This is a genomic window from Streptomyces sp. AN091965 (assembly GCF_022698285.1).
In the GTDB taxonomy this organism is placed as follows: domain Bacteria; phylum Actinomycetota; class Actinomycetes; order Streptomycetales; family Streptomycetaceae; genus Streptomyces.
In genome coordinates this window covers 9,465,313-9,574,716 of the sequence record NZ_JALDMY010000001.1, presented here as the reverse complement: position 1 = coordinate 9,574,716, position 109,404 = coordinate 9,465,313, and the positions used below count along the sequence as shown (strand labels likewise).

Here is a 109,404-nt window from a genome sequence, read left to right as displayed (position 1 = left end):
CACCCCTTCCCGGGGTGCGGGCCCGTTCCCGTGTTCAGCGCGGGTTCACCTGTCCGCCGCGCCCGGCGAACGCACCGGTGACGGCCATCGGTACGGCGATGACGACCAGGCCGACCAGGCCCGCGGTCCAGTGCCCGCTCCGGTCACGCACGACGCCGAAGAGCGTGGGCCCGACGGCGGCCACCAGATAGCCCACGCACTGCGACATCGCGGAGAGCAGCCCGGCTTCCTCGGTGGTGCGGGCCCGCATCGACATATAGGCGATGCCCAGGCTCAACACGGCCCCGAGGCCGAGCCCGAGCAGCGCGGCCCACAAGGTGGCGGCGCCGGTCGGCGCGACGGTCAGCCCGATCAGCGCCACGGCGCACAGCACGCTGCCGAGCACGGCCAGGTGGCTCTGCCGCCGGGAACGCTGCGCGGCCACGGGCACCAGCAGGGACGTGAGCATCGCGAAGCCCATGCAGACGGCGAGCAGCACTCCGGCGCGTCCCTCGGAGGAGCCGTGAGAGATGTAGAAGGAGGGCAGCCAGGTGGTGGCCGTGTAGTAGATGAGGGACTGGAACGCGTAGAACAGGGCCACGGCCCAGGCGAGCCGGTCGCGCCACAGCGATCCGCCCGCTCCCGGGGCGGCTTGGGGGCGCCGCGCGGGACCACGGCGCAGGCGCGGCGCCCACACCAGCACCGCGACGAGCGCGAGGATCCCCCACAGGGCGAGCCCGCCGGACCAGCCGAGGCCGAGTCCGTCGCGCAGCGGTACGGTCGCGGCGGCCGCCACGGCGCCGCCGCCGACGAGCATCGCCGAGTGCAGGCCGGACATCAGGCCCACGTGGCGGTGGAAGTCGCGTTTGATCAGTGCCGTCACGACGACGTTGGCCACGGCCACGGCCGCGCCGATCAGGAAGGTCCCGGCGAACAGCGGGGGCAGCGCGGGCACGAGGCGCACGGCGGCCCCGGCCAGGAGGAGCAGGAGTACGGCGACGAGGATGCGCTCCATCCCGTGGCGCCGGGCGAGGCGGGGCGCGAGCGGGGCGAAGACGCCGAAGCAGATCAGCGGCAGTGTGGACAGGACGCCCGCGGCGCCGTTGGACAGCCCTGTGGCGTGCCGGATGTCGTCCAGGAGGGCCGGGACGGCCACGATGACGGGCCGCATGTTCAGACTGATCACGAGCACGGCCAGGGCATACGGGAGCAGGCGGCGGGCGGGCGGCGCGGTTCCGGTAGCGGTTGAGGAGTCGGATCCGGAGGACGTGGTGGCTCCGGGCTCGGCGGGAGAGTTCACGACGCACTTCCTCGGGGGTGAGGGGGCGGACCGCCCGGCAGGTCTGGAGGTGACGGTTAGTCAGGACCGGTCAGGCGGACCGCTCCGCCGCGTAGCACGTGTGGCAGACGACGCGGCGGCCCGGCAGGTCCCGCGTCGCCTTGCCCATGCCGCCGGCCTGGTGGAGGACGAGCGGCGTGACGTGGCCGTGGTCGGCACAGACGACCAGGTGGCAGCGGCTGCAGATGCCGATGCCCGCGGTGTCGCTCCTGTTGTCGAGGGCGCAGTCGTAGCACTTCATGGGGGTCTCCGTCGGGGTCGCGCGCCGACGGCCTCCCGGTTCGGGGCAGGGCTGTCCCGGGAACCGGCGGGGCGGCGCGTCGGAAGAGGGGTGGGGGTCGCGTACGGCAGCGGCGGTCGCACGCCGGTCCGCGGGGGCGCTCGGCGGTCCGTTGCCGTACGAGACAGTAGCCCGCTATTTTGGACAGAGTCAATTCTAGGATCGGATCCCGCCCGGGGTGCCCGGGGTGATCCCGTTAGACTTCCGGGACGGAACTGGGGGTGCATCGTCATGGAGCAGCGAGCGGCCGACCTGCTCAGGTCCAAGGGGCTGCGCAGCACGGCACAGCGTCGCGCCGTACTGACCGCCCTGCACGGCCACCCACACTCCACGGCGGCGGAGCTGGAGAGCCGCATCGGCGTCACCGGCGGCGGGGCGCCCACCTCCGGGGGCCTGTCCCGGCAGGGTCTGTACAACGTCCTCGACGACCTCGCGCGGGCGGCCCTGATCCGCTGCATCGAACCGGCGGGCTCCCCCACCCGCTACGAACTCCGCGTCGGGGACAACCACCACCATCTGGTCTGCCGGTCCTGCGGCCGCATCGAGGACGTCGACTGCAGCGTCGGCCACGCCCCCTGCCTGGAGCCCGGGGACGACCGCGGCTTCGCGGTCGACGAGGCGGAGATCATCTGGTGGGGCCTGTGCGCGGACTGCCGGCAGGGCCGCGGGTGACACAGCGCCTCACCTTCAGCGCCGCCCCCTCCGCCGCCCCCCTTCCCGCCTGAACCGGGAACGTTTCCCGGTCCGCCCCGGCACTGCCCCCTATTGCTCGGGATCCTCCCGGCAGCACGCTCTAGAGGCTGTCAGAACAGGGAGGAAACGGTATGAAACTCTCCATCCGCAGGCTCGCCGCCGTCGGCACTGCGCTCACCGCGGCCATGGTCCTCATGGCGCCCACCGCTTCGGCCGTCGAGCCGGGCCAGCGGTTCCGCTACGGCGACCTGGACTGCCTCGCCACGTCGGACATGAACAAGAACGGCGGACTGAGCTGTACCGGCACCATGAACGTCACCTGGCGGGCGAAGGTCAAGTGCAAGCTGGGCTTCACCTACTACGGCACGTGGCAGAACAACGCCGAAGGCGGCACCAAGGACTCCAAGAGCGAATCCAAGTGCGCCTTCAGCGTCGAGGACGTCATCATCGACCCCATCGCCTGAAGCACCGCCCCGTCCGGTCCGCCGATCCGCGTCCGCGCGGCCCGATATTCGTTGGCGCACGCCACCACGCCGTCGCTAGCCTGACGTTCGCACTGTTGATCGCCGACCGGGCCGCGTGTCCGTAGAGAGGGGTGTCTTGATGCCCCGGGTCGCGCCGAGCGCGCCTCGCCGCACCGTCTGACCGTCCGCTGCGCCGCCGCCACGTCCGCGCGGCGGCCGGACACCGGTCCTCGGTGCCTTCCTTTCGCCGAAGCCGCTCGGCCTGCTCTTGCTGTCGTTTCCCTTCCCTCAGCAAGGAGTACCCCGGGTGTCCCACACCACCGGAGCTCGTCAGAGCGACGCCCGCAACACCCTCAGGATCGGCACGTTCACCTGTGCCTGGTGCGGCCTCACCGTGTCCGCCACCGCCGACGGCGTCCCGCGCGACCACTGCCCGTCGTGCCTGCACTCGCAGCACGTCGTCGACCACGTCGAGGGCGGCCCGAGCGGGTGCCGGGGGCGGATGACCCCGATAGCCATCGCCGTCCTGCGGACCGGCGACTGGCGGGTCATCCACCGCTGCGTGCGCTGCGACGAGCTCACGTCGAGCCCCGTCCGCACGGACGACAACCAGCTCATCCTGATGCGCATGGCGGTGCGGCCGCTCGCCCAACCGCCCTTCCCGCTCGAAGCGTTCGGCACTCTGTGAGCCGGGCCGAGGGGGAGGACACCACCATGCCGCGCCGCAACCACACCCGCGAGCCGTCATCGGCGCGCCGCCGCCCGCAACGGCACAAGGACGTCCTGCACGGTCGGGGCGGCCACCGCGCCCACGACTTCCGGTGCGTCGGCTGCCGGCTCGACGTGTCCCTGGACGCGCCGGGCACCGGGCACCGCAACCACTGCCCGCACTGCCTGGCCAGCCTGCACGTCGACCACCGCGTGCCCGGCGACCGCGCATCGCCCTGCCGCGGCCGCATGGCGGCGCTGACCATGACCGCGCGCCCGGACGGCGAGTGGATGCTCATCCACGAGTGCCTGACGTGCGGCGAGCTCAGCGCCAACCGTGTCGCGGGTGACGACAACGCGCTGGCCCTGGTGCGCCTGGCCCTGAAACCGCTCCAGGACACCGGGGTCGCCCGCCGGACGCTGCTCACCCTGTGACGGCCGGGGCCGCCGTGTCACCACGGCGGCCCCGCCCTCACGCGGTCCGCGGAGGCTACGGCGCCATCTCGTACGTCCCGGCCAGCGCCTCGACGCGGGCCCAGACGCGGGCCGAGCGGGCCTCGTCCACGACCGGGCGGCGGACCGCGCCGAGGGCCCAGCCCTGCTGCCGCTCGGTGGCGGAGTCCTTGCCGTGCAGCTCGACGGCGTAGCCGGAGAAGTCCCGTACGAGGACGGCGAAGAGCTCGTCGAGCACGTCCTGCTCCAGGCCCGTCAGGCGCGCCTGCTCCAGGATGAGCTGGCCGTGCACGACCAGCGCGAAGAGCTGGCCGACGGCGAGGAGCAGATCGAGGTCGCGGCTCTGCTCCTCGTCCGGGGCGGCCGTGGTGACGAACTCGCAGAGCGCGTCGGCCTGTTCGCGGAAGCGGGCGACGTTGGGCACCTCGGCGTACGCGTCGTAGGCGGTGCGCCAGTCGTGGAAGCGGATGGCGCCGAGGCCCCGGGCCGGCCCCTGCTGGAAGAGGAAGGCGTCGTCGGCCGCGTCCAGGCGGGTCGGCACGGGCGCGTACTCGGCCGGGTTCAGCAGGTGGTTGCCCATGAACTTCAGGATCAGGGCCAGGTTGACGTGGACCGTGCCCTCCAGCTTCGGCAGGCCCCGGATCTCGGTGGCGGCCTGGGCGAAGTAGGTGTCCTTCTCGAAGCCCTTGGCCGCGATGACGTCCCACATCAGGTCGATGACCTTCTCGCCCTCCGTGGTCACCTTCATCTTCGTCATCGGGTTGAAGAGGAGGTAGCGGCGGTCGTCGGGCCCGGCCGAGCGGAAGTAGTCCACGGCGCGGTCGCTGAACAGCTTCATCCCCACGAGGCGGACGTAGGCGTCGGTCAGCTCGCGGCGCACGTGCGGGAAGGCGGTGACCGGACGGCCGTACAGGATGCGGTTCTGGGCGTGCGTGACGGCCTCGTACATCGCGTGCTCGCAGATGCCGATCGCGCCGGTGCAGAGGTTGAACTTGCCGACGTTGACGGTGTTGAGCGCGGCGTCGAAGGCGGCACGGCCGGTGTGCAGGACGTCCTCGGCCCTGACCGGGTAGTCGTCGAGCCGGAACTCGCTGACGTACTTCGAGGAGTCCACGACGTTCTTCACCAGGTGGTACGCCGCGTGGCGGCTGTCGGCGGCGAAGAAGACGTACGCCTCCGGGCCCTCCATGTCGGTGCGGCGGCCGAAGACGGAGACGAGGCCCGCGGCGTTGCCGTTGCCGATGTAGTACTTGGAGCCGCTGGCGCGGAAGCCGCCGTTCCCGTCGGGCTCCAGGAGCATGTCGGTGGAGTAGATGTCGGCGCCGTGGGACTTCTCGGACAGGCCGAAGGCGAACACCTCGCCCTGGGCGAGGAGTTCGGCCGCGCGGGCGCGGGCGGCGGCGTTGTCGCTCTGCCAGACCGGGCCGAGGCCGAGGATGGTGACCTGCCACGCGTACCAGTAGTCGAGCCCGTAGAAGCCGAAGATCTCGTTGAGGGCGGCGATCCGGGCGGTGTCCCAGCGCTTGTCGCCCTCGCCCTCACCGGCGGCGGACGCCGGGGTGAGGAAGGTCGCGAACAGGCCCTCCTTGGCGGAGAACTCCAGGAAGTCCGCGAGCCAGGCGCGGGAGCGGTAGTCCTCGATCAGCCGGCGCTTGCCGCGCGCCTCGAACCAGTCGACGGTCGCGCGCAGCAGCCTGCGGGTCTCGGGGTCGAAGTGGGTCGGGTCATAGGTGTGGGGGTTGAACAGCAGCGCGTCGGCCATGGCCAGTCGCCTTTCCGGCTCGGGGGTCGGGGAGGTCGGGGAAGGGGGCGGGAGAGCTGTGGGTGCGTCAGCGCCGGGCGCCGAGCCGTTCGAGGGTGGCGATCACGTCGTCGAGCCAGGTGAGCGTCATCTGTTCGTACGCGATGCCGCCGCGCAGCACGACGTGCTGGAGCTCCTGCCCGTCGTCGAGCACCGCGGGTGCCTCGGGCCCGGTGAAGTCGCGCCGCTCCCCCGCGCGGTAGTGCGCGAGCCGGTCGGCGTGGGCCTCGCGGTACCGCCGCACCTCGCGGATCAGCGCGGCCGGGTCGTCGAAGGCAGCGCCGCGGATCTTCACGGCGAGCTCGTGCCGGACGCTCTCGGGCTCGATCGGCTCGTGCAGCCAGCCCGAGAGCGCGGCGCGGCCGAGGGCCGCGACGGAGTACTCCTTCTTGTCGGGCCGGTCCTGCTGCGCCACCGCGCGGGCCTCGATCCAGGCGTCGCTCTCCATGCGCTTGAGGACGCGGTAGATCTGCTGGTGGGTGGCGGTCCAGAAGTAGCCGATGGACCGGTCGAACCGCCGGGCCAGCTCATAGCCGGAGCCCGGCTGCTCCAGCAGGGAGACGAGGATCGCGTGCTCAAGCGCCATGCCCGAATCCTTCTATGCAACTCGTTGCATAGACAAGCGGCGCAGGGCAGGTGAGACACGGCTCACCCGGCCGCGTCGTGTTCCGTGCGGACGGCGGGTGGCCTACGACGGGTCGGCGCCCGCGGGCACTTCGTAGATCTTTCCGTCGACGCCCGCCCGGTAGAGCCTGCCCGCCGAGAAGCCGCGGTCGCCCTGGCCGTAGGTGACCTGGGTGGAGAGGTGCAGGCCCGACGCCACGGCGCACAGGCGGCCGTCCTCCACGCGCCAGATCTGGCCCGCGGCGTGCGTGGTGATCAGTGGCCGCCCCTTGCTGTCGAGGGTGAGCCCGTCGGGCAGGGCGAGGACGTCGGACGGGTCCACCGAGACCCAACGCCTCGGGTGGGCCGGGTCGTCGGCCGCGATGCGGTAGAGGCCGGGGGCCACGGTGGTCTGGATGACGTACACCTGCGACCCGTCCGGGGACACCGCGATGCCGTTGGACTGGGGCACCCGGGCCCAGGCCGGGTCCACCCTGCCGTCCGGCGAGACGCGGCCGATGTTCCGCCCGCCCAAGGTCGTGGTGTACACGGTGCCGTCGGCCGCGAGCGCGACGCCGTCGATGCCGCCGAGCCCGGCGGCGTACGTGGTGACCTCACCGGTGTCCGGGTCCACCAGAAGGAGCTTGGAGGTGGGCAGCACGTCGCCGGTGAGCGAGTGCACGAGGTCGTTGCCGGTGCCGACGAGGAGGCGGCCGTCCTCGCGCACGACGATCCCGCCGTTGGCACCCACGTCGCCGGTGAGGGGTACGGGGGTGCGGCCCGGTGCGTCGATCCGGTAGACGCGGCCGGTGAAGTAGGCGGTGGCGAACATCCGCCCCTGCTGGTCCACGACGATCGACTCGACCCAGTCGGGGATGCGCGCCACCTGGACCGGGGCTCCCCGCCCCGGGGTGGCACAGGCCGGTGCCGCGGACGCGGGGGCGGGTGCGAGCACACTCGCGGCCGCGGCCAGCAGGGCCATCGACACGATGCCGCGGCCCGGCCCGCGCAAGACGCCGCGCGGACTCCGGCTCACCTTCAACGTCATCGGTTCTCCTCCGTCGTCGGGGCGCTCTGCCGGGCGAAGTATCGGCTCCGGGAACGGTGAGCACCAGCGTCGGGAGGCGTCGGCTCGGACACACCGGCGGCGGGCGCGGGCGGCGGCGCACGCCGTAGGGTCGGCGTATGCGCATCGTGTCCCTGCTCCCCGCCGCCACCGACATCGTCGCCGAACTCGGCCTGATGGAGGGGCTCGTCGGGCGCACCCACGAGTGCGACTGGCCGCCCCGGGAGGTGGCGGCCGTGCCCGTGGTGACCGGTGCCGATCTGGACCAGTCCGCCTTGAGCAGCCGTGAGATCTCCGACGCGGTGGGCGGGTCGGCGCACTCCGGGTCCTCGCTGTACTCCCTCGACACCGAGGCGCTGGCGGCCCTGCGCCCCGATGTGGTCCTCACCCAGGACCTGTGCGACGTCTGCGCGGTGTCCTACGAGCGGGTCAGCCGCACCGTGCGGCTCCTGGACGCGGACACCCGCGTCCTGAGCCTGGAGCCGCGCACCCTCGACGACGTGCTGGACTGTCTGGTCACGGTCGGCTCCGTGCTCGGGGTGCGGGAGCGCGCCGCGTCGCGCCGGGAAGAGCTGCGGGCCCGCCTCGACCGGGTGCGCGCGCTGACCGCGGGGCGTGCGCGGCCCCGGGTGGTCGCGATCGAGTGGCTGGATCCGCTGTGGCCCGCCGGGCACTGGGTGCCCGAGCAGATCGCCGCCGCCGGGGGCGAGCCGCTCCTCGCCGGGCCCGGCGAGCACACCGGGCCCATGACGTGGGACGCGGTGCGCGCCGCCCGGCCCGACGTACTGCTCTTGCTGCCCTGCGGCTTCCCGCCCGAGCGGACGCTGCGCGAGACAGACCTGCTCACCCGGCTGCCCGGCTGGTCCGAGCTGCCCGCCGTCCGGTCGGGGCGCGTCCGGGTCCTGGACGGGCCCGCGTACTTCAACCGGCCGGGGCCGCGCGTGGTCCGCGGGGCGGAGGTGCTGGCCCACGTCCTGCACGGGGTGGGCGCCGGGGCGGAAGTGACGGCGGCCGAGGCGCGCCCGCTGCCCTGACGCGGGCGTGCGCGGCCCCAGCGCGGCCGTTCAGGACACCGCGCGGCGTCGCGGCGGGGTGAAGGCGTACAGGTCGAGGATCTCCGGCCGCGGAGCGACGCCCGGGCCCCCGGCGCGGACCCAGGCGACGATGTCCTCGGTCGCGTCCGCGTCGTTGACCAGGCCGAGCCACACCGGCCGGGCTCCGGCCGCCCGGCCCTCGGCGGAGGGCTGGACCACGATGACGTTGGCCTGTTCGCACACGTCCAGGCAGGCGGAGACGCGTACGGGTGCCTCGGCCCGCAGGCGCGCGGTCTGCGCGGCGTGGTCGACGCCGGTCACCTTCGGACTGCCGCAGCAGCAGTCCCGGCAGACGACGACCCGGCAGGGGGCCGGGCCGGTGGCCGTGTCGTGACTTCCTGCGGTGCCGGACGACTTCCGGGCCTGTCTTGCGGGCATGCCGCGTCCTGCCTCTCTCCGGGGAGATCCGCCCCGGCGTTCCGTGGAGGAGGCGACCGCGTGAGTCTCCTGGCTCTCGGGTCGCTGCTCGTCCCGGCCTTCCACCCCCTGGGGGGCAATGGCCGGTCGGGGCGCACTCGCCGATCACAGTGGCGGGACCGCGCCGGATTCTCACCGGCTTCCTCGGACCGCCGTCGCCTTGTCGCCGTCATCATTCCATCCGGCTGCCCCGGGGTCCGGCTTCGGGTCCGCGCAAGCCTCCGTACAAGGTGACCGGCAGGTCCTGGACGCTGTTGCTGACGAAGGACGGCAGCGGCACCAACTCCGCGCGCGGCACGGCGAGATCCATGTCCGGGAACCGCCCGAACAGGCCCGGCAGCGCGATGCCCGCCTCCAGACGGGCCAGGCCCGCGCCGAGGCAGTAGTGCGGGCCGTGGCCGAAGGACAGGTGCTTCGGCCGTGGGCGAGTGACGTCGAACTCGGCGGCGTCGGGGCCGAATCGGTCGGGGTCCCGGCCCGCGGCCGCGTACGAGGCCAGGATGGCCTCGCCGCGCCGGATCACCACGTCCCCGACGGGGATGTCGTCGAGGGCGTAGCGCAGCGGGAAGTGCGCGACAGGCGGGTCCCACCGCAGGGTCTCCTCCACCACGGCGTCCCACGGCCGTTGTCCGGTGGTGACGGCGGCGCGCTGCTCGGGGTGGGTGAGCAGCGCCGCCGTCGCGTTGGTGATCAGGTTGAGGGTGGTGCCGTGGCCCGCGACGAGGACCAGGGTCAGGGTGCCGATCAACTCCGGCTCCGAGAGCCGGTCACCGGCGTCGCGCGCGGCGATCAGATGGCTGGTCAGGTCCTCCTTCGGCCGCTTCCGCCGGTCGGCGACGAGGTCGGCGAGGAGTGCGTGCAGGCGTTGTTGGGTGGTGAGGGTCTCTTCGGGCGGGGTGACGCTGCTGGTCAGGCTCGCGGAGAGGGTCCGGAAGGCGTCGAAGCGCTCGTCGGGCACGCCGAGGAGGTCGCCGATCACCGCCATGGGCAGCGGGTAGGCGAAGTGGCGGCGCAGGTCCACGGGATCGGTGCCGCCCTCGGCGAGGGCGTCGAGGAGGTTCCGGGTGATCGCCTCGACGCGGGGCCGCATCGCGGTGACGCGCCGCGCGGTGAAGGCCTGCGTGACGAGGTCGCGCAGTCGGCGGTGGTCCTCTCCGTCGGCGGTGGTCATGCCGCGGTTGGTGACCATGCCGATCAGCGGCCAGCCCTCCGGCACCTCTCCCGCCCGCAACGCGGACCAGTGCGCCGGGTCCTTTCCCGTACGAGGGTCCGCCAGGACTTCCTGGAGGAGTTGGTGGCGGGTCAGGACCCAGGCGGGCAGTCCACCGGGGAGTCGCACACGCACGGCGGGGCCGATCGCGCGGAGCCTGCGGTTCTCGCCGTGCAGGTCACCGGCGCTCGCGTCGAGGCGGAAGAGAGGGGGTTGGCTGTCCACGGGTCACCTCTGGCTGGGGTCGACGAGGAAGCGATCGCGGAGCGTGTGCGAGGACGGGCCAGGAACGGGGCGTGCGCTGTGCGCGACGTGCGCCGCACCCGGTGTGCGCTGTGCTCGGCGTACGCGAACGCCGGGCGGGGCGAGCGTGTGCGGCGGGCGTGCGCGGGGCGGCTACTGGATCGTACGGTCCCGCGCGAGCCCCGAGAAGAGCGCGCGCCGTCTGTCCGACGGTCCGTGGGGGCCTGCCCGGCCTGAGATGTGACGGGTGTTCAGCCGGTCTTGACCGCAGGGGCGGCCTCGGGCTCCGGCTCCGGCTGCTGTGCGCGGTCGGCCGTGGCGCTGGCGACCGTCATCCGCAGCGGCGGCAGGGACGCGACGAAGGTGCCGAGGGCCAGGACGACGCCGAGCACCCCGGCGCCCGCCGTGTCGAGAACGGCGCCGACGGCCAGCGGCCCGATGCCGGTGCCCAGCGCGCTCGCTCCGCTGAGGGAGGCCACCAGGCGTCCGCTCGGGTCGAGGAGCGCCGCGGCCGCGAGGGTCTGGACCAGCACGGCCAGTTGGCAGGCCTGCCACAGGACGGCCGCGACGACGAAGAGCACCGGGTCGTGGGTGAGCACCAGGGCGGCCATCGACAGGGCCTGCGCCGTGATGAAGGCCGCCAGGGACCGCGTACGGCCGAAGCGGCGGGCGGCGACGGGGCCGAGCACGGCGCCGACGAGGGCCACGACGCCGGAGACGGCGAGGACGACGGACACGGCGGAGGCCGACATTCCGGTGTGTTCGCGGCCGAAGACCGAGGCGTACGCCCAGGCCCCCTGGGTGACGGCCCACAGCAGCGCGATCCCGCCCAGCAGGACCCACGACGGGGTGGCCGCGTCGTGCGGCGGGGCGGCCGGTGCGGTCGCCGCCGTGGCCGCCCCGGCCTCGGACGTCCCGCTCGTGGCCGGCCCGTCGGGAAGGCCGCCCACCAGGGGCCAGGCGAGCAGACAGCACAGCGCCATGACCAGGAAGCCGGTGCCCTCCCCCACGCTGTGGTTGGCCGCGGGCACCGCCATGATCAGCAGGGCGGTCACGGCCACCGTGCCCACGATGGTGCCCGCGGAGGCCTTGTCGGCGTCGTCGGTGGCGGCGATCGCCGCCGTGGCCGCGGCGTAGACCGCGCCGAGCCCGCCGCCGATGACGAGGTTCGCGAGGATCAGGGTCGGCAAGTCGCTCGCCGCGGTCGCCCCGACGAAGCCCGCGAGGCCGACGGCGAGACCGGTGCGGGCCATGCGGACGCGGCCGGGCCGCGCGGCCCGCGCGGCGAGGCGCAGGGTGACGACGGCGGTGGCCATGAGCTGGGTGGCGCCGACGAGTCCCGCGCCGGAGTCCCCGAGCGCGAACCGCGAGGAGAAGTCGTCGACGAAGAGGGGCATCAGGTTCGCCCCGCCGTTGCCCAGGGTGGCTCCGGCGATCAGTGCGACGGCGACGCCGAGGGTCAGGGCGGCCGTCCCGCGCGCCTTCATCGACGCCCCCGCGGGGCGCGGTCGGCCGGGGGTACTCGGCGGGTGGTCGGGGGTGCGACTGCCATGGGGTTCCCATCGGTAGGAGGTGCGGAAGGGGTGGGTCCGGCCCCCGGTGGTCACGGGCGCGCCGGGTGGGCGGCCGTGACCACCGGACGGGGCGGGTGCGGCAGGTGGGGCGGCGGGGACGGGCGGCGGGTTCAGCCGGTTCAGCGGCGGGTTCAGCCCGTCCAGCGGCGGGTTCAGCCCGTCCAGCGGCGGGTTCAGCCCGTCCAGCGGCGGGTTCAGCCCGTCCAGACGTCCTCGACGTAGCGGCCGGACTCGGTGAGCTCGGTGAGCCAGGCGGCGGCCTCGGCGTCGGACGCGCCGGTGTGCTCGCGGTGGACGGCCATGAACGCCTCCCGCACGGCGGGGGCCATCCGGCGGCCGTCGCCGCAGACGTGGACCCGGCCGCCCGCCCTCAGCACGTCCCAGACCTCGGCGCTCTCCCTGGCGATGCGGTCCTGGACATAGCGGGCGCCGTCCTCGGGGGCCTGGGAGAAGACGGGCCGCATGCTGACGGCTCCGGCCGTCTCGGCCGTCTCGAACTCCTCACGGTGCAGGTAGTCGACCTCGGGGTGGTCGCAGCCGAAGTAGCACAGGAGCGTGCCGGTGGACCCGGTGTGCAGGCGGTCGAGAACGGCCCCGCGGAAGGGTGCGAGGCCGGTGCCCGCGCTGACCAGGATGACCGGGACCGCGTCGTCCTCGGGGAGCCGGAAGGACTCGCCGCACGGGAGCACCCTGGCCTGGACGGTGTCCCCGGCCCGCACGGTCTGGACGTAGTGCGAGCCGACGCCGTGGAAGGTGCCCTCGCCCGCGCGGTGGGGCGCGGCGAGCAGCGACACCATCAGGTCGATCTCGCCGGGGGCGGCCTGCGCGGAGGACGAGATGGAGTAGTGGCGCGGGCGCAGCACCGGAAGGAGTTCCAGGAAGCGCTCGAAGGGCACCTCGCAGGCGCGGTAGCGCTCCAGCAGGTCCAGGACGCTGAGCCCGGTCACGGTGACCCGCTCGCGGAAGGCGTCGGCGTCGAGTCCGGCGAGTTCGGCCAGGGGGCGGCGCTCGGGCGGGCAGGCGGTGTGCTCGGCGAGGACGGCGATCTGCTCGGGCGTGGCCGGGGTCTGGAGCTCCACGAAGTCGGTGAGCAGTCGGCGCAGGGTCAGCGGCCGGTCGACGGGCAGGGTATTGCGGGCGCGGCGGCGGGCGCTCAGCCGCACGGTGCGCTCCGGGTCGAGGCCGAAGCGGGCGGTGACCCGCTGGACGAGGGCGTCGGGGTTGCGCGGCAGGACGGCCAGGTGGTCGCCGGTGCGGTAGGTGACGCCCTCGGGCAGCCGCAGCTTCAGATACCGCTTGGAGCGGCCCAGCTCGTGCTCCATGTCGACGAGTTCGTACGCGTCGAGTACGTCCATGGGCTGGACGCCGTGCCGGGCGGCGAGTCCACCGGTGACGCACGCGGTGGCGTCCTGAAGCTCGTACAGGCCCTGCGGCTCTGCGGCGTCGGGCTCGGGGCGCGCCGCCTCGCCGTCGGCGGCGCCGTACCGGTCGAGCAGGGCCGTCCACAGGTCGGCGCTCCAGCGGTCCACGGTGCCGGCGAAGTCCCCTGAGGCGTCCGCGGCACCGCGCTCCAGGAGCGGGGTGGCACCGGCGGCGGTGAGCCACTCCTCGATGAGGGTCGGTACGTGCTGGTAGGTGGCGGCCCAGTTGCGGTCGCCGACGCCGAGGACGGCGAACCGCAGGCCGTCGAGGGCGCCGGGCTCCAGGCCCTCCAGCCAGGTGACGAACTCGGCGGCGTCGTCGGTGGGGCGGCCGTTGTAGGAGGCGGCGACGATCACCACGGGGCCGTCGGCGGGGCTGAGCCTGCCCGCGCGGTCGTTGAGGGGGGCGACCGCGGTGGTGAAGCCGTGGTCGTCGCCGTCGGCGGCCAGGTCGTGGGCGAGCCCGGCGCAGGTGCCCAAGTTGGAGCCGTGCAGCAGGGTCAGCGCGGTCGCGGTGGCGCGGCGGGCCTCGGGCCGGTCCTCGCCCACGGGCGCGCTGCTCGCGGCGGTGGGCAGGCGCCGCTCGTCGCTGGTGCGCCGGGCGAGCCGGAGAGTGAACGCGTCGGGCTTGAGGGTGAGGGTCTGCTTGATCTCCAGCTGGTAGTCGCTGTGGTCGAGCAGCCGGTAGCGGTGGACCAGGAGGCCGAGGAGCAGGGTGGCCTCGTGCAGGGCGAACTGGCGGCCGATGCAGGCGCGTTCCCCGCTGCCGAACGGCTTGAAGAGGTGGACCGGGCGTGCCGCCTCGCGCTCGGGCGTGAACCGGTCGGGGTCGAAGAGGTCGACGTTCTCGCCCCAGGCGGGGTCGCGGTGCAGGGCCGGGGTGAGCACCATCAGGGTCTCGCCCTTGCGCACGGCGTACGTGCCGCCGATGACGGTGTCCTCGATCGGCTCCATGGCGAAGGCGGGCGCGGTCGGCCACAGCCGCAGGCTCTCGTTGAGCACCTGGCGGACGTAGCCGAGCTTGCCGATGTCGCCGTACTCGGGCGCGGGCGCGTCCGTGTCGCCCCACAGGGCGTCCACCTCCGCCTGCGCGCGGGCCAGGACTTCGGGGTGCTTGGTCAGGTAGTAGAGGGCGAACGACAGGGCCCCGCTGGTGGTCTCGTGTCCGGCGATGAGGAACGTGATCACCTGGTTGCGGATGTTCACGTCGTCCAGGGGCTCGCCGGTCCGCGCGTCACGGGTGTGGAGCATGCGGCCCAGGAGGTCGTCGGTGCTGGTGTCCCCCGATACCCTGCGCTGCCGGATCACCTCGTCGACGAGCTCCGTCATCAGCGCGGCGTCCTTGCGGAACTGCTCGGTCTGCCGCCAGCGGAACACCTCCGTGCCCGGGATCGACTCGCCCTTGGTCTGGGTGTGGGCGAGCGCCCTGCTCATCGCGTCGACGAAGGGATGCGCGTCGTCGCGCCGGAACGACTCGAAGTCGTAGCCGAATCCGCAGAGTCCGATGGTGTCGAAGGTCAGCCGGGTCATGTCCTCGGGCACGTCCACCGGACCCTCGCCGACCGCCCGGTCCCACTTGGCGATCAGCGACCGGGCGACGTCCAGCATCGTCGCGTGGTAGCCGCGCATGGCCCCGAGGGAGAAGGCGGGCATCAAAATGTCGTGCGCCTTCTGCCAGTTGGCCTCGTGGTGGAAGGCCGTGAAGAGGCCGTCCCCGGCGATCTGCCTGATCTCGACGAGGTCGCCGTGCACGTTCTTGCGGAACCGGGACTCGTCCGCCAGCTCGGCCACCAGGTCCAGGCCGCCGACCATCACGGTCTCGGAGCCGAAGGCGCGGATGCGGAACACCGGGCCGAACTCCTTGACCTCCTTCATCAGATGGACGAGGCCGTCGGCTCCGCTCGGGATGTCGAGGGCGTGGCCGGTCAGGGGGAGCGCGGGACGCTCCGGGATCGCCTGGGCCGTCGCCGTGGAGGTGAGGTCGGGGGTGGACACGTGCGTCATGAGGGGGCCTTTCGTTCCGCACCGGCAGTCGCTTGATCATTAAGATACACACGACTTTGTCATCTGACCATGTCGCTTGATTGTGTTGAGTGACACGGTCGCTCGGCTGAACTCGGCGAGCACCGTGGGCGTCGAGGGTCTTCGCCCGCGCCGGTCCACGCGTAGACCGGCCCGCCCGGCCGCAGGCGCGACGCCCGGGCCGTCTGGCGTAGCCCGGTCGCCACTGCCTCCTTCGACCGTGGCGTCGCGCCTACGCTGGCCTCCCGGCGCACCGGCACTCGCGCGGTCCACGCCGGTCGAGGGGGCGCAATGGGGGGCAGGGGCGCGGTGGGCCTGATCGCGGCGGTGATCGGCGCGGTCGGCATGATCGCGGCGGCGTTCATCACGGTGCGGGGGCAGGACGGCGGCGGCGAACAGCGCGGTCCGGGGACGATCGTCCAGACCAACGAGAACGGCAACAACCAGGCGTGCATCGGCCAGAACGTCGCCTGCGGCCCGGGAGCGACATCGAGCACCTCGGCCACGAACCGGCCCGCGTCCCAAGGGAGTTCCGGCGGATGACGGGAGCACCGCGCCGCACCGCCTCGGCGGTGCTGCTGCTCTGCCTGCTCGTCCCCCTCAGCGGCTGCGGCGGCGACCGAGGGGACGCGCAGGGCCAGAGCAACGAGAACGGCAACAACCTCGCCTGCAACGGCCACAACGTCCAGTGCGTCAACGGCACCCTCATCGTGTCGCCGCCGCCCGTGTCACCGTCGTCGCCCTCGACGTCGCCGTCCCCCTCGGACAGCTCGTCGCCGTCCGCGTCCCCGTCGCCCGACGAGCCCACTCCCAGCCGTACGCCTACGCCGTCGTCCACAGCGGACGACGCCGGGGACGGCTCCGGCGCCGCCGCGCGCCTCGACCGCGCGCCCCGGGCCGTGTTGCAGGGGCCCGGTCTCGGCTCGCTGCGCATCGCCCTGCTCGACGTGGACGCGCCGCAGCCGCGGTGGAGCACCCTGGGCATCGCCGCCCGGCAGCTGCGTGCCGCCGGAGTGGGCGGGGTGCTGTTCCGGCTGCCGTCGCCGGTTCCGGCCACGGTGCACGTCGACACCACGCAGGCCGCGGACGACGTGGAATACGTCTTCTTCGACGGCAACGGCCTGCGCCTGGGAACGCAAACCGCCGCCGGGTGCGCGGTGCTGTGCCCCTCGCTGACGCAGAACCTGGTCACCGTCCCGCAGTACCAGCACCTCTTGGTGACGGACGCCGGACGCAGCGCGGGCTGGCCGCTGGGGCAGCGGTACGTCTACACCAACGGCTAGGCCATACCGCCCGCCACGCCGACCAGTCGTACGAGGTCCTGGTGGAACACGTCGTCGTGCGCGCCCCGGGGCGGGCCGCCCGCGCGGATCCGTTCGGACGCGTCGACGCCGACGTACCCCGAGGACGGCAGCGCGCCCTCGGTGAGCGCGTCGGCGAGGGTGAGCGCGGGGCTGCCGTCGATGCCCTGGATCCCGTCGTAGCCGAGTGCGCCCCAGGTCCGGCCGGCGCCGGAGAGGAGGGCTCCGTCGCCGATCCTGCGGCAGGCGAGCGGGAAGAACAGGCCGAGTTCCAGGTCGTGGTGCGAGTAGCAGCACACGACGGGTCCCGTGACGCGTCCGTCCAGGCCGGCAAGCGCTCCCCCGCCGCTCAGTCGGGGCAGGTGCTCGGCGAACGCGAAGTGCGACAGGGCCGCCTGGAACAGGCACAGCGAGGCGACCCGCTCGTCCGGGCCGAGGCCCCGCACGGCGTAGGCCACCAGACGCGCGCCCGAACCGTGGCCGACGAGGTGGATCCGGGTGTCGGGCAGGCCCTCGCCGAGGGTCCGCAGGAGCGGGGCGAGGGCGTGCTCGCCGATGAACCCGGCGTGCCTGCGCATCGCGTACGACGTGACCTGGCACAGCAGTTGGTGGGCGCCGTCCCACACCCGGTCGAGCGTGCGTCCGGCGTACGGGTCGCGCAGGGGGCGCTCGCTCGGCGCGAGGGACTCGGGCCGGGACAGGCGCTCGGTGGGGTCGTCGGCAGGGCGCGGCCCGGCCGTGCCGGACTCGGTGAGCGTGCCGTGTTCGGAGACGTCGGGCGCGCCGGAGCCGGTGTGCGCTTCTTCGAACCGCTCCAGGCTGCGGTTCTCCACCCGCTCGGTCTCCTGACGGGCCGCGTCGAGCGCCTCGGCGAAGCCCTCGCACACCTGGGTGGGGCTGTCGATGAGCATGGCCGGGTCGGTCTGCGGCAGGACGCTCGCGCCCAGGTCGGTGCCGTAGGCGTGCAGCGGGGTGTCCAGGGGCTGTTCGACGAGGCGGCGCAGGGCGATGCCCACGTCGTCCAGGGCGCCGTTCCTCAAGGGCCGTTCGTCGAGGAGCCCGAGGAGCTTGGTGAGGGTGTCCCCGCCGTCGGGGAAGACGCGGTGCAGCCCGGTGACGTCGGTGTCGGTGAGCCGCCCCGCGCGGCCGTCCTCCGGCCGCGCGAAGCACATGCTGGGCCAGCGCACGCCCACGAGTCCCACGCCGTCCGTGACGTCGGCCCGTGCGAACAGGGCGCGGCAGCGCGCGTCGATCCGCCCGGTGAGCTCGGGCTCGTGGTGGGCGGTGTGCGCGAGCACGACCAGGTGGCGCACGTCGGCCTCGCGGGCCGCGTCCGCCACCCGGTCTCCCTGCCGCTCGTCCACGGCGTCGCCGTGCGCGTCGAAGGCGACGTCCCACCACGGCGGTGCCTCTGCGGCCTCGCCCCGTGTCTCCCGCGTGTCCCGCATGCGCCCCCCTGCCGTCTCGCGCCACCGTGACGCGATGTCACGTGCACGGCGGGTGCCCCTACGGGGCGGGGCTACGCACGGCGCCACGGGGCGGCGCGCCGACGGGCCGCGCCCGGGCCCCGGGTCACGGGGTGCGGAAGCCCTGGAAGGTCACGGGCCTGCGGGTCTCGAAGCCGAGCCGCTCGTACAGGGCGATCGCGCCGGAGTTCGCCTCCGCCACGTGCAGGAACGGCTGGTCGCCGCGGGCCAGGATGTGGGTGACCAACGCGCGCACCACGCGGGCCGCGTGGCCCTGGCCGCGGGCCTCGGGAGCCGTGCACACGGCGCTGATCTCGGTCCAGCCCGGGGGCCGCAGCCGCTCGCCCGCCATCGCCACCAGGACTCCGTCCACACGGACCCCCAGGTAGGTGCCGAGTTCGGCGGTGCGGGTCCAGAACGGCCCCGGTTCGGTCCGCTTGACGAGGTCGAGCATGTCCGGCACGTCGTCCGGCCCCAGCTCCGCTATCACGACGTCGGTCGCGGGAGCCGGGTCACCGGGCGGGCGCCCGCCGGGCCAGACCATCTGCCGCCCCTCCAGGACGAAGACCGGCTCCCAGTCCGCGGGCGCGGGCGCCGCGTTGCTGAACATGTCGGCGAAGCCGTCGCTGCCGAGCAGCCGGGCCAGGTCGGCCCAGTCCTCCGGGTCGGGCTCGGTGGGCAGCGCGCAGAAGGTCGTGACCTCCGGCAGGTACGTGGCGGCCTGCCCGAGCCGTCGGGCCAGATGCGCGTGCGTGCCGAGCAGCGACTCGGCGACGGGATTGTCGAGCACGGTGGGATCACTGTTCACGCGCCCGATCTTCGCATCCCCGTGCTGCCGGGCCGCATCCCGGTGTGTCCCCGCCGCATCCCGGTGCTCCCGTCGCAACGGGGGTACTCCCCCGCCTCGTCGCGGTCGGGAGCACGGCCTGCCCCCGTACTCTCACGGGCCCGGATCGACGGTCGTCAGGTCGCGGTCGGCGGTTCAGCGGGTGGGGGTGTGCAGGATGCCGTTGATCAGGACCTCCAGGGCCCAGGTGTCGCGGTCGCCGGGCGAGAACAGGGCCTGCCTCAGCGAGGTGATCATCGGGTACCGGTCGGCGGGCAGGGCGGCGTAGCGGCGGTCGGCCGCGGCGATGGTGGACTCCTCGTCGGAGCCCTTGGTGGTGTACGCGCTCTGCTCGGTGGCGGCCGCGGCGGTGTGGAGCCAGAGGAGGTCGACGGCCCAGGCGGCGGCGTCGTCGTCGAGGCCGCCGTCCTTCAGGAGGGCGAGCATGCGGTCGAGGACCAGCAGGGCGTTGTCGCCGGTGGGGATGGCGCCGAGGGCGACGGCGGCCAGGCCCTCGTGGCGGCTCATCGCCTCGACGGCCGCGGAGATCAGCGCCCGCAGCCGTTCCCGCCAGGTGCCTTCCCCGGTCGGGCGGACCTGCCCGAGGGCTTCGTCGAGCATGGCGGCCATGAGGTCGTCGCGGTGGGCGACGTAGACGTAGAGCGAGGCGGGGCCGGTGTCGAGCTCCTTGGCGACGCGGCGCATGGTCAGCGCCTCCAGGCCGTCGCGGTCGAGGATCTTCAGGCCCGTGCGCACGATGACGTCGCGGCTGAGGGGGGCCTTGGCGGGCCGCGCGCGGCGGCTGACGGGCTGCGTGCTCATGGGCAAACCCTAGCCCGAAACGAACACCGTTTGACACGAACGCCGTTCGTTACCTACGTTCGGGGCGAACGCTGTTCGCGACGAACCTCGTTCGCCTTGTCTGCCGAAAGCCAGCGAAATCTCCCCCGAGAACTCCGAAAACCCCTGGAAACTCCTGATGACCACCGCCGCCCGCCCGTCCCGGCCGGGGTCCTGCCCCCGGCCCGGCGCTGGGCGGTCCTCGCCGTGATCCTGGCGGCCGAGGTGCTCGACCTGATCAACGCCACCATCACCCAGCTCGCCGCCCCCACCATCACCGCCTCACTCGGCAGCGGGCTGTCCCTGGCCCAGTGGCCCGGCGCCTCCTACGCCTCCGCCCTTGGCGTGCTCCCGGTCGTCGCCGGACTGCTCTACACCGTCCCCCCGTTCCTCCAGGTGGGCCTCGGCTACTCGCTGCCGCGCACCGCCCACCCCGCACACTCCCGACCCAGCACACGAACCCGTACGAAGAAAGCAGAACCATGTTCCTGATCACCGGGGGCCGCGGCGCGGTCGCCACCCACCTGACCACCCTGCTCCACCGCGACGGCCTGCCCGTCCGCGTCGGCTCCGCCCGCCCCGAGGACCTCGCCCCGCCCGCCGGAGTGGAGACGGTCCGCCTGGACCTCACCGACCCGGTCACCTTCCCCGCCGCCCTGGAGGGCGTCACCACCGTCTTCCTCTACGCCACCGCCGACCACGTCACCGACTTCGCCGACCTGGCCCACCGCGCGGGCGTCACCCACGTCGTCCTGCTCTCCTCCGCCAGCGTCCTCGGCCCCGACCCCGCGGGCGACCCGCTCGCCAAGTCCCACCTCGACGTCGAACAGGCCCTGCTGGCCTCGCCGATCACCACCACGATCCTGCGGCCCGGCTCCTTCGCCGCCAACGCGGGCGGCTGGGCCTGGTCCATCAAGTCCGGCAAGCCCGTCAGCCTGCCCTACCCCCACGCCCACCACGACCCCATCCACGAGTACGACGTCGCCGAGGCCGCGCACGCCGCGCTGACCGACCCCCGCCACCGCGGCGGCCTGTTCACCCTCACCGGCCCCGCGTCCCTCACCTTCACCGAGCAGATCGAGCAGCTCGCCGCCGTCATCGGCCGTCCGATCCCGGTCCGCCACGCCACGCGCGAGGAGTGGAAGCGGGAGACGGCCGACTACATCCCCGCCGTGTACGCCGACGCCCTGCTGAACTGGTGGGCGTCCCAGGACGGCAAGCCCGCGCACCTCACGGACACGGTCGAGCACCTCACCGGCCACCCCGCCCGCCCCTTCACCACCTGGGCCGCCGACCGCGCCGCCGCATTCACCACCTCCTGACCCTCCTTGATCTCCTCCCCCGAGGACAGGCCGCAGCGACACCCCGTCACTGCGGCCTGAAGCCATGGCACCTCCGGCCCCGGCCGCGCCACCTTCCGCCGCCCCGACGAGCGCATCGCCCGGGTCATCGCCCAAGCCCTCGGCGACGCGCGCAGCGTCCTCAACGTCGGGCGCGTGGGACGAAGCCTTCGGCCGGCTGCACGGCCGCCCGACCTACGACGGATCGCTGGTGCTCCTGCACGCCACCCCCTGACCAGGCCGAACGGGTCACCCCCTCCGCCTCCCGCCGCCGGAGGCGCCCAGTAGGGTGATGGCCGCGACGACCAGTAGAAACGGACCACAAGACGTGCATGCTCCAGAGACCACCGCGCCCATCTACGACCTGCTGATAGCCGAACGGGGTGACGTGGTCGCCATCGCCGCCCGCACCGCCGAGGAGACCCAGCGCGAAGCCGACGCCATGCTGGACTTCGGCTCCCTGACCGGCCGCAGGAACGGCGAAGCGTAAGCAGAGCCTCCCCCTTGGCCCCACCGCTTTTGTCCGGCAGGACGTGAGGGGGCTGCCGGACAATTCCGCGGGCGGTGGACTGCCGCACACAGACCCACTGGGGCCTGTGTGTGCCAGATCGGCAGAACACCGAGGGGACATCATGCGAACCAAGAAGCGCCTCGCGCTCGTCACCGGCCTCATCGCGCTGGGCGCGGGCCTCATCACCCCGGCGGCCGTCGCGACGCCGGAGCACCGGGCACCTGCCGCCTCCTGCCTCGGCGGCGCCTGGAAGTACGACAAGGTCCCCGGGGAGATCGACGCCCCGCCCGGCGCGGCGTACTACCGCACCACCACCCGGTGCGCGGACATCCAGGTCAAGCCGAGCAACGGCACGGTGCTCAAGCTGTGCTACCTGAAGAACCACGACCCGGAACAGGTGGTCTGCAAGCGCGAGGTCAACGTGCCTGGCGGCAGCTGGAAGATCCTCGGCACCGACTTCAAGGACGGCGTCGAGTTCTGGCTCCGCTTCAGCAACGCGGGAGCCCACAAGACCGGCCTGGTCGCCGCCTGACAGCTCCGTGGCCCGGGAGCCCCACCCGTCTTCGGCGGGTGGGGCTCCCGGCGTCGCTCACATCCGCCGGTGCGCGTGCAGCAAGTACTCCTCCCGGTGCAGCGGGTTGTGGTCGGTCCTGGGCCTGGACCGCGGGCTGGTCGCCGCGCGGTAGTGGCCGAAGGACGTCTCCAGGACGCCCTCGCCGCCGGTGAGTTCGGGCAGCTCCCGCTCCAGGCCGTGCACGCTGTCGGCGGGCAGGTGGCCCTCGACGACGAACGCGTCACCGCGTGCCGTCGGCGTTCCCGGCAGGGCGCGATGGCGGGCCAGGGCGAGCGCCACCGGCGCGAACGCGTCCTGCGGCACCTCCAGGACGAAGCGGTGCATCGGCTCGTGCACGACCGTCCCGGCCCGGCGCAGCGCCGCCATCAGGACCAGCGGCGTCAGCCCGCGGAACGCGCCCGCCGTGCTCGTGATGCTGCAGAAGCCCGAGTGGGTCATCGTGACCGCGCAGTCGGGCACCCGCCAGCCGTACACCCCCTGCTCCAGCGTGGCGTGGACGGTCTCCTCCACGGCCCGCATGTAGGCGAGGGGCAGCGAACCCAGTTCGACCCCGAGACGGAAGGTGACACCGCCACCGGCCGACCCCGGCTCCACCCGCAGCCCCACCGTCGCCCGGTAGGGATTGCCCTCCTCGCCGAGGGCCTCGTGGGCCGCGCCCGTGCCGGTGACGCGCTCGACGCAGATCGGCGTCGTCCGCCGGAAGCCGACCGCCAGGTGCTGTTCGGCCAGGCTCGCCGCGAGGACCTCCTTCTGCACCTCGCCGTAGAGGGAGACGGACAGCTCCTGCCCGCCCCGGTCCTGGCGCAGTCCGATCAGCGGGTCCTGTTCGGCGAGCCGGGTCAGGGCGAGGTGCAGCGCGCCCAGGTCGGCCGGGTCGGCGGGCACCACGACGGTTTCGAGGGAGGGCGGCGCGAAGACGTGGTCGTAGGGGCGACCGACCGGCGGCGTGCCGATGACGTCCCCGATGCGGACCGCCGCGAGCCCGCGCAGCGTGGCGATCTCCCCTGCGCCCGCCGAGGCGCGGCGCTCCAGCACGCCCCGGTCGAAGACGGCCAGGTCCGTGACCTTGGCCGTGGCGGCGCCGACCGCGACGCGCTCGCGGGCCGCGAGCCGCCCGGAGAACAGCCGGGCGTACGCGACCTTCTCGCCACCCGCGCCGCGCTCCACCTTGAACACCCGCCCCGACAGCGGCCCTTCGGCGTCAGCATGCTCGGCGGGCAGCAGTTCCTCGATGCCCCGGACGAGTTCCTGGATGCCCGCGCCGGTGATCGCCGAGCCGACGTACACCGGATGCACCCGGCCCTTGCGGGTCTGTGTCACGAGGGCGTCGTGCAGGCGCTCGTACGGGACGGAGGCCTCGTCCGTCACGTACGCGGCGAGCAGGGCGTCGTCCTGGGCGGTCAGGACGTCGAGGAGTCCGCGGGCGAAGGGGCCGTCGTCCTCGGTGAAGGCCGTGACGCGGGCCGTGGGCGTGCCGAGGCCCGCGGTGACCCGCCCCATCGCGAGGGTGGGCACGCCGAGCCTGCGCTCGGCCTCGCGCCGGACGCGCGTGTCGTCGGCGCCGCGCCGGTCGGCCTTGTTGATGAAGATCAGGGTGGGGATGCCGAGCCGCTTCAGCGTCCGCATCAGGACGCGCGTCTGCGGCTGTACGCCCTCCACGGCGGAGACGACGAGCACGGCGCCGTCGAGGACGCCGAGGACCCGCTCCACCTCGGCGATGAAGTCGGGGTGGCCGGGTGTGTCGATGAGGTTCACCGAGACGGCCGAACCGCCGCCGCCAAGGCGGAAGTTCACCACCGCCGACTTGATGGTGATGCCGCGGCGGCGCTCCAGGTCGAGGGAGTCGGTGTGGGTGCTGCCCGCGTCGACGCTGCCGATGGCGTCGATCACCCCGGCCTCGTACAGGAGCCGCTCGGTCAGGCTCGTCTTGCCGGCGTCAACATGCGCCAGGATCCCCAGGTTCAGCGTGCGGTGCGTGGTGCGCACAGAGCGTCATGTCCTTCAGGTTGATGACTGTTCCTTTCGTCTGGGACATGGACGTTCCGCGCATCGCCGTCTCCTTGATCTCGTGGGCTGCTGCGGCGATGTTCGCACCGCGGGCTCGGGGCCGTCGACCGAATATTGCGGCGCGGCCCCTCACCCGCCCTCGTTCAGATCGCGATCGACTGCTGCAGCCAGCGGCTCACGCGGTAGGGGATCCACCAGGCGTACGGGCCGACGTCCAGGACGAGCTTCTCGCCCCGGAAGTCGTCCAGGGCCTCCTGCGGGACGCTGTCGGCGGGCGCGCCGTGGTCGAGGAGGTCGATGGCCGTCGCGTACTCGGGCTCGTCGGCGGTGAAGCGGCGCAGCTCGCCCCAGCGCCGGTCGCGGATCTGGATGAAGCCGGGCCCCTTGCGCCACAGGCATTTGCACAGGTAGTGGCCGCGCCGCCAGGTGCGGAGGGACGCCTCGGCGTCGGTGGGGCCGTGCAGGGCCGCGGGCGGCTGGAGGTGGCTGAGCACTCGCCAGCTGTCCCCCGCGTCCGGGTCGAGGAGCAGCTCCCACTCCACCATGACGGCGCGCGCGGTCAGGTCCCGGACGAGGCTGAGCCGGTGCAGGGCGGCTGCCGGGTCGGTGGCGGCGGTCAGGTCGACGGGGGCGGGCAGGCGCACCCGGCGCGCGCCCAGCTCCCACAGGCGCGCCGCCTCGCCGCGGGCCGGGCCCGGCAGCGGCACCTCGCCCAGGAACATGCCGGGCAGCGCACACGCGTCCGGGTCGTAGTCGCGCCAGGCCAGGAGCGTGGGCGAGGTGAGGGTGGCGGTCATCGGGCTCCTCCTGGTCGGTCGTTCGGGCGGGTCAGGCCGGCTCGGGGACGGCTTCGGACGCGGCCGCGCCGTCCTCCGCGTGGACGTGCCGCATGAAGTCGAGGCGCAGCAGGTCCTCGTTGACCGCGGCCGGGGCGATGTGGACGTACTGTCCCGCGTCCGCGAAGACGATGCCGAGGGCGAGCCAGGAGTCGAGCAGCCGCTGCAGCCGCTCCTCGTCGACGCCGGCTCGGGGCACGCGGGCGGCGGCCTTGCGGGTGAGGGCCTGGAGGGTGTGCGGCTGGTCGAGGAGGCGGAAGACGGCCAGTTCCAGGGGATCGCTCAGCTCCATGGCGCGCCAGGCGAAGGTGCGCCTGCGGCTGACCAGGACGATGCGGTCGCCGTGGTCGTCGTGGGTGAGGCGGGCGTCCGTGTGGTGCTTCTTCCAGTCGCCGAGGGCCGCGTTGAGGGCGCCCACGGTCTCCTCGCCGATGCCGCGGGCCGGGGCCTCGAAGACGTACGCCATGCCGTACAGCTCTTCTTCGGGCAGGTCGTAGGTGAAGCGGTAGTGCGCCTCGGGACGCAGTCCGGTGAAGCCGAGTTCGGGCCGCTCGAAGTAGGGGCTGAAGCGCTCGATGGCGATGCGGGCGGAGAGGTCGACCGGCGGGTCGAGGTGTTCCAGGGCGGGGATCTGCGCGACGACCGGGTCGTAGTCCTCGGCGCTCTCGCCGGGGAAGCCGTGCAGGTAGTTCCAGGCGACGGACAGGCCGGTCTCGGCGCCGTCGCGGAGCATCCGGACGTTCTGGCAGCCGCTGACGCCCTTGTCCATCAGGTCGAGGACGCGGCTGTTGAGGCTCTCGATGCCCGGCTGGACGTAGATGAGTCCGGCGTCGGCGAGGGTGCGCAGCTGGCTGCGCTTCATGTTGGCCTTGATCTCGATGTGCAGGCGCAGGTCGTAGCCGCTGTCGATGATGCGGGGCAGGACGGAGGTCAGATAGCGCATGTCGAGGATGTTGTCGACGACGTACATGTCGAGGACCCGGTGGCGGCGGGCCAGCTCCATGATCTCTTCGTAGAAGGTGTCCGGGCTCTTGGAACGGAACTCCATGAACGAGCCGTTGAGCCCGCAGAAGGTGCAGTGGTGCTTCTCGCCCCACCAGCAGCCGCGGGCCCCCTCGACGACGAGTTTGGGCTCCACCCAGTTGCGGGCCACCGAGGCGGCGAGGCGCTCGAAGTAGCCGCTGTAGTCGGGCGGCAGGATGGCCGCGGGCGGCAGCGGCCGGGTGGCCATCGGGTTGGCGATGCTCGTGCCCGACGCGTCGCGGCGGCACAGGCCCGGCACGTCGTCGACCGCGGCCTTCTCCTTGAGGGCGGTGAGCAGCTGCGGGAAGGCGCCCTCGCCCTCGCCGCGGACGACGTAGTCGACGAAGGCGAAGTTGCGGTGCACGGCGGCGCCCTGCTCGCCGTCGCAGTTGGCGCCGCCCATGACGGTCACGACGTGCGGGGCGAGTTCCTTGACCCGGCGGGCGGCGGCGAGCGCGGCGGTGTTCTGCTGGAAGGTGGAGGTGAAGCCGACGACGTCGGGCTCCTTCGCCACGATCTGCTGGGCGATCATCTCGACGAACTCGGGGACGACGCGGTGCAGTTCGCGCGTCATCTTCATCCGCGCGGCCTTGAGCTTGCCGGTCATGGTGGCGGTGAACTCCTCGTCGCGCCACTGCGGGTCGTCGTACAGGGCGGAGGAGAAGACCCAGTCGCCGCAGCCCATGAAGTACGAGGAGAGGGCGTAGTACTCGTAGTCGTCACCGGTGAACTCGGTGCGCTCGGTGATCCAGTCGGTGAAGGCGAGATTGGCGTGCAGCACCTCGGCGGTGGCGCCGGGGACGCGCTCGTCCACGCTCCGTTTGAGGATGCCCAGGGCGAGCGACGGAAGGTCGATGGGCGACCAGGGCATGTTGACCAGCAGTACGCGCATGGGCGCTCCTCCGATGGTGGGGCCGACCGGCCCCCGGGGGGTGCTCCCGGGGGCCGGCCGGTTCGGGATCAGTCCTCGACGCTCTCGTCGCCGTCCTCGGCGTTGCGGAACGGGACGGTGACCGTGATGCCGATGCTCGGCTTCCGGTTCGTCTCGTCCTCCGCGAGCGGGTCGTTGTGGATGACGTCCTTCTGCATGGCTCTCTCCTCTCACTGATGGGCGGTGCGGTGCGCTGACCCCCTTCCGGGCGGAGGGGGGCGTCTGGGTGGGGTGGTGCCGCGGAGCTCCCGGTCGAGGAAGAGCACCGCGCGGCGCAGCACGGCCACGTGGTCGCCGCCGTCGTAGCCGTCGTGCCCGGAGTCCAGCCAGAGGGACTCGTGCCGGGCGCCGATGGCGTGGAGGACGCCGAGGTAGGAACGGACCTGTGCGGCGGGGCATTTGGTGTCGTGCGTGGCGGCGACGACCAGGAGCGGATCCTGTACGTGGACGGCGTACCGGATCGGGGAGCTGTGCGCGTAGCGTGCGGGTACTTCCTCGGGGGTGCCGCCGAACAGCCGCTCGTCCAGGGCGCGCAGGGCCGGGGTGGCCGAGGCGTGGGCGGCGGCGTAGTCGGCCACCGGCTTCACGGCGACGCCCGCCCGCCACAGGCCGGGCCGGGTGCCGAGGGCGAGCAGGACGAGGTAGCCGCCCCAGGAGGTGCCCCAGAGGCCGGTCGCGTCGGGGCGGATCAGGCCGCGCGCGACGAGGTCGGCCCGCACGGCGGTGAGGTCCTCGACCTGGGTGTGGCCGACGCCTTCGCCGAAGGCGCGCTGCCAGCGGGGGCCGTAGCCGGTGGAGCCGCGGTAGTTGACCCGGGCGACGGCGAATCCGGAGGCGACCAGGGAGTGCACGGTGCCGTCGTAGGCGTCGCGGTCGTGATCGGCGGGGCCGCCGTGCACCAGGAAGACGGCGGGGTGGGGCCCGGGGCCGTCCTCGGGGAGGCTGAGCAGGGTGTGCACCGGGCCGTCGGGGCCGGGGGTGCGGATGTCGCGCAGGGTGCCGGGGACGCGGCCCTCGACGGTGCCGAGGGGCGGCAGCGGCGTGCCGGCGGTGGAGGCCATCCGCGGCGGGTGGGCCGTGTCGGTCCAGAGGGTGTGCAGGTCGCCGCCGGGGTGCGGGGCGGCGTCCAGGAGGGTGCCGGACGGCGCGGGGACCACGTCGAGGGCGCGCCGTTCGAGGTGGGCGCGGTACAGCAGGGAGCGTCCGTGGCGGTCCTGGCGGATGAGGACGGACAGGCCGTCGGGGTACCAGCGGGCGGTGATCTGGGTGTCGAAGGCGCACCAGTCGTGCGTCACGGTGCCGGTGGCGGGGGTCCAGGTCTCCAGCAGATAGCGGTCGTCGCGCTCGCGGACGAGGAGCAGGGTGGCGTCCGGTCCCGCCGGTGCGAAGCCGAGGGCCCACAGCCTGCCGTGCGCGCCGTCGCCGGGCAGGACCGCGGCGTCGGTGCCTTCGGGGGTGAGGACCGTGACGGCGCGGGGCGAGTCGGCACCGCGCGTGAGGGCCAGCAGGTCGCCCGCCGGGGTGAGTCCGGCGAGCGCGGCGGGCCCCTCGACGCGCGTCACCTCGCGGCCGGGGCCGCCCCGGGACCCGATGTGGACGGCGGTGCCGTCGTCCAGGCCGACACCGACGGCGGCGATGGCACCGCCGGTGACGGCGAGGCCGCGCGCGGTGCCGTCCGGGACGCCCGCGAGTCCGGGCCGGTCGGGGCCGCCGGTGAAGGGCTGGAACCGCCAGTGGCCGACACCCCTGGCGTCCTCGGCGAACCACCAGACGCGGGCGTCCCGGTCGATCGCGCCGTGCAGGGTGCCGCCCGGCCTGTCGGTGACCTGCCGGGCCCGGCGGGCGGCGGCGTCCCAGGTGAAGACCTCGCAGCGGCCGTCGGCGTCGGCGGTGAAGACCATCCGGCGCGGGTCGGCGGCGCACACCTCGGGCAGCGCGGCCCGGTAGACCTGGAAGCGGCTCACGCGGCGGCCTCCGTGAGGGCGGCCCGGCGGGTGGTGTGCACGGCGAGGAGGGCGAGCAGGGCGGCGCAGCCGAGGGCGGGCGCCGCGGTGTCCACCCGGTCGGCGAACAGGCCCGCGAGGACCGGGGCGAGGGCCGCTGCTCCGCCGGACGCGGTGCCGAGGACCGCGCCGACGCGGGCCTGCACGGCGGGCTCGGCGACGAGGAGCACCCGCGCCTGGAGGACCACGGCGGCCAGCGGGATGACCAGGCAGACCGCGCCGAGCAGCGCGCCGTACGCCCACGGTCCGGTGGCGGTGGCGAGCGCCGCGGTGAGCGGGACGAGCAGCCAGGTCACAGCGGTGACGAGCCGGGCGGCGCCGACGCGGACCGCGACCTTCGGCGCGGCGAGCGAACCGGCGAGCCCCGCGCCGCCGGAGACCGCGAGCACGACGCCGAGCGGAAGCGCCCCCGTGCCGGAGCGCTCCAGGGCGAAGACGGCGGCGTAGTAGAGCGCGACGGCGACGCCGTTGACGAGGGCGATCCAGACCAGGACCAGGCGCAGCAGCGGCTGTCGCCGCACCAGGCGAAGGCCCGCCGCGGCCTCGCGGAACAGGCTGTCGCCCGAGGGCTCCGCCGGGGCCTTCAGGTCGGTGCGCATCGCTCGTACGCAGCTGGCGGCGACGGCGTAGGAGACCGCGTCGGCCAGGAAGGGCAGGGCGCGCGCGAGCTGGTAGGCGGCGCCGCCGAGGGCCGGGCCGAGGATCAGCGCGCCCTGGTCGGCGGCGGCGAGCCGGGCGACCGCGCGGGGCTGTTCGTCGGGCGGGCAGACCAGGGCGACGGTGCCGCGCGAGGCCGCCTCGTGACAGGCGGTGGCGAACCGCTCGACCAGGACGGCGCCGAGGAGGTGGGCGAGCGTGAGGTGCCCGAGCGCGAGCGTCAGGGCGACGGACCCCATGGCGAGCGCGGAGACGGCGGCGGACCAGAACATGATCGTCTTACGGGCGCCCCGGTCGGCGGGGACCGCGGCGAGCGGCCCGAGCAGGATCCCGGCGGCCAGCGACAACCCGGCCACGAGCCCGGCCGTCTGCGCGGAGTGGCCGAGCGCGAGGAGCAGCAGCGGCAGGACGACGCCGGAGGCCTGGGTGCCGAGGGCGTCGGCGGCGTTGGCCCACCAGAAGAGGCGGAAGTCGCGGGCGGAGAGCGAACCGGCGGAAGCGCGGGGGTCCTGGGGCGGCCGGGGCCGCGATACGTCACCGTGGCGGTCCGGTGTGTCCGCCTCCGTCTGTGGCTCCACGCAACCCCCTCACAACTGTGAATTGCCTGTGTAGAGATGTGCAGAAAGTGAAACGAGAGCGGGATCGTAGCCAGCCTCCGGAGCGCGCTACAAGACGCCGGGGTCGCTGACTGAAAAGCACCGTGGAGGGGCACGCAGGGGGCGCATCGGCCCGTACGCCAAGGGGAGCCGTGAGTTCCGTCAGGTTGCGCGGGACTACCGAGCCGCACGTGACGCGTGTGACGTGAGGGACACCGCGAGGAACGTCAACGTGTGGGGCGGACGGGGGCCGTGGGGTGTTCGCCAGCCGTCAACTCTGCTACGCAGAACGGACGTTGATGGTTCCATCCGAGCGTGAGGATGGCTGGTTCCCGACGGTACGGGAGGCTTTCGTCGACGGCCGGGAGGCACACCGCACCTGCCCCGGGAGGTGTGGAGGACTCGCCGGCTCCGCCAGGGATGGGCATCGACGACGCAGCCGGCGAGGGTTCGGGAGAGCGACGGGTCAGGCGTCCGGCGGCACGGCCAGGGTCCGCGCGACGTCTTCGTAGGCCCGCAACGTGTCCAGGAAGGTCTCGCGGCCCCAGAGGGCGAGACCGAGGAGCACGACGAGGACGGCGGTGACGTGGATCTCGCCGAGCGGGTCGGCGGCGTGGGCGCCGCGGAACCCTTCCAGGTCGCCGCGCGCCCAGGCGCGGACCGCCTGTGTCACGGTGAACTCGTAGACGGTGGGCGCGGCGGCGGCCACCTCGTCGGCGAGCCGCACCACTTCCCCGGTCCGCAGCTCCCGGCCCGTCAGCGCGACGAGGGCCAGCGTGGACCGCAGCAGCCCGCCGAGCACCGCGTACGTCTGCTGCCGTTCGGCCTCCCCGACGCGGGCCAGGGCTCCGGCCACGGCGGCGGCGTCGCCCGCCGCGTAGCCGCGGACCACGCCGAGGGCGCGGTCCGCGGCCGTGCCGGGCGTGCCCCGCCCGTCCCGGCCATCCGCTCCCCGCTGCCCGTCGCTCATGATCGCCACGCTAGTTCAGCGCGGCTCTCGCGGACTCCGTCCGGGGTCGCGGCCGAGCTCGGCCGAAAGCACTAGGACCAGCGAACGCGCTGGTCACAGGCGCCCGCGAGGCGTTCGGGGGTGAGCAGCTCGGCCAGCCGCTCGGCGGGCAGCAGGCCCTTCTCCAGGGTGAGTTCGGCGACGCCGCGACCGGTCCGCAGGGCCTCCTGGGCGATGGCGGTGGCCGCGGTGTAGCCGATGTGCGGATTGAGCGCGGTGACCAGGCCGATGGAGTTCTCCACCGAGGCGCGCAGTGCTTCGGTGTTGGCGGTGATGCCGCCGTCAGGACCCGCGACACAGCGCTCGGCGAGGGTCAGACAGGCCGCCCGCAGGGACGTGATGCTCTTGGACAGGGCGTGCAGGATGACCGGCTCGAAGGCGTTGAGCTGGAGCTGACCGGCCTCCGCGGCCATCGTGACGGTGAGGTCGTTGCCGATGACCTCGAAGGCGACCTGGTTGACGACCTCGGGGATCACCGGGTTCACCTTGCCCGGCATGATGCTCGAACCGGCCTGGACCGGGGGCAGATTGATCTCGTTGAGCCCCGCGCGCGGCCCCGAGGACAGCAGCCGCAGGTCGTTGCAGGTCTTGGAGAGCTTCACCGCGATCCGCTTGAGGACGCCGGAGAGCTGCACGAACGCGCCGCAGTCCTGGGTCGCCTCGATCAGGTTCGCGGACGTCACCAGGGGCAGTCCGGTGATCTCGCACAGATACCGGCGGGCCGTCTCGGCGTAGCCCGGCGGGGTGTTGAGGCCGGTGCCGATGGCGGTGGCGCCGAGGTTGATCTCGTGCATCAGCTCAACGGCCTCGGACAGACGGCCCCGGTCCTCCTCCAGCATGACCGCGTACGTGGAGAACTCCTGGCCGAGGGTCATCGGCACGGCGTCCTGGAGCTGGGTGCGGCCCATCTTCAGGACGTCCCTGAACTCCACGGCCTTGGCGGCGAACGCGTCCTGGAGCACGGCCATGGCCTGGAGCAGCCCGTGCACCGCCGTGATCGTCGCGATGCGCAGGGAGGTCGGGTAGGCGTCGTTGGTGGACTGGCTGAGGTTGACGTCCTCGTTGGGGTGCAGATGGGCGTACTCGCCCTTGGCGTGGCCGAGGAGTTCGAGGCCGCGGTTGGCGACGACCTCGTTGACGTTCATGTTCGTGGAGGTCCCGGCGCCGCCCTGGATGACGTCCACGACGAACTGGTCGTGCAGGTGCCCCGCCCGGATCTCCCCACAGGCGGCCACGATGGCGCGGGTCTTGTCGGCGGACAGCAGGCCCAGCTCCTCATTGGCCCGCGCCGCGGCCTCCTTGACGGCGGCGAGCGCGTCGACGAGCTGCGGGTACACGGAGATCGGGACGCCCGTGACGGGGAAGTTCTCCGTGGCGCGCAGCGAGTGGATGCCCCAGTACACGTCCGCGGGCACGTCGCGCTCACCCAGCAGGTCGTGCTCGCGGCGGGTGCGCGGGGGCCCGGCCGGGGTGTTCGTGGCGACCGCGCCGATCGGACGGTCGGATGCGGCTTCGGCGGCGGGCCGGGCGGGGGCGGTCATGGGGTGGTCCTTTGTGTCCTGTTGTACGAGGGGTGGTGCGGGAACGCGTGCGAGAGCGGAGGGAGAGGGACGGGCGCGGGTACGCGCGTCAGGCGGCCGAGGCCGACGCCCGGCCTTCGCCGTCGTCCGGAGTGCCCAGGAGCTGTCGCAGCAGCGCGCCCCGCCGCTGGGGTGCGGCGTCCGCGAGCAGCGCGGCGAGCACGGCGATGCGCGCCTGCCCGGCGCGGAGGGTGCCGGTGAGGACGGCGCCCGCGGCGACCAGGTCGACCGCGCCGCCGCCGGTGTAGATCTCGGCGACCGGGCCGGAGTGCACCCGGGTGGTGAGGGCCACCAGGACGCCGCGGTCCACGGCCGCCGCGACGGCTTCGGCGAACCGCGGTGTCGCGTTGCCCGCTCCGGTGGCGACGAGCACGATGCCCCGCGCCCCGGCGGCGACCGCGGCGTCCAGGAGCAGCGGATCGGCGTCGCAGTGGTGCATCACGATGTCGACGCGGGGCAGCGGGTCCGAGCCCACGGGCGCGGGCAGCGGCAGCGGCTCGGGCCGCTCGGGGCGCCGGTCGACGTCCACACGCCCGAAACCGAGCCGCCCCACGGCCTGCCCGGACGGGTCGGCGAACGGGTGCGCGGCCAGGGTGCGGGTCTTCACGGTGCCGCGCGCCGCGTGCATCGTGCCGTCGAAGACGACCAGGACCCCCATGTCCCGTACGGTCGCGGCGACTTGCAGGGAGTCGTACACATTGCCCGGCCCGTCGCCGTCGGCGGCGCCCAGCGGGCGCTGCGCGCCGGTGAAGACGACCGGGCGCGGGTCGTCGTGGTGCAGATCGACGAAGAAGGCCGACTCCTCCAGGGTGTCGGTGCCGTGCGTGACGACGACCCCGGCGACGCCGGGGTCGGAGAGCGCCTCGCGCACCGCGCGCAGCAACGTGAGCTGCCGGGCGGAGGTCATGCTGGAGCTGTTCACGTTGAACAGGTCGACGACCTCGACCGTGACGCCGTCCGGCACGGCGGCCTGGGCCAGGACCTCGCCGCCGGAGGCGTCGGCCGCGTACCCGGCGCCCTGCCAGCGGCTGGCGATGGTCCCACCGGTGCTGATGACGACGACCCGCCGCGGGGCCGTCGGGGATGCCAGCTGCGTCATCGGCGCGGGCCTGCCTCTCCATGAGTCGGGAGTGCGGTCGGCGCCCCTCGTGGTGCCGCGCGGCCGCATCGATCGACGGCCCGAGGTTCACGGACAGTCACGCCGCAATAATAGGCGAGCGACCGCGCAATCCGATTGCGATATCAACCCGTAGGTGCCGCTTCCAGTAGTGCAGAATTGCGTCATGGACCGAATCGACCTCGACATCTTGCGCGAGCTCCAGCAGGACGGCCGCCTCAGCAACCAGGAGCTGGCCCAGCGCATCGGCCTCAGCGCGTCGCCCTGCATGCGGCGGGTGCGGCAGCTGGAGCAGGACGGCGTGATCCAGGGTTACCGCGCGGTCGTCGACCCGGAGGCGGTCGGCCGCGGCTTCGAGGTCCTGGTCTCCATCGAGGTCCGCCGGGACCGGGAGACGGTCGAGGCGTTCGAAGCCGCCCTCCAGGACATCCCCGACGTCATCGAGGCGTACCGCCTCTTCGGCAGCCCCGGCTGTCTCCTGCGCATCGCGGTCGCCGACCTGGCCGCCTACGAACGCCTGTGGATCGAGCGGCTCACGACCCTCGACGGGGTCACCGAGGTCAACTCCCAGATCATCATGAAGCGCATCAAGGAACCTCGCGGCCTTCCTGTGGACCGGGTGCCGAGGTCCTGAGCAGCTGCTCGGGCTCCCGGGATCCGAGGCGCCCGGAGTCGGCGCGGAAGGCATGCAGCCCGCCGCCGTCGGGGTCAAGGCCGAGCTCCCGACCAGCACGGATCAACGGTCGAGCTCAGTCGCCTCGGTCGTAGACAAGACGCTCGACCTGGCCCGGCGTGAATTCGTTCGGGATCTCCTTGCCGTTGACGACGAGGTGGACCGCGGAGGCATCACCGAGGACCAGCTCGATGCGGCGTTTGTCGGTGAATTCCTTGGTCTCGCCGCTTTCCAGCCTTCCGTCGAACAGGCTCCGCCCGTCGTGGCCCTTCGCCGAGATCCAACTCTCCTCGCTGTCGGCGCTCACCACGACAGTGACCCGGTCCTTGGGTACTGCCCCCGGGCGGGGCGACGAGGGCTCGGACGGCGGAGCGGACGCCCGCGGGGTGGTCCGCCGGGAATCCGAGGCGGTGGCGGGAGGGCTGCCGCTCTTCTTGTCGTCCCCTTGCCCCCTGAGGGCGAACAGACCGCCCGCAAGCGCGCTCGCCACGGCCGCTGCCACGATCAGCAGGGTGATCACGCGGGGCTTGCGCGACGCGGCGGGCCGAAGAGGTTCGTCGCCGCGGCCGGGAACGTCGGGTGCCAGGGCCGGAACCGGTGGCACGGCGCGCGGCCGCTCAGGGGCGGCGAGCGCCACGGTGTTCGTGTCCGGTACGGGCTCCGGGTCCGGCCCCAGCGAGGCCAGGAGCGTCTCGGGCGCGGGACGGTCAGCCGGATCCTTGGCCAGGCAGGCGGCGACCAGCACCCGTAGCCCTTCCGGCAGCGCGGAGAGGTCCGCCGGTTCGTGCACCGCCCGGTACATCAACCCCATGGGCGTTCCGGCCCCGAACGCACTGCCTCCGGCCGCCGCGACGAGCACGGCACCGAACGCGAACACGTCGGCGGCGCCGGTGACCCGGTCACCCCGGGCCTGCTCGGGCGCGAGATACCCGGGCGTGCCGAAGGCCGCCCCGGTGGCGGTCAGCCGGGTGGCCTCCACGGCCCGCGCGATGCCGAAGTCGAGGACGCGCGGGCCGTCGTCCGCCATGATGATGTTGCCCGGTTTCAGGTCCCGGTGTACGAGCCCGCAGGCGTGGACGGCGTGGAGCGCCTCGGCCAGGGCTGCCCCGAGGGACCTCAACCGCTCTTCGTCCAAGGGCCCGTGCCGCTCGACCAGCTCGGCGAGCGTGGGCCCGGGGACGTACGCGGTGGCCAGCCAGGGTGACTCCGCGTCGGGGTCGGCGTCCACGACCGGAGCCGTGTGGAAACCGCCGACCCTGCGGGCGGCCTCGACCTCCGCGCGGAACCGTTCACGGAAGTGCGGGTCGGCCGCCAGCTCGGAGCGGACCACCTTCACCGCGACGGCCCGACCGCCCGGTGAGCGGGCGAGGTAGACCTTCCCCATGCCGCCCGCGCCGAGCTCCCGCTCGACGGCGTAGACGCCGATCCGCCGCGGCAGGTCCGCGCCGTTCTCCATCACCTGCACGCCTCCCCCTGCGCACGGTCGCCCGTACGCGACGCCGTCCGGTCCGCCCCGGCCGGACTCCGGTCCCGCATGTCCGTCCAGCAGCGTAGACGACCTCACGGCCCGGCAGTCCGGGACGCCGGACCGGACAAGCTCAAGACGCCGTCGCGGAGCGCAAAGTGAAGGGATGCCGAAGAAGAGCGGGCCTCTCGTCGCCCATCCCCGCACGGGGAGGTGAATCTTCACCGGTGCTTCGCCGATCCCCACCCCTTTCCTCAGGTTCTCCTCCCCTTCGCCCTCAATGACCTGCCGGGCAAACCCCTTAGGTTTTGCGCATGCACACCACACGGGTAACGCATCGTCTGAGTACCGGAGTCGCGGCTCTCGCACTGGCAGGGGGGATCTGCGTCCTGCAGCCCACCTCCGCCCAGGCGGCTCCCGCCGCCGAGTACTGGACTTTCAGGAACATCTACTTGAGCGGCAACCAGTGCCTCACCGGCGGGAAGATCAACGGCGGCAAGACGAGCGTCTTCATGTCCAAGTGCAATGGAAGTAATTTCCAGCAGTGGGACTGGCGTGGCGACGACCCGGGCGGGCTGCCGATGAAGCAGCTCCAGAACAAGGCGACCGGTCTCTGCCTGGCCACCGACAACAAGAGCTGGGAGAACAACGCCGTCTGGACGAGCCGGTGCGAGTGGCGGGACGGCATGCGCTTTCACTACGACGCCGACCAGAAGTACTTCATGTCGGCACTGACCAGCTACAACGTCTATCTGACCGCCCGTGAGTCGGGGGCGGTCTACAGCACATCGGACAATGACGCCGCGGGACACTCGTGGTTCGGATCGCACTGAAAGCCTTCCGCGCGCCCGGCCCTTTCCCGGGGCTCGCCGAAGAACACCTCCGCCAGGGACCAAGGGCGGGCGAAGCCCTCGCCGACGTCGGCTCGCCCTCCCCCTCCCTCCCGGCCCACGGGCCCGCTCACTTCCGCAGCCAGTAGCTCACCGTCTCGCGCCACTGCTCGAACAGGGCCCGGTCGCCGATGACCTCGGGGCCTTCGGTGAGGGCCGACTCGCGCTGGTAGAGGGCCAGTAGCAGGGCGGTGGCCGGGCCGCGGACCGCCACCGCGGCCTTCTCGTGCACGGGCCGGGTGGTGATGGCGTCGCCGGTGAGGTCGACGAACCACTCCCCCGCGCTCGCGGGCTCGGCGTCGGTGGCGTGGAAGTGGACCGTGCGGCCGGGGCCGAGGAGGGCACGCAGGTGCTCCTCGGACTCGTAGACCTGCGGCAGGACGGTGAACTCCATCCACTCGCCGACGCCGATCAGCGCGACGTCCGTGGCGAGGGTGTACGGGCCGCCGACGGCGACGGCCGCGTCCGCACGGTGCAGGACCGTCTCGAGCAGCATGCGCCGTGCCCAGAACTCCGGGGTGCCGCCGGGCGCGGGCGTCCACACCGGGGCGTCGGGCCCCACCTCGCGCAGGGTGTCCGCGAGCCGAGCCGCGCCCTCGACCACCCAGTCCGCGAGGGCGGCGGCGTCGGCGCGGTCGTCCCCGGCGACGTCGTCGACCTGGTCGTGGGGCACCGGTCCGCTCGCCCGGGTGCGGACCACGGCCTCGGCCCAGCGGTGCGCGCCGCCCACGTGCCGCAGGAGGTTGCCGAGGCTCCAGCCGGGGCAGGTCCGCACCGGCACGGCGAGGTCGGCGTCCTTGACCTGGGCCCGCAAGTGCTCGGCCTGCGTGCTGATTTCGGATACGTGACGATCGAAGGTCACCTTGGTCATGGCCTCACGGTAGATCATGCCGTCGGCGCTCGGCGCGCGCTTTAATCCCGCCACCGCCCACACCCGTTTCCGCCACCGCCCGGCACCGGATCGCTCCACCGCCCGGGCCTCATGAGGCGGTCGCCAGGAACTGCGTGGCCGCGAGCTCGCCGTACAGCGGGTCCGCCGCCACGAGTTCGTCGTGCGTGCCCGTCGCGCGGACCCGGCCCGCGTCCATGACGACGATCTGGTCGGCCAGCGTCACCGTCGACAGGCGGTGGGCCACGACCAGGACGGTCACCTCGCGGGACACCTCGGCGACGACGTCGCGCAACGCGAGTTCGTTGACCGCGTCGAGCTGCGAGGTGGCCTCGTCCAGGAGCAGCAGCCGGGGCTTGCGCAGCAGGGCGCGGGCGATGGCCACGCGCTGGCGTTCGCCGCCGGAGAGCTTGGAGCCGCGGTGGCCGACCACGGTGTCGAGGCCGTCGGGCAGCCGCTCGACGAGGGCGTCGAGCCGGGCCCGTACCAGGACGTCGCGCAGGTCGGCCTCGGTGGCGTCCGGGGCGGCGAAGACGAGGTTCTCGCGCAGGGTGCCCGCGAGGACGGGGGCGTCCTGCTCGACGTAGCCGATGGTGGCGCGCAGGTCGGCGAGCGGCCAGTCCTGTACGTCCTTGCCGTCGACGAGGACACGGCCGCCGGTGGCCTCGTAGAACCGCTCGACGAGCCCGAACACGGTGGTCTTGCCCGCGCCGGACGGGCCGACGAACGCGGTCATGCCGGGGCCGGGGACGGTGAAGGTCACGCCGTGGTGGACCAGGGGCAGCCCCGCCTGGTAGCGGAAGGTGACGTCGTCGAAGGCCACGGCGGCGGGGGTGCTCTCCGCCCCGGCCACGCGCGGCGCGGGCTCGTCGAGCTCCTCGGTCTCCATGCGCTCGGCCCGCACGATGCGGGCGACGGCGGCGGAGCCCACCTGGTACTGGGTGACCGCGTCGACGAGCCGGCTCACCGGGTCGATCAGGTAGAAGAGCAGCATCAGGAACGCCACCAGGGTGGCCACGGAGATCGCCTCGGAGGCGACGCGCGCGCCGCCGACGCCGAGCACCGCGAGGAACGACACCTGGATGGCGAAGCCCATGGAGCTCCACGCCACGGCCTGCCACTTGGCGGACTTCACGCCGTAGCGCCAGGCCTCGTGGGCGGCCTCCTCCACGGCGGCCGTCTCGCGCCGCTCGGCACCGGAGGCCTTCAGGGTGCGGAAGGCGCCGAACGCGCGCTCCAGGGCGGTCGAGATCATGCCGACGGCTTCCTGGGAGCGCTCGGTCGCCTTGGAGATCTGCGGCATGACGAGGGCGGTGGCACCGCCGATGAGGACGATCACGCCGAGGGTGACGCCGAGCAGCACCGCGTCCATGAAGGCCATCATCACGATGGTCGCGATGACGGTGAGGGCGCCGGAGAACGCCGACACCACCGACTGCGTGGTGACGGCCTGCAGCAGCGTCGTGTCCGAGGTGACGCGGGACATCAGGTCGCCGGGCTGTACGCGCTCGATCTCGCTGACCTTCAGCCGAAGGAGTCGGCGTATCAGGGAGCGCCGGGAGTCCAGGACGACGGACTGGGCGGTGCGTTCCAGGATGTAGCTGCCGACGGACTCGACGGCGGTGCCGATGACGAGGAGGCCGGTGAGCAGGATCAGGATCGAGGAGATCGACTCGTCGTCGGACAGCCGGTTGACGAGTTCCTCGATGGCCACGGGCTGGGCGAGGCCGGTGGCCGCGCCGATGAGGGTGAACAGCGCGCCGAGCGCCACCGCGCCGCGGTGCGGCCGGAAGTGCCGGTAGAGCACGCTCCAGGTCTCCTTGGCGGGCAGCCGCTCGGGTCTGCCCGCCCCGCTCTCGTCCTTCGCCCGCTCCGCACCACTGTGTTCGGTCACGTTTTGCTCAGCCTTGGTCTGCTCGGTCGGGTCTCTCTCGGCACGGGGCCGCTTGTCGAAGGAGGGATCTGCACCAGTCACACCTGGCAGGACGCAGCACGGGGGCACGTTGCCTGACACGCCCCCACGAACACCGACCACCGATTTCCAGCCACCGGACACGGCCCGGACCGCGGGCCGTCCACGCGCCTCTCAGCGCAGGCGCAGCCGCAGCTCACCGACCCGCAGCAGCCGGGCGAGCAGCAGATAGCCGAGGACCATCGCAGCGGCACCGGTGGTGAGCGCGAGCGCGGTCCGCAGCGTGCTCGCGGCCCCTCCGGACGCGAGGCCGTGCGCGACGGCCCAGGCCAGCGCGCCCGCGGGAGCGGCGGCGAGGCCGAGCTTGCCGTAGGTGCGCAGCAGCCGCCTGCCGTCCATGCGACCGCCGAGGCGCCTGCGCAGCAGGCGTGCGGTGAGCAGCAGCCCCACGGCGTACGACAGCGTGTACGCCCCCGCCATGCCGACGACGGCCCAGCGCGCCGGGAGGAGATGGTGACAGGCGGTGGCCAGGGAGATGTTGACGGCGGCGATCCACGCGGCCATCCAGAACGGCGTGCGCGTGTCCTCGAAGGCGTAGAAGCCGCGCAGCAGCAGGTACTGGGCGGAGAACGGGATCAGGCCGAGGCCGAACGCCTGGAGCATCTGACCGAGCGGCTGCGCGGAGGCGGCGTCGGCCGTGCCGTGCCCGAACAGCAGGGTCGCCGTCTGCGGGCCGAGGGCGAGGAAGAAGAACCCGGCGGGCACGATGACGACTCCGGTCAGGCGCAGCGCGCGCGACAGCTCACCGCGCAGGTCCGCGGTGCGGCCCTGGGCCGCCGCCGTGCTCAGCCGCGGAAGCAGCGCCGTGACCAGGGAGACGGTCACGATGGACTGCGGCAGGAGCCAGATGGTCTGCGCGTACGAGTAGGCCGTGTACCCGGCGCCCGCGGTGGGCAGGCGCTGGTCGGCCGCGTTCGCGTAGTTCGTGACGACGGTGAGCGCGATCTGGTTGGCGAGGACGAACAGCAGGGTCCAGCGGGCCGCCCGGGCGCTCTTGCGCAGGCCCGCGCCGCGCCAGTCGAACCGGGGCCGGAAGCGGAAGCCCGCCGCGCGGACGTAGGGGATCAGGGCGAGGGCCTGGAGGGCGATGCCGCAGGTGGTGCCGAGACCGAGGAGCCGGACCTGGCTCGCGGTGATGTCCCCGACGCGCTCCGGCGCCGCCATGAGGCTCAGATAGGCGCCGAACATGCCGATCAGGACGACGTTGTTGAGGACGGGCGTCCACATCATCGCGCCGAACTTCTCCCGGGCGTTGAGGACCTGCCCCAGCATGCCGAACATCCCGTAGAAGAAGATCTGGGGCAGCAGGAACCGCGCGAAGACGACAGTGAGCTCGTACGCCTCGTGGGTGTCCGGGGTGTCCCGCATGTACAGGCCGACGATCTCGGGAGCCGCCCACACCGCCAGTGCCGTGCCCGCGGCGAGCACGCACAGGACGAGCGTGACCAGGCGCTGCTCGTAGGCCCGGCCGCCGTCGGGGTGCGTGGTCCGGGCCCGGACGAGCTGCGGCACGAGCACCGCGTTGAGCGCGCCGCCGATCAGCAGGGTGTACAGGCCCGTGGGCACGGTGTTCGCCGTGTTGTACGTGCTGGCCAGCAGGCCGGTGCCGAGTGCGGCCGCCTGGAGGACCTGGCGGATGAGGCCCGTCGCGCGGGACACGACGGTGCCCGTCGCCATCAGGAGCGAGGACCGGGCCAGGCCGCCGCCCTTTCCGGGCCGGGCAGCGCCCTTCCTCGCCTTGGCGCCGCGTCTCCCCGGTTCGGCGCCGCGCTTCGGCGCGGCGTGCCGCCCCCTGCTGCCGCCGCGTCCCCTTCGCGCGTCCCGCTCCGACCGCTGTTGCCGCTCGCCCGGCGGTGAGACCGCCGGGCCGTTCGTCCCCTCCGTCATCGTGCCAATCTACGCATGGGGCATCAGGGGGCGATCAGGGGACGGGCAGAGGACGTCGAACCTGGCGGCCGCGGTCTACGCCCGGAAGGTCTCGGGCCGTTCCGGGCTCGCCGTCGCCAGGGCCTTGGTGACCTCCGCCGTGCCCGCTCGCAGGCCGTAGACGGGGGTGTCGGGCTGCTGGCGCCAGGAGTCGTCGATGCCGCCCGCGTCGACGGTGTCGAAGCCGAGGGCGTCGATGAGGTCGCGGGCGGTGCGCTTCGCCGCCTCGTCGTCACCGGCCACGGGCAGGGCCAGGCGGTCGGGGTCGCCCGCGGGCAGGGGCTGGTCGAGGATGTCCTGGGCGTAGGTGCCGTTGAACGCCTTGATGACCGGGTGGCCGATGTGCTGCTCGGTCCAGCGGCTCTCGGGCAGGCCGTTCTCGATGGCCTCGATCTTGCCGTCGCGCTCCTTCGGGTAGTAGTTGCCGGTGTCGATCACGACGAATCCGTCGGCGGCCCCGTCGAACAGACCGGACGGCAGGTCGGGGATGTTCTTGAGCGGGATCGTCACGACGACGACCTCGGCGCCGCGCGCCGCCTCGGCCACCGGCACGGGCGTGGCCCCGGTTTCCTCGGCGAGGGCGGTGAGCGTGTGCGGGCCGCGGGAGTTCGCCACGGACACGTCGTGGCCGAGCGCGGTCAGACGGCGGGTGAGGTTCCCGCCGATGTTGCCCGCGCCGATGATGCCGATCTTCATGAGGTCCTCCAGGCAAGAACGCGTCACGGCCCGTTGCCGTCGACGCACGTGTGCCTCCAACCCCCGGGCCGGCCGGTCTATTTCCCTGGTGAACGGAGGATGAACCGGGGCTCGGACCTGTCGTCGCCCCGCGTCGGATATTCCCTTCCAGCCATTGAATGTCCTATGGCTGCGACTGGCTTTCCTATTGGCTCCCTATGGACAGAGCGGCCTACCTTCGGGGCATGTCGAAGATTCTTTTCGTGATGACCGGCGCCGCTCACTGGACCCTCGCCGACGGCACCCCGCACCCGACGGGCTTCTGGGCCGAGGAGGCGGTGGCGCCCTACGCGGCCCTCAAGGCCGCGGGCCACGAGATCGTGGTGGCCACGCCGGGCGGTGTCGTACCTCCCGTGGACCGGGCGAGCCTCGCGCCGGAGGTGAACGGCGGCGAGCAGGGCGCCGCCGACACCGCCGCCGCGCTCGCCGCGTTCACCGAACTCCGCTCCCCCGTCCCGCTGGAGGACGTGGACCCGGACGCCTACGCCGCTGTCTTCTACCCGGGCGGCCACGGCCCCATGGAGGACCTGGCGGTCCACGCCGCCTCCGGCAGGCTGCTCGCCCGCGCGCTGGAGTCGGGCACACCGCTCGCCACCGTGTGCCACGCCTCGGCGGCGCTGCTCGCCGCCACCACCGCCGACGGCACCAACGCCTTCGCGGGCTACCGCCTCACCGGCTTCACCAACGCCGAGGAGGCCCAGGCCGGTCTGGCGGACAGGGCGGCGTGGCTGCTCCAGGACCGCCTCGTCGAGGCGGGCGCCGCCTTCGAGGAGGGCGAGCCGTGGGCCCCGTACGTGGTCGTCGACCGCAATCTGATCACCGGTCAGAACCCGGCGTCCTCCGCCGCGGTGGCCGCCGAGCTCCTGAGGCACCTGGACGGCTGAGGCCCCGGCCCGCGGGCCCCGGGCCAGGGGTGTCCTGTCCGACGTGACGCCCCACCAGCACGTGAGGAGCGGTGGCCGGGCTCCGGCCGACGGGCTGCCGGTGCCCGGCCGAAGCCGCTCTTCACCCCTTCTTGCGCATAGGTTCGGTGTTACACACCTCGTGTCACCCATGCCGTGTCGTTCGTACGTTGTGATCCCCATGTCGCGATCCGTACGCTGTGAAAGGACCGCCCCCATGAGCACCCCGAACACCCCGCGCCCCGCCGCCGCCTCGGGCACGTTCGCCCTCGGCGGCGACCTGCCCGTCCACCGCCTCGGCTACGGCGCCATGCAGCTGACCGGGCCCGGTGTCTGGGGCGAGCCCGAGGACCGTGACGAAGCCGTACGCGTGCTGCGCCGCGCCGTCGAGCTCGGTGTGACCTTCATCGACACCGCCGACTCCTACGGCCCCTTCGTCAACGAGGTCCTCATCAAGGAGGCGCTGCACCCGTACGCCGACGACCTGGTCATCGCGACCAAGGCCGGTTTCACCCGCTCGGGCCCGGGCGCCTGGCACGCGGTGGGGCGCCCCGAGTACCTGCGCCAGCAGGCCGAGCTGAGCCTGCGCCACCTCGGCGTGGAGCGCATCGACCTGCTCCAGCTGCACCGCATCGACCCGCAGGTGCCGCTCGCCGACCAGGTCGGCGAGCTCGCCCTGCTCCAGCAGGAAGGCAAGATCCGCCACATCGGCCTGTCCGAGGTGACCGTCGAGCAGTTCGCGGCGGCCCGGGAGATCGCGGAGATCGCCTCCGTGCAGAACAAGTACAACCTGGCCGACCGCGCGTCCGAGGACGTCCTGGAGTACGCCGAGCGCGAGAACATCGCGTTCATCCCGTGGTACCCGATGGCCACCGGCGAGCTCGCCCGCCCGGGCGGCCCGCTCGACGCCGCCGCGAAGGAGCACGGCGCCGCCCCCTCGCAGCTCGCCCTCGCCTGGCTGCTGCGCCGCTCCCCTGTGATGCTCCCCATTCCGGGCACGTCCCGGGTGGCGCACCTGGAGCAGAACACGGCGGCCGCCGGGATCACCCTGACCGACGCCCAGTTCGAGGCGCTCGCGGCTGCGGTCTGACCCCTGCCGTCACCGGTCCCGGCGCTCACCGGCCACGGTGGGCGCCGGGCCGCTCACCCGGCCCGCGCCCCATGCGAGCAGCACCGCCGCAGCGGCGACCGCACCCCCGCAGACCATCACCGCGGCCGCCGACGCCCGGTCCACCACGGCGCCGCCCGCCAGCGCGCCCAGCGAGAAGGTCGCCTGGAAGGAAGCGGTGAAGAGGACCGAGGCCGCCTCCGGCGCCCCGGGCGCCGCGACGGCGAACCAGGTCTGCGAGCACACCGGCACGGCACCGTACGCCACGCCCCACACGACGAGCAGCACGACCGCGCCGCCCGCCCATCGCCCGGCGACCGGAAGAGTCAGCGTGGCCAGGGCGATCAGCCCCGCCGCGACGGCGAACGCGGCACGCGGCCGACGCGCCGCCACCGCCCCGCCCACGAAGTTCCCGACGACCCCGGCCGCGCCGTACGCCAGCAGGAACAGGGTCACCAGACCCGGGCTCACCCGCGTCACCTCGCCCAGGAAGGGCGCTACGTACGTATAGGCGCCGAAATGCGCGAGTACGACGAGGAACGTCATGAGCAGCGCCAGCCGGGTGCCGGAGCGCCGCAACAGCCCGCGCAGGATCCTCGGGTGGACGGGTTCGGCGGGCGGCAGCGCGGGCAGCAGCACCAGCATCGCCAGCCACACGGCCACGGTCAGGACCGCCATGGCGGCGAAGGCGGTCCGCCATCCGGCCACGTCCCCGATGTAGGTGCCGAGGGGGACGCCGAGGACCGAACCCAGGGGGACGGCCGAGAAGATGACCGCCTTGGCCCGCCCCACCGACTCCCGGGGCACGAGGCGTTCGGCCAGACCGGCCGCGATCGACCAGAAGCCGCCGATGGTGACGCCCACGGCGACGCGGGAGACGAGCACGAGCCAGTAGACGGGCGCGGCCGCCGCGAGGGCGCTCGCCCCGGCGAGCAGCAGCATGAACGCGCCGAGCATCGTGCGCCGGTCCACGCGCCCGGTCGCCATGGTCACGACGGGCGCGGACAGCGCCGCCAGCAGGCCGGGCATGGTCATCATCAGCCCGGCCGTGCCGTCCGTGACCCGGAAGTCGCGGCCGATGGCGGGAAGCAGGCCGATCGGCAGGATCTCCACCGTCACGATGGTGAAGATCCCCAGCGTGACAGTGGCGACGGCCAGCCAGCGCACCAGCGGAGGCCGGTCGGCCGCGGTGGGTCCGTCAGGGGCGGGCAGGGCTGCGGCGGCGATGGCGGAAGGCATGGGTCCGTCCTGGTGAGGGGCTGATCTCGAACCTCAGTCCAGCAGGGACGCGGCCTGCGGTCTGGCAGGTACACGACGCCGTGGTCCGCCCCGCGCGCCCGCACACCCCCGGAGACCGTCACGCGCCCACCGCCGAGCCGCTCCCCACCCCGCCGGAAAATCCCCGCCCCCGCACCACGGCGGCTGCTAGCATCCCCACCATGATCACGTCCGAGTACCTCTTCGCCATGATGCCCCCGCAACGGGGCTGCTGATACCGGACGTTCGCGTTTCCGAGGCCCCGAGTCGGGGCCTCGTTCCGTTTCCGAGCGGCTTCGGAGCCCCGCCTCTCCACTGGAGGTTCCGATGACCACACCCCGTACGTACGTCACGACGACGATCCCCTACGTCAACGCCCGCCCGCACCTGGGCTTCGCCCTCGAACTGGTCCAGGCGGACGTCCTCGCCCGCCACCGGCGCCATCGGGGCGACGAGGTCCGGCTCCTGACCGGGACGGACGACAACTCCCTGAAGAACGTCCTGGCCGCCGAGGCCGAGGGCCTGCCCGTGCAGGACTTCGTCGACCGCAACGCGGAGGCCTTCGAGGCGCTGCGCGAACCGCTCGCCCTGTCCTTCGACGACTTCATCCGCACCAGCCGCGACCCGCGCCACCGCGTGGGCGTGGAGCACCTGTGGCGCCGGTGCGCGGCCTCCGGGGATCTGTACCGCAAGCACTACGAGGGCCTGTACTGCGTCGGCTGCGAGCAGTTCTACACCCCGGCCGAACTCGTCGAAGGGCGCTGCGCCGAGCACGGCACCGAGCCGCAGCTCGTCGCGGAGGAGAACTGGTTCTTCCGTCTTTCCCGGTACGCGGACCGGCTGCGCGCGCTGATCTCCTCCGGCGAGCTGCGCGTCGAACCCGCCGCGCGCCGCAACGAGGTGCTCGCCCTCATCGACGGCGGCCTCCACGACTTCTCGGTCTCCCGCTCGCACACGCGCGCCCGGGGCTGGGGCATCCCCGTCCCGGACGACCCGAGCCAGGTCGTGTACGTCTGGTGGGACGCCCTCGGCAACTACGTCACCAGCCTCGGCCACGGCACCGACGATCCCGCGTACACCCGCTGGTGGGAACGGAGCACCCGCCGTGTCCACCTCGTGGGCAAGGGCGTCGTGCGCTTCCACGCCGTCTACTGGCCGGCCATGCTCCTGTCGGCGGGGCTTCCGCTGCCCACGGACGTCCTCGTCCACGACTACCTCACCGTCGACGGCCGCAAGATCAGCAAGTCCAGCGGCACGACCGTCGACCCGGCGGAGCTGGCCGCGGCCTACGGCACGGACGCGGTGCGCTGGTGGCTGCTGCGGGACGTGCCGCGGGTCGGGGACGCGGACTTCACCCGGGAGCGGCTCGTCGCGCGGGCCGACGCCGACTTCGCCGGGGGCCTCGGGAACCTCGTCAACCGGGTCGTGACGATGGCCCACCGCTTCCGCGACGGCCGCGTCGCCCCCGCGCGGGGCGCCGTCGCGGGCACCGAGCGGCTCGACGCGGCCTGTCGCCGCGTCCAGGACGAGGTCGACGCGGCCCTGGCGGACTTCGACTTCCGGCGGGCGACGGGCGCGGTGTGGCGGATCGTGGAGGAGGCCAACCGCTGCGTCGACGCGACGCGCCCCTGGGAGCTGGCCAAGGCCGAGCGCGCCGGGGACCGCCTCGCGGGCGACCGTCTCGACGCGGTTCTCGCCGCCCTGCTGCACGCCTGTCGCACGCTGTCCGATCAGCTCGCCCCCTTCGTACCGGAGTCGGCGGCCCGCGTCGCGGCGCAGCTGGCCGAGACCGACGGCCGCGTCCCGGCGGCGCGGCCCCTGTTCGCCCGGATCGAGGGGCCCGGGGACTGAGATCCGGACGGGCCCGGCTGACGCGTGGTGCTCTCGATGCCCCGGGGGTGTCGAGAGTTTCACGATCACCGTTAGGCACTGGACTTTCGAGCACAGGATCGACTTACCTTCTTACAGCCCGTGACCAGGGAAACCCACCCACGTCACTCCGATAGCATGATCGGACTCACGACCACCCGCTGCCCGCCCCAACCGGAAACCCGTGCCACGCGGCACAAAGAGCGAACCGTTTAGTCAACATCTACCAAATCGGCCAAACAATTGATATCCATGGTATCGCGGTTGATCTCGCGAATTAACTGCAGAATTTCTTTCGCCGCGTGGCGTCAACCACGGGTGATCCTGTGGACCGCCGCGGGCGTGGTGACCCTCGGCTTCCTCATCGCCCTTGAAATCACCGCGCGCCGCTACGGCCTTCCGGGGCCTCTCACCAATCAGGTGCAAGAGGTGATATATCCGCCCGCGTCGGGGCCCCTGCTGTATGCCGGAATGGCCTTGATGATGGTGGTGCTCACCTGGCGGGAAAGGTTTGTCGCGCTCGGCATCGCGGTCGCGATCGACATTCCCTTCTTTCTGGTGCGATGGGCACTCGGCGAGAAGCTGACTTTCGGCAACGGCGCGCTGTGGGTGGTTCTCGGCTACGCGGTCTTCGCGGTCACGCGCCGCACCGGCAAGGAGCGCATGCTGCTGCTGAAGGGCGTCGGCCTCGGCCTGCTCCTCGTGGCGGGCCGCAAGACCGGTGACGCCTGGCTGCTCATCACGTCGAAGACCCGGCCGACGGTCCTCGACCAGTACCTGGCGACCGCCGACCACGCGCTGGGCAATCCGTCGTGGCTGGTGGGCCGCGTCATCAGAGCCACGGGGCCGTTCGGCGAGCACTTCCTGGACTTCGTGTACGTCCAGCTGGCGGTGGCCGCGGTGGTCGTCGCGGCGTACCAGCTGCGGAACGTGGCGGCCGAGCGCCGCTTCCCGCGCCACCACCTGGTGCGCACGTTCCTGGTGATCGGCCTCCTCGGGCCGAGCATCTACATGATCTTCCCGGTGGTCGGGCCGATCTTCGCCTACGGCACGGGCGCCTTCGGCACCGGCGGCGAGCACTGGGCGGTGGCCAACATCTGGCCGGACACCCTCCCCGGCACCACGCCGGGCCCCATGACGTACGACGAGATCACCCCGCGCAACTGCATGCCGAGCCTGCACACCGCGTGGGCCACGATCATCTTCATCCATTCCCGCAAGGGGCCGCGGGCGCTGCGCTACGCGGGCACCTTCTGGCTCGTCGCCACCCTCACGGCGACGCTGGGCTTCGGGTACCACTACGGCGTGGACCTCATCGCCGGTGTGGTGTTCGCGCTCACGGTCGAGGTGGCCGTGCGCTCCTTCGCTCTCGGCTGGGACCGGTCCGCAATCCAGCTCGTCGCCCATGGCGCTGCGGTGTTCGCCGCGCTCTTGGTGTCCTATCGGTACTTGGCCGTGGAAATGGCCACATACCCGTGGCTCTTCGGACCGCTCCTCATTCTCGCGATGTCCTCCGTGATCTACGGATACATACGGACCACCAAACGCTCGGATCCCCAGCCCGCGCGCTCCCTCCAGGCGAAGCCGCAGCCCGAATTGGTGTAATCCCTCGGCAGTGGACCGTGAACCACACCCCCCCAGAGCCCACCCGCGCCCGGCCGTGCGCGAGTGGGCTCTGTCGTTCACGCGACGGCGGTTCCCTCCAGCTCGACCAGCTGGCCGGGAACGGCCAGCCGCGTCACTCCGAGCATCGTGGTCGCAGGCGCCACCCCGGCGGCACCAAGGCGGGCCGCCAGGACGCCGTAGTGCTGGAGCAGCAGGTCGACGTCCGTCGTGTGGACGTTGAGCCGAACCAGGTTCGGCAGCGCCATGCCGGCCTCGCCGAGCACGGCCTCCACGTTGTCGATGCTCAGCGCCAGCTGCGCCGCCATGTCCCCGTCGTGCTGGGGCTTGCCGTCCCCGTTCATCGCGGTCTGCCCCGAGACGTACAGGGTCCGGGTGTGCCCGGAGACGACCTCTCCCTGGTTGAACCCCATCCCCACCGACCACGTCACCGGATTGACCGCCGTGCGCTGCAGCGTCACATCTGCTCCATTCGATTCACAGGGAGTACGTACGTCCATCGGCTCGGCCACCGCCGACCGGGACGTCGCGTCGCTTCGTGTCCACGAGCCTGCCAACAAATCACGACACCCTTGGTCACGTATGGAATTAGAGTGCGCGCATGCGTGCCGATCGGCTGGTCTCCCTGGTGCTCCTGCTGCGTCGGCACGGGAGGATGACCGCGACCACGCTGGCCCGGGAGCTGGAGGTGTCCACCCGGACCGTGCTGCGCGACATCGAGGCGCTGTCCGCGGCGGGCGTCCCGGTCTACGCCGAGCGCGGCAGGCACGGCGGCTTCGCGCTGCTGCCGAGCTTCCGGACCGAGCTCACCGGACTGAACCACGACGAGGCCCTCGCCCTGCTGACCGCCGGATCGGTCCGCGGCGAGCAGGTGTTCGGCCTCGGCTCCGCGCTCGCTTCGGCCATGCGGAAGGTGGTGGACGCGCTGCCCGAAAGCCACCGGGACTCCGCCGGGGACGCGGCCCAGCGATTCCTCGTGGACCCGGAGACCGATCTGCTCTCCCGCAGGCTCGTCACCGAGGAGGTCCCCGGCACCGCGATGGCCGAGGTCCGGCGCGCGGTGCTCGCCGGGCACAAGCTGCGCATCCACTACGCGGCCACGGGCCGGCCGCCGCGATGGCGCACGGTGGACCCGATCGGCCTGGTCACCGTGCGCGACCGGGCCTATCTGCTGGCCACGAGAGCCGGAGCGGACCGCACCTACCGCCTCGCGCGGGTCCTGGCCGCCGAGGAACTCCCCGAACCGGCACAGCGGCCGAGCCGGGTCGACCTGGACCGGATCTGGCGGGAGCGGTCCGCGCGGTTCCTCTCCGGCGGCGAGCACCTCACCGTCCTTGTCCGGGTGAACCCGGCGCGGCGGGAGGAGCTCCTGGACACCGCGCTGGCCGTCCGCGCGGAAGAGCCCGACGCGGACGACTGGCTGCGCCTCGAAGTGACCTTCCAGGACTCCCGCCACGCCGAATGGGCCCTGTGGCAGCTCGGCATGGACGCGGAAGCCTTGGCCCCGCAGCCGTTGCGCACCGCCCTGCGCGACCGCGCGACCGCGGTGGCCGCCCGCTACGGAGGCGTGTCCTCCGCAAAGGCCTAGCACCCATGGCTGGATAGGTGGGCTTCTCGTCATTGCTGACGCCTTCGGGCCGTTGAAGAATTTCCGGCATGACGACACGGCAGAGCACGCAGGCAGCGACAGAGCGCCTTTCGGGTGACAGCTCCGGCAAGGAGTTCGCGGAATTCGGCCTTCCCGAGAGCGAGTTGGCGCGAGAGGCACTGCGGTACACACGGGGCATCGAGTCGCCGGTGATGTTCCACCACAGCATCCGCACCTATCTGTACGGCCGCTGCGCCGGCGAGCGGCGCGGGGTGGTCCCCGGACGCGACTACGACGACGAGCTGCTCTTCCTCGGGTGCATGCTCCATGACCTCGGCCTCACCGAGGAGGGCGACGGCGAGCAGCGGTTCGAGGTCGACGGCGCGGACCTGGCCGCCGAGTTCCTCACCGGGCAGGGGGTGTCGCCGGAGCGGGTGGACATCGTGTGGGACGCGATCGCCCTGCACACCTCCGAGGGCATCGCCTCCCGCAAGCGTCCCGAGATCGCCCTGGTGAGCGCCGGGGCCCGGCTGGACGTCGCGGGCAGCGCCGGTGATCTGCCGCCGGGGTACGCGGACCGGGTGCACGCCGCGCTCCCCCGCCTGCACACGGCCGCGGCCCTCCGCGACGCGATCGTCGCCCAGGCCCTCGTCAAGCCGCACAAGGCCCCGCTGTTCAGCCTGCCCGGCGATCTCGTACGGGAGCGGACGGGAGCCGCGCGGCCGACGTGGGAGCAGATCACGCAGGCGCCGGGCTGGAACGACTTCGCGGGGTACGGGGGTTAGTCCCGGCCGACCGGCAGGGCCACGCACCCCCAGGGGGCCTCACACAGCGCCTGCCTCCCTCGCCCGGCGGTGGCTCGCCACACGCTCCCGCGTGGCGCACCGGCGCGAGCAGTATCGGCGGGCCGCGCCGCCGCCGATCGCGACGTACACCCGCGTGCAGCGCGGCGACGCGCACACGCCGCCCGGCGGGCGCTGGCGGTCCCACACGAGCACGGTAAGGGCCATGCAGGACGAGGCGAGGAGCCACTCCGCCCAGGGTGCCTCGTCGTCGCTGTCCAGGTGCGGGTGCCACGGCGATCCGCCGCCGTGCGCGGTGAGGCGGACCGGGCCGCAGCTCTCGGCGAGGATCCGGTTCAGGCGGTGCGCGGCGGTGTCGACGTCGGGTGCGGCGAAGACGTCGTGCAGGGACGCGGCGGCGATACGCATCGCCCGCACGTCCTCGGCGGACAGGCCGAGCGGGTCGCTCTCTCCGTACTCGCGCAGCACCGCCTCGACCGCCGCCACCTCCGCCTCCGTCGGCGTGTCCGGTGCCGTGCCGCCGAGGGCGTTGACGAGCGCGGCGGCGCGCCGGGCCGTGCGGAACACGGAGTGCCGGGTCGACCAGTCGCCGTCCGCGTTGTCCATGTCGCCTCCGCCGTCCATACCGTCCATACCGTCCGTGCCGTTCACTGAGGGATCCACCCCTTGGAATGTAACGCTCTTCCATACGAATTGCGTTACTGCATAACGTGCTCACCATGATCAGGCGTTACAAGCTTGCCTTCTACTTGGCGGGCGCCACGGCGGCCCGTACCGGTGACGAGATGTCGGGGCCCGCCCTGCTGCTCGTCGGACTCGCCGTGACCGGGTCGGCTTCCAGCGCGTCCGCGCTGCTGGCCGGGATCACGTTGTCGGCGGCGGTGGGCGGGCCGGTCATCGGGGCCATGCTGGACCGGGCGACACGGCCGGGACGGCTGCTCGCGGGTGCCCTCGGCGCGTACGCGGCGACGCTGCTCGTCATCCTGGTGAGCCTGGGGCGGCTCCCCCTGCCCGTCGTGGTGGCCACCGCCGTGCTCGGCGGGCTGCTCGGGCCGGCGCTCGCCGGTGGCTGGACCGCCCAACTGCCCTGCGTGGCCGCCCCGGACGGCCTGCCGCGCGCCACCGCCCTCGACGCGCTCACCTACAACTTCGCCGCTCTGACCGGACCGGCCCTGGCGGGTCTCGTGGCCCTGCTGGCCGGGGCCCCGGCGGGCGTCGCCGTATCCTTCGCGCTGATCCTGCTGGCGCTGCCCGCGGCATGGAGCCTGCCCGGCCGCGCCCCGGCATCCGGGGGCAGCGGCACGACGTCGATCGTCGCCGACCTGGTCTCCGGGTTCGTCGCCCTCGGCAGCACCCGGCCGCTCGCCCGCGCGACGCTGACGTCCGTCGTGTCGTACGTCGGCGTCGGCACGCTCGTCGTCTGCACTCCCCTGCTCGGCGCCGAGGCGTTCGGATCGTCGCACTCCGGTACGGTCCTGCTGACCGTCCTGGCCGCGGCGTCGCTCGCCGCCAACGCCCTGCTGGCCAAGCGGCCGCGGCTGCTGCGGCCCGATGTCACCGTGCTGGTGAGCACGCTGGTGCTCGCTGCCGCGTTCGCGCTCGCCGCGACGGGCGCGCCGGTGCCGCTCGTCGCCGCGATGGTCATCGCGGGAGTCGCCGAAGGCCCCCAGCTCACGGCCCTGTTCGCGGTCCGGCACCGCGAGGCGCCGCAGCGGCTGCGCGGCCAGATCTTCACCACCGGCGCCAGCCTGAAGATCACCGGCTACGCGCTCGGCGCGGGGCTCGGCGGGCCGCTCGCCACCTGGTCCCTGCCCGGCGCCCTGCTCGTGGCAGCGGGCTGCGAACTCCTCGCGGCGGCGGGCTACCTGGCCTGTACCGCACCCTCGCGACGGCGGCTTCCCTTCTCATGGAGGAGAGCCGGTGCGGGCACGTGACCAGGAGCACGTCACCCGGACGCGCAGCCGCCGTGCCCCGGCAACCCGCACGTGTCGCCGTAACGTCCGCATCGCCCTGCACTGCTGCCCCACCCGGAAAGGCCCCCGATGTCTCCCAGAGCGGCGAGCGACCCCGTGGTGCTCCAGGACTACGACCAGCACGGCCGGGTGTGGGCGCTGGCCCGGGCCACGGGGCTGCTCGCGCCCGCGTCCGGGCGCTGCCACGGGTTCCTCCACCTCGACGGCGGGTCCGGCGGCGCGGGTGAACTGCCCGTCGCCGCCGCCCTGTACGCCGAGGGCCCCGACCCGGCGGTCCTGTGGCTGCAGTACGGGCCCCGGCGCTGGGACTGCGCCACGGTGACCGTACGGCAGGCGTGCGAGGCGGACGGGCACCGTCTGTTCACGGTCTTCGGGCCGCGCGGGCCGGAGCTCGAACTGCGGTACCCGGCACCGGATCCGGGTCCCGCCGACCCCGCGGAGGACTGGATCGACACGGTCGCCGACGACTTCTTCCTGTGGGTCGCCGAGCGCCTCGGCGACGACACGGAGGGCGCACGGCGCGCACTGCTGGAGCACTTCGGGACGGGCTTTCTGCCCGCGTGACTCAACATGCCCTAGTAAGCCCCCGGAGCGATGAATCCGTGAGCGAGCAGGAGTCATTACACGTACTAGAGGGTGCCACTCCAAGCGGCACCGACGTACAGCGACCCGGAGGTGTGCCATGTGTGCCCATCAGCCGCCGTGCCCGTCAGCGCAGGGTTCCGACCGGGACGCCGCGCTGGTCGTCAGCGCCCACCCCGAACAGGGCTGGAGCCTGCTGTGCAACGGCACGATCGTCTTCGACGACACCGGTGAGATCCTGCCGGACGGACGCGTGGTACCGCCGCTGCGCCCCCTCGCACCCCCGCCGCCTCCGACCCTGGCGATAGCGGCCTGAGGGCACGCGGCCACCGGATTCCGACGCCGGATCACGGGCCGCCGATCAGGGCAGGATCGCGCCGAGCAGCGCTCGCGCGCACAGGTCCCGCACCTGGTCGCGGCCCAACTCCCCGCGGTCGGGCGTGTCGAGCCACTCCAGGCACACGGCCACCATGAAGGCCAGCCAGCCACGGACGGCCAGGCGTACGGCGGGCAGGTCCTCGCCCAGGTGCGCGGTCCCGGGGTCGGCTGCGAGGGCCGCGAGGATCTGCCGCTCCTGGGCGGCGAGGCCCTCTCGGTAGACCTCGCGCACCACCGGGTCCCCGGCCGCCTCCGCGCTGTGGAAGGCCCGGAAGCCCTGGGCGTGCTGCTCGACGTACGCGAGGAACACATCGAGGCCGGAGCTGATCTGCTCCCGGAACGGCAGGCCCGGCCCGGCCGCCGTCAGGCTCAGCATGCGCGCGCTCTCCCGCTGCACGACGGCGGCGAAGAAGTCCCGCTTGGTCGGGAAGTAGTGGTAGAGCAGGCCCCGCGAGACACCAGCGATCTCGGCGACCTGCTCGATCCAGACCTCGTCATAAGGGTTCCGCGCGAAGAGGCGCGCGCCCACCGTGAGCAGCTGTTCCTTGCGCTCCTCCGTGCTGAGTCTGCGGCGGGTGCGCTCCTGGGCGTTCGCGGCCATACGAGCACCTTACTTGACGTCGGTTCAACAGCGGGCGGAGACTGGCCCCGCCTATTGAATCCACGTATAAGAAGGCCTAACTCGGCCTGTTGACAAGGGAGATGGTGGTCGTGGCGCAGACGACGCGGCAGCCGGGCGGTGCCACTGCGCTGCCCAAGGGGTTCCGTGGCGCCGAGCTCGGCTGGCCGCAGCTGCGCCGGATCCCGCATCCGCCGCGCCGCGTGCCGCTGCTCGGGGACGTGCTCGGCATCGATCCGCGCACGCCCGTCCAGGACTCGATGCGGATCGGCGCCGGCCTCGGGCCGATCTTCCGCCGCAAGGCCTTCGGCAAGGAGATCGTGTTCGTGTGGGGCGCGCGGCTCGCGGGCGAGCTCGCCGACGAGGCGCGGTTCGCCAAGCACGTCGGGCTCGGCGTCGCCAATCTGCGGCCGATGGCGGGCGACGGCCTGTTCACCGCCTACAACCACGAACCCAACTGGCAGCTCGCGCACGACATCCTCGCCCCGGGCTTCAGCCGGGAGGCCATGGCGGGCTACCACCCCCTGATGCTGGACGTGGCCGGGCAGCTGATGGACCGCTGGGACGCCGAAGCGGCGGCCGGGCGGGCCGTCGACGTGCCCGGCGACATGACCAAGCTGACGCTGGAGACGATCGCCCGCACGGGCTTCGGGCACGACTTCGGCTCCTTCGAGCGCACCCGGCCGCACCCCTTCGTGACCGCCATGGTCGGCACCCTCTCCTACGCCCAGCGCCGCAACGTGGTGCCGTCCGTGCTCGCGCCCGTACTGCTGCGCGGCGCCGAGCGGCGCAACGCCGCCGACATGGCGTACTTGAACCGGACGGTGGACGAGGTCGTGGCGGCCCGCCGCGCGGCGGACGCCTCGGGGGCCCAGGGGGATCTCCTGGACCGGATGCTGGAGGTCGCGCACCCGGAGAGCGGCGAGCGCCTGTCGGCCGAGAACATCCGCCGGCAGGTCATCACCTTCCTGGTGGCCGGGCACGAGACCACGTCCGGCGCCCTGTCGTTCGCCCTGCACTATCTGGCGCGCCACCCCGAAGTGCTCGCCCGCGCGCGGGACGAGGTGGACCAGGTGTGGGGTGACGCGACGTCACCGGCGTACGAGCAGGTGGCGAAGGTGCGGTACGTGCGCCGGGTGCTCGACGAGTCGCTGCGGCTGTGGCCGACGGCGCCCGCCTTTTCGCGGGAGGCGCGCGAGGACACCGTGCTCGGTGGTGTGCATCCGATGCGCCGGGGCGCGTGGGCGGTCGTCCTGGCGGCGATGCTGCACCGGGACCCGGAGGTGTGGGGAGCGCGCCCGGAGGAGTTCGATCCGGACCGGTTCGCACCCGCCGCCGTGCGTGCGCGGCCCGCGCACGCCTTCAAGCCCTTCGGCACGGGCGCGCGTGCCTGCATCGGTCGTCAGTTCGCGCTGCACGAGGCGACGCTGGTGCTCGCGCTCCTGCTGCGCCGCTACGACCTGCTGCCGGAGCCCGACTACCGGCTACGGGTCACCGAACGCCTCACGCTGATGCCCCGGGGGCTGCGGCTGCGCCTCACCCGCAGAGGGGTTCCCGGGCCGTCGGACGGGTACGCGCCGGGTGCTTGAGGGGCAATTGTCAGACCCGTGCGCAAGAGTGGAGGTTGCACCTTCACACAGTGGACCCGCGGGTTAAGGAGCCAAGCGACATGACCGGCACGACGTATCCCGAACTGGCTGCGGCCCAGGCCTGCTTGCGGCTGCTGCACACCGCGCGCGCCGCGCTGTCCGATCCCGTGACACCCCAGACCACGGCCCTCCTGGCCGTGCCGATCGCGGACGCCGACGAGGCCCTGCGCCGGGCGGGCCTCGCGGGCAACGAGGCGGCGCTGCTGAACCGCATCTACGACCTCGCCCCCCTGCCGGCCCCCGCGCGTGCGGAGAGCGTACGGTGACCGGCGACGACAGCGGCCGGACCGAGGGGGCGACCGGCGGCGCGGACACGGCGAAGAGCAACGCCGCGTACGGCAAGAAGCCCTTCAAGCGCTCCAAGAGCCACTTCGCCGACCGGGTCACGGCGGACGGCCGGGACGGCTGGCCGGTCGAAGCCGGGCGCTATCGCCTGGTGGTCAGCCTCGCCTGCCCGTGGGCCAGCCGCGCGCTCGTCTCCCGCCGCCTGCTCGGCCTGGAGGACGCGCTGTCCCTGGCGGTCGTCGACCCCATCCAGGACGACCGGAGCTGGCGCTTCACCCTGGACCCCGGCGGCCGCGACCCGGTGCTCGGCATCCGCTATCTGAGTGAGGCGTACGACGCGCGGGAGACCGGCTATCCGGGCGGCGTGAGCGTCCCCGCCCTGGTGGACACGGACAGCGGCAAGCTGGTCACGAACGACTACCAGCAGCTGACCCTCGACCTCGCGACGGAGTGGCGGGACCTGCACCGGCCCGGCGCGCCCGACCTGTATCCGCAGCCGCTGCGGGACGAGATCGACGACGTCATGGAAGGCATCTACCGCGACGTCAACAACGGCGTGTACCGCGCGGGGTTCGCCTCCAGCCAGAGCGAGTACGAGGCCGCGTGCCGGGACGTCTTCCACCGCCTGGAGGAGACCTCGCGGCGGCTCGCGCACCGCCGCTATCTGGTCGGCGACACCCTCACGGAAGCCGACATCCGCCTGTTCACGACCCTGGTGCGCTTCGACGCCGTGTACCACGGTCACTTCAAGTGCAACCGCTGGAAGCTGTCCGAGGACCCGGTGCTGTGGGCGTACGCCCGCGATCTGTACCAGACCCCCGGTTTCGGCGACACCGTCGACTTCGACCACATCAAGCGGCACTACTACGAGGTGCACACCGGCATCAACCCGACGGGCATCGTGCCGCTCGGGCCGGACCTCGGCGGGTGGCTGACGCCGCATCACCGCGAGCAGCTCGGCGGGCGGCCGTTCGGCGACGGGACGGCACCGGGGCCGGTGCCGGAGGGCGAGGAGGTGTCGGCGGCCGGGCGGCCGTGACGGCGGTCGGGCGGAGCGGCCACCGCCCCGGGGCGGCCGGGCGCGGGCTCTCCCCCTCAGGCGCGCCCGAAGTCAGGGGCACCCGATGCGCTCGGCGGCCTTGAGGACCTGCCCCGCCCCGTCCTCCGCCGCCAGCACACGGGCGACGGCCTGTGCCGCAGCCGTGTGCGTGCCGTCGCGGACGGCACGGGTGAGGGCGTCGGCGAGGCGTTCCGCGGTGAGCTTCTTGAACGGGACGGGGGCGGGCGCGGCGCCCAGCGCGGTCAGCCTGGCCGCCCAGAAGGGCTGATCGGCGGCGACCGGCACCGGCACGGCGGGGACCCCGGCGCGCAGCCCCGCCGCCGTCGTGCCCGCGCCCGCGTGGTGGACCACGGCCGCCACGCGGGGGAAGAGCAGGGCGTGCGGCAGCTCACCGACCGTCAGGATGCCGTCGCCCGTGGCGTCGAGTCCGGCCCGGCCGGTCTGGAGGACGCCGCGGAGCCCGGCCCCGCGCAGGGCCGCGACGGCCAGCTCGCTCAGCCGCTCGCCCTCGCCCGCAGCCATGCTGCCGAAGCCGATGAACACCGGCGGCGGGCCGTCGTCCAGGAACTCCTCGACGGTGGTCGGCAGCCGGGCGCCGGGGACGAGGTGCGGCCACCAGTTCCCCACGACGTCGAGCCCGTCCCGCCAGTCGGCCGGGCGCGGCACGACGGCCGGTGAGAAGCCGTGCAGCACGGGCCGACGCCCCGCTTCCTGCCGGGCACGGACGGCGGCGGGCGCGGCGGCGGGCAGACCGAGCCGGGCCCGCAGGTCCTGGATCGCGTCGGCGTAGACGCGGTCGACCACGCGCAGCGAGAGGCGGCCCGCGGCACGGTTGCCCCAGCCGCCCAGGGAGCGTGCGCCGCTCACCACGGGCGCGAAGGCGCGGGTGGGATGGGCGGGCTGGAGGTAGGCGCCCAGAGTCGGCACGTCCATGGCCTCCGCGAGCTGCCAGCCGAGCGGTGCCGTGGTGGTGGACAGGACGAGCAGGTCGGCGCCCTCCGCGGCGGCGTCGGCGACTCCCGCGCCCAGCCGCCGTACGAACGCGCTCGCAGCCCGGATCAGGTCCTTGCGGGTCGCGGCGGGCCCGCTCGTCCCCGGGTCGGCGGGCAGGGAGCGGAACCGCAGACCGGAGCCGCGCACCAGGTGCTCGAAGGTGTCGTGGGCGGCGAGCGTGACGTCGTGGCCCGCCGCGCCCAGGTGGGCGCCGAGGCCCGTGTACGGGGCGATGTCACCGTACGAACCGGCCGCGGTGATCAGGATCTTCATCGGCTTCCTTCGGCTGGGGGTCGGGGTTCCTCGGCTCGACGTGGGGCTGCTGCATCACGTGAGGCCGCTTCTTCACCTGAGGCCGCTTCTTTAGCTGACGACACGCCACTCTCACCCTCAGGTTTAGGGTGAGAGTGAGGGTTGTCGGGGTCGTGTGCGGTGGTGTTCGCCCGGATGGCTTTCCACAGGTAGCGCGCGAGTCCTGGTCGCTGTTGCGCGGGTGGCACGAGCAGGGCGAACGCCCTCGGGTCGGCCACGAAGTCGTCGGCTATGCGCAGGTGCATGTCGGGCGGGCAGTCCGTGAACCAGCGGCCGACGTGCTGCCGGTGCCGCTCGGCGAGCGCCCTGGCCGTGGGCCCGTCGGCGGGCTCGCCCGTGTCGAAGGCCGCGAGCACCTCGGCGCGCCAGGACGCCGCCTCGCCCATGATGCGGGCCCAGTCCTCCTTGGAGTGCTCGGCGGCCCGGGCCATGGCCTGCCGGTGCCCGGCGCTGTCCTGCCACTTCAGCTCCGCCTCCGTGGCGTAACTGAGGTCGAAGTCGATCTCGCCGAACACCTCGAACCGCTCGCGCGGACTGAGCCGCACGCCGGTCTGCTGCACCTCCATGGCCCGCTCCGCGACCTCCACGAGCCGCTCCAGCTTGCCGATCTGCTCCCGCAGCGCCTGGCGCCGGGCCCGCAGCTGGTCGAGCGCGTTGGCCTGCGGGTCCGCCAGGATCTCGGCGATCTCGTCGAGCGCGAAGCTCAGCTCCCGGTAGAACAGGATCTGCTGGAGGCGGGCGAGGTCGCTGTCGCTGTAGAGGCGGTAGCCGCCCGGGCTGCGGGCACCGGGCGCGAGCAGTCCGGCCCGGTCGTAGTGGTGCAGGGTGCGGACCGTGACTCCGGCGAAGCCGGCGACCTGCCCGACGGTGTAGCTCATGGCGCTTTCCCTTTCGTCGGCGTACAGCGTGCGGCCTGACGTGGCGTGAGGGTCAACGGGGATGCCACCGGCCGCCGTGGTTCAGCGCCGCAGCAGCGACGCGGGCGTGCGTCCGGCGAGCGCCCGCACGGTGCGGGTGAGGTGCGCCTGATCCGCGAAGCCCGCGCCGAGGGCCGCGTCCGCGATGGCGCTTCCATCGGTGAGCAGCGCGCCCACGGCGGTACGCAGCCGCTGCCAGCGCCGCATCACCGCGAGCGGAACACCCACCTCCGTACGGACGAGGGTGCGCAGGCGGCCCGGGGAGAGGCCCACGTCGGCGGCCACGCCGTCGAGCCGCTCCGCCAGGGCGCTCGCCCGTACGGCGTGCGCCACGCGTGGATCGACGGCGGTGGGCTCCCCGGCGACGCCGGCGAGTTCGTGCCCGAGGGCCGACGCGTCCTCGCGCCACGCGGCGAGCAGTCGGGCCACCGCCCGCTCGTCGAGCCACGTAGGCCCGGACGGGTCCGCCCGTACGCACCACGGATCCACGAACACGGCGACGAAACCGGCGGAGGTGGCGCAGGTGTGCGCGTGCTGCGGCGGCACCAGCACGCCCGCACCGGCCCCGCCGTCCACGCGGACGCCACCACTCAGCGGAAGGACGACCTTCCAGACGGGGTGGCGATGGCGCGGGACCGCGTACGCGGAGGGCTCGGCGAAGAGGCTGAGCCCGTGCCGGGCGGCGAAGCGCGGCCCGGGCAGGCCGTCCCCGCCGGAAGGCTCGCTCCGCCCACCGTGACCGCCCGGCCGCGCCATCCCGCCCACCATCCTCTCCAGCCGCCGCATCCGGATGCTGTGTTCAGCCGTTCCGTTCAATACGCGGGCCCGCGCCCGTGTTGATCATCGGTGCATGACCACGCTCGCCGCCCCGGCCCTCGCCCTGTTCCTGTGCATCACGTCCGTCGCGCACTTCGCCTTCCCCGTCTACTTCCGCTCCCTCGTGCCCGACTGGCTGCCGCGCCCGGCGGCCTTCGTCGTCGGCAGCGCGCTGGCGGAACTGGCCCTGGCCGCCCTACTGCTCGAACCGTCCGCGCGCGGAGTGGGCGGCTGGTCGGCGGCCGCGCTGTTCACGGCGTTCCAGACGGCACACCTCGATGCCGTCCGCCATGTCCGGACGCGTCCCGGAGTCCTCTGCTCCGGGTGGGGCGTGGGAGCGCGGCTGCTCGTGAACGCGGTCTACGTCGCGTGGGCGGTCGTCGTCGCGACGGCGGCGTGAGACGGCCGACCGGGCGCCTCGCGAGATGACCGACCCATGCCTCACCAGCCCCTCTTTTGTTAATGGAAGCCATTTTCATGTACGGTCGGCGTGTTCGCGCCCCCCCACCCCCAGGAGGTTCACGATGGCCGTCCCCAAGCGGAAGATGTCCCGCAGCAACACGCGTCACCGCCGTGCCCAATGGAAGGCCAGCACGGCCCAGTTGGTCCCGGTCACGGTCGACGGCATCACCGTTCACGTGCCGCAGCGCCTGGTGAAGGCGTACGAGCGCGGTCTCATTCCCGTCGAGCGCTGACCCGGCGGGTTCCCTCCCCCGCCGCTGAGGGATCATGCCGACATGACTGATCACCTGTCTGAACCGGCGACCGCCGTGCGGCTCGCGGAGTACGCGCCCGCCGACCAGAACGAGATCCTCGGCGACGGCCCCGACCCCTTCGGCGTCGCGGACACCGGCCTCACCTGGCTGCCCAAGGACGAGCACTTCGGCGTCCGTCTCGACGGCCGTCTGGTGGCCCACGCCGGTGTGCTGCGGCTGCCCATAGCGATCGGCGACACCACGACCGAGGTCGTGGGCATCGGCGGCGTGGCCGTCGCGCCGGACGTGCGCGGACGCGGTCTCGCCCGCACCGTCGTGGCCGCCGCCCTGGACCACGCCCGGACGATGGGACCGCGCCACGGGCTGCTCTTCTGCCGTCCCCCGCTCGTCGCGCTCTACGAGCGCCTCGGCTGGCGCGCGCTCGACCAGGACGTGCACGTCGAGCAGGCCGAAGGGCCCGTGGTGATGCCGCTGCGCACGATGTGGACGCCGCTGCGGGACGGAGCGGACTGGCCCGCGGGAGAGGTCCGGCTCCTGTCGTTCCCCATGTGACCGGGGTGGGTGGCGCATACGGCGGGGCGGGTTTCCCGTGGCCGTGGCGCCGCTCCCTCAGGTCAGGAGCCGCAGCATCCGCCGGCACGCCTCGCTCTCGTCCAGGCCTCGTGCCAGCGGATGCCACTCCCCTCTTTCGTACGTTCCGAGCTCCCACGCCCCCTCTCCGTCACCGCGTAGGTACGCGAAGTCCGGGGGCGTGGGCGCCGGTTCGTGGACGCCCTCGATCCAGTAGTAGCCGTCGGCCACGTCGGCGGCGCACAGCGCGGACCGCAGGGCCTGGACGTCCACCGTGCGTGCCCGATCGCCGTCAGGCCTTGGCGGGCTTCAGGTAGTCGTGGTCGAGGAGCCACTTCACGTTCAGGCGCTGCCCCTCGCCCGGGTTGAGGAAGGCGGGGTCGAGCTTGATCTGCTCGCCGCCGCCGGGCTGCTCGAACCAGGGGGCTATGCCGCCCTGCCAGACGTCGAACGGCTTGGCCACCTTGTACACGCGATAGTCGCAGGCGTACGCGGCGTCGCGGGTGTTCAGGTTCTGCGGCGGCAGGGCGCGCTCCGCGTAGGAGTCGCCCGCGGGCGCGAGGAAGGAGCCGTACTCGGAGCCGAAGCGGTCCAGGCGCTCGCCCGCCTCCAGGGTCTCGCGGTGCTTGTCGACCTGGCCGTTGACCGTCTCGAAGCCGTCGTTCGGCGGGTACTTCCAACTGCCGGTGTCCGCCGGACCCTCCCAGTACTTCTTCAGGAACGCGGACGGAGTGAGCTTTCCGGTGCGCTTCCAGCCCTTGAGGAGCGGGCCGACCGGCCGCTGTCCCTTCTTCGGCAGCCACTGGGGGCCGAGACGCGCGTCGTCCTGGAAGGTGCCGGTGCACGGCTCGTGCGGCGCGCCGGTCGACGTCGGCGGCTTCGGTGCCGGAGCCGCGGTCGCGGCGGGGGCCGCCGCCACGGCCGTCGCGAGCGTGGCCGTCACTCCCATCGCGGCCAGGGTCGTACGGATCCGGATCACACGGCTGTGGTCCACTCAGTGGCTCCTCGTCTGCGTTGATGGCTGTTCCCGCACCGCGGTGCGGGAACAAAGGTTCACCCGCGCAGATGACCCCTTCGCAGCTCGGAGGGGTCGACTGACCGATATGACATGCCTGGTGACGCCTATTCGGCCAAAACGCATCGGGGCCGGGTCCGCTCGGCGTACGAGCGCGCGCCGATGAGCAGGGCCCAGCCGAGCCCACCGAAGGCGAAGCCGCCGAACGCCACCATCCACGCGAGCCCGGAGCCGGTGGTGAACACGCCCTCGGGCTCCAGGCTCGGCAGGACGCCGAAGGCCATGAGCGCGGCGCCGAGGGTCAGGAGCGTTCCGTAGCAGGCCAGTCCGGCGCCGGTGAGCCAGGCCGGTACGAGCGGCAGCAGCCGGGGCACGCGCCGCCCGGCCAGCGGCGGCGCCCAGCGCGGGAACACCTGCCCCCAGCGGTGCAGGAGACCGAGGAGCAGGAAGACGCCGAGGAGCGCCGCGAGGACCGTGACGTCGATCCCCACGGAGGCGAGGACCCGGGAAACCCCGGACGACTCCGCCTCGACCTCCCGCTGCCAGGCCTCGCCACGCACACCGATCGCGTCGCCGCCGCACAGCCACACGGTCTTCACCCCGGCCCACGGCAGCAGGCCGCACAGCAGGACGTACGCCGTGGCCCTCGTCCGGCGCGGTGCGGGCACCGGCGCCGGATGCGCCATGGGCCCGTCGCTCGCGCCGGTGTGGGCCTGTCCGCAGCGGGGGCAACGGCCTTTCAGGTGACGGCGGTGGACCACGGCGAGCGCGGTGAGCAGGACCGCGTTCCCCGCCGTGAGGAGCAGGTGCACCAGACCGGTGACACTGTCGACGCCCGAGCCGGAGGCCAGCGTCACGAAGGCCGGGGGAAGCCCCGGCATGGTCCAGCCGTGCGCGGGGATCAGCACGCCGAACGACACCCCGACCGCGATCCGGCCCCGCCGGGTGAGCGGCCCCGTCGAAGCCAGGCCCACCACTGCGGCGAGGAGGCTCGCGACGGACGTGCCGAGCAGCACGGCGGACGGGTAGTACCGCTCGCCCGCCAGCGGTACACCGGTGCCCGACACCGCCCAGACCGCTTGTACGGCTGCGCTCATGACGGCCCAGAGGGCCGCGGCGCGCGGCACCCGGGCGGGCCGGCGCCGCTACCAGGGTCGCTCCCCCGGCGCACCCGCCTCCGCCGCGCGGCGGAGCCCGCGTTCGCCCGAGGCGTCACACGGCGCTTCGCCCGAGGCGGGCCGGCCGGGCCGCACCCCACGCGGCGGCCGCAAGGCTCCAGCGTTCGGAGATGGCCCACCCTCTACCCGCACAAGACGACAGGACATCTGTGAAAGCGTGCAGGATATTCATCGGATCGTTCGATCTTCCTAGGGTTGAGCACATCAACACGCCGGGCGGGACCGGGGATCACCTCCGCGCCCCGCCCCCAGCAGAAGGAGAGACCGACATGCGCGCCGTCATCCAGAAGTCCTTCGGCGGTCCCGAGGTCCTGGAGACCGTGGAGACCGAACGCCCCGCTCCGCTCGGTGGCGAGGTGCTCGTCCGGGTGCACGCCAGCAGCGTGAACCCGGTCGACGTGGCGGTCCGGGCGGGCTTCTACCCACTGCTCGGCGAGCCGCCGTACGGCGTGGGCTGGGACATCTCCGGCGTCGTCGAGGAGGCGGCACCGGGCGCCCGGTTCAAGCCCGGTGACGAGGTGTTCGGCATGCCGTTCTTCCCGCGTGCGGCCACCGCGTACGCGGACTACGTCGCCGTGCCCTCGCGCCAGGTGGCCCGCAAGCCCGCCACCGTCGACCACGTGCACGCGGCCTCGGTGCCGCTCGCCGGGCTCACCGCGTGGCAGGGCCTCGTCGACGCGGCACGGCTGACCGAGGGCCAGCGCGTGCTGGTCCACCGCGCCGCGGGCGGCGTCGGGCACTTCGCCGTGCAGATCGCGAAGGCGCGCGGGGCGCATGTGACGGCCCTGGCGAGCGCTGCCAAGCACGACTTCGTGCGCGGCCTGGGCGCCGACGAGGTCATCGACTACCGCACCACCGACTACACGGAGGTCGTCAAGGACCTCGACGTGGTCTTCGACTCCTCGTCCGACGGCGCGCGTTCGCTGTCGGTGCTGCGTCCCGGCGGGACCCTGGTGAGCATCATGGAGCACGGGAACCAGGAGCTGGCCGCGGCCGTCGAGGAGGCGGGCCGGCGATTCGCGGGCGTCTCCGTGGAGCCGGACTACGCGTCCCTGGAGGCGATCGCCCAGCTCATCGACGCCGGGCGGATACGGCCGCACGTCTCCGCGACCTTCGACCTCACCGAAGCCGCCAAGGCCCACGAGCTGGTGGGGTCGGGCCGCACGCAGGGCAAGGTGGTGTTGACCGTCGCTTGATCAACGGGCCGTATCGTGGGCAGCCCGATCGTGGACGACGACGAAGGGGCGGGGCGTTGGACATCCTGACCGAGGCGCTGAGCTCGATGCGGACCGGGCATCCCACATCCGTGCGCACCGAGGGGCGCGCGCCCTGGGGCCTGCGCCTCCCCTCCGTGGCGGGTGCCGGGTTCCACGTGGTGCTGCACGGCACGTGCTGGCTGATCCCCGTGGGCGCGCCCCACTTGGCACCGGTCGCTCTCAGTACGGGCGACGTGGTCTTCCTGCGGGACGGCACCGCGCACGTCCTCGCCGACCACCCCTCGACCCCGGCCGAGGAGGAGCGGGCCGAGCAGTTCAGCCCGGGATCGCCCATCGGCACGGTCTCGCTCGGCGGCGAAGGGCCGCGCACCAGTCTGCTGTGCGGCAACTACCACTTGGACCAGGGGCGGCCGCATCCGCTGGTGGGCCAGCTGCCCGAGGTCGTCCACCTGTCCACCGGGCGCGGCCGCCACCCCGAGCTGAGCACCGCCGTGCAGCTCCTCGGCACCGAGCTGGAGCACCCGCGCATCGGCTCGGCCGGGATCGTCCCCGCCCTGATCGACTCGCTCCTGCTGTACATCCTGCGGGCCTGGCTGGAGGACCAGCCGCCGTCGGCCGCCAAGGGCTGGGCCGCCGCGCTCAGCGACTCCGCGGTGGCCCCGGCCCTCACCGCGATCCACACGGACCCGGCCAACCAGTGGACCGTCGAGTCGCTGGCCGACCGCGCGGGCCTGTCCCGCGCGGCCTTCGCCCGCCGCTTCGCGACGCTGGTCGGCGAGCCGCCGATGGCGTACGTGACGCGCTGGCGGATGACGACCGCCGCCCAGCTCCTGCGGGAGTCCGAGGTCCCCCTCACCACGGTCGCCGCCCGCACCGGCTACGGCTCCGAGTACGCCTTCGCCAAGGCCTTCAAGCGCGAGTACGGGCAGGCCCCCGGCGGTTACCGGCGCCGCTCGCGCGCGGCGGCGTGAGCGGCGCCCGGCCTAGGGCCTGTCCGATGGGTCGGCGTGGAGCAAGGAGCGGCGTCTGGTGCGTGCGATCGCAAGGCGCAGGGATGTCCTCGTAGCGGAGCTACTAGGGCATTTCGGCAACGCGGCGAGCGTGCGTGCCAGACGCCGCGACGCCGCGCCGACCCATCGGACAGGCCCTAGGCGCGCCACCTGGGCCGGGCGAGGTGGGTCGCCGCCCGCAGCAGCCATTCGACGGGCCCGTACGGATGGCCGCGCAGCCACCAGCGGCAGGCAGCGGCCTGCGCGGCGAACAGCGTGAAGGCCACGGCCGTGACGCCCAGCGGGGACACGCGGCCGACGAGGGCGGTGCCGTAGCCGGTGAACAGCAGGGCGCAGACGAGGGATTGCGTGAGGTAGTTCGTCAGGGTCATCCGGCCCGCGGGGGCCAGCGCGGCGCTCACCGCCCGGCCCCGGGGGGACCGCACCACGCGCAGCACCGTCGCGGCGTAGGCGGCCGCCAGCAGCGGGGCGGTGATCACGTCGACGCCCAGGGCGAGCACCTGGTACGCGGTTCCCGGGTGCGCGAGGCTCGCGTGGGCGTACACGACCCCACCGGCCAGGCCGACCGGGAAGCCCACGGCCTGGAGCCGCCGCAGGAGGCACTGGTGGCGGTCGAGGGCGGCCAGGGTCTGGTGGCGGCCCGCGGCCAGGCCCAGGAGGAAGGCCGCCAGGGCCGCGGGCGCCTGGAAGAAGACGAGCAGGAACACCACGTCGGGCAGCTCGTCCAGGTGCGCGCCGACGACCGAGGCGGGGCCGGAGCGCAGCGCCGCCGTGGCTTCGTCGGCACCGGCGGCCGCCGCCGCGAGGTCGGGGCTCAGACGCGCCGCGTGGGCGACGAGCGCGAGCAGCGCGTACCCCGCCGCCGTGAGCGCGAACAGCATGACGGCGACGCGCACGGCGGTGCGCGGTCGCACCCGGCGCAGGGCCAGCAGGATCAGCCCGAGCACCGCGTACGTGGTGAGGATGTCGCCGGGGAACAGCAGCACCGCGTGCAGGACCCCGAGCACGAACAGGCCCGCCAGGCGCCGCAGGAAGCGCGGGGTGAAGCGGGCCCCGGCGCGCTCCGCCGAGGCGAGCTGCAAGGTGAAGCTGTAGCCGAAGAGGAACGAGAACAGCAGGAAGAACTTGGCCTCGAACAGCACCGCGGTCACGGCGCGGACGGCCGTGTCGAGCGGCGCGCCGAAGGCCGGGTCCTCCACTCCGGAGCCGTGGTGGGCGGAGGCCAGGTAGTGGATGTTGACCAGCAGGATGCCCAGGAGCGCGAAGCCGCGCAGGGCGTCGACGTCGGTCAGACGCGGCCGGGCGGGGGCGTCCGGTCGGCGAACGGTCGTCTCGGTCACGCCCCCTCCCCCTTCGATCGCTTCCGCCTCCGTCGCTCCCCGGATGCCCCTCGTGGATGCCCGCGCATGACCCACCCCCACCTAACTATCATTTGGAAAACTCTCGTAGAGAGAATGAACGTAATACACTCGATCGCGCAAGAGGGCTCTCCGGACGAGGAGCCCTTCCCGCGACAGGGGGCGGTACCGATGAGCGCGACGCACCACGGGCCCACCGCGGCCACGGGCGGGGAGATCGAGGTGCGGCGCGGCGTTCCCGCAGGCGCGGAGGAGCAGGTCGCCGCGCTCTACTGGGAGGCCTTCGGGCGGAAGTTGGGGGCGGGTCTCGGCCCGCCCGACGCCGGACGGTCCTTCCTCGCCCGCCATCTCCACCACGACCGGGGCGTCGTGGCGGTGCGCGGGCACCGGGTGGTCGCGGTCGCCGGGTTCCAGCTGGGCGGACGCGCGCTGACCGGCGGGGGCGCACGCGACGTCCTGTCCGCGTACGGTCCGCTCGGCGGTCTGCCGAGGCTCGCGGTGCTCGCCCTGTTCGAGCGGACGCCCGCCGCCGGGGAGCTGGTCATGGACGGCATCGCCGTGGCCGCGGACCAGCGCGGTCACGGCATCGGCAGCCTGCTGCTGCGGGAGGTCGCCGCCGTCGCGGCCGAGGCGGGCTGCCGCCGCGTCCGTCTGGACGTCATCGACGTCAACCCGCGGGCCCGCGCCCTCTACGAACGGCACGGCTTCACGGCGACCCGGACCCGGCGCACGCCGTATCTGCGCCGTCTGATGGGCTTCGACGCGGTGACGACCATGCACCGCGCGGTCACGGCCGCGGATTCGGCAGCAGACCAGGAGGAACGATGAGCACCACCGCACGCGAGGGCACCGGCGCACCGGCCGACCGGCCGGAGATCCCGACGCGTCTGCTGGTCCACGCCCTCGTGCGCGAGGACGGCACCGTCGACGCGGGCGAGCTGTACACGGTCGCGAACGTCCTCGGCATGAGCGACCAGCAGGTCCGGCTGTGCGTCAAACGGCTCGTCGGCGAGGGCCGGTTCACACACGAGGGCCGGGGACGCAAGGCGGTGCTGCGCGCCGTCGCCGACGCCACCGGCTCCCTCGCCCCGGACGCCGCGTACGTGCGGCACGCGTACCGCCAGGACCGGGGGCTCGCGCCCTGGGACGGCGTCTGGCACGTGTTCGCCTTCGCCGTGCCCGAGTCGAGCCGCGCCGCCCGCGACGCGCTGCGGGACGCCCTCCTGCACCTCGGCGCCGCCCCGGTCCAGGGCGGCCTGTACGTGTGCGCCAACGCCGTCGAGGATCTGGTGGAGGCCCAGGCGCGCCATCTCGGCGTGCTGTCCTCGGTCACCTTCCTCACCAGCACGGATCTGCGCATCGGTGGGGTGGAGGCGCCTCGCGAGCTGGCCGCGTCCCTGTGGCCGCTGCCGGAGATCGCCGACCGCCACGACCGGCTCGCGGCCTACGCGGAGTCCTGCCTCGCGGAGCTGGACGGCTCCCCCGAGCCGACGGGCGTCGAGCAGCTCATCCTGGCCGTCACGCTCGCCGCCGCGTTCTCCGCGGCCATGAAGCCCGACCCGCTCCTGCCTCCCGAGCTGCTGCCCGAGCCCTGGCCGGGCACCCGGGCCAGGGCCCTCACCGCGCACTGCTGGGAGCGCCTCCTGCGCGCGGCGCGGTCGACCGGGGACCCCCAGCGGCCCTCCCCGCGCCTGTTCCGGCTGTACGCGGATGCGTTGGCAAATGCGCGGGGGCCGGAGGGCAAAGGCTGACGGCGCTGTTCAGAAGGGGGTGGAGGACGTCGATCGTCGTCCCTCTTACCCGTTGCACATGATGCAACTCATGTTGCGACTATTGCCTGTTCAACGGACCAGGGTCCAAGGTGGCTGCCACATCGCCACTACCGTCACTTCTGACACACGAGGTGCAGCATGGACAGACGCCGGTTCATCGCTACGACACTCGCCGCGGCCGCAGCCGGGGCCGTCACCACCACGTCCGCCGGGGCCGCGCCCCTCTCCAGCAGCGGGAGCAGCGGGCGCCCCCTCTTCCTCGGCACCTACACCTCCGAGCCGGGCGGCGGCGCCGGCATCGGCCTGGCCACGTACGACGACACGACGGGCCGCATCACGGGCGCAGGGACGCTCACCGGGGTGCTCGACCCGTCCTATCTGGTGGCACATCCCTCGGGGCGGACGCTGTACTGCGTCAACGAGCGGTCGCCGGGCGGCGTGACCGCCGTCGCGCTCTCCCCCGACGGCGCCCACCGGGTGCTCGGCACCCGCGACACCGGGGGCGACGGCCCCTGTCACCTGTCCGTGCACCCGAGCGGCCGCTGGCTGCTCAGCGCCAACTACTCCTCCGGCAGCGTGGCCGTGCACCCCATCGAGGACTCCGGCGCGCTCGGCGAGCGCACCGGCCTCGTCAGGCACACCGAGCCGCAGCCGGGCCCCGGGCAGCAGGGCCCGCACGCCCACCAGGTCGTGACGTCCCCGGACGGCCGCCACGTCCTGGCCGTCGACCTCGGGACCGACACCGTGTACACGTACCGCCTCGACACGGACGCGGGCACGCTGCGCCCGGTCACCCGGGTCACGCTGCGGGCGGGCGCGGGGCCCCGACACCTCGCGTTCCACCCCTCGGGGCGCTTCGCCTACGTGGCCAACGAACTCGACAACACGGTCGTGGTCTGCGCCTACGACCCCACGACGGGACGCGTGACACCGGGTGAGCCGCAGTCCACCGGCACGCCGTCCGGCCTCACGAACTATCCCGCGCAGCCTCTCGTGACCCGCGACGGCTGTTTCGCCTACGTCGCCAACCGGGGGCACAACTCCCTGGCGCGGTACGCCGTCGAGCAGAGCGGGGCCCGGCTCCGCCTCCTCGGCACGACGCCCGCGGGTGGGGACTTCCCCCGGCACCTCGCCTTCTCCCCCACGCAGCGGCTGCTGTTCGCCAGCAACCAGCGCTCCGGCTCGGTGAGCGTCTTCCGCGTCGACGCGGGCACGGGGGAACTCACCCCGACCGGAGAGCCGTTCGCGGCGCCCATGGCGGTGTGCGCGCTGCCCCTGTGAGGGGGTACGCACCCGGTCCGCGGCCCCGGCATAGGGTGACCTGATCCGGGCCGTGGCCGCCCGGTGTGACGACCGGCGATACAAGGGGGTTCTCCATGGTGGGGAAGGCAGCGGCGGAGCAGGTCCGCGTCGCGGTGATCGGTACCGGCGGGATCGGCGGGTACTTCGGCGGGCGGCTCGCCGCCGCCGGGCACGACGTGCGCTTCGTGGCGCGGGGCGCCCATCTGGAGGCCCTGCGGCGCGACGGCCTGCGCGTGGACAGCACGGCCGGGGACTTCGCCGTGGCGCCGGTGCGGGCGACCGACGACACCCGCGACATCGGCGAGGTCGACTACGTCCTGCTGTGCGTCAAGACCTGGCAACTGCCCTCCGCCATCGCCGCGTTGAAGCCGCTCGTCGGCGCCGACACGGCCGTCGTGACGTTCCAGAACGGCGTGGAGGCCCCCGAGCAGGTGGCTCGGGAGGTTGGTCGCGGTGCGGTCCTGCCCGGCACCGCGAAGATCATCGCGCACCTCGACGGGCCGGGGCGCGTGCGCCACGTGGGCGGGCCCGCGGCGCTGGCGTTCGCGGAGTGGGACAACGGCGCGTCCGAGCGCGTGACGCGCCTGGTGTCCACGCTCACGGGCGCGTCCGTGGCCGCCGCCGTGCCGGACGACATCTGGGCGGAGCTGTGGGCCAAGTTCCTGTTCGTGGTGCCGTTCGGCGGGCTCGGTACGGTGACGGACGCGCCGTTCGGCGTGCTGCGTTCCCGGCCCGGGACACGGCGGCTGCTGGTCGAGGGCATGACCGAGATCCAGCGGTTGGCCGCGGCCCACGACGTGCCGCTGCCGGAGGACATCGTGCCGAGGACGCTGGACTTCATCGACCAGCAGCCCGCCGAGGGCACCTCGTCGCTCCAGCGCGACATCCTGTCCGGCCGTCCGTCGGAACTGGACGCCTGGAACGGCTCGGTGGTCCGGCTCGGCGAGCGCACCGGGACGCCGACGCCGGTCAACCGCTATCTGTACGAGGTGGCCGGGGTCCTCGCGGCGCGGGCGGGCTCGACCGGCAAGTGACACGCGCCGCCCCCTCGGCGCCCGCTGTCCGCCCGCCGCACGGGCGGGCGGACAGCCCTTCGTACGGGCGCGCCTCAGGACGCGGTGAAGCTCACATCATCGGCGCTCGGCACGACCTCGACCTCGTCGCCGAGGGCCCACTCGGCGACGCGCGACACCGTCGCCGCCGGTACGGCGTCGCTGATGCCCTCGGCCGCCGGGATGTCGTACGTCCCGTGGGCGTCGTGCGGCATGACCACGCGGAAGTCCAGGTCGAGCGCGGTGCGCGCGGTGGCGCTGACGCACATCTCCGACATGACGCCGCAGATGGCCAGGGAGGTGACGCCTTCCTCGCGCAGCAGTTCCTCCAGTTCGGTCTCCTCGAAGCCGTCGTCGTACTCCTTGCGGATCACGACCTCGCCGCGGTCGGCGTCCACGGGCAGGTGGAGCCGCCAGCCGGGCGTGCCCGGCTCGTCGGTGGCGCCTTCCGGGCCGTCGTTCTGGAGCTGGACGACGAGGGCGTCGGCCGCACGGGCCTTGGCGATGAGCTGTTCGGTGCGCTGGAGCACACGCTCGACGTGAGGGATGGCGTCGTCGCCGGAGACGAAGGCGGACTGCATGTCGACGACGATCAGGGCCTGAACCGGTTCCACCGGATCGTTGGGCAAAGACTTACTCTGCGCGCTCATGGTGCCCATCATGCCTGGATCACTCCGGCGAACGGTAACCGACCCTGGCGCGACGACGGCCTCATCTCCCGCGCGAGGAACAGCGGTTCGGCCGCCGACGGCCCTCAGGACTCCGGCGGCGCCGGGCGCAGCGCGGGGCGGCGCAGCAGGCGCGCCTTCGTGAGCAGGGCGTGCATCCGCTCGCTGACCTGGCCCAGGTCCTCGACGGGCGCGTCGAAGGGCAGGCGCACGTCGGCCTGGCTGCTGACGCGTTCGAGGCGCAGGGTGAGGCCGTGACGGTCGACGGCCAAGGGTTTGACGTTCACCACGCCGCTCAGGCTCTCCGCGGCGATGAGCCGGGTGAGCTGCTCGACGGCGTCCGGGTGGGAGTCCGCGAGATGGGTGAGCAGCCGGGACTCGGCGTGGGCCAGCGGATCGGGGTCGGTGAGCGCGAACTCCTCGAGGTCGATGCCGGTACGGCCGTGGGTGTCGTGCAGAACGACGGTGGTCGGCTCGAAGAGGAGCTCGTCGTGGGTGGCCGTGAGCGACCCCGAGAGCCACAACCTGCTGCGCACCCGGTCCCGCACCGGCACGGGCGAGACGTCCGCGAACTCCACGAGGGTGGACGGCGCGCCGCGCGGCGCGCAGATGAGGGCGGCCGCGAGGGCGCTGTCCTCCGGCGGATCGAGGCGTACGGCACCTCGCTCGGTGACGCTGTGGGCACCGAGGAGTTCGTCCCTGCCGATCTCCGTGGTCACCGCGCAGGACCAGGCGGTGGCGAGCACGGAGCGGGCGCGCGCCGCTGCCGCGGGCATGGTCGTGCTGATGTGTCGGACACCCATCCTCAACCTCCATTAGGTAAGCCTTGCCTAACTTATCGGAGATCGGGGAGCGCTGCCAGCACGCGTGACCTGCGGCGCGCCGCCCTCACCGGATCGACACGGTTTCCCCCGGCGCCACGCCCCGTCAGGTCCAGCGGTGCATCCCGATGGAGGCGGGCGCCGTGTCGCGGAAGCCGAACTTCTCGTACAGGAAGCGCGCGTCGCCGTCCGCGATGAGCGAGACGTACGCCCCCTCGGGCGCGCGGCGCTCCAGTTCGTCGACGAGCGCGGCCATGATCCGCTTGCCCAGCCCCTGCCCCTGATGTGCGGGCAGGACGGCCATGTCGACGATCTGGAAGACGCACCCGCCGTCACCGACGACGCGGCCCATGCCGACCGGCTCGTCCCCGGCGTACACGGTGACCGCGTGCCAGGTGTGGGGCAGTCCGGCCGCGGCCTGTTCGGCCGTGCGGGGGCTCAGGCCGGAGGCGGCGCGCAGGTGGAGGTAGGTCTCGGCGGAGGGCGTCTCGGCACGCACGACGTAAGGGTCAGTATCTATGTTCACCTGCTACAGGTTAGCAGCGTGGAAAAGCCACCTACGGGGATGTCCGCAGGTGGCTTTCCCGGGGGATCCGTCCGCTCAGTGGCCGCGCGCGATCCACTCCTCCACGTGACCGGACTCCGCGCCGATCGTCGTGTTGTCGCCGTGGCCGGTGCGCACCACCGTCTCCGGCGGCAGCGTCAGGAGCCGCTCACGAATCGACTCGACGATCGTCGGGAAGTCGCTGAAGGACCGCCCCGTGGCGCCCGGACCGCCCGCGAACAGCGTGTCCCCGGTGAACACCGTGCCCAGCTCGGGCGCGTGCAGACTGACCGCGCCCCGGCAGTGGCCCGGGGTGTGCAGGACCGTCAGGGTCGTGCCTGCCACGTCCAGTTCCTGGCGGTCGCAAAGGTCACCGTCCGGCGCCCGGTCCGGGTGGGTCAGCTTCCACAGCTCCAGGTCGTCCGGGTGCAGCAGGACGGGCGCGCCGGTGCGCTCGGCGAGCGCGGGGGCGGCGTCGACGTGGTCGTCGTGGGCGTGGGTGCACACGATGGCGACGACCCGCCGGTCGCCCACGGCATCGGCGATGGCGTCGGCGTCGTGCGCGGCGTCGATGACCAGGACCTCGCGGTCGTCACCGACGATCCAGACGTTGTTGTCCACGTCCCACGTGCCGCCGTCGAGGGAGAACGTGCCGGAGGTGACGAGGTGTTCAACGCGGACGGGGCCCGCGGTCGCGGGCGCCATCAGAAGACCACCACCGAGCGCAGCACGTCGCCGTGGTGCATCCGCTCGAAGGCCTTCTCCACCTCGTCGAGCGCGATCGTCTCGGTCACGAACGCGTCGAGGTCGAGCCGCCCCTGCCGGTAGAGGTCGATGAGCATGGGGAAGTCCCGCGAGGGCAGGCAGTCGCCGTACCAGCTCGACTTGAGCGCGCCGCCGCGCCCGAAGACGTCGAGCAGCGGCAGGTCGAGGCGCATGTCCGGGGTCGGCACGCCCACCAGGACGACCGTGCCCGCGAGGTCACGGGCGTAGAAGGCCTGCTCGTACGTCTCCGGGCGGCCGACGGCGTCGATGACGACATCGGCACCGAAGCCACCGGTCAGCTCCCGGACCGCCTCGACGGGGTCGGCCGAGCGGGAGTTGACGGTGTCGGTCGCGCCGAGGCCGCGGGCGGTCTCCAGCTTCCGGTCGTCGATGTCGACCGCGATGATCCTCGCGGCGCCGGCGAGCCGGGCCCCGACGACCGCCGCGTTGCCGACGCCGCCGCAGCCGATGACGGCCACCGAGTCGCCCCGGGTCACCCCGCCGGTGTTGATGGCCGCGCCGAGCCCGGCCATCACGCCGCAGCCGAGCAGGCCCGCGGCGGCCGGGGACGCGGCCGGGTCGACCTTGGTGCACTGCCCGGCCGCGACGAGGGTCTTCTCCGCGAAGGCGCCGATGCCGAGCGCGGGCGAGAGCTCGGTGCCGTCGGCGAGGGTCATCTTCTGCCGCGCGTTGTGCGTGTTGAAGCAGTACTGGGAGCGGCCCCGCTGACAGGCGCGGCACTGGCCGCACACGGCGCGCCAGTTGAGGATCACGAAGTCGCCCGGCGCGACCTCGGTGACGCCCTCGCCCACCGACTCCACGACGCCCGCCGCCTCATGGCCGAGCAGGAACGGGAAGTCGTCGTTGATGCCGCCTTCGCGATAGTGCAGGTCGGTGTGGCAGACCCCGCACGCCTGGACCTTCACCACGGCTTCCCCAGGCCCCGGATCCGGCACGGTGATCGTCTCGATCCGTACCGGCTCGCCCTTCGCGCGTGCGATCACGCCCCGCACTTGCTGCGCCATGACTGGTCGCCCTTCTGTCGCTGCGTACGTCCGTCCGGCGCATTCGGCCCACCCTGGGGCGAACGCGTCGGTAGGAAGGAGCCTACGGCCCCCGCGCCTAGGGTGGGTCCGTGCGTGTACTCGCTGCTCAGACGCTGCTGCCCGCCAATGTGATCCTCGGTGTCGTCCTGCTGGTCCTGCTCCTGGCGGCGGCCGCGGTGACGGCGGTGTTCCGGCTCTCGCCGGACGGGTCGCGCGGCCGGGCCCGGGAGGTCGCCGTGGCCGGTGTGCGGGCGGCGGCCCAGCTGACCGCGGTCTCCCTGCTCATCGGCTGGGTGGTCCACCACACAGCGGCCCTGTTCGCGTTTCTGCTGCTCATGCTGGTCGTGGCCACGCGCACGGCGGGGCGCCGCATCACCCCGAACGGCACCTGGTGGTGGGCGGCCGTACCCCTGGCGACGCCCGTCGTGCCGGTCGTCTGCGGGCTCACCTTGACCGGTCTCGTCCCGGTGCGGGGCATCGCCATGGTCCCGGTCACGGGCATCCTCATCGGCGGCGCCCTCACGGCCACGGTGCTCGCCGGGCGCCGCGCCCTGGACGAACTTCACACCCGCTTCGGCGAGTTCGAGGCGGGTCTGGCCCTCGGTCTGCTCCCGCACGACGCCCGCCTGGAGGTCTGCCGTCCGGCCGCGTCCGACGCCCTGCTGCCCGGGCTCGACCAGACCCGCACGGTCGGCCTGGTCACGCTTCCCGGCGCGTTCGTCGGCATGTTGCTCGGCGGCGCCTCACCCGTGCAGGCGGGCGCGGTACAGCTGTTCGTCCTCATCGCGCTGATGGCGGTGCAGGCCATCGCCACGGCCGTCACCGTCGAGCTGGTCGCCCGCGGCAGGCTGCACCGCGACGAGCCGCCGCGGGACGCCCGGCCCGGCTCCGCGCCGGACACGGCCGGAGCGTAGGCTCCGCAGCATGTCTGTCTACGACGCAGTAGAGATCGAGAGCCTCCAGGGCGGCCCCGCGGACCTGTCCCAGTACCTGGGCAAGGCCGTCCTCATCGTCAACGTCGCCTCCAAGTGCGGCCTCACCCCGCAGTACGCGGGCCTGGAGCGGCTGCACGAGCAGTACGCCGCCCGTGGCTTCACCGTCCTCGGGGTGCCGTGCAACCAGTTCATGGGCCAGGAGCCCGGCACGTCCGAGGAGATCGCCGAGTTCTGCTCGGCGACGTACGGCGTGACGTTCCCCCTGACGGAGAAGGTCGACGTCAACGGCGCGCAGCGGCACCCGCTGTACCAGCACCTGGTCACGACGGCGGACGCCGAGGGCCACACCGGCGACATCCGCTGGAACTTCGAGAAGTTCCTGATCGGCGCCGACGGCGCGGTCGTCGCGCGCTTCGCCCCGCAGACCGAGCCCGACGCGGCCGAGGTCGTGGCCGCCGTCGAGGCGGCGCTGCCCGCCTGACGTTCCGGCCACCGCGGCCGGTGGGAGACGGACGTCCACCGGCCGTGGTGCGGGGACCGCGTCACGCGGTCACTGGCCGACCCGCCCGTCCACGCACTCGCGCAGCAGGTCGGCGTGTCCGCAGTGGCGGGCGTACTCCTCCACGCGGTGCACCAGCAGCTCCCGTATCGAGACGTTGTCCTTGCCCACGCGCTCGCCCAGGTCCTCGTACCCGGCCAGCGCGGCGTCGGTCTCCGCCTGCTCGCGCTCCAGGTCGGCGAACGAGGCGTCGACGACGGCCTGGTCGGCGACCGCGCCGTCGAAGTCCCCGTCCCGCACGCCGTACAGCTTCGGCGGCGGGCCGCCCGCGCCGAGCCAGCCGCGCCAGTCCCGCTCCACCTCGGCGAGGTGGCGCACCAGGCCGAGCAGCGACATCGTCGACGGCGGCACCGACCGGCGGGCCAGTTGCTCCGCGTCCAGGCCCTCGCACTTCATCCGCAGGGTGTGGCGGTAGTTCGTGAGGAAGTCCCGCAGCGTCGCGAGTTCGCCGTCCGGCGTGGCTCCGTCGCGGGGGTCGTCGCCCGGGTCCGTCCACATGTCGGGGTAGACGGTCGCCTGGCTCCAGCGTGCGGGTTGATCGTTCATGTGCTCGATGATCGTCCGTGACGGCGCGAACGTGCCAGTGGGTTTCGGCCGGGGCCGCTCCCCTGCCGCCCAGGAGCCGCTCAGACCGGCAGCGCGTGCGGACCCTCCTGTCGCGAGGGGTCGGGCCCCGGCCCGGGTGTCCCCCTCAGAGCCCGGCGCGGGCCTCGCTGATCGCCTGGTCGAGGATCGTCAGGCCGAGGGACAGCTCGTCCTCGGTGGCGGTCAGCGGCGGCGCCATCCGCAGGACGCCGCCCATGCCCGGCAGCTGGACGATGTTCATGTGCAGGCCCAGTTCGAGGCAGCGCCGGGTGACGCGTGCGCCCAGCTCGCTGGAGCTCCGCCCGCTCTCCGGGTCGACGGCGAACTCAAGGCCGGCCAGCAGGCCCCGGCCCCGGATGTCACCGACGACCTCGTGCCGTTCGGCGATGTCCGTGAGGCCCTGGCGGAGGAAGGCGCCGAGGGACCGCGCCCGCTCGTCGAGCCGGTCGCGGACCAGGACGTCCAGGACGGTGTTGCCGACCGCGGCCACCAGCGGGTCGGCCACGTGCGTGGTGAAGAACAGGTACCCGCGCTCGTACGCCTCCTGTTCGATCTCGGCACTGGTGACCACGGCCGCGAGGGGAAGCCCGGCGCCGAGCGTCTTGGACAGCGTGAGGATGTCGGGCACGACGCCGTCCCGCTCGAAGGCGTACCAGGTCCCGGTGCGGCACAGGCCGGTCTGGGCCTCGTCGAGGATCAGCAGCATGCCGCGTTCCCGGCACTTGTCCCGCAGGGCCGCGAAGTACCCGGGCGGCGGCTCGATGATCCCGCCCGAGCTGAGGATCGGCTCGACGAGGCACGCGGCGAGGCTGCCGGTCGACTGGGCGTCGATCAGGTCGAAGGCGAAGTCCAGCTGGCGGCGCCAGTCGAGGGCGCCGTCGGGCGTGGTGAAGTCGGGCCGGTAGGCGTTCGGCACGGGGATGGCGAAGTTGCCGGGGGCGCCCGGGCCGTAGCCCTTGCGGCCCGCGCTGTACGTGGCGGACGCCGCGGCCTGCGTCATGCCGTGCCAGGACCGCGCGAACGAGACGATCTCGTGCTTTCCGGTGACGAGCTTGGCCATCCGTACGGCGGCCTCGTTCGACTCGGCACCGGTCGTCAGGAGCAGCGCCTTCTCCAGCGGCGCGGGCAGGGTCTCGGCGAGGCGCCGGGCGAGGTCGACGACCGGGCGGCTGAGCATGCCGCTGAAGAGGTGGTCGAGCGTCGCGATCCCGTGCTGGACGGTCGCGACGATCTCCGGGTGCGAGTGGCCGAGGATCGCGCTCATCTGGCCGGAGGTGAAGTCGAGGATCTTCCGGCCGTCCGCGGTGTACACGAAGCTGCCCGCGGCCCGGTCGATGATCTCGCGGGTGAACGCGCCGCCGTACCGGACGAGATGCCGCTCGGCGTCGGCCCAGAAGGCCTCCGACGACGAAGGCGACACCAGGGACGACCGTGACGACGCGGCCGACGCGGGCGACGCGGGCGACGCGGGCGACACAGAGGACAGCCCGGGCGCGGCGGTCGCCGGAGCGGCCGGGGACGGAGGGGAGGTCGAAGGAGCCATGCCCTCGACGTTAGGCGGCGCCCGAGCAACGCGTCCATCTCACAATTCCGGCTTTCCTGTTCGGACGAGCCGAACAATAATCGTGAGGTGATGAACCCCTGGAGACTGCGCCTGCTCACCCAGCTCGACACCCTCGGCACCGTCCGGGCGGTCGCCCAGGCCGCGAGTCTGAGCCCGTCGAGCGTGTCCCAGCAGCTCGCCGTGCTCGAATCCGAGACCCGCACCCAGCTGATCGAACGGACGGGGCGCCGGGTGCGCCTGACGTCGGCCGGACTGATCCTGGCGCGGCGGGCCCGGGCGATCCTCGACCACATGGACAGCGTCGAGGCCGAGCTGCGCGGGTTCGGCGAGGAACCGGCCGGGCCCGTGCGCCTCGGGGCGTTCCAGAGCGCGGTCCACACCATGGCCGTACCGGCGGTGACCCGGCTCGCGCGGGAGCATCCGCACCTCGACGTCGAGGTGCTCCAGCTGGAGCCGCACGAGAGCATGCCCGCGCTGCGGGGCGGCGACGCGGACCTCATCATCACGACCACGGACTTCGACGAGCTGCCGCTGGGGCCCGACCTCGACCTCGTGCCGCTGGCCACGGACTCGATCCTGCTCGTGGTCCCTGCCGGGCATCCGGCGGCCGGGCGCGGCTCCGTGGACCTCGCGGCCCTCGCGGACGAGCCGTGGGCCTTCGACATGCCGCAGTCGTACATGGCGAACCTCGCGCTGCGCCTGTGCCGGCAGGCGCGGTTCGAGCCGCGGGTGGTGTGCCGGTTCAGCAACTACATGCTGGCCCTCCAGCACGTCGAGGCGGGGCTGTCCATCGCCCTGCTTCCCGGCCTGGCGGTGGACCGCCGCTATCGCGTCGCCACCAGCGAGCTCGCGTCGCCCGTGACGCGCACCATCACGGCGGCCGTCCGGCGCGGCGCACCGCAGCGCGCCGCGGTGCGCGCCGTGCTGGACGCGCTGCGCGCGCCGGACCCGACCGCTCCGGGCACAGGATGTCGGGTCGGGCAGGGTGACTCCTCCCTAACGTGAGGGAGCGAAAGGGAAGGAGATCCGGGTGCTGGAGCGGCTCAACGAGGCCATGGAACACATCGAGGCACATCTCGGCGAGCCGATCGAGGTGAGCGAGCTCGCGCACATCGCCATGACGTCGGAGTACCACTTCCGGCGGCTGTTCTCGGCGCTGGCGGGGGTCCCGTTGTCGGAGTACGTCCGCCTGAGGCGGCTGTCCACGGCGGGTGCCGAGGTGCTCGCCGGTGAGCGCACCCTGCTCGACATCGCGGTGCGCTACGGCTACGGCTCGGGCGAGGCCTTCGCGCGTGCGTTCCGCGCCGTCCACGGGGTGGGGCCGAGCGAGGCCCGCCGCACCGGTGCGGCGCTGCGCTCCCAGCCCCGGATGTCCTTCCGCCTCATCGTCGAAGGGAGCAGCAGTATGCGATACCGGATCGTGGACAAGGACGAGTTCCGCGTGGTGGGCAAGAAGGCCCGCGTCCCGCTCGTCCACGAAGGGGCCAACCCCGCGATCGCCGAGTTCATCCGCGGCATCGACGCGGAGACCCTGCGACGCGTCACCGCGCTGTCGGACCAGGAACCGACGGGGGTCGTCGGGGTCAGCGACCAGCTCGACCCCAGCCGTGCCGAGGGGACCGAACTCGACTACTACCACGGCGTGGTGACGGGCGCCGAGGCACCGGAGGACATGGACGTCCTCACCGTTCCCCCGGGGGCGTGGGCCGTCTTCGAGAACTCCGGCCCGTTCCCGCAGGCGCTCCAGCACCTGTGGCGGGACGTGTTCACGCAGTGGTTCCCGTCGAACCCGTACCGGAGCAGGCCGGGCCCCGAGATCCTCCAGGTGGACGTCTCGGCGGACCAGGCGCGGGCGGACGCGAAGCTGTGGATTCCCGTGGAGCGGGCCGCCGCCTGAGCGGAGACCACGTGAGGGCGTGGACGGCAGCCCGTCCACGCCCTCACGAGTGATCACATCGGAGCCCGATGCCCACCGGAAGCGGCGACGTCCGCGAGCCAGGCTGAGCACCATGAACGACACGGACACCACGCTGATCGGCCACGTCGACACGGCCTGTACGTAGGGGACGCGGTCACGTACACCTGGGGCCTCGCCCGCGCGGTGCGGCTCGACGAGCGGCTCGACGCCCGCACGGTGCGCTGGATCCTCGACAACGTCGCGTGGATCCACCAGGACGTCAGCGAGAGCCCTCTCGTGGACAGCGACCGCTCGGGCGGCCGACGCAGGCGCCGCCGCCGAGCACGTCCGAACAGGACCGCCTCCTGCGTCTGATGGGACGCGTGCCGCAGTCCGCGAACCGCCGCGCGTCGGCTCACGGCCGGTAGATGCACGCCGCCAGCGGAGCACTGAGCTTCCAGCCCAACACCTCGTACAGGGCCCGGCCGTCGTCGGTCGCGCCCAGGACGCCGAGGCCCGCGCCGCGTGCGAGCGCCTCGTCGGCGAGGACGCGCATCACGTGGCTGCCGAGGCCCCGACGGCGGTGCGCCTCCTCCGTGACGACGCGGTCCACGACGGCGGCCTCACCGAGGACGGCCATCTGCCCCCGGGCGGCGAGGGCACCCGCCCGGTCGTGCAGGCGCACGAAGATGACACCGTCGCGGGTCCGCACCGACACGGTGTAGCCGTCCGGTACGGCCGGGGCCGTGGCCCGCAGGGCCATGGACATCAAGTAGCCCGACTCCTCCTTGTCGACCACCCAGCCATCGGGCAGCCAGGGTTCGACGTCCTCCGGCTCCCCGGGCACCTTGAGCCAGGTGTCCGGCACGCTCACCGAGGCCGCCGCCGCGCGCACGACGGGCTCGGTGGCGTACGGCAGCACATGGCGCCCCACTTGACCGGGGGCGCCCACGTCGAGGTAGAGCCCCCAGGGCCGCTCCACCGGCGGCGGCGTACTCCGCGACACCGTCCAGCCCACCGCCCAGGTCCTGACAAGTTCCGGAACCACACTGTCCTCCCGAAGTCGTCGCTCCTCGGCTCCGCGGGCGCGTCCCACGCGAAGCTCGTACGTTAAATCGTACGCTAGAGCAGAATATAGTTCATCACAGGAGTGCTGAAGTCCCTTATGGCATCAGCTGGTTCGGAAGCGGCCGGGCCCGGCCGGGCTCCACGGGCCCACAACCCACGGCGTCTTCCCTGCACTTGACCGTACGCGGTCTTGTCCTGGCGGCAGGATCCCTCAAGGATGCGCATGACAAAACCGAAGCACCTTCGGTCACACAGCCATCAGAGGGGACCCCCACATGAACAAGCCTCTCGTCGGTGCCGTCTTCACCGCGCTCCTGCTCGGCGCGACGGCACTGCCCGCGGCCGCCGTCAGCAACGAGGCGCCGACGGCCGACAAGCAGGTGGTACGGACGCAGCCCGCCGCCAAGACCAAGGTCAACACCAAGGCCGTGACCTTCGCGGGCACCGTGGCGCTCAGCAACTGCTCCGGCTCCGTCGTCCGCGTGCCCAGCTCGCAGCCCACCGACCGCGCGCTCGTCCTGTCCAACGGCCACTGCCTGGAGACCGGCTTCCCCGGCCCGGGTCAGGTCATCGTCGACCGGCCGTCGACCCGCAGCTTCACGCTCCTCAACGCCAGCGGCGGCAACGCGGGCACCGTACGCGCCAGCAAGATCGCGTACGGCACGATGACCGACACCGACGTCTCGCTGTACGAACTCACCAGCACCTACCGCGACATAGAGACCCGCTACGGCATCAAGGCCCTCGACATCGACGCCGCGCACCCGCAGGCCGGTCGCGCCATCACCGTCGCGTCCGGCTACTGGAAGCGGATGTACAAGTGCAACGTCGACGGCTTCGCGTACCGCCTCAAGGAGGGGCGCTGGACCTGGAAGGACTCGCTCCGCTACACCCAGCCCTGCCAGGTCATCGGCGGCACCTCCGGCTCACCGGTGATCGACGACCAGACCGGCAAGGTCGTGGCCGTCAACAACACCATCAACGAGAGCGGCCAGCGCTGCACCGACAACAACCCTTGTGAGGTCGACCAGAACGGCAACGTCACCGTCCGCCCCAACATCGGATACGCCCAGCAGACCTACATCGTCGTCCCCTGCGTCGGCGCCGGCAACAAGATCGACCTGAACCGTCCCGGCTGCACCCTGCCCAAGCCCGCGGCGGCCGCACGCCGCTAGGCGAGCCCCGGGCGGGTCCGGGCGCACCGCGGCCCGGACCCGCCGCTCGGCACGCCCCGAGCCTCAGTACAGGCTGGAGAACAGCACCACGACCATCTGCGCGGGCTCGTCGCCGTCGTTGCGGAAGGTGTGCGGACGGCCCGCGGCCCACTGGATGCAGTCCCCGGCGCGCAGGACGTGGTCGACGCCGTCGTAGCGGGCCACGAGCGTGCCGCGGGTGACCGTCACCAGGTCGGTGCCCTCGTGCTGGAGGTCCTCGACCAGGCCGCTGCGCGGTGCGAAGTCCCCCGTGACGACCTGGTAGCCGAGCTCGGGGGCGCGCAGCACGCGGTAGACGACTCCCGGGGCGCGGTTCAGGGTCTCCTGTTCCTCCCTCGGGTACACCGAGGGCGTGGCGCGGCCCCGGGAGAAGCCGAGGAACGAACCGACGTCGTGGCCGAAGACCTTGGCCAGGCGCCCGAGCCGCTCCAGGGCGATGTCGGTCTCGCCGCGCTCCAGGGAGGCGAGGAAGGACACGGACAGGCCGCACTCCGCGGCCACCTGGCGCAGCGACATGCCCCGCTGGGTGCGCAGCCGGTGCAGCACCGCGCCGGGGGGCGGGAAACCGAGCTCCGGGTCCCTGGAGGACGTACGGGTCGACGGGTCCGGATCAGCCATGACGGCATCCTAGAACCGCCGGTCGCACCCCGGGCCTCCGCCCCCGAAGCCCCGGCGTCCCCGCCCTGGAAGGCCCCGGCAGGCTAGCCGTCCTCGCCGGGCGGCGTCCCGCAGCTCGGGCCGCCCAGGCCGTCGAACTGCACCGAGCTGAAGAAGTCCCGATAGGCGGGGAAGAAGTTGCCCTTGCCGGTCGGACCCGAGGAGGTCACGGCCGTGCAGCCGGAGTAGTTCGCTTCGGACCAGAGGTAGATGGTCGACGGCGTCCGGTTCCAGTCCGACTTGGCGTGGTCGTCCATGCCGAGCGGGGCGAGGTCCGGGGTGTTCCCGCTGAGCTTGATCATCTCGCCGGTCCCGTCGAGACCCGAGAACATGCAGTAGAAGCCGGCGGGGCACCGGTCGTACCCCTCGGCCGCGTGGGCCGTGGAGACCGGAGCCGCCGTGACAGCCGTGGCGGCCACCGCGACGAACAGCGCGGAGAGCCTCGTCCTCATCGTCTTCACCATGCGTGTGCCGACCCTTCGTTCTGAGGCCCGCGAGTCCGCGGGCTGCGGCCAACGGAACGGTGGCACGCGGGCCGTGGTACCCCCAGGTTTGTTGATCCGCTCGGTGTGTCGCGATCCCCCACAAGCGGGGCGTACGGTGCGGTAGACCGGTGCGCGCGGCTCAGGCGCGCCGCTGGTGGGTGCCCGGCGTATAGCCGAACGAGCGTCGGAAGACGTCGATGAACGCGCTCGTCGAGGACCAGCCGCAGCGGTGCGCGACGGCGGTGACGGGCAGGTCGTCGCCGAGCATCCGCAGCGCGTGGTAGAGCCGTGACTGCGTGCGCCACTGCGGGAAGGTCATGCCGAGCTCGGCGCGGAAGAGGCGGCTGAGGGTGCGCTCGCCGACCCCGGTCGCGGCGCCGAGCTCGGCGAGGGTGCGCGGATCGGCGGGGTCGCCGTGGACGAGCGCACAGACCGCCGCGAGACGCGGGTCCGATGGCGTGGGCAGCCGCACCGGCTGCTGCGGGGACGCGCGCAGCTGGTCACGCAGGACCGCGCGCAGCCGACGGCGCTCCGCGCTGCCGTCCTTGGGCCCGCGGGCGTACTCGATGATCAGCTCGCGCAGCAGCGGGCTGACGGCGAGGACCGTCGGCTCGTCCAGGTGCAGCGGGTTGTCGTCGGCGGGCAGGCCGACGAAGTACATCTCCAGGTGGCCGTAGGCCCGGTGGGAGTGGACGGTGCCCGCGGGGACCCAGATGGCGCGGGTGCCGGGCGCGTACCACGTACCGGCGTCCGTGGTGACGGCGACGACCCCGGAGCCCGCGTAGGCGATCTGGTGGTCGTCGTGCCGGTGCGCGTCGATGCGGTCCCCCGGGGCGAGGACCCTGACGTGCGTCGGGGCCACGGGGGTGTAGCGGACGGGTTCCTGTTCCGGCAGGGCTTCACCTTCCGGCATGCGGGCAGCCTCTCCGTACGGCGTTCGCCAGGGTGGCGGGAAATCGGCAGACCTTGGCATTTTATCGGAAGCCCGACAGGGCGCGGCGGGGCGACGATCGGTCCGTGTCCAAGCCCTCACCTCGCAACAGGCCCCTGACCCTGATGTCCCTCGGCCACACCTGTGTGGACGTCTACCAGGGGGCCGTGGCCGCCCTGGTCCCGTACTTCGTGTCCGAGCGGGCGTACACCTACGCCGCGGCCTCCGGCATCGTCCTGGCCGCGTCGCTCCTGTCGTCGGTGGTGCAGCCGCTGTTCGGGGCGCTCACCGACCGGTGGGCGATGCCGTGGCTGCTGCCGGTGAGCACGGTCGTCGGCGGTGCCGGTGTCGCGCTCAGCGGCGTCTTCGACTCGTACGCCCTCACGCTGGTGGTGGTCGCCGTGTCCGGCGTCGGTGTCGCCGCCTACCACCCCGAGGCCGCGCGGGTGGCGCGCGTCGCCAGCCGTGGCAGCCACACGGCGATGGGCTGGTTCTCCCTCGGCGGCAACATCGGCTTCGCCACGGCCCCGCTGCTCGTCGCCGCCGTCATCGCCACCGGCGGGCTGCGGGCCTCGCCGCTCCTGGTCGTCCCCGCGCTCGCCGGTGCGGCCCTGTGCGCGGCAGCGCTGCGCGAGGTCAAGGCACCCCTCGCGGCCACGGCGGCGGCCGCCCGCGCGGCCAAGGGCACCGGCGCCGACGACTGGGCCTCGTTCCTCCGCCTCTCCGGCGCGATCGTGTGCCGCTCGATCGTGTTCGTCGGGCTGAGCGCGTTCATCGCGCTGTACGTGCGCGAGCGCGTCGGCGGCGGTGAAGTCGCCGGAACGGCGGGTCTGTTCGTGCTCTACATCGGCGGGGCCGTCGGCACGGTGATCGGCGGCCGCCTCGCCACCCGCCACAGCCGCGTCACGGTGGTGCGGTGGTCGTACGCCGTGAGCGTGCTCGCCGTCGCCGGTGTCGTCCTGATCCCCGGGCCCCTGCTCTACGTGTGCGTGGCGCTCACGTCGGCGGGCCTGTACGTGCCCTTCTCCCTGCACGTCACCCTCGGCCAGGACTATCTGCCGAGCCGCGTCGGCACCGCGAGCGGGGTGACGCTGGGCCTGACCGTCAGCGTCGGCGGCGTCGCCAGTCCGCTCATCGGCACCCTCGCCGACGCCACGTCCCTGCGCACCGCCCTGGCGCCGCTGATCGTGCTGCCCGCCATCGGCTGGCTGCTCCTGCGCCCCCTGCGCGAGCCCGCTCAGCCGCTGCCTCCCGTCCCGGCACCGGCCACCGAGCCCCCTTGTTACGATCGTCCGGCAGGCGCGGCCTCCGCGCCCGCCCGCGACTGCCGTTCCGACGAGGGAGGTTGATGAATATGGCCTGCCAGGCCCTTCATCGGCATGCCCAAGTCCGGGCCGCGCAAGGACAGTGAGCGGCCCGGTCGTCCGAACGACCAGGAGTCTCACGTGTCTTTCTCCTCTTCTCCGCTCTCCTCTGATTCCTCTCCGGCTTCTCCCTCTCCCGCCTTCGCGTCCTTCTCGCTGACGGGGGCGGACCTGGCCACTGACCGGCTCGTGCTGCGCGCCTGGTCGTCCGCCGAGCTCACTGCCGTCGTGGCCGGCACACGCCTTGCGGACTGGGCGGAGGACTTCCCCGCCGAGGGCGACGGCGTCATCGCGGGGTTCCTCACCGACCACCCCGAGGGCCTGCACGCGTACGGCCACCGGTTGATCGTCGAGCGCGGCAGCGGTCTCGCCGTCGGCTCGATCGGCCTGTTCTGGCCGCCCGCCGAAGGCGTCCTGGAGGTCGGTTACGGCGTGGTGCCGTCCCGCCGGGGCCGGGGCTACGCGCCGGAAGCCACCCGCGCCGTCGTCGAGTTCGCCCTGAGCTCCCCCGACGTCCACGCCGTGTACGCGACCGTGGAGCTGTCCAACGCGGCGTCGGTCCGCGTCCTGGAGAAGGCCGGGCTGCGCCGCTGCGACGGGGACGCGACCACCGCCCGCTTCCGGGCCACGGCCGACGGCTGACAGGGAGCGAGGGCCCCGGGGACGTGCCGACCGGGGCCCTCACTCCGTACGGCGTAATTGGCGATATTCCGTCAGATCCAGGCTTTCCTCCGGGTGTCACCATGGCCCCTATGGGAAACCCCGGGGACACGGCAGGGTCGGCGGCGATCGTCACGGTGGGGGTCGAGGAGGAATACCTGCTGGTCGATCCGGTCACCCGGGAGCTGAGCCCCAGCGCCGACAAGGTCGTGGCCGACGCCGTCGGGGAGCTCAAGGACCGGGTCACCACGGAGATCACGCGCTATCAGGTCGAGGGGCGCACCGACCCGCACACCGAGCTGGCCGAGCTGGCCGACCAGATCCGGGCCACGCGCGGCGGCATCGCACGGGCCGCGGCCCGGCAGGGGCTGCGGCTCATCTCCAGCGGCACCCCGGTCCTCGGGCACCCCGTGCCACCGGCGTTCACCAGCACGCCGCGCTATGTGAAGAGCCTCGCGCGGTTCCGTGCCCTGGACTACGAGCAGAGCACCTGCGCCTGCCACATCCACGTGGGCATTCCGGATCTGCACACCGCGCTGCGCGTGAGCAACCACCTGCGTCCGTGGCTCCCCGCGCTCGTGGCGCTCGCGGCCAACTCCCCGTACTGGTACGGGGAGGACACCGGGTACGCCAGCTGGCGCACCTTGGTCTGGGGGCGCTGGCCGGTGTCGGGGCCGCCGCCGTACTTCGAGTCCCAGAGCCACTTCGAGGACCTCGTGGACGACCTGGTGGCCACCGACACGCTCCTGGACCGAGGCGGCCTGTACTGGGACATCCGGCCCTCGCACCACGTGCCCACGGTGGAGGTCAGGGTCGCGGACGCGGTGTCCACCGTGAGCGACGTGGTCCTGCTGGCCGGTGTCGTCAGGGCGCTGGCCTGCGACGCGCTGCGGGCCATCGAGGCCGGGGTGCCCCCGCTCCGCCCGCCGCCGGAGCTGCTGCGGGCCGCCTGCTGGCGGGCCGCGCGCGACGGGCTCGGCGGGGCGGGCATCGACCTGTCCACCAGGCGCCTGGCCCCCGCGGCCACCCAGGCCGTCAGCCTGTTGAGCCGGGCACGGCCCGCCCTCGAACGCCACGGTGACGTCCCGCTGGTGCGGGCCGCCTGGTCCCGGCTCCAGGCCGACGGCAGCGGCGCCGACCGCCAGCGCGCCGCGTACCGGCGGCGCGGAAGCCCCGTGGACGTCATCGACCACCTCATCGCCAGCGTCGAGGCCTGACCTCTACCCCGGCCCCCGGAAGCTCCGCCGGCCGCGCCGCCGTCGACTTCCGGCCGCGCCGCCACCGGGCGCACGGGCCGTGCACACCGCCCGACTGGCGGAGTACGGCCGCCCGATGCCCCCGGCCGGGCCAAGCCGATCTGCGCCGTCCGGAGCCCGCTCCTACGGTGGCTGAATGACCATCAGATTTCTGTCGGCCGCCCTGCGCCGCTCGCTCCTTCGCACGTCGGCCCTCACCACCGGGGCGTTGGTCTGCCTCACCGGCACCGCCGCGTGCGCCGAGCCCACGCCGCCCGTGCGGCAGCCCGCGTACACCTCGTCGCTCCTGGACCGGCCCGGCACACAGGTGCGGCCGGGATCGGCGGCGCCGCCGCTGCCCGCCGGGGTCTCGGCCCTGTCCTGGGTGGTGGCCGACGCGCGCACCGGCGAGGTGCTCGCCGCCCGGGACGCGCACCGCCGCCTGCCGCCCGCCTCCACCCTCAAGTCGCTGTTCGCCCTCGCGGCCCTGCCCCGGCTGCACCCGGACACGCGGCACACGGTCACCGAGGCCGAACTCGCCCGCGTCGGCGGCGGCAGCAGCCTGGTGGGCGTCTCGGCGGGCCGCAGCTACCGCGTGGCCGACCTGTGGCGCGGGGTGTTCCTCAGCTCCGGCAACGACGCCGTGCACGTGCTCGCTGCGATGAACGGCGGCATGGACCGCACGATCCGGCAGATGCGCGCCAAGGCCCGGGCGCTCGGCGCCCGCGACACACAGGTGGTCTCGCCGGACGGCTACGACGCCACGGGCCAGGTCTCCTCGGCGTACGACCTGGCGGTGTTCGGCAGGGCGGGCCTCGCGGACCCGCAGTTCGCCCGCTACTGCTCGACGGCGGTCGCCTCCTTCCCCGCGGGCGGCTGGTCGTACCCCATCCAGAACACCAACCGGCTGCTCACCGGCGCGGACGGCGTCGCCCGCTACCCCGGTCTGATCGGCGTCAAGAACGGCTACACCACCCGGGCCGGGAACACCCTCATCGCCGCCGCCCACCGGGGCGCGCGCACGCTCGTGGTGAGCGTGATGAACCCTCAGAACGGCGGCTACGCCGTGTACGAGGAGGCCAGGCGGCTGCTCGACTGGGGTTTCGCGGCGGCGGGCCGGGTGCGGCCGGTCGGCTCGCTGCTGCCCGCGAAGCCCCGTACGGCGCCGGACCGGGCCCGGCACGCCGCCGCGGCGGCGCCCGCGTTCGCGCCGGAGCCGGACGCGGAGTCCGACGACGGCTCCGCCTGGCCCGCTCTCGTCCTGGTCGGGGCGGGTGCGGCGGTGCTCGTCGCCGGGTGCGTGGTGATCGTGCGGCGGCGTGCGGCTACGGTGGCCCGACGGGCGGGTACGGGAGGGGAGTTCGTGGAGTGAGCGAGCCGCTGGGGGTGGCCGTCCTGGGCGCGGGCCACATGGGCGCCGACCACGTGCGACGTCTCGCGCGGACGGCCGGGGCACGCGTGGTGGCGGTCGCGGACCCGGACACGGGGCGGGCCGAGCAGGCCGCGGCCGGGATCGCGGGCGTGCGCGTGCACGCCGACGCCCTCGACGCCCTCCACCGGCCGGACGTGCGGGCCGTGGTGGTGGCCTCCCCGGACGCCGCGCATGAACAGGCGCTGCTCGCCGCCGTCGCGCGGGGCCTGCCGGTGCTGTGCGAGAAGCCCCTCGCGCCGGACCCGCGTGCGGCGCTGCGGATCGTCGAGGCGGAGGCACGGGCCGGGCGCGCCCTGATCCAGGTGGGGTTCATGCGCCGCTACGACGCCGCGTACCGGCGGCTCAAGGCGCTGCTGGACGCCGGTGACCTGGGCAGGCCGCTGATGCTGCACTGCCGCCACCGCAACGTGTCCTCTCCCCCGCACTTCACCTCCGCGATGCTCATCGGCAGTTCGGTGTCCCACGAGATCGACGCGGCGCGCTGGCTGCTCGGCCAGGAGATCACGGCGGTGACCGTGGTCCGGCCCCGGCCGTCGTCGGGGGCGCCCGCCGGGCTGCTCGACCCCCAGTTGGTGCTCTTCGAGACGGACGGCGGCGCCCTGGTCGACGTGGAGGTCTTCGTCAACTGCGGCTTCGGCTACGAGGTGACGTGCGAGGCGGTGTGCGAGCACGGCACCGCCCGCGTCGGCGACGAGCACGCGATGGTCGTACGGTCCCGGGGCGGCGCGCGCCAGGACATCGCGCAGGACTATCTGGTGCGTTTCGCCGACGCCTACGACCGCGAGGTCAGCGCCTGGGTGCGGGCGGCGGTCGAAGGGCGGCTGACGGGCCCCGGCGCCTGGGACGGATACGCGGCGGCAGCCGTCGCCGACGCGGGCGTACGGGCGCTGGACTCCGGGCGGCGGGTCGCCGTGGAGCTGGCCGAGCGGCCCTGAGCGCCCGCGCGGCGCCAGGCTTCCCGGCCGTCAGCCGCGCCCCGGCCGCCAGTAACCGAGCGCGTGGACGCGGTTCTTGGGCAGCGCCAGTTCCTTGCGTACGTACGCCGCGAGCGTGCGGGTGGTCGTCGTGTCGCAGGTGATCCACACATAGGCGTCGGTGGTGCTCTCGACGGCCGCGGCGAGACCCGCCTCGGCCTGCCGCACCAGCGCGGCGCCTGAGGTCTGCCGGTCGATCCAGTGCACGTCGTGGAGTGCCGGGTCGACGCCCAGGGGCAGTTCGCGGTCCGAGGCGTGCTGCGTCTCGAACCAGATCGTCGCGGGGATGCCCGGCATCGCTTCGATGAGGGAGTTCACCGCCGGCAGCGACGCCGCGTCGCCGATGACGAGCAGCCGCGACGGCTCGGGCTGCGGCAGGTCGAAGCCGGTGCCCTGCACGGTCGCCTCGATGGTGTCGCCGGGCCCGGCCTTGCGCGCCCACTCGCTCGCGCAGCCGTCGTGCAGCGCGAACTCCAGGCTGAACGTGCCCGCCTCGGGATCGGGGTCGACGAGGGTGTAGGCGCGCTGATGGGGTTTGCCCGCGTTGTCGAACCACAGCCGCACCCACATCGTCGGGTGCACCCCGGTCTGCGCGAGCATGCCGCCGTCGCTGACGTGCAGGCGACGGTAGTGCTCCGTCACGTCCTCGGCACCGGTCACCGTGAACCGGAAGTCCTTGCCTCGGAACAGCTTGAGGACGACGCCTTCCCAGCCGTGACCCACCCCGGTCTCCTCCCCTGAGATCCTGATACGCCCGTTTCACGTGGAACAACGCGTGATCGAGTTAGGCAAGCCTAACCTACACCTAGGAGTGGGTCCGTCAGCAGCCAGAGAGGGATTAGCCGGTTCAGACTCCGCCGAGGAGCTTCGTCAGACCGCGGTCCAGGTCGAGACCCACCTCCTCGCCGTCCGTACCCACCACGGCGTACGTACGCATGAGGAAGCGCCGCAGCGCACCCCGGTCGAACTGCACGAGCGCGAGGCCGTGCGGGGCGTGGAACTCCAGGACGGTACGCGCGCGCCCGCACGGCCAGACGTGCACGTCCCCCGTGCCCGCCGGGGCGCTCAGGCCGTCCTCGAGCAGGCGGCGGGCGAAGACCCAGGTGACCTCGGCGCCATCCAGGGACACCTCGGACGGAAAGGTCACCTGCACCGCCAGGGGATCGCTCGCCGCATAGCGCAACGTCACGGAGATCGGACGCTCTCGGCCCTCGGGGGTGACCAGACGAGCGCGGGCGGACTGTTCGAGCGTGACGGCCATGGTCGAGCTCCACTTCTGCCGGTTCCTTACCCCTACGACCCGGTAGCGGGTGCCCTCATTACGGAAGTGCATGAAGCGTTCACTGTGACCTGCGTCACCTATCCCTGATATGTCCGATATTTCTCACCTAGTCTTTCGACCTCACCCACCACCCCCGCAGTGGGACAGGAGTGTCCTGTCATGTCCGACGTCCCTGCCGACGTCCCCCCTGAGGTCCCCGCCGGCGATCCGCCCGAGCTCGCCGCCGCCATGTCCGGGGCGGCGACCGCCGCGTACGCGCGCGTCTACGAAGCCGAGCATCCGCGTCTCGTCGCGTACGCGCGCTCCCTGACCGGCAACGCCTGGGTCGCCGACGACCTGGTCGCCGAGGCGCACTTCCGCGTCTGGCGGCGCCTGGCCGCCGGGCACGAGATCGAGAACGTGGCGGCGTACCTCATGACGACCGTGCGGCACCTCGCGGTGTCGGTGGGTCGGGCCGCCGCGAAGGAGACGCCGCACGACCCGCAGGCCCCGTGGGCGCCCGAGGTCGTCGACGTCACCACCGTCGCCGACGGCGAGGGCGACCCGGCGGCGCGGGTGTCCTCCGTGGACCTGCTGACGCGGGTCCTGGGCCAGCTGCCCGAGCGCTGGGTGAAGGCGCTGTGGCTCGCCGAGGCGGAGGGCCAGCCGCTCGACGCGATCGGCCGCAGCATCGGCGCGGGCCGCGGCGCCACGGCGGTGCTGCTGCACCGGGCCCGCGAGGGCATGCGCCAGGCCTTCCTGCGCGCCCACCCCGGTACGCCCGAGAAACCGGCCTGCGAGACCCACTGGGACCGCATGCCCGCGCACATACGCGGCGAGGCCTCGCCCCGGCAGTCCGAGACGCTGATCGCCCACCTCGGCGGCTGCCCCGACTGCCGGGGCCGCCTCGCCCTGCTGACCCGCGCCAACCACCGGCTGCCCGCCCTGGTGGGACCCGCGCTGCTTCTGTTCGTCCTCGGCGGCGCGGGCAAGTTCCTGGTGCCGCTCGCGGCCGGAGCGGGCGCCGGGGCCGGTGCCGCGGCCGCCGCGTCGTCCGGCGGGAGCGCGCCCGGTTCCGGCGGGCTGCTGCACGGCCTGCGCCACGCCCTCACGGCGGGCGGCAAGCTGCCCGTGGCCGTCGTCGGGGCCGTCGGCACGACGGTGGCGGGAGCCGCCGTCGCAGCGGGCCTCGTCCTGAGCGGCCCGGGTCACTCGGCGGCCCCCGTCCGCGCAGTGACGGCGGAGAGCGGCGCGGCGTCCCGTCCCGCGGACGCCCCGGGCGGCGAGCCGGAGAAGGCGTCCGACGGGGCGCCGGACGTCACCGTGCCCGAGCCCCGGCCGGGTACTGCGGCGAAGCCGAACGCGCCCGGGGGCGCGGCACCGGGGCGGCCCGAGGCCCCGGTGCCTCCGCAGGCGCGGCCCGAGCGGCCCGCCGAGCAGCCTGCCGACCGACCTGCCGAGCAGCCCCAGGTCCCGGCTCCGGCCCCGGCCGCGCGCCCCGCGCAGACGCAGCCTGTACCGCCTGTGACGCGACCGGAGCCCCCGCGCCCGCCGGTGACTCCGACACCAACGCCAACGCCTCCGCTGACGCCTCAGCCGACTCCGACTCCGACTCCGACTCCGACTCCGACTCCGACAGAGCCTCCCTCGCCGTCGCCTACGCCAACACCCACGCCGACGCCGACGCCGACCCCCACGCAACCGCCGGAACCCACACCCACCCCGACGCCCACCGTGCCTCCGGAGCCCACACCGACTCCGACGCCGACGCCGGTCGAGCCCACCCTTCCCCCCGAGCCGACACCGCCGCCCACCACCGGCCCGGTCTGCGAGCACTGGGCGGGCCCCCTCTACATCTGCCACCGCCCCTAGAAGGCGCCCGGCGCGGCAGACGCACGGACGGGCGGACCCACACCGGCGGAAGCCGGTCGCGGTCCGCCCGTCCTCAGGTCGGGCGCCAGGCGTCAGACGCGCGGCGTCACCAGTTGTAGACGATGTCCCCGTTGCTGTTGACCATCTTGAACGTCCCGTCCCCCTGGTCGATCACGCACCCGTAGCCCCCGTCCCCCGTCGCTCCGCAGAAGGTGGAGGCGCTGGCCGAGCCCGCCGCGGCGATGCCGCCGCCCACGAGGACGCCAACAGCGGCGACGGCGACGGCGAACCTCCCGGCCCGCCTGCGGCCCGGCTTGGTGGCGGTGTTGTTCTGCTGCATGGACTAACTCCCTCGTCCCATTGTGTGGATGGACACAGGGGGTTCGTCACGGCCACCCGGCCGGATTGGTGCGGCCCAGATGTCGGCGGCGTACCGACCGGCCGGTGCTCGACGGAACGGGACGGAGCAGGGTAGGAGTACGAGGCGTGTCCTCACCTCATACGCATCGGACCGCCGACCGCTTCTCCGCACGCGAGGCCATCGCCTCCGTCACCGCCGACTTCACCGAACTCCCGGAGCCGCCGAGCGCGGTGCGGCCCGACGGACCGCTCTCCTGGTCCGGGTACGACGACGCGCGCGCCGCGGCGTACGAGCGCACCGGCGAGAGGGAGTCCGTGGTGTGCGGCACGGCCGTCGTCGAGGGCGTGCGTGCTGTCCTGGTCTCCTTCGAGTTCCGCTATCTGGGCGGTTCGCTCGGCGAGCGGACGGGCGACCGCTTGGAGGCGGCGTACGCGGCGGCTCGTGCGCACCGGCTGCCGCTCGTCACGCTCGTCGCGACCGGTGGCAGCCGGATGCAGGAGGGCATGCGGGCCCTGTCCCAACTCCAGCGCGTGGCGGCCCAGTCGGCGCTCAACCGCGCGGCCGGGCTGCCGCAGATCGCCGTGGTGCGCGACCCGACGACAGGGGGCGGCTGGGCGACCCTGGGCGCGGGCGCCGACGTCGTGCTCGCGCTGCCGGGCGCGCAGGTGGGTTTCGCGGGCTCCCGGGTCCGGCCGCCGGACGCGGACCCGGCGGCGTACACCGCCGAGGCCCAGCTGGCGGCGGGCGCCGTCGACGCGGTCGTGCCGCGGGAGCAGCTGCGCTCCCGCCTGGGGCGCTGGCTGCGGCTGCTCACCTCGCCCGCGCGGGGGCCCGTCGCGCCGCCGCGCGCCCTCGGGCACCCGCAGCCGTCCGGCACGGGCTGGGAGGCCGTGCTCCGGGCCCGCGCTCCGGAGCGGCCGCGCGCGGCGGCCTACCTCGACGCGTACTTCTCCGCGCGGGAGGAGATCAGCGGGGACCGGTGCGGCGGTACGGACGCGGGCCTGCTGTGCGGGTTCGGGCTGCGGGACGGCCGGACGGTCGCGTACGCGGCCCAGTGCGGCACGGCGACGCGTCCCGCCGGGTACCGTACGGCGGCCCGGCTCATCCGCCTCGCCGACCGCCTCGGCGTGCCGGTGCTCACCCTGATCGACACGCCCGGGGCCGCGAACGACGCCGAGGCGGAGCGGGCGGGAGCGGGCGCCGCGATCGCAGACGTCTTCGCGGCGGTGGCCGCCGCGCGCACCCCCGTCACCAGCCTGGTCATCGGCGAGGGCGGCTCCGGCGGCGCGCTCGCCCTGGCCGCTCCCGGCCGCACCTGGGCGGCCCCGGACAGCTATTTCTCCGTGATCGCGCCCGAGGCGGCGGCCGCCATCCTCAAGCGTCCGCGCGCGGACGTGCCCGGCCTCGCGGACGAACTGCGGCTCCGCCCGCAGGACTTGGTCGACCTGGACGTGGTGCGCGGCATCGTCGAGCAGCGCGAGGAGGACTGAGCGGAGCACTGGGCGGAGCGCCGGGCCGAGCGCTCGGTCGAGCGCCGGGCGCGTACCGCTACGGGCCGCCCGGCCGGGGCGCGACGCCGTGCGTCCCGCCGTGCGGGATCAGGCCCCGCGTTGCAGGATGGCCGCATGCTGTTCGCCAGGGTCGCGGAGGTGTCCAAGGAGGTGGCGGCGACGGCGGCGCGGTCGCGGAAGGTCGCCCTGTTGTCCGACCTGTTCCGGGCCGCCGAGCCCGCCGACGTGCCGTTGGTCATCCCCTATCTGGCGGGACGGCTCCCCCAGGGGCGGATCGGGGTGGGCTGGAACGTGCTGAAGGATCCCGTCGCCCCGGCGGCCGAGCCGACGCTCGCGGTGGCGGACGTGGACGCGGCGCTCACCGCGCTGGCCGCCGTCGCGGGCGCCGGAGCGCAGGCGGAACGGCGACGCCTCGTCCAGGAGTTGCTGGGCGCGGCCACGGCGGACGAGCAGAAGCTGTTGTTCGGCCTGCTCACCGGCGAAGTACGCCAGGGAGCGCTCGACGCGGTCGCCGTGGAGGGGCTCGCGCGGGCCACCGGAGCCCCGGCGGCCGAGGTGCGGCGGGCCGTGATGCTGGCGGGCGACCTCACCCCCGTGGCCCGGGCGGTGCTCGAAGGAGGGGCGGACGCCCTCGCGGACTTCCGGCTCACCGTCGGCCGCCCCGTCCAGCCGATGCTCGCGCACAGCGCGCCGTCCGTCGGCGAGGGGATCGACAAGCTCGGGCCGTGCGCGGTCGAGGAGAAGCTGGACGGCATCCGCGTCCAGGTGCACCGCGACGCCGACGGCGTACGCGTCTACACGCGCACCCTGGACGACATCACGGACCGGCTGCCCGAGCTGACGGCCCTCGCGGGCGCGTTGCCGGGTGCGCGGTTCGTCCTCGACGGCGAGGTCATCGCGCTCGACGCGGCCGGGCGGCCCCGGTCGTTCCAGGAGATCGCCGGACGCGTCGGCTCCCGTCTCGACGTGGCCGCCGCGGCGGCGGAACTGCCGCTGTCCCCGGTCTTCTTCGACGCGCTGTCCCTCGATGGTGAGGACTTCCTCGAACTCCCGCTGCGGGAGCGGCACGAGGTGCTCGCCCGGCTCGTGCCCGCACCGATGCGGGTGCGCCGCCTCGTCGTCGAGGACCCGGCCGACGAGGCGGCACGCCGCGCCGCCGACGACTTCTTCGCCGCCACCCTCGCGCGCGGCCACGAGGGCGTCGTCCTCAAGGGCCTGGGCGCCCCCTACAGCGCGGGCCGCCGCGGCGCCTCGTGGCTGAAGGTCAAGCCCGTGCACACCCTCGACCTGGTGGTCCTGGCGGCCGAGTGGGGACACGGGCGGCGCACCGGCAAGCTCTCCAACCTCCATCTGGGCGCCCGCCGCCCCGACGGCACGTTCGCCATGCTCGGCAAGACCTTCAAGGGCATGACGGACGCGATGCTCGCCTGGCAGACCGAGCGCCTGCGGGAACTGGCCGTCAGCGACGACGGTTTCGTCGTGACCGTCCGCCCCGAACTGGTCGTGGAGATCGCCTACGACGGCCTGCAGAAGTCCTCGCGCTATCCGGCCGGGGTCACGCTGCGGTTCGCCCGGGTCGTGCGGTACCGCGAGGACAAGCGGCCGGCGGACGCGGACACCGTGGCCACGGTCCTGGAGCAGCGCCAGGCCTGAAGCTCCCTCCTGCCGGGGGCGGCCGCGACGCGCGTCAGCCCGGGCCGGCGGCCTCGCCGTGGCGGTGGGGGCGGCCGTGGTCGAGCCAGGCGCGCTCCCATTGGCGGGTCAGCACCGGATAGACGATGAGGTAGCGGAACGGGAGGATGAAGCCCATGTAGATCCGCCCGAACCGTCCGTTGGGTTTGACCAGGGCCGCCATGCGCAGTTCGTAGCCGCCCCCGTCGGTCCGCACCCAGCCCACGTGCATGATGGCGTGGACGGTCTTGTTGCCCAGTTCACGGGCCGCCTCGTTGTCGAGTTGGTACACCTCGGAGAACGGGTCGGTGCAGGGGACGGCGTCGCTCGCGGTCCGGGCCAGGTCGGCCGGGAGGCGGTCGCGCAGCGAGGCGACCCGGCCGCCCACGCCCGCCCGCTCGGAGTCCCAGCCGAGCAGACCGCCGAGCTTCCAGCGCACCGCGAACAGGAACCGGACCGCTGCGGGTTCCTCCCGGATGTCGTACGCCGTCTTCAGCGCCTTGACCATCACGGGGAAGTCGTCGGGACCGGCGTCGGGGGTGCGGAAGGACCACACGTCCTCGATCCGGAAGTCCTGAGTGAACTCGTGTATCCGCCACGGCTGTGCGGTGTGGGCGGCCTTCGGGATGCGCATCGGTCGTTCCTTCCGAGCCGGTGTGCCCTGTCGGTGGCACGGGGACGCGGCAATGGCGCCGCCGGTCATCCCGCACCGGGGAAATGGATCCGCTAGTTCCGGAACCATTGGTATCGCTACTACTGGTTCCGTATGATGCGCTCATGTCCGCTCGAAAGCAAGCTCGCAACCCGGGGGGCCGCCCCCGGGACAGCCGCGTCGACGACGCCATCGCCCCCGCCGTCCTCGAACTGCTGGGCGAGGTGGGGTACATGCGGCTCACGATGGCGGAGGTGGCCGCGCGCGCCGGGGTGGGCAAGGCGGCGATCTACCGACGCCACACCAGCAAACAAGAGATGATCTTCGACGTTCTGCTGCCGGACCAGTTCCTGGCCGTGGCGCCCGACCTCGGTTCGCTCCGCGCCGACCTGGCCGCCGTGCTCGACGAGGTCGCGGACGCCATGACCGCTCCGCCGCGGGGGACGGTTCCCGGCCTGCTCGCCGACCTCCACGCCGATCCCGCCCTGCGCGAGCGGTTCGACGAGAAGTACCTGGGAGCCCAGCGCCGGACCCTCACGGAGATCCTGGACCGCGCGGCCGCGCGCGGCGAACTCGCCGCCCGCCCCGACCCGGCCGCCCTCAACGCCCTCCTGGTCGGCCCCGTCTTCGCCTGGCTGTTCCTGCTGTCCGAGTCCCCCGACCGGCTCCCCGACCTGACCGCCACCCTGCTCGACGCGGTCCTCGCCCTCACCACGGGGGCCCCGCACGCGTGACGTGAAACGGCGCTTCCCCAGCGCTGACGGGGAGTTGAGGGACGGTCCTGCGGAATTTCACATGCCTGTGACTGCTGTTGCGAGCGCGCCCAGCGCTGTACCGTCTCGGTCGAAGTCCGGTGGCGTGGAAGGGAGCGGCGCATGTCCGGCCCCCCGATCGGATGCACCCCAGACGGCGTCCGTCGCTGACCCACCCCTTGCCATCAACACCGCGTACAGCCTGTCCACACCCCCCACAGTTCCGGCTCCCGAGGGGCCGGCCTCACGAATGAAGGGACAGCAATGCGGCATTACATACGGCTGGGAATAGCCGGCACCGCGGCGGCGGTCGTCCTCACGGCGTTGCCGACGGCGCACGCCCTGGCCACACCGGAGCCCGCCCGCACGAGCAAGGCGTCCGCCGTGGTGACGCTCCGCTACGACGACACCCGGGCCGCGGGCTGGGAGGCCGCGATCACGGCCGGTGTCGCCTCCTGGAACTCCAACGTCGACAACGTCAAGCTGGTCAAGGCCGCGCCCGGCACCCGCGCCGAGATCCAGCTCGTGGCCACCAGCGGCTGGCCGCAGGCCACCCTCGGCCCGGTACGCCCCGGCGGCCGTGGCGTCGTCCAACTCGGCCAGGAAGCCGTCACCCAGGGCTACGACAAGACCCGCATCGCCGCCCATGAGATCGGCCACAACCTGGGCCTTCCCGACACCAAGCCCGGCCCGTGCTCGCAGCTGATGTCGGGCTCCACCGGCGGGGTCTCCTGCAAGAACGCGGTTCCCAACGCCGCCGAACAGGCACGGGTCGAAGCCGCGTACCGCAGCGGCGCGGCAGCGCACACGCCCACCGACGGCCGCGTACTGGTCGACGCGCGGTAGCTCGCGGCACGGTCCCGGCGCGACGATGCCCGACCGTGTTCCCCACGGTCGGGCATCAGGTCGCGCCTCTCGTCGTCACCCCGGGGTCATCTCCCCCGCGGCCCTCGCCTTCGAGGCATGTGTCCGTCCTTCACGCCGCCCCCCGCGTCCGGCGCGGAGCCGGTGCCGTCGCCGTCATGCCGCCAGCTTGGCGAGCCCGTGTGCTGGAGCCATGACGTCCGCGTACGGGCTGTGCCACGGCTCGGCGGGGCGTTGCGGGGAACGGCTGAAGGACAGCCGTCACGACAGGCCGAGCACCCGCAGGGCCAGGCCGATCGCCGGTTTCGGACCGAACGACGTGGACTTGCGCGGCAGCAGCACCCCGACGCGTGCCAACTCCCGCACCCGCTCCTCCCCGAGCGCGGGCAGCAGCACGGCGCTGCCCCGGCCCGGCGCGGCCACCGCCGCGACGGCCCCGGCCGCGTCGTGGTGGTGGCGTACGGCGCCGGGCAGCTCCGGCACCGACCACGCGACGCCGATCAGCAGATGGTCGCTGACGGCCGAGGGAAGCGCGGCCCACTGCGGCGGCCGCCCGGCGAGGGCGTCGCGCAGGGCCCCGGGTTCCGGATCGCTGACGGCCCAGGCGCCGCCTCCGCCGACGAGGACCATCTCGTCGGGCCCGGGCGGACGCGGCCCCTGCGGCAGTCGCCGGACGCGGGCGACCTCGGCGGCCGCGGACGCCGCCTTCTCCGGATCGAGCCCGGGGAGCACCCGGTGGATCGCGGCGAGCCGCGGCGGATACGCGACGGTGTCCACGAACAGGGCCAGACTGCTGGCCCAGGGACCGCTCCGCTCCGCGCCCAGGCGCAGGCACGCGGCGTGGCGGTGGTGGCCGTCGGCGATGAGGGCCTGGCCGGTCTCCACGCCCGCGCTCAGCAGGGCCGTCTCGGCCTCGTCGTGGCACGCCCACACCAGGTGGGTGGTGTCGCCGACGCGGGCCACGGCCGTCGGGGTGCGCCGGGTGATGTGGTGGGTGATCTGCGTGGCCGTCGACCGCGTGCCGCGGTACGTCAGGAGCAGCGGCTCCAGTTGGGCACGCAGGCCCGCCATGTGCGCGGCCCGCTGGCGTACGACGTGCGCGGACACGTCCTCGTGCGGCAGCAGGTCCCGGGCCGCGCCCCCCGGGTGCGGGATCGGCAGTTCGCCGATCACTCCGCGCTGCAGGATCCGGGCGCCGCGCTGCTGCTGGTACACGTACAGGGCGGGGTGTTCGTCGCGCCGCAGTACGCCGCGTCGCAGCCAGCGCTGGAGCTGTCCCGCCGCGGCCTGCGGGTCGGACGCGTAGATCAGGCGCGCGATGTGGTGCGGGCGCACGCGCTGGGAACGCGCGTGTGCCGGTTCGAGGTCGTCGTGGGGCGGGGCCACGAGCGCGGACAGGTCACCGGCGCGGTCCTCGTCGTAGCGCACGGCCCTGAAGGGGCGCAGGCGCGGTGGAGTCGGGCCGGGCTCGGTCGGGTCGGAGGTGGACATGGGGCACTCCTGTGGGATGGCGCGGCCTGCCGGGGGCAGGCGTCAGACGACGTCTGCCCCCGTCCGCCACGGGTCAGTGGGTCAGGCCGCCGCGGGCCGCGGCGCGGGCGGCGCCAATCGGCCAGTGCGGTGCAGGCCGTACAGCGCGCTCGCGCAGCCGAGGCCGAGTGCGAGCAGCGCGGCCCAGGGCAGCGCGGGGAGCCCCGCCTCGCGGGCGGCGTCCAGGGCGGCGCCGGTGAGGAGGTTCCCGAGCGTGATGCCGACTCCGCAGACCGTGTTGTAGAGGCCGTAGTGGGTGGCGACGAGGCGATCGCCGCAGAGGCGGACGATGGTGTCCATCTCGAAGGGGTAGGCGATCATCGTGCCGAGGGCCAGGAGCAGCGCCGCGAGCGCGGGCGGCACGGCGGCCAGGGCCCACAGCCCGATGCGCGACCCGGGCACGGGCAGCGCGGTGGCGAGGAGCAGCGGCACAAAGGCGACGCCCATGACCGCGAGTCCCCTCACCAGGGCCTCACCGGGTTCGTAGCGGGCCTTGCACCAGGCGGTGACCTTGGTCTGGCCGACGATGGTGCTCAGTCCGCTGACGGCGAAGAGCGCCGCCACCGCCACGGTGCCGAACTGCCCGTCCCCGCCGAGCCTGCGCACGTCCAGGGGCAGCGCCAGATAGACCTGGAAGGACAGGACGTACGAGCCGATCATGGCGGTGGAGAACAGCAGGAACGGCCGGTTGGTGAGGATGCCCCGCCACTGGGTGAGCACGCGCTCCCCCGTGCCCTGGGCACGCTGTCCGCCGCGGACCGGCAGCGCGCGGATCTGCACCACGGAGAGCAGGGCGAAGATCGCGGCCGCGACCAGGCAGGTGATGCGGAAGTCGACCCCGGTGAGGACCATGCCGACCAGCGGGCCCAGCAGGATTCCGGCCTGGTAGAAGACGTTGAACAGCGCGAACGCCTCGACCCTGCGCTCTCCCGCGTCCACCGCGAGGTACGCGCGCACCGCCGGGTTGAACAGCGCGCCCGCGAGACCGGTGGCGGCCGACGCGGCGAGCAGCGCGGGCAGCGAGTCGACCAGGCCGAGCGTCGCGAAGCCCACCGTCCGCAGGACGCAGCCCGCGACGATCAGGGGCTTGTAGCCGAACCGGTCGGCGAGCGTGCCGCCGACGAGGAACATGCCCTGCTGGCTGAAGTTGCGTACGCCGAGGACCAGGCCGACGAGCCAGCCCGCCAGGCCGAGCGTGCCGGAGAGGTGGGCGGCCAGATAGGGCATCAGCATGTAGAAGCCGAGGTTGATGGTGAACTGATTCACCATCAGCAGCTGGACGCTGCGCTCGTAGGACCGCAGCTGGACGAGGGTGGCTTTCACCGGCCCGCCTCCGGCTCCGCGGCCAGGGTCAGCGGGTCGACGACCTCGGCGCACCGGGTCCAGCGGTGCACCTCCTTCTCGTCGGCGCGGCCGATGACCTCCGGTTCGGCGGCCGGCGGGCTGTCGAGCAGCCCGTGCCGCGCGCAGTAGTCGTCGTCGTACACGGTGCTGAGGTAGCGCTGCGGTCCGTCGGGGAAGATCGCGGCGATGCGGGTGTCGGCGGGCAGGGTGCGGGCGAGCCAGCCCGCGACGAGCGCGACGGCGCCGACGCTCCAGCCGCCGGTGGCGTAGTGGGAGGCGGCGAGGCGACGGCAGGTCCACACGGCCTCGTGCGGGGCGACCCAGTGGACCTCGTGGAAGGTGTCGTAGGCGACGTTGCGGGGGTAGATGCTGGAGCCGAGGCCGCGCATGACGCGGGTCCGGGCGGGCTGGCCGAAGATGGTCGAGCCGATGGTGTCGACGCCGACGATCTCGATGTCCGGGTACAGCTGGCGCAGGACCCGGCCGACTCCCGCGGAGTGGCCGCCGGTGCCGACGCTGCACACGAGGACGTCGATGTGGCCGAGCTGGGCGGCCAGTTCGAGGCCGAGCGGGGTGTACGCGCTGGTGTTGTCGGGGTTGTTGTACTGGTCGGGGCACCACGAGCCGGGGTGGGCGCGCAGCAGTTCGCTGACGCGGTCGCGGCGGGCCTGCTGCCAGCCGCCGGTGGGGTGCGGTTCCGCGACGATGTCGACGCTCGCTCCATAGGCGGTGAGCAGGCGCGTCATGGACGGTTCGAGGCCGGGGTCGGTGACGAGGGTGACGGGGTGGCCGTGGACCATTCCGGCCAGGGCGAGGCCGAGGCCGAGGGTGCCGCTGGTGGACTCGATGATCCGGCCGCCGGGGCGCAGTTCGCCCCGGGCACGGGCCCGCTCCACCATGTGCAGGCCGGGCCGGTCCTTGATGCCGCCGGGGTTGAAGCCTTCCAGCTTCGCCCAGAAGCCGTGTCCGGCGGGCGCGAGGGGCTCGGACACGCGCAGCAGCGGTGTGTCCCCCACGAGGGCCGACAGGGCGGAACGGTCGGTCGTCCTGGCGATGTTCATCGGTGACTGCATCTCTTTCGCTCTCGCTCGACGAATGCGCGGTGCGTGTTCATCTCGCGTCGCGGTCTCGCGGCGGACGGGCGGTCCGTGTCCGCGGGGCCGCGGGCGCGGCAGCCGGGGGTGCGGCTGCGGGCGAGCGGTCTAGATGCGCCACCGGGCCGTGCGGACGAGAGTTGCCCGGCCCGTTCGTGTTCTTCGCCGCCGCTGTGCCGCGCGGGGCCTCGGCGCCGCGAGCACCACCCAGGCCGCCGCTGCGGCGGGGGCTCCCGCTCCGGCGGGCGGGGGGTCCGCTGCCGGGGCGGCGGGGGCGCGCAGGGGGCCGTCCGGAGCGCACTCCTCGGATCCGTGGTGCTGGTGGGGGCTGTGCGGAGCGGCGTCTTCCGCACTGGGAACGGCGGTGATGGCCGCGACGGGCGGGCGCTGGGGTCCGTGGTTCTCGTCGAGCGGTCCGTGGACGAGGGCGCACAGCACCATGACGGCGAGCAGGGTGCCGCGGACGAGAACGGCGATCCTGCGCCGCCACGGTGTGCGCCGCCTTCGGGGGCAGGCGGGCACGCGGGGGGATACGGACACGGGTCCTCCGGTCGTGCGCCTCCGCGACGGCGGCGGCCGTGCAGGGGCGACGACGGATGTGAGTGGGGGGTGTGGGGGAACGATCGGCCTCCGGCGACGGCCGCTCCCGCCGTCCAGGGACAGACGGGCGTGCCTGCGGACGGAGGGCGGGCCCGGGGGCCGGGCGTCGCGGGTTAAACCTGTTGGACCACGGAGGACTTGAGGGCCACGGAGGGTGCGAGCGCGTATGCGTACGCGCCGGAGGCGCGGCTCGCGGGCGGGCGTCCGGGAGCACCCTGCTGTCCGACCGAGGCGGCCAGGCAGGGCGCGCTGAGGGCCGGTCCCGGTGCGGGCTGTCCGGAGGCGCACTGCTCGTCCGGGTGCACGGAGCCGTGCTCCCCGTGGCAGCCGTCGTCCGCGGCCGGGGCGGCCGCCTCGGGCTCGCTCGCGGGCGCGTCCGCGGCCGCGCCCGTCACGGACACGGCGCTGGTGGCCAGGTGCGCCCCGGCGTTGTCGGGGCTCGCCCCGTGTGCAAGGGCCACGGCGAACAGCAGCGCGGCGAGCGCCAGGAGCCGCAGCAGCGGACCCGTCGTACCACGGGATTCCGCTCCAGCACGGTCCCGCGCCATGCGCCGGGGTGACCAAGCCGTAACCACGCCGTGATCCTAACCAGCTCTCGACGCCGCTCCGTCAACTCCCCCGAAACAACGTCATCGCGCCAGGCAAATGACCGAATCCCCTCCGCGGTCGCGTCCGGCCCCTCAGCGCAGGTCGAGCCGCATGACGACCCGGGGGTGCCCGGCGAGCACCGAGGTGGTGTCGGCGGCATGGGTGAACCCGGCGCGTTCGAAGTTCTTGCGGATCCCGGCGTAGGCCATCGTGAGGTCGACCCGCGCGTCGCCGTTGTCGAGCGGGTACGCCTCGATCGCCGGCGCGCCCCGGTCGCGGGCGAATGCGACGGCACCGGCGATCAGGGCGTGCGAGATGCCCTGCTTGCGGTGGCCGGGGCGGACGCGCAGGCACCACAGCGACCACACCGGCAGGTCGTCGACGTACGGGATCTTCCGGCTGCGCGCGAACGAGGTGTCGGCGCGCGGCGCCACGGCGGCCCAGCCGACCGCCTCGTCACCGTCGTAGGCGATCACCCCGGGCGGCGGGTCGGCGCGGCACAGCTCGGCCACGTACTCGCCCCGGGCGGGCCCGCGGAGTTCGTTGTTGAGCTTGGACGGGATCCGATAGCTCAGGCACCAGCAGACGTTCGCCCCCGGCGTCTTCGGACCGACCAGCGTGCGAACGTCCTCGTACGCGGACGCCGGACGCACCTTGATGACCATGGCACCACGATGTCACGGCACCGACAGGCGGGCACCATCCGGGCGAACTCGGCGCCCGGAACGGGCACGAGACCGTTCCGGCGCAGCTCCCGCCAGCCGTCTGAACACCGGGGACGAGAGCGCTCTCCCAGTCAGAACCGGTCAGAGAAAACCCTCTCACGGGCACGGCCTCCTCCCTGCCGAGCCGGTAGAAAGACATACGGCTGTCAGTTTCGAGTGGTTGCGGACGGCAGCACAGCCGCGCCGTCACCCCCGCTCGCCGTCACCGCGCTCGCGCGGCCCGGGTCGCCTACAGGTGCTGGGGCCCGGGCCGCGCGAGGAAATGACGTCGGCGGCAGCGGACACGGCGTGCAGGGCGGTGACCGGGCGACGCCCGGTCACCGCCGCACGGCGGGCTTGCCCATTCCGGCCCGATCACCGCCGTGGCAGCGCTACGCTCCGGGGCCCTCACACTCCCTCGGGGGGACCCATGCGCCGCTCCACGATCCTCATCCCCACCGGTGTTCTGGCCGTCGCCGGAGTCCTCACGGGGACCGTCCTCTGGCTCGCTCCTCCCTCGTACGACCCTTCGTACGACGACCGCGTCCAGGACTGCGCCCACGCTCTCCGCGAGCGGTACGCCGCGGGTGACGAGGGGCGCCCGGGGGCCTGCGACGGCGTGCAGCGGAAGGACTACGCCGCGCTGGTCGCCGATGTCGGACGCGAACGTTCCTGACCCCGGCGGCGTCACAGCGGTATCCGTCGTCGAAAGGGCCGACATGACCGCCGCACGTCCTCGTGTTCCCGTCCGCTTCCTGGCTTCCGCCGTACTGGTCGTGGGGGTGTCGGGCACGACTGCCGCCTGTGGGGACGAACCCGCCGCGATCGTCCGGAAAGCGGGGCCCGCGCCCGCCGCCCCGGCGGGCGGGGGTGGCTGGCAGGAGCCGTCCTCGTACGCGTACACGCTGAGGTCGGGTGCGGGCGAGCGGGCGCTGATCGGGACGTTCCGCGTGACGGTGCGCGACGGGAAGGTGAGCGAGGCGGTCGGTCTGGACGACAGCGGGCGCCGCGTCGTCAAGGAGCTGCCCGAGCAAGTGCCCACCATCGGCGAGCTGTTGGACGAGGTCGAGCAGGCCGAGCGCGAGAAGGCGCACACGGCCGAGACCGAGTACGCGGCCGACGGGCACCCGGCACGGATCACCCTGGACTGGGAGAAGGAGGCGATCGACGACGAGGCCCTGTACGTCATCAGCGCCTACGAGCCGCTCGGTGGCGGGACACGGCCGAACGGGTGACGAACGGTCACCTTTCCGGCCGAGGAACGGTTACGGGTTGCGGCAGGGCGAGATGAGTGTCCGACCTCGACGCTCCGACGGCATGTCCGTCGCGTTCCGCAGGCCGCCGCTGCCGGGAAGGAAGAACGATCGTGAAGATCGCCAAGGCCGCCTTCGGTGTCGTCGGCGTCGCGATGGCCCTCGGGGCCGTCACTCCCGCCGTCGCCGCCGAACCGCTGGGCGGAGGACAGCAGTTGCTGGACACCGCCGTCACCGGGAACAAGACCCCGCTCGACGCCGTCGACGTGAAGAAGGTCGTCGGCACGGTGGACGAGACCGCGGGGAAGCTGAAGAAGGCCGACGCCACCAGGGCCGCAGGCAAGGTCGGCGAGGTCGCGAAGGGCGCGGGCGCCCTCTAGACCTCCCGTGCGTGACGACGCGGCGCCCCGGGAAACCGGGGCGCCGCGTCGTGCTGTGCCCACCTTCGCCCGTCGCCGCCAGGTGACCAGCGCGATGTCACAACTCCCCGCTACAGGGCCACTGTTGAGCGTGCGGCGCCGCGCGGTGGCGGTGCGGAGACGAGAAAGGGCACGCGAGTGGATCCTGTGGTGGCCGGGGCAGTGGCGACGGTGCTCGTCAGTGTCGTCAGCGGCGTGGTGAAGACAGTCCGCCTGTGGCTCGGCAGGGAGGTGGAGCTGGCACGCATCACCCACGAGGCCCTGACCGAGCGGGTGCGCTGCACCGCCCCGTGGGCGTCGCTGCGGGAGTCCCGCGACGGCCATCACGTACAGGTCGTCGCCGCGGCGCGGCGGACACCCGGGCGCGCGGCGGCCCGCCCCGGCCGCCCCTCGGCCCCGGCGATCGGGGGTGGCCGTCGTGGAGGAAGCCGCCGGCGCTGAGCTGAGCCCGCCACGGCCGCTGGAGGCCGATACGGTCGCGCTGCCCGGCCGGGAGCTGGCCGAGGAGCTGCACGAGACCGAGTACCCGGCCCTGGTGCGGTTCCTGCTGTTCCACGGGGCTTCCTGGAACGAGGCACAGGACGCCGCGCAGGACGCGTTCACGCAGATGTGCGCGCCGGGCGTGGCCATCCGCTACCCCAAGGCCTGGCTGCGCACGGTGGCCTGGCGCTCGTGGGTGGCGCAGCAGGTCAGCCTGGAGGACAGCTGCGCGGAGCCGCCGGAGCCGCGCGTGCTCGTGCGGTGGCAGACGCCCGCGCACGCGGCGGAGCTCGGCGAGGAGGCCCGGCACGTCACCGCCCTCCTGCTCGGCCTGCCCGCCAAGCAGCGGGCCGCCATGGCCTGGCACCTCGACGGGTTCACCACGCAGGAGAGCGCTCGGGCGATGGGGACGACCCAGGCAGCCGTCCGGCAGAACCTGGCGCGGGCCAGGGCCGCGCTCCGGGCGGGCCTCGGCCTGGCGGGCGCCGGCATCGGCGACGTACACGAGGGGCAGCGATGAGCCACGACGGGGGTACGACGAGCCGCGACCGGGAGTCCCCGAAAGGCCCCGGCCACGAGGGCACGC

113 protein-coding genes and 1 riboswitch (1 of these 114 only partly in view) are annotated in these 109,404 nt (G+C 73.4%); of the genes, 56 read left to right on the top strand and 57 right to left on the bottom strand.

Annotated features, from left to right (window positions below):
* Positions 1–34 precede the first annotated feature (34 nt).
* Together MQV74_RS39555 and MQV74_RS39550 are read right to left on the bottom strand one after the other, a co-directional pair.
* Positions 35–1,279 (bottom strand): MFS transporter, encoded by a 1,245-nt coding sequence (locus tag MQV74_RS39555; RefSeq protein ID WP_242728338.1) that lies wholly within the window; start codon positions 1,277–1,279, stop codon positions 35–37.
* Positions 1,280–1,349: 70 nt separating this feature from the next.
* Complete coding sequence (locus MQV74_RS39550; RefSeq protein ID WP_242728337.1) at positions 1,350–1,559, bottom strand: DUF2180 family protein; 210 nt, start codon at positions 1,557–1,559, stop codon at positions 1,350–1,352.
* Positions 1,560–1,829: 270 nt separating this feature from the next.
* Here MQV74_RS39550 and MQV74_RS39545 point away from each other — a divergent pair, with 270 nt between their 5' ends.
* The 4 genes from MQV74_RS39545 (at position 1,830) to MQV74_RS39530 (ending at position 3,898) form a co-directional block, all read left to right on the top strand.
* Positions 1,830–2,270 carry a Fur family transcriptional regulator gene (locus MQV74_RS39545; RefSeq protein ID WP_242728336.1) on the top strand — a complete coding sequence of 147 codons (441 nt, stop codon included), beginning with the start codon at positions 1,830–1,832 and terminating at the stop codon, positions 2,268–2,270.
* Between the two features lie 152 nt (positions 2,271–2,422).
* The gene (locus MQV74_RS39540) at positions 2,423–2,755 is read left to right on the top strand and encodes a hypothetical protein (protein ID WP_242728335.1); all 333 of its coding nucleotides are present in this window, start codon (positions 2,423–2,425) and stop codon (positions 2,753–2,755) included.
* Between the two features lie 307 nt (positions 2,756–3,062).
* Positions 3,063–3,443, top strand: coding sequence for an RNHCP domain-containing protein (locus MQV74_RS39535; protein WP_242728334.1), 381 nt, complete (start codon positions 3,063–3,065; stop codon positions 3,441–3,443).
* A gap of 26 nt (positions 3,444–3,469) precedes the next feature.
* Positions 3,470–3,898, top strand: coding sequence for an RNHCP domain-containing protein (locus tag MQV74_RS39530; protein ID WP_242728333.1), 429 nt, complete (start codon positions 3,470–3,472; stop codon positions 3,896–3,898).
* A 55-nt stretch (positions 3,899–3,953) separates the two neighbouring features.
* Here MQV74_RS39530 and MQV74_RS39525 read toward each other — a convergent pair whose 3' ends face one another.
* The 3 genes from MQV74_RS39525 to MQV74_RS39515 all read right to left on the bottom strand — a co-directional run bounded on the left by MQV74_RS39525 (position 3,954) and on the right by MQV74_RS39515 (position 7,368).
* The gene (locus tag MQV74_RS39525; protein WP_242728332.1) at positions 3,954–5,678 is read right to left on the bottom strand and encodes an acyl-CoA dehydrogenase family protein; all 1,725 of its coding nucleotides are present in this window, start codon (positions 5,676–5,678) and stop codon (positions 3,954–3,956) included.
* A 67-nt stretch (positions 5,679–5,745) separates the two neighbouring features.
* On the bottom strand, positions 5,746–6,303 hold the full coding sequence (locus MQV74_RS39520) for a PadR family transcriptional regulator (protein WP_138965352.1): 558 nt from the start codon (positions 6,301–6,303) through the stop codon (positions 5,746–5,748).
* Positions 6,304–6,405: 102 nt separating this feature from the next.
* Positions 6,406–7,368, bottom strand: a complete 963-nt coding sequence (locus tag MQV74_RS39515) for an SMP-30/gluconolactonase/LRE family protein (RefSeq protein ID WP_242728330.1) — start codon at positions 7,366–7,368, stop codon at positions 6,406–6,408.
* A gap of 137 nt (positions 7,369–7,505) precedes the next feature.
* Here MQV74_RS39515 and MQV74_RS39510 point away from each other — a divergent pair, with 137 nt between their 5' ends.
* Positions 7,506–8,420: a cobalamin-binding protein gene (locus MQV74_RS39510; protein WP_242728328.1), complete on the top strand. Its 915-nt coding sequence runs from the start codon at positions 7,506–7,508 to the stop codon at positions 8,418–8,420.
* Between the two features lie 30 nt (positions 8,421–8,450).
* Here MQV74_RS39510 and MQV74_RS39505 read toward each other — a convergent pair whose 3' ends face one another.
* The 4 genes from MQV74_RS39505 to MQV74_RS39490 form a co-directional block, all read right to left on the bottom strand.
* Complete coding sequence (locus tag MQV74_RS39505; protein ID WP_242728327.1) at positions 8,451–8,858, bottom strand: (2Fe-2S) ferredoxin domain-containing protein; 408 nt, start codon at positions 8,856–8,858, stop codon at positions 8,451–8,453.
* Positions 8,859–8,921: 63 nt separating this feature from the next.
* Positions 8,922–9,042: riboswitch (cobalamin riboswitch) on the bottom strand.
* Between the two features lie 27 nt (positions 9,043–9,069).
* Positions 9,070–10,332 (bottom strand): cytochrome P450 family protein, encoded by a 1,263-nt coding sequence (locus tag MQV74_RS39500; protein WP_242728323.1) that lies wholly within the window; start codon positions 10,330–10,332, stop codon positions 9,070–9,072.
* Positions 10,333–10,601: 269 nt separating this feature from the next.
* Entirely contained in the window at positions 10,602–11,837 is a 1,236-nt protein-coding gene (locus MQV74_RS39495) for an MFS transporter (RefSeq protein ID WP_242728322.1), read from the bottom strand.
* A 281-nt stretch (positions 11,838–12,118) separates the two neighbouring features.
* Positions 12,119–15,349 (bottom strand): bifunctional cytochrome P450/NADPH--P450 reductase, encoded by a 3,231-nt coding sequence (locus MQV74_RS39490; protein WP_242728321.1) that lies wholly within the window; start codon positions 15,347–15,349, stop codon positions 12,119–12,121.
* 309 nt (positions 15,350–15,658) lie between these two features.
* Here MQV74_RS39490 and MQV74_RS39485 point away from each other — a divergent pair, with 309 nt between their 5' ends.
* Positions 15,659–15,910 (top strand): hypothetical protein, encoded by a 252-nt coding sequence (locus MQV74_RS39485; protein ID WP_242728319.1) that lies wholly within the window; start codon positions 15,659–15,661, stop codon positions 15,908–15,910.
* Positions 15,907–16,650 (top strand): hypothetical protein, encoded by a 744-nt coding sequence (locus MQV74_RS39480; protein WP_242728317.1) that lies wholly within the window; start codon positions 15,907–15,909, stop codon positions 16,648–16,650. Before MQV74_RS39485 ends, MQV74_RS39480 begins: the two co-directional genes overlap by 4 nt.
* Here MQV74_RS39480 and MQV74_RS39475 read toward each other — a convergent pair.
* The 3 genes from MQV74_RS39475 to MQV74_RS39465 form a co-directional block, all read right to left on the bottom strand.
* Positions 16,647–18,116, bottom strand: coding sequence for a hypothetical protein (locus tag MQV74_RS39475; protein WP_242728316.1), 1,470 nt, complete (start codon positions 18,114–18,116; stop codon positions 16,647–16,649). The two genes, MQV74_RS39480 and MQV74_RS39475, sit on opposite strands and share 4 nt — an antisense overlap.
* 124 nt (positions 18,117–18,240) lie before the next feature.
* Positions 18,241–18,942 (bottom strand): GNAT family N-acetyltransferase, encoded by a 702-nt coding sequence (locus tag MQV74_RS39470; protein ID WP_242728315.1) that lies wholly within the window; start codon positions 18,940–18,942, stop codon positions 18,241–18,243.
* A 174-nt stretch (positions 18,943–19,116) separates the two neighbouring features.
* Positions 19,117–19,782 (bottom strand): TetR/AcrR family transcriptional regulator, encoded by a 666-nt coding sequence (locus tag MQV74_RS39465; protein WP_242728313.1) that lies wholly within the window; start codon positions 19,780–19,782, stop codon positions 19,117–19,119.
* Positions 19,783–20,007: 225 nt separating this feature from the next.
* On the opposite strand from MQV74_RS39465, the gene MQV74_RS39460 reads away from it, so the two are divergent.
* The 4 genes from MQV74_RS39460 (at position 20,008) to MQV74_RS39445 (ending at position 22,183) form a co-directional block, all read left to right on the top strand.
* A complete protein-coding gene (locus MQV74_RS39460) occupies positions 20,008–20,292 on the top strand; it encodes a hypothetical protein (protein ID WP_242728312.1) in 285 nt (94 codons plus the stop codon).
* A complete protein-coding gene (locus MQV74_RS39455; protein WP_242728311.1) occupies positions 20,283–21,122 on the top strand; it encodes an SDR family oxidoreductase in 840 nt (279 codons plus the stop codon). Before MQV74_RS39460 ends, MQV74_RS39455 begins: the two co-directional genes overlap by 10 nt.
* 346 nt (positions 21,123–21,468) lie before the next feature.
* Entirely contained in the window at positions 21,469–21,630 is a 162-nt protein-coding gene (locus MQV74_RS39450) for a hypothetical protein (RefSeq protein ID WP_242728310.1), read from the top strand.
* A gap of 142 nt (positions 21,631–21,772) precedes the next feature.
* A complete protein-coding gene (locus MQV74_RS39445) occupies positions 21,773–22,183 on the top strand; it encodes a hypothetical protein (protein ID WP_242728308.1) in 411 nt (136 codons plus the stop codon).
* A gap of 57 nt (positions 22,184–22,240) precedes the next feature.
* On the opposite strand, the gene MQV74_RS39440 is transcribed toward MQV74_RS39445, so the two are convergent.
* From MQV74_RS39440 to MQV74_RS39405, 9 genes are all read right to left on the bottom strand, one after another.
* Positions 22,241–24,211, bottom strand: coding sequence for an elongation factor G (locus MQV74_RS39440; RefSeq protein ID WP_242728307.1), 1,971 nt, complete (start codon positions 24,209–24,211; stop codon positions 22,241–22,243).
* A 164-nt stretch (positions 24,212–24,375) separates the two neighbouring features.
* Complete coding sequence (locus MQV74_RS39435) at positions 24,376–25,029, bottom strand: DUF5825 family protein (RefSeq protein WP_242728306.1); 654 nt, start codon at positions 25,027–25,029, stop codon at positions 24,376–24,378.
* Positions 25,030–25,060: 31 nt separating this feature from the next.
* The gene (locus MQV74_RS39430; RefSeq protein ID WP_242728305.1) at positions 25,061–26,983 is read right to left on the bottom strand and encodes a RiPP maturation radical SAM C-methyltransferase; all 1,923 of its coding nucleotides are present in this window, start codon (positions 26,981–26,983) and stop codon (positions 25,061–25,063) included.
* 68 nt (positions 26,984–27,051) lie between these two features.
* Entirely contained in the window at positions 27,052–27,180 is a 129-nt protein-coding gene (locus MQV74_RS41015) for a hypothetical protein (protein WP_264081221.1), read from the bottom strand.
* A 12-nt stretch (positions 27,181–27,192) separates the two neighbouring features.
* Positions 27,193–28,986 carry an alpha/beta hydrolase family protein gene (locus tag MQV74_RS39425; protein WP_242728303.1) on the bottom strand — a complete coding sequence of 598 codons (1,794 nt, stop codon included), beginning with the start codon at positions 28,984–28,986 and terminating at the stop codon, positions 27,193–27,195.
* The gene (locus MQV74_RS39420) at positions 28,983–30,260 is read right to left on the bottom strand and encodes an MFS transporter (RefSeq protein WP_242728302.1); all 1,278 of its coding nucleotides are present in this window, start codon (positions 30,258–30,260) and stop codon (positions 28,983–28,985) included. Before MQV74_RS39420 ends, MQV74_RS39425 begins: the two co-directional genes overlap by 4 nt.
* A 484-nt stretch (positions 30,261–30,744) precedes the next feature.
* Positions 30,745–31,248: a hypothetical protein gene (locus MQV74_RS39415; RefSeq protein WP_242728301.1), complete on the bottom strand. Its 504-nt coding sequence runs from the start codon at positions 31,246–31,248 to the stop codon at positions 30,745–30,747.
* Positions 31,249–31,319: 71 nt separating this feature from the next.
* Positions 31,320–32,828 carry an aspartate ammonia-lyase gene (aspA, locus tag MQV74_RS39410; protein WP_242728300.1) on the bottom strand — a complete coding sequence of 503 codons (1,509 nt, stop codon included), beginning with the start codon at positions 32,826–32,828 and terminating at the stop codon, positions 31,320–31,322.
* An 88-nt stretch (positions 32,829–32,916) separates the two neighbouring features.
* Positions 32,917–33,966 (bottom strand): asparaginase, encoded by a 1,050-nt coding sequence (locus tag MQV74_RS39405; RefSeq protein ID WP_242728299.1) that lies wholly within the window; start codon positions 33,964–33,966, stop codon positions 32,917–32,919.
* A gap of 184 nt (positions 33,967–34,150) precedes the next feature.
* Between MQV74_RS39405 and MQV74_RS39400 the strand changes: the two genes are divergently transcribed.
* Entirely contained in the window at positions 34,151–34,618 is a 468-nt protein-coding gene (locus MQV74_RS39400; RefSeq protein ID WP_242728298.1) for an Lrp/AsnC family transcriptional regulator, read from the top strand.
* Positions 34,619–34,733: 115 nt separating this feature from the next.
* Here MQV74_RS39400 and MQV74_RS39395 read toward each other — a convergent pair whose 3' ends face one another.
* The gene (locus tag MQV74_RS39395) at positions 34,734–36,113 is read right to left on the bottom strand and encodes a RodZ domain-containing protein (protein WP_242729386.1); all 1,380 of its coding nucleotides are present in this window, start codon (positions 36,111–36,113) and stop codon (positions 34,734–34,736) included.
* A gap of 461 nt (positions 36,114–36,574) precedes the next feature.
* On the opposite strand from MQV74_RS39395, the gene MQV74_RS39390 reads away from it, so the two are divergent.
* A complete protein-coding gene (locus MQV74_RS39390) occupies positions 36,575–36,955 on the top strand; it encodes a ricin-type beta-trefoil lectin domain protein (protein ID WP_242728297.1) in 381 nt (126 codons plus the stop codon).
* Positions 36,956–37,082: 127 nt separating this feature from the next.
* Here MQV74_RS39390 and MQV74_RS39385 read toward each other — a convergent pair whose 3' ends face one another.
* The 4 genes from MQV74_RS39385 to MQV74_RS39370 all read right to left on the bottom strand — a co-directional run bounded on the left by MQV74_RS39385 (position 37,083) and on the right by MQV74_RS39370 (position 42,495).
* Positions 37,083–37,883, bottom strand: a complete 801-nt coding sequence (locus MQV74_RS39385; RefSeq protein ID WP_242728296.1) for a maleylpyruvate isomerase family mycothiol-dependent enzyme — start codon at positions 37,881–37,883, stop codon at positions 37,083–37,085.
* Between the two features lie 109 nt (positions 37,884–37,992).
* Positions 37,993–39,732 (bottom strand): ABC transporter ATP-binding protein, encoded by a 1,740-nt coding sequence (locus MQV74_RS39380; RefSeq protein WP_242729385.1) that lies wholly within the window; start codon positions 39,730–39,732, stop codon positions 37,993–37,995.
* 255 nt (positions 39,733–39,987) lie between these two features.
* Positions 39,988–41,550, bottom strand: a complete 1,563-nt coding sequence (murJ, locus tag MQV74_RS39375) for a murein biosynthesis integral membrane protein MurJ (protein WP_242729384.1) — start codon at positions 41,548–41,550, stop codon at positions 39,988–39,990.
* A gap of 285 nt (positions 41,551–41,835) precedes the next feature.
* Entirely contained in the window at positions 41,836–42,495 is a 660-nt protein-coding gene (locus MQV74_RS39370) for an NADPH-dependent F420 reductase (RefSeq protein WP_242728295.1), read from the bottom strand.
* Positions 42,496–42,719: 224 nt separating this feature from the next.
* Here MQV74_RS39370 and MQV74_RS39365 point away from each other — a divergent pair, with 224 nt between their 5' ends.
* Both MQV74_RS39365 and MQV74_RS39360 read left to right on the top strand, forming a co-directional pair.
* Positions 42,720–43,418: a type 1 glutamine amidotransferase domain-containing protein gene (locus MQV74_RS39365; RefSeq protein WP_242728294.1), complete on the top strand. Its 699-nt coding sequence runs from the start codon at positions 42,720–42,722 to the stop codon at positions 43,416–43,418.
* A gap of 235 nt (positions 43,419–43,653) precedes the next feature.
* Entirely contained in the window at positions 43,654–44,526 is an 873-nt protein-coding gene (locus MQV74_RS39360; protein WP_242728293.1) for an aldo/keto reductase, read from the top strand.
* A 9-nt stretch (positions 44,527–44,535) separates the two neighbouring features.
* On the opposite strand, the gene MQV74_RS39355 is transcribed toward MQV74_RS39360, so the two are convergent.
* Positions 44,536–45,783: an MFS transporter gene (locus MQV74_RS39355; protein ID WP_242728292.1), complete on the bottom strand. Its 1,248-nt coding sequence runs from the start codon at positions 45,781–45,783 to the stop codon at positions 44,536–44,538.
* Between the two features lie 345 nt (positions 45,784–46,128).
* Between MQV74_RS39355 and MQV74_RS39350 the strand changes: the two genes are divergently transcribed.
* A complete protein-coding gene (locus MQV74_RS39350; RefSeq protein ID WP_242728291.1) occupies positions 46,129–47,652 on the top strand; it encodes a methionine--tRNA ligase in 1,524 nt (507 codons plus the stop codon).
* Positions 47,653–47,922: 270 nt separating this feature from the next.
* Complete coding sequence (locus MQV74_RS39345) at positions 47,923–49,275, top strand: phosphatase PAP2 family protein (RefSeq protein WP_242728290.1); 1,353 nt, start codon at positions 47,923–47,925, stop codon at positions 49,273–49,275.
* 77 nt (positions 49,276–49,352) lie between these two features.
* On the opposite strand, the gene MQV74_RS39340 is transcribed toward MQV74_RS39345, so the two are convergent.
* Positions 49,353–49,748 (bottom strand): RidA family protein, encoded by a 396-nt coding sequence (locus MQV74_RS39340; RefSeq protein ID WP_242729383.1) that lies wholly within the window; start codon positions 49,746–49,748, stop codon positions 49,353–49,355.
* Positions 49,749–49,894: 146 nt separating this feature from the next.
* On the opposite strand from MQV74_RS39340, the gene MQV74_RS39335 reads away from it, so the two are divergent.
* Positions 49,895–50,881, top strand: a complete 987-nt coding sequence (locus MQV74_RS39335; RefSeq protein ID WP_242728289.1) for a helix-turn-helix transcriptional regulator — start codon at positions 49,895–49,897, stop codon at positions 50,879–50,881.
* Between the two features lie 68 nt (positions 50,882–50,949).
* Positions 50,950–51,666 carry an HD domain-containing protein gene (locus tag MQV74_RS39330; protein WP_242728288.1) on the top strand — a complete coding sequence of 239 codons (717 nt, stop codon included), beginning with the start codon at positions 50,950–50,952 and terminating at the stop codon, positions 51,664–51,666.
* 39 nt (positions 51,667–51,705) lie between these two features.
* Here the strand turns inward: MQV74_RS39330 and MQV74_RS39325 are convergent, their stop codons facing one another.
* Positions 51,706–52,290, bottom strand: coding sequence for a CGNR zinc finger domain-containing protein (locus MQV74_RS39325; RefSeq protein ID WP_242729382.1), 585 nt, complete (start codon positions 52,288–52,290; stop codon positions 51,706–51,708).
* A 113-nt stretch (positions 52,291–52,403) separates the two neighbouring features.
* On the opposite strand from MQV74_RS39325, the gene MQV74_RS39320 reads away from it, so the two are divergent.
* From MQV74_RS39320 to MQV74_RS39310, 3 genes are all read left to right on the top strand, one after another.
* Complete coding sequence (locus MQV74_RS39320; protein ID WP_242728287.1) at positions 52,404–53,618, top strand: MFS transporter; 1,215 nt, start codon at positions 52,404–52,406, stop codon at positions 53,616–53,618.
* 108 nt (positions 53,619–53,726) lie between these two features.
* A complete protein-coding gene (locus MQV74_RS39315) occupies positions 53,727–54,221 on the top strand; it encodes a hypothetical protein (protein ID WP_242728286.1) in 495 nt (164 codons plus the stop codon).
* A gap of 118 nt (positions 54,222–54,339) precedes the next feature.
* Entirely contained in the window at positions 54,340–54,555 is a 216-nt protein-coding gene (locus MQV74_RS39310) for a DUF5999 family protein (RefSeq protein ID WP_172382540.1), read from the top strand.
* Positions 54,556–54,600: 45 nt separating this feature from the next.
* Here the strand turns inward: MQV74_RS39310 and MQV74_RS39305 are convergent, their stop codons facing one another.
* Positions 54,601–55,218, bottom strand: a complete 618-nt coding sequence (locus tag MQV74_RS39305; RefSeq protein ID WP_242728285.1) for a TetR/AcrR family transcriptional regulator — start codon at positions 55,216–55,218, stop codon at positions 54,601–54,603.
* Between the two features lie 101 nt (positions 55,219–55,319).
* Between MQV74_RS39305 and MQV74_RS39300 the strand changes: the two genes are divergently transcribed.
* From MQV74_RS39300 to MQV74_RS39290, 3 genes are all read left to right on the top strand, one after another.
* Complete coding sequence (locus tag MQV74_RS39300; RefSeq protein ID WP_242729381.1) at positions 55,320–56,825, top strand: cytochrome P450; 1,506 nt, start codon at positions 55,320–55,322, stop codon at positions 56,823–56,825.
* Positions 56,826–56,905: 80 nt separating this feature from the next.
* The gene (locus MQV74_RS39295; protein ID WP_242728284.1) at positions 56,906–57,151 is read left to right on the top strand and encodes a hypothetical protein; all 246 of its coding nucleotides are present in this window, start codon (positions 56,906–56,908) and stop codon (positions 57,149–57,151) included.
* The gene (locus MQV74_RS39290) at positions 57,148–58,209 is read left to right on the top strand and encodes a glutathione S-transferase family protein (RefSeq protein ID WP_242728283.1); all 1,062 of its coding nucleotides are present in this window, start codon (positions 57,148–57,150) and stop codon (positions 58,207–58,209) included. Before MQV74_RS39295 ends, MQV74_RS39290 begins: the two co-directional genes overlap by 4 nt.
* A 72-nt stretch (positions 58,210–58,281) precedes the next feature.
* Here MQV74_RS39290 and MQV74_RS39285 read toward each other — a convergent pair whose 3' ends face one another.
* From MQV74_RS39285 to MQV74_RS39275, 3 genes are all read right to left on the bottom strand, one after another.
* Positions 58,282–59,496, bottom strand: a complete 1,215-nt coding sequence (locus MQV74_RS39285) for a glycosyltransferase (RefSeq protein WP_242728282.1) — start codon at positions 59,494–59,496, stop codon at positions 58,282–58,284.
* Positions 59,493–60,413 carry a MerR family transcriptional regulator gene (locus tag MQV74_RS39280; protein WP_242728281.1) on the bottom strand — a complete coding sequence of 307 codons (921 nt, stop codon included), beginning with the start codon at positions 60,411–60,413 and terminating at the stop codon, positions 59,493–59,495. Before MQV74_RS39280 ends, MQV74_RS39285 begins: the two co-directional genes overlap by 4 nt.
* Positions 60,414–60,494: 81 nt before the next feature.
* Positions 60,495–61,208: a helix-turn-helix domain-containing protein gene (locus tag MQV74_RS39275; protein ID WP_242728280.1), complete on the bottom strand. Its 714-nt coding sequence runs from the start codon at positions 61,206–61,208 to the stop codon at positions 60,495–60,497.
* Between the two features lie 94 nt (positions 61,209–61,302).
* On the opposite strand from MQV74_RS39275, the gene MQV74_RS39270 reads away from it, so the two are divergent.
* The 3 genes from MQV74_RS39270 to MQV74_RS39260 all read left to right on the top strand — a co-directional run bounded on the left by MQV74_RS39270 (position 61,303) and on the right by MQV74_RS39260 (position 62,536).
* The gene (locus MQV74_RS39270; RefSeq protein WP_242728279.1) at positions 61,303–61,668 is read left to right on the top strand and encodes a hypothetical protein; all 366 of its coding nucleotides are present in this window, start codon (positions 61,303–61,305) and stop codon (positions 61,666–61,668) included.
* A 124-nt stretch (positions 61,669–61,792) separates the two neighbouring features.
* On the top strand, positions 61,793–61,963 hold the full coding sequence (rpmF, locus tag MQV74_RS39265) for a 50S ribosomal protein L32 (protein WP_242728278.1): 171 nt from the start codon (positions 61,793–61,795) through the stop codon (positions 61,961–61,963).
* Positions 61,964–62,005: 42 nt separating this feature from the next.
* Complete coding sequence (locus tag MQV74_RS39260; protein WP_242728277.1) at positions 62,006–62,536, top strand: GNAT family N-acetyltransferase; 531 nt, start codon at positions 62,006–62,008, stop codon at positions 62,534–62,536.
* Between the two features lie 57 nt (positions 62,537–62,593).
* On the opposite strand, the gene MQV74_RS39255 is transcribed toward MQV74_RS39260, so the two are convergent.
* The 3 genes from MQV74_RS39255 to MQV74_RS39245 form a co-directional block, all read right to left on the bottom strand.
* Positions 62,594–62,827 (bottom strand): hypothetical protein, encoded by a 234-nt coding sequence (locus tag MQV74_RS39255; RefSeq protein ID WP_242728276.1) that lies wholly within the window; start codon positions 62,825–62,827, stop codon positions 62,594–62,596.
* Positions 62,828–62,846: 19 nt separating this feature from the next.
* On the bottom strand, positions 62,847–63,533 hold the full coding sequence (locus MQV74_RS39250) for a TNT domain-containing protein (RefSeq protein ID WP_242729380.1): 687 nt from the start codon (positions 63,531–63,533) through the stop codon (positions 62,847–62,849).
* Positions 63,534–63,676: 143 nt separating this feature from the next.
* Positions 63,677–64,666, bottom strand: a complete 990-nt coding sequence (locus MQV74_RS39245) for a hypothetical protein (protein WP_242728275.1) — start codon at positions 64,664–64,666, stop codon at positions 63,677–63,679.
* Between the two features lie 350 nt (positions 64,667–65,016).
* Here MQV74_RS39245 and MQV74_RS39240 point away from each other — a divergent pair, with 350 nt between their 5' ends.
* Both MQV74_RS39240 and MQV74_RS39235 read left to right on the top strand, forming a co-directional pair.
* A complete protein-coding gene (locus MQV74_RS39240; RefSeq protein WP_242728274.1) occupies positions 65,017–65,943 on the top strand; it encodes an NADP-dependent oxidoreductase in 927 nt (308 codons plus the stop codon).
* Positions 65,944–65,999: 56 nt separating this feature from the next.
* Positions 66,000–66,935 carry an AraC family transcriptional regulator gene (locus MQV74_RS39235; protein WP_242728273.1) on the top strand — a complete coding sequence of 312 codons (936 nt, stop codon included), beginning with the start codon at positions 66,000–66,002 and terminating at the stop codon, positions 66,933–66,935.
* Positions 66,936–67,111: 176 nt separating this feature from the next.
* Here MQV74_RS39235 and MQV74_RS39230 read toward each other — a convergent pair whose 3' ends face one another.
* Positions 67,112–68,314: a DUF418 domain-containing protein gene (locus MQV74_RS39230; protein ID WP_242728272.1), complete on the bottom strand. Its 1,203-nt coding sequence runs from the start codon at positions 68,312–68,314 to the stop codon at positions 67,112–67,114.
* A 189-nt stretch (positions 68,315–68,503) separates the two neighbouring features.
* Here MQV74_RS39230 and MQV74_RS39225 point away from each other — a divergent pair, with 189 nt between their 5' ends.
* From MQV74_RS39225 to MQV74_RS39210, 4 genes are all read left to right on the top strand, one after another.
* Positions 68,504–69,160, top strand: coding sequence for a GNAT family N-acetyltransferase (locus MQV74_RS39225; RefSeq protein WP_242728271.1), 657 nt, complete (start codon positions 68,504–68,506; stop codon positions 69,158–69,160).
* On the top strand, positions 69,157–70,083 hold the full coding sequence (locus MQV74_RS39220; RefSeq protein ID WP_242728270.1) for a PaaX family transcriptional regulator C-terminal domain-containing protein: 927 nt from the start codon (positions 69,157–69,159) through the stop codon (positions 70,081–70,083). The genes MQV74_RS39225 and MQV74_RS39220 overlap by 4 nt, the downstream gene beginning before the upstream one ends.
* A gap of 159 nt (positions 70,084–70,242) precedes the next feature.
* Complete coding sequence (locus tag MQV74_RS39215) at positions 70,243–71,385, top strand: lactonase family protein (protein WP_242728269.1); 1,143 nt, start codon at positions 70,243–70,245, stop codon at positions 71,383–71,385.
* Positions 71,386–71,480: 95 nt separating this feature from the next.
* The gene (locus MQV74_RS39210; RefSeq protein WP_242728268.1) at positions 71,481–72,440 is read left to right on the top strand and encodes a 2-dehydropantoate 2-reductase; all 960 of its coding nucleotides are present in this window, start codon (positions 71,481–71,483) and stop codon (positions 72,438–72,440) included.
* Positions 72,441–72,514: 74 nt separating this feature from the next.
* Here the strand turns inward: MQV74_RS39210 and MQV74_RS39205 are convergent, their stop codons facing one another.
* The 5 genes from MQV74_RS39205 to MQV74_RS39185 all read right to left on the bottom strand — a co-directional run bounded on the left by MQV74_RS39205 (position 72,515) and on the right by MQV74_RS39185 (position 76,281).
* Positions 72,515–73,108, bottom strand: coding sequence for an isochorismatase family protein (locus MQV74_RS39205; protein WP_242728267.1), 594 nt, complete (start codon positions 73,106–73,108; stop codon positions 72,515–72,517).
* A gap of 104 nt (positions 73,109–73,212) precedes the next feature.
* Positions 73,213–73,929 carry a DUF2470 domain-containing protein gene (locus MQV74_RS39200; RefSeq protein WP_242728266.1) on the bottom strand — a complete coding sequence of 239 codons (717 nt, stop codon included), beginning with the start codon at positions 73,927–73,929 and terminating at the stop codon, positions 73,213–73,215.
* Between the two features lie 124 nt (positions 73,930–74,053).
* The gene (locus MQV74_RS39195; protein WP_374120821.1) at positions 74,054–74,467 is read right to left on the bottom strand and encodes a GNAT family N-acetyltransferase; all 414 of its coding nucleotides are present in this window, start codon (positions 74,465–74,467) and stop codon (positions 74,054–74,056) included.
* Positions 74,468–74,548: 81 nt separating this feature from the next.
* Positions 74,549–75,196 (bottom strand): MBL fold metallo-hydrolase, encoded by a 648-nt coding sequence (locus MQV74_RS39190; protein ID WP_242728264.1) that lies wholly within the window; start codon positions 75,194–75,196, stop codon positions 74,549–74,551.
* The gene (locus MQV74_RS39185; protein ID WP_242728263.1) at positions 75,196–76,281 is read right to left on the bottom strand and encodes an S-(hydroxymethyl)mycothiol dehydrogenase; all 1,086 of its coding nucleotides are present in this window, start codon (positions 76,279–76,281) and stop codon (positions 75,196–75,198) included. Before MQV74_RS39185 ends, MQV74_RS39190 begins: the two co-directional genes overlap by 1 nt.
* A gap of 110 nt (positions 76,282–76,391) precedes the next feature.
* Between MQV74_RS39185 and MQV74_RS39180 the strand changes: the two genes are divergently transcribed.
* Positions 76,392–77,216 (top strand): ABC transporter permease, encoded by an 825-nt coding sequence (locus MQV74_RS39180; RefSeq protein WP_242728262.1) that lies wholly within the window; start codon positions 76,392–76,394, stop codon positions 77,214–77,216.
* Between the two features lie 10 nt (positions 77,217–77,226).
* The gene (locus tag MQV74_RS39175) at positions 77,227–77,718 is read left to right on the top strand and encodes a glutathione peroxidase (protein ID WP_242728261.1); all 492 of its coding nucleotides are present in this window, start codon (positions 77,227–77,229) and stop codon (positions 77,716–77,718) included.
* A 69-nt stretch (positions 77,719–77,787) separates the two neighbouring features.
* On the opposite strand, the gene MQV74_RS39170 is transcribed toward MQV74_RS39175, so the two are convergent.
* Together MQV74_RS39170 and MQV74_RS39165 are read right to left on the bottom strand one after the other, a co-directional pair.
* A complete protein-coding gene (locus tag MQV74_RS39170) occupies positions 77,788–78,342 on the bottom strand; it encodes a DinB family protein (RefSeq protein ID WP_242728260.1) in 555 nt (184 codons plus the stop codon).
* Between the two features lie 145 nt (positions 78,343–78,487).
* A complete protein-coding gene (locus MQV74_RS39165; protein ID WP_242728259.1) occupies positions 78,488–79,924 on the bottom strand; it encodes an aspartate aminotransferase family protein in 1,437 nt (478 codons plus the stop codon).
* A gap of 90 nt (positions 79,925–80,014) precedes the next feature.
* On the opposite strand from MQV74_RS39165, the gene MQV74_RS39160 reads away from it, so the two are divergent.
* From MQV74_RS39160 to MQV74_RS39150, 3 genes are all read left to right on the top strand, one after another.
* Positions 80,015–80,950 (top strand): LysR substrate-binding domain-containing protein, encoded by a 936-nt coding sequence (locus tag MQV74_RS39160; RefSeq protein ID WP_242728258.1) that lies wholly within the window; start codon positions 80,015–80,017, stop codon positions 80,948–80,950.
* Positions 80,951–80,975: 25 nt separating this feature from the next.
* Positions 80,976–81,842 carry an AraC family transcriptional regulator gene (locus MQV74_RS39155; protein WP_242728257.1) on the top strand — a complete coding sequence of 289 codons (867 nt, stop codon included), beginning with the start codon at positions 80,976–80,978 and terminating at the stop codon, positions 81,840–81,842.
* Between the two features lie 204 nt (positions 81,843–82,046).
* Positions 82,047–82,217, top strand: coding sequence for a hypothetical protein (locus tag MQV74_RS39150; protein WP_242728256.1), 171 nt, complete (start codon positions 82,047–82,049; stop codon positions 82,215–82,217).
* A 40-nt stretch (positions 82,218–82,257) separates the two neighbouring features.
* On the opposite strand, the gene MQV74_RS39145 is transcribed toward MQV74_RS39150, so the two are convergent.
* Positions 82,258–82,890, bottom strand: coding sequence for a GNAT family N-acetyltransferase (locus MQV74_RS39145; RefSeq protein ID WP_242728255.1), 633 nt, complete (start codon positions 82,888–82,890; stop codon positions 82,258–82,260).
* A 295-nt stretch (positions 82,891–83,185) separates the two neighbouring features.
* Here MQV74_RS39145 and MQV74_RS39140 point away from each other — a divergent pair, with 295 nt between their 5' ends.
* The gene (locus MQV74_RS39140; protein WP_242728254.1) at positions 83,186–84,085 is read left to right on the top strand and encodes a S1 family peptidase; all 900 of its coding nucleotides are present in this window, start codon (positions 83,186–83,188) and stop codon (positions 84,083–84,085) included.
* Positions 84,086–84,148: 63 nt separating this feature from the next.
* Here MQV74_RS39140 and MQV74_RS39135 read toward each other — a convergent pair whose 3' ends face one another.
* The 3 genes from MQV74_RS39135 to MQV74_RS39125 form a co-directional block, all read right to left on the bottom strand.
* Positions 84,149–84,742, bottom strand: coding sequence for a helix-turn-helix domain-containing protein (locus MQV74_RS39135; protein ID WP_242728253.1), 594 nt, complete (start codon positions 84,740–84,742; stop codon positions 84,149–84,151).
* An 83-nt stretch (positions 84,743–84,825) separates the two neighbouring features.
* The gene (locus MQV74_RS39130) at positions 84,826–85,233 is read right to left on the bottom strand and encodes a peptidase inhibitor family I36 protein (protein WP_242728252.1); all 408 of its coding nucleotides are present in this window, start codon (positions 85,231–85,233) and stop codon (positions 84,826–84,828) included.
* Positions 85,234–85,405: 172 nt separating this feature from the next.
* Positions 85,406–86,179, bottom strand: coding sequence for an AraC family transcriptional regulator (locus MQV74_RS39125; RefSeq protein ID WP_242728251.1), 774 nt, complete (start codon positions 86,177–86,179; stop codon positions 85,406–85,408).
* Between the two features lie 143 nt (positions 86,180–86,322).
* Here MQV74_RS39125 and MQV74_RS39120 point away from each other — a divergent pair, with 143 nt between their 5' ends.
* The 5 genes from MQV74_RS39120 to MQV74_RS39100 all read left to right on the top strand — a co-directional run bounded on the left by MQV74_RS39120 (position 86,323) and on the right by MQV74_RS39100 (position 91,823).
* Entirely contained in the window at positions 86,323–87,546 is a 1,224-nt protein-coding gene (locus MQV74_RS39120; protein ID WP_242729379.1) for an MFS transporter, read from the top strand.
* Positions 87,547–87,717: 171 nt separating this feature from the next.
* The gene (locus MQV74_RS39115) at positions 87,718–88,203 is read left to right on the top strand and encodes a GNAT family N-acetyltransferase (protein ID WP_242729378.1); all 486 of its coding nucleotides are present in this window, start codon (positions 87,718–87,720) and stop codon (positions 88,201–88,203) included.
* A gap of 110 nt (positions 88,204–88,313) precedes the next feature.
* The gene (locus MQV74_RS39110) at positions 88,314–89,438 is read left to right on the top strand and encodes a carboxylate-amine ligase (protein ID WP_242728250.1); all 1,125 of its coding nucleotides are present in this window, start codon (positions 88,314–88,316) and stop codon (positions 89,436–89,438) included.
* A gap of 175 nt (positions 89,439–89,613) precedes the next feature.
* Positions 89,614–90,828 carry a D-alanyl-D-alanine carboxypeptidase family protein gene (locus MQV74_RS39105; protein ID WP_242728249.1) on the top strand — a complete coding sequence of 405 codons (1,215 nt, stop codon included), beginning with the start codon at positions 89,614–89,616 and terminating at the stop codon, positions 90,826–90,828.
* Positions 90,825–91,823 (top strand): Gfo/Idh/MocA family protein, encoded by a 999-nt coding sequence (locus MQV74_RS39100; protein WP_242728248.1) that lies wholly within the window; start codon positions 90,825–90,827, stop codon positions 91,821–91,823. Before MQV74_RS39105 ends, MQV74_RS39100 begins: the two co-directional genes overlap by 4 nt.
* Before the next feature lie 30 nt (positions 91,824–91,853).
* Here the strand turns inward: MQV74_RS39100 and MQV74_RS39095 are convergent, their stop codons facing one another.
* Positions 91,854–92,585, bottom strand: coding sequence for a siderophore-interacting protein (locus MQV74_RS39095; RefSeq protein WP_242728247.1), 732 nt, complete (start codon positions 92,583–92,585; stop codon positions 91,854–91,856).
* 124 nt (positions 92,586–92,709) lie between these two features.
* Positions 92,710–93,123 carry an SsgA family sporulation/cell division regulator gene (locus MQV74_RS39090; RefSeq protein ID WP_242728246.1) on the bottom strand — a complete coding sequence of 138 codons (414 nt, stop codon included), beginning with the start codon at positions 93,121–93,123 and terminating at the stop codon, positions 92,710–92,712.
* A gap of 180 nt (positions 93,124–93,303) precedes the next feature.
* On the opposite strand from MQV74_RS39090, the gene MQV74_RS39085 reads away from it, so the two are divergent.
* The gene (locus MQV74_RS39085; protein ID WP_242728245.1) at positions 93,304–94,995 is read left to right on the top strand and encodes a sigma factor; all 1,692 of its coding nucleotides are present in this window, start codon (positions 93,304–93,306) and stop codon (positions 94,993–94,995) included.
* Positions 94,996–95,101: 106 nt separating this feature from the next.
* Here MQV74_RS39085 and MQV74_RS39080 read toward each other — a convergent pair whose 3' ends face one another.
* Positions 95,102–95,335 (bottom strand): hypothetical protein, encoded by a 234-nt coding sequence (locus MQV74_RS39080; RefSeq protein ID WP_242728244.1) that lies wholly within the window; start codon positions 95,333–95,335, stop codon positions 95,102–95,104.
* Between the two features lie 146 nt (positions 95,336–95,481).
* Between MQV74_RS39080 and MQV74_RS39075 the strand changes: the two genes are divergently transcribed.
* Both MQV74_RS39075 and MQV74_RS39070 read left to right on the top strand, forming a co-directional pair.
* Positions 95,482–96,846: a carboxyl transferase domain-containing protein gene (locus MQV74_RS39075; protein ID WP_242728243.1), complete on the top strand. Its 1,365-nt coding sequence runs from the start codon at positions 95,482–95,484 to the stop codon at positions 96,844–96,846.
* A 135-nt stretch (positions 96,847–96,981) separates the two neighbouring features.
* Complete coding sequence (locus tag MQV74_RS39070) at positions 96,982–98,520, top strand: ATP-dependent DNA ligase (RefSeq protein ID WP_242728242.1); 1,539 nt, start codon at positions 96,982–96,984, stop codon at positions 98,518–98,520.
* Positions 98,521–98,554: 34 nt separating this feature from the next.
* Here MQV74_RS39070 and MQV74_RS39065 read toward each other — a convergent pair whose 3' ends face one another.
* Positions 98,555–99,172 carry a DUF2867 domain-containing protein gene (locus MQV74_RS39065; protein WP_242728241.1) on the bottom strand — a complete coding sequence of 206 codons (618 nt, stop codon included), beginning with the start codon at positions 99,170–99,172 and terminating at the stop codon, positions 98,555–98,557.
* A gap of 143 nt (positions 99,173–99,315) precedes the next feature.
* Between MQV74_RS39065 and MQV74_RS39060 the strand changes: the two genes are divergently transcribed.
* Complete coding sequence (locus MQV74_RS39060) at positions 99,316–99,924, top strand: TetR/AcrR family transcriptional regulator (RefSeq protein ID WP_242728240.1); 609 nt, start codon at positions 99,316–99,318, stop codon at positions 99,922–99,924.
* 282 nt (positions 99,925–100,206) lie between these two features.
* Entirely contained in the window at positions 100,207–100,788 is a 582-nt protein-coding gene (locus tag MQV74_RS39055) for a snapalysin family zinc-dependent metalloprotease (RefSeq protein ID WP_242728239.1), read from the top strand.
* A gap of 279 nt (positions 100,789–101,067) precedes the next feature.
* Here MQV74_RS39055 and MQV74_RS39050 read toward each other — a convergent pair whose 3' ends face one another.
* From MQV74_RS39050 to MQV74_RS39030, 5 genes are all read right to left on the bottom strand, one after another.
* A complete protein-coding gene (locus MQV74_RS39050) occupies positions 101,068–102,297 on the bottom strand; it encodes a DUF1015 domain-containing protein (RefSeq protein WP_242728238.1) in 1,230 nt (409 codons plus the stop codon).
* Between the two features lie 81 nt (positions 102,298–102,378).
* A complete protein-coding gene (locus MQV74_RS39045; RefSeq protein ID WP_242728237.1) occupies positions 102,379–103,659 on the bottom strand; it encodes an MFS transporter in 1,281 nt (426 codons plus the stop codon).
* On the bottom strand, positions 103,656–104,741 hold the full coding sequence (locus MQV74_RS39040) for a PLP-dependent cysteine synthase family protein (protein ID WP_242728236.1): 1,086 nt from the start codon (positions 104,739–104,741) through the stop codon (positions 103,656–103,658). The genes MQV74_RS39045 and MQV74_RS39040 overlap by 4 nt, the downstream gene beginning before the upstream one ends.
* Positions 104,742–105,487: 746 nt before the next feature.
* Positions 105,488–105,949, bottom strand: coding sequence for a hypothetical protein (locus MQV74_RS39035; RefSeq protein WP_242728235.1), 462 nt, complete (start codon positions 105,947–105,949; stop codon positions 105,488–105,490).
* 105 nt (positions 105,950–106,054) lie between these two features.
* Entirely contained in the window at positions 106,055–106,627 is a 573-nt protein-coding gene (locus tag MQV74_RS39030; RefSeq protein ID WP_242728234.1) for a GNAT family N-acetyltransferase, read from the bottom strand.
* 469 nt (positions 106,628–107,096) lie between these two features.
* Between MQV74_RS39030 and MQV74_RS39025 the strand changes: the two genes are divergently transcribed.
* From MQV74_RS39025 to MQV74_RS39000, 6 genes are all read left to right on the top strand, one after another.
* Positions 107,097–107,342: a hypothetical protein gene (locus tag MQV74_RS39025; protein ID WP_242728233.1), complete on the top strand. Its 246-nt coding sequence runs from the start codon at positions 107,097–107,099 to the stop codon at positions 107,340–107,342.
* A gap of 43 nt (positions 107,343–107,385) precedes the next feature.
* A complete protein-coding gene (locus MQV74_RS39020) occupies positions 107,386–107,901 on the top strand; it encodes a DUF6174 domain-containing protein (protein WP_242728232.1) in 516 nt (171 codons plus the stop codon).
* Between the two features lie 131 nt (positions 107,902–108,032).
* On the top strand, positions 108,033–108,299 hold the full coding sequence (locus MQV74_RS39015) for a hypothetical protein (protein WP_138965182.1): 267 nt from the start codon (positions 108,033–108,035) through the stop codon (positions 108,297–108,299).
* A 177-nt stretch (positions 108,300–108,476) separates the two neighbouring features.
* The gene (locus tag MQV74_RS39010; protein WP_242728231.1) at positions 108,477–108,779 is read left to right on the top strand and encodes a hypothetical protein; all 303 of its coding nucleotides are present in this window, start codon (positions 108,477–108,479) and stop codon (positions 108,777–108,779) included.
* Entirely contained in the window at positions 108,757–109,338 is a 582-nt protein-coding gene (locus MQV74_RS39005) for an RNA polymerase sigma factor (RefSeq protein ID WP_242728230.1), read from the top strand. The genes MQV74_RS39010 and MQV74_RS39005 overlap by 23 nt, the downstream gene beginning before the upstream one ends.
* Positions 109,335–109,404, top strand: the 5' portion of a protein-coding gene (locus MQV74_RS39000; protein ID WP_242728229.1) for a hypothetical protein. 1,007 nt of this gene lie beyond the right edge of the window; 70 of the gene's 1,077 nt are visible here — the first part of the coding sequence; its start codon is at positions 109,335–109,337; the stop codon falls past the right edge of the window. The genes MQV74_RS39005 and MQV74_RS39000 overlap by 4 nt, the downstream gene beginning before the upstream one ends.

Bases quoted from the DNA above. Each gene is read 5' to 3' on its own strand.
- MQV74_RS39550 (WP_242728337.1), bottom strand. From the start codon at position 1,559: ATGAAGTGCTACGACTGCGCCCTCGACAACAGGAGCGACACCGCGGGC.
- MQV74_RS39545 (WP_242728336.1), top strand. From the start codon at position 1,830: ATGGAGCAGCGAGCGGCCGACCTGCTCAGGTCCAAGGGGCTGCGCAGC.
- MQV74_RS39540 (WP_242728335.1), top strand. From the start codon at position 2,423: ATGAAACTCTCCATCCGCAGGCTCGCCGCCGTCGGCACTGCGCTCACC.
- MQV74_RS39530 (WP_242728333.1), top strand. From the start codon at position 3,470: ATGCCGCGCCGCAACCACACCCGCGAGCCGTCATCGGCGCGCCGCCGC.
- MQV74_RS39525 (WP_242728332.1), bottom strand. From the start codon at position 5,678: ATGGCCGACGCGCTGCTGTTCAACCCCCACACCTATGACCCGACCCAC.
- MQV74_RS39520 (WP_138965352.1), bottom strand. From the start codon at position 6,303: ATGGCGCTTGAGCACGCGATCCTCGTCTCCCTGCTGGAGCAGCCGGGC.
- MQV74_RS39515 (WP_242728330.1), bottom strand. From the start codon at position 7,368: ATGACGTTGAAGGTGAGCCGGAGTCCGCGCGGCGTCTTGCGCGGGCCG.
- MQV74_RS39510 (WP_242728328.1), top strand. From the start codon at position 7,506: ATGCGCATCGTGTCCCTGCTCCCCGCCGCCACCGACATCGTCGCCGAA.
- MQV74_RS39505 (WP_242728327.1), bottom strand. From the start codon at position 8,858: ATGCCCGCAAGACAGGCCCGGAAGTCGTCCGGCACCGCAGGAAGTCAC.
- MQV74_RS39495 (WP_242728322.1), bottom strand. From the start codon at position 11,837: ATGAAGGCGCGCGGGACGGCCGCCCTGACCCTCGGCGTCGCCGTCGCA.
- MQV74_RS39490 (WP_242728321.1), bottom strand. From the start codon at position 15,349: ATGACGCACGTGTCCACCCCCGACCTCACCTCCACGGCGACGGCCCAG.
- MQV74_RS39485 (WP_242728319.1), top strand. From the start codon at position 15,659: ATGGGGGGCAGGGGCGCGGTGGGCCTGATCGCGGCGGTGATCGGCGCG.
- MQV74_RS39480 (WP_242728317.1), top strand. From the start codon at position 15,907: ATGACGGGAGCACCGCGCCGCACCGCCTCGGCGGTGCTGCTGCTCTGC.
- MQV74_RS39475 (WP_242728316.1), bottom strand. From the start codon at position 18,116: ATGCGGGACACGCGGGAGACACGGGGCGAGGCCGCAGAGGCACCGCCG.
- MQV74_RS39465 (WP_242728313.1), bottom strand. From the start codon at position 19,782: ATGAGCACGCAGCCCGTCAGCCGCCGCGCGCGGCCCGCCAAGGCCCCC.
- MQV74_RS39455 (WP_242728311.1), top strand. From the start codon at position 20,283: ATGTTCCTGATCACCGGGGGCCGCGGCGCGGTCGCCACCCACCTGACC.
- MQV74_RS39445 (WP_242728308.1), top strand. From the start codon at position 21,773: ATGCGAACCAAGAAGCGCCTCGCGCTCGTCACCGGCCTCATCGCGCTG.
- MQV74_RS39435 (WP_242728306.1), bottom strand. From the start codon at position 25,029: ATGACCGCCACCCTCACCTCGCCCACGCTCCTGGCCTGGCGCGACTAC.
- MQV74_RS39430 (WP_242728305.1), bottom strand. From the start codon at position 26,983: ATGCGCGTACTGCTGGTCAACATGCCCTGGTCGCCCATCGACCTTCCG.
- MQV74_RS41015 (WP_264081221.1), bottom strand. From the start codon at position 27,180: ATGCAGAAGGACGTCATCCACAACGACCCGCTCGCGGAGGACGAGACG.
- MQV74_RS39415 (WP_242728301.1), bottom strand. From the start codon at position 31,248: ATGAGCGACGGGCAGCGGGGAGCGGATGGCCGGGACGGGCGGGGCACG.
- aspA (WP_242728300.1), bottom strand. From the start codon at position 32,828: ATGACCGCCCCCGCCCGGCCCGCCGCCGAAGCCGCATCCGACCGTCCG.
- MQV74_RS39405 (WP_242728299.1), bottom strand. From the start codon at position 33,966: ATGACGCAGCTGGCATCCCCGACGGCCCCGCGGCGGGTCGTCGTCATC.
- MQV74_RS39400 (WP_242728298.1), top strand. From the start codon at position 34,151: ATGGACCGAATCGACCTCGACATCTTGCGCGAGCTCCAGCAGGACGGC.
- MQV74_RS39395 (WP_242729386.1), bottom strand. From the start codon at position 36,113: ATGGAGAACGGCGCGGACCTGCCGCGGCGGATCGGCGTCTACGCCGTC.
- MQV74_RS39385 (WP_242728296.1), bottom strand. From the start codon at position 37,883: ATGACCAAGGTGACCTTCGATCGTCACGTATCCGAAATCAGCACGCAG.
- murJ (WP_242729384.1), bottom strand. From the start codon at position 41,550: ATGGCGACGGGCACCGTCGTGTCCCGCGCGACGGGCCTCATCCGCCAG.
- MQV74_RS39370 (WP_242728295.1), bottom strand. From the start codon at position 42,495: ATGAAGATCGGCATCATCGGCGCGGGCAACATCGGCGGGAACCTCACC.
- MQV74_RS39365 (WP_242728294.1), top strand. From the start codon at position 42,720: ATGTCGAAGATTCTTTTCGTGATGACCGGCGCCGCTCACTGGACCCTC.
- MQV74_RS39360 (WP_242728293.1), top strand. From the start codon at position 43,654: ATGAGCACCCCGAACACCCCGCGCCCCGCCGCCGCCTCGGGCACGTTC.
- MQV74_RS39355 (WP_242728292.1), bottom strand. From the start codon at position 45,783: ATGCCTTCCGCCATCGCCGCCGCAGCCCTGCCCGCCCCTGACGGACCC.
- MQV74_RS39350 (WP_242728291.1), top strand. From the start codon at position 46,129: ATGACCACACCCCGTACGTACGTCACGACGACGATCCCCTACGTCAAC.
- MQV74_RS39345 (WP_242728290.1), top strand. From the start codon at position 47,923: ATGGTATCGCGGTTGATCTCGCGAATTAACTGCAGAATTTCTTTCGCC.
- MQV74_RS39335 (WP_242728289.1), top strand. From the start codon at position 49,895: ATGCGTGCCGATCGGCTGGTCTCCCTGGTGCTCCTGCTGCGTCGGCAC.
- MQV74_RS39330 (WP_242728288.1), top strand. From the start codon at position 50,950: ATGACGACACGGCAGAGCACGCAGGCAGCGACAGAGCGCCTTTCGGGT.
- MQV74_RS39325 (WP_242729382.1), bottom strand. From the start codon at position 52,290: ATGGACAACGCGGACGGCGACTGGTCGACCCGGCACTCCGTGTTCCGC.
- MQV74_RS39320 (WP_242728287.1), top strand. From the start codon at position 52,404: ATGATCAGGCGTTACAAGCTTGCCTTCTACTTGGCGGGCGCCACGGCG.
- MQV74_RS39315 (WP_242728286.1), top strand. From the start codon at position 53,727: ATGTCTCCCAGAGCGGCGAGCGACCCCGTGGTGCTCCAGGACTACGAC.
- MQV74_RS39310 (WP_172382540.1), top strand. From the start codon at position 54,340: ATGTGTGCCCATCAGCCGCCGTGCCCGTCAGCGCAGGGTTCCGACCGG.
- MQV74_RS39305 (WP_242728285.1), bottom strand. From the start codon at position 55,218: ATGGCCGCGAACGCCCAGGAGCGCACCCGCCGCAGACTCAGCACGGAG.
- MQV74_RS39300 (WP_242729381.1), top strand. From the start codon at position 55,320: ATGGTGGTCGTGGCGCAGACGACGCGGCAGCCGGGCGGTGCCACTGCG.
- MQV74_RS39295 (WP_242728284.1), top strand. From the start codon at position 56,906: ATGACCGGCACGACGTATCCCGAACTGGCTGCGGCCCAGGCCTGCTTG.
- MQV74_RS39285 (WP_242728282.1), bottom strand. From the start codon at position 59,496: ATGAAGATCCTGATCACCGCGGCCGGTTCGTACGGTGACATCGCCCCG.
- MQV74_RS39280 (WP_242728281.1), bottom strand. From the start codon at position 60,413: ATGAGCTACACCGTCGGGCAGGTCGCCGGCTTCGCCGGAGTCACGGTC.
- MQV74_RS39275 (WP_242728280.1), bottom strand. From the start codon at position 61,208: ATGGCGCGGCCGGGCGGTCACGGTGGGCGGAGCGAGCCTTCCGGCGGG.
- MQV74_RS39270 (WP_242728279.1), top strand. From the start codon at position 61,303: ATGACCACGCTCGCCGCCCCGGCCCTCGCCCTGTTCCTGTGCATCACG.
- rpmF (WP_242728278.1), top strand. From the start codon at position 61,793: ATGGCCGTCCCCAAGCGGAAGATGTCCCGCAGCAACACGCGTCACCGC.
- MQV74_RS39260 (WP_242728277.1), top strand. From the start codon at position 62,006: ATGACTGATCACCTGTCTGAACCGGCGACCGCCGTGCGGCTCGCGGAG.
- MQV74_RS39245 (WP_242728275.1), bottom strand. From the start codon at position 64,666: ATGAGCGCAGCCGTACAAGCGGTCTGGGCGGTGTCGGGCACCGGTGTA.
- MQV74_RS39240 (WP_242728274.1), top strand. From the start codon at position 65,017: ATGCGCGCCGTCATCCAGAAGTCCTTCGGCGGTCCCGAGGTCCTGGAG.
- MQV74_RS39225 (WP_242728271.1), top strand. From the start codon at position 68,504: ATGAGCGCGACGCACCACGGGCCCACCGCGGCCACGGGCGGGGAGATC.
- MQV74_RS39220 (WP_242728270.1), top strand. From the start codon at position 69,157: ATGAGCACCACCGCACGCGAGGGCACCGGCGCACCGGCCGACCGGCCG.
- MQV74_RS39215 (WP_242728269.1), top strand. From the start codon at position 70,243: ATGGACAGACGCCGGTTCATCGCTACGACACTCGCCGCGGCCGCAGCC.
- MQV74_RS39210 (WP_242728268.1), top strand. From the start codon at position 71,481: ATGGTGGGGAAGGCAGCGGCGGAGCAGGTCCGCGTCGCGGTGATCGGT.
- MQV74_RS39205 (WP_242728267.1), bottom strand. From the start codon at position 73,108: ATGAGCGCGCAGAGTAAGTCTTTGCCCAACGATCCGGTGGAACCGGTT.
- MQV74_RS39200 (WP_242728266.1), bottom strand. From the start codon at position 73,929: ATGGGTGTCCGACACATCAGCACGACCATGCCCGCGGCAGCGGCGCGC.
- MQV74_RS39190 (WP_242728264.1), bottom strand. From the start codon at position 75,196: ATGGCGCCCGCGACCGCGGGCCCCGTCCGCGTTGAACACCTCGTCACC.
- MQV74_RS39185 (WP_242728263.1), bottom strand. From the start codon at position 76,281: ATGGCGCAGCAAGTGCGGGGCGTGATCGCACGCGCGAAGGGCGAGCCG.
- MQV74_RS39175 (WP_242728261.1), top strand. From the start codon at position 77,227: ATGTCTGTCTACGACGCAGTAGAGATCGAGAGCCTCCAGGGCGGCCCC.
- MQV74_RS39170 (WP_242728260.1), bottom strand. From the start codon at position 78,342: ATGAACGATCAACCCGCACGCTGGAGCCAGGCGACCGTCTACCCCGAC.
- MQV74_RS39165 (WP_242728259.1), bottom strand. From the start codon at position 79,924: ATGGCTCCTTCGACCTCCCCTCCGTCCCCGGCCGCTCCGGCGACCGCC.
- MQV74_RS39160 (WP_242728258.1), top strand. From the start codon at position 80,015: ATGAACCCCTGGAGACTGCGCCTGCTCACCCAGCTCGACACCCTCGGC.
- MQV74_RS39140 (WP_242728254.1), top strand. From the start codon at position 83,186: ATGAACAAGCCTCTCGTCGGTGCCGTCTTCACCGCGCTCCTGCTCGGC.
- MQV74_RS39135 (WP_242728253.1), bottom strand. From the start codon at position 84,742: ATGGCTGATCCGGACCCGTCGACCCGTACGTCCTCCAGGGACCCGGAG.
- MQV74_RS39130 (WP_242728252.1), bottom strand. From the start codon at position 85,233: ATGAGGACGAGGCTCTCCGCGCTGTTCGTCGCGGTGGCCGCCACGGCT.
- MQV74_RS39125 (WP_242728251.1), bottom strand. From the start codon at position 86,179: ATGCCGGAAGGTGAAGCCCTGCCGGAACAGGAACCCGTCCGCTACACC.
- MQV74_RS39120 (WP_242729379.1), top strand. From the start codon at position 86,323: ATGTCCCTCGGCCACACCTGTGTGGACGTCTACCAGGGGGCCGTGGCC.
- MQV74_RS39110 (WP_242728250.1), top strand. From the start codon at position 88,314: ATGGGAAACCCCGGGGACACGGCAGGGTCGGCGGCGATCGTCACGGTG.
- MQV74_RS39105 (WP_242728249.1), top strand. From the start codon at position 89,614: ATGACCATCAGATTTCTGTCGGCCGCCCTGCGCCGCTCGCTCCTTCGC.
- MQV74_RS39090 (WP_242728246.1), bottom strand. From the start codon at position 93,123: ATGGCCGTCACGCTCGAACAGTCCGCCCGCGCTCGTCTGGTCACCCCC.
- MQV74_RS39085 (WP_242728245.1), top strand. From the start codon at position 93,304: ATGTCCGACGTCCCTGCCGACGTCCCCCCTGAGGTCCCCGCCGGCGAT.
- MQV74_RS39080 (WP_242728244.1), bottom strand. From the start codon at position 95,335: ATGCAGCAGAACAACACCGCCACCAAGCCGGGCCGCAGGCGGGCCGGG.
- MQV74_RS39070 (WP_242728242.1), top strand. From the start codon at position 96,982: ATGCTGTTCGCCAGGGTCGCGGAGGTGTCCAAGGAGGTGGCGGCGACG.
- MQV74_RS39065 (WP_242728241.1), bottom strand. From the start codon at position 99,172: ATGCGCATCCCGAAGGCCGCCCACACCGCACAGCCGTGGCGGATACAC.
- MQV74_RS39060 (WP_242728240.1), top strand. From the start codon at position 99,316: ATGTCCGCTCGAAAGCAAGCTCGCAACCCGGGGGGCCGCCCCCGGGAC.
- MQV74_RS39055 (WP_242728239.1), top strand. From the start codon at position 100,207: ATGCGGCATTACATACGGCTGGGAATAGCCGGCACCGCGGCGGCGGTC.
- MQV74_RS39050 (WP_242728238.1), bottom strand. From the start codon at position 102,297: ATGTCCACCTCCGACCCGACCGAGCCCGGCCCGACTCCACCGCGCCTG.
- MQV74_RS39040 (WP_242728236.1), bottom strand. From the start codon at position 104,741: ATGAACATCGCCAGGACGACCGACCGTTCCGCCCTGTCGGCCCTCGTG.
- MQV74_RS39030 (WP_242728234.1), bottom strand. From the start codon at position 106,627: ATGGTCATCAAGGTGCGTCCGGCGTCCGCGTACGAGGACGTTCGCACG.
- MQV74_RS39025 (WP_242728233.1), top strand. From the start codon at position 107,097: ATGCGCCGCTCCACGATCCTCATCCCCACCGGTGTTCTGGCCGTCGCC.
- MQV74_RS39020 (WP_242728232.1), top strand. From the start codon at position 107,386: ATGACCGCCGCACGTCCTCGTGTTCCCGTCCGCTTCCTGGCTTCCGCC.